Raw genomic sequence first — 113,101 nt, forward strand, 5'->3', positions numbered from 1 at the left:
TAACCTGAACTCGGGATAAGCCATACCGTCCAGCACCGCTATTATTGCGCCTATCTTCGTTGAACTTGCTCTCAATAGCTGGCAATTGCTTCACAAGCTCGCCTTGATAAACACAATAATATCAGCACTGGATGCATTAAATTGGCGGCTAGATAAATAGTAAGACTATAACCTATTGTTTTTATTAGATTGACTTCATAAGACGCGGCACGTCTTAACCTGAGCTCAGGTTAACTAAATAATCTCCAAAACCATCCTTTAGATAACTCTTCTTCACAAGTTTTTAATTGGGTGGCATACCGCAAAGCACGTGCGTTGACAGTTTTCGCTACGTCTTTCAGCCACGCTTTATTATGATGACTACCACGGCTATATCCGCCCCAGCCCTCATGATAATTAAGATACTGTAATTCGGCATTCCACTTAGAGATCCCGTTTACTGTATTGGTTTTGCTAATAAACCATCCCATAAAATCCATGGCGTCACTAAAATCTGAGCGTTCAGCCCAAGAGTTATTAGTTTCTCGCTTATAATCATCCCAAGTTGGTGTCTTTGCTTGTGAATATCCGTAAGCACTGCTCACATGCCCCCAAGGTATTAACCCAAAAAAGAAATAATCCTTAGGTGGACGAGCTTTCGCCTTAAACGAACTCTCTTGATACATCATCGCCATAGGTACGTGAATTGGTACTCCCCATTTATCCCTCATATCGGTCGCAGTCTCGAACCAGTCTCGTTTTTCAGTAAAAATATCACAAATATTACTAATGTTTTTGGGAGGAGTGGTAGTGCAAGCCCCTAAAAATAAGGTGCAAAGCAAGGTTGTAAAAACAACTACAAAAATATGATGTTTCTTTGTGAACTTTTTATTCATATCCTACTCTTAATTAACGTGTTCTAGTTATTATGTGTTTTCCCTGGTAGTAGCTTTGAAGCCTGATATTTATCAGGCTTTTTTTTTGGCTGTTAGGTCAATAAACATCTTCCACCGAAAAATAACTACTTAGAAAGTCATCGAACGAAACTGTATCTTGCTGTTCAATAATATGTTGCTTCTCAAGTGACAATCTGGCGTGCTCACTTAAAACCTCAGCATCCATAAATTGATAGTCAGATTCTAGCAGTTGATTTTTATAGTCTTCTGCCAGAGCTAACCCTAAGGTTCCATTGTCACATTCTTGACTGATTAATTGTTGTAAGATTTTAGCGGAAGGAGTCAAACTGGGATCGAGTATTTTTTGTCTCTCGAGCTGCAATGCAGTTGTAAACTTATTGGTATTATTTGCTTCATCTAATACCAAAGCCACTTTCTGCATATCAGTAAACAACTGTAGAGCCCAAGTCGATAAGCCTACAGATTTCCCCTCATTAGAGAGCATAATTTGAGGATCTCGACCATGATCTACTACTGCACGTAAATTCAACTCTGTTTCGTGGTATTGCCGTGCATCCATCATTTCACTAGGATGAGTAACACAATACAACAAGAAAATATCAAGAAAGTAGAATTGATTTTCTTCGATACCAATAGCACTAAATGGATTAACGTCTAGTGCTCGCACCTCGATGTAGCTTACCCCCCTTTTATGCAGCGCCACCGAGGGTTTCTCTAATGGCAAAGTGGGTTGCTTGGGTCTAATAGGAGAATACAATTCGTTCTCAATTTGTAACACATTGGCATTTAATTGCTGGTATTCACCATCCTTTTTGCCCGCAAATTTCTGGTAAACCGAAGAAGGTTGATTAATTGCAGCTCTTAAAGAAGCAATATACGAATCAACTTGGTTATAACAAATATTTAATCCAGACTGCGCACTATTGGTATATCCCAAATCACTCATTCTAAGTGAGGTCGCATACGGCAGATAAAAGGTACCCTTGCCCAATCTTTTGAAAGGTAGTTTAGTTTCCTTGCCTTTGATAAATGAACCACAAATAGCGGGAGATGCGCCATACAAAAATGGGATCAACCAGCAAAAACGACGGTAATTTCTAATCAATCCAAAGTACCCAGCAGAAATAGCGTCTTTATCTGCTTTCTCCCCCGTAGTTTTTTCTAGCCAATTTTGCCAAAATTCATCAGGAAGCGAAAAATTGAAATGCACTCCAGAAATAGCCTGCATCATACTCCCATAGCGGTTTTTTAAACCAACTCGATAGAGCGTTTTCATTTTTCCTACATTGGAAGAACCAAAGTTAGCGATAGGGATCGCGTCTTGATTCTCAATAAAACAAGGCATACTCATAGGCCATAATCGTTCATCGCCTATATTTGCAACCGTAAATTTATGCACGTCAGTTAACTGTGCGATAGTTTTTTGCACGGACACTTCTGGCGGTGTGATAAATTCCAACAAAGACTCAGAAAAATCGGTAGTAATGAAGTCGTGGGTCAGCGCCGATCCTAATGCCTTTTGATGAGGGCTCTGTGCCAAACCGCCATCAGGGTTTATGCGCAAAGTCTCACGCTCTACACCGTGACGTATTGCAGTTAAAGTTTGTGCCACTGCTTGGTCTTGTAATACATTTAAACGTTCTATAAAAGATGTCTGTTTTACTTGCAAAATACCATCCAACTAAAAAAGAAAAACTGCTTATGGGTTGTAGTCTACCTGCTGTTTATAAATAAAGTAACTAGGGACTGTTTATCTTCCAAATATAGTGTGCATTTGGAAGGTTATTCGACCCGTGATTTCGGTAAAATATTTCGGGTATCTAATTTAGCCATTTATTTGCTAGAATAAATGTCGATTATTAAATGCCTAACTACATTGAAGGAAATCCTATTTTGACAGGCTCTGATATAGATATTTTTGATACCCAGTTTGCCATCAATCAATTCAGCGGTAATCAATCGCTACTGGTAAAGATTTTAGACAAATTTATCAATCAATATCAACATTTTGATACGCAACTAAAGGATTCGTTACAGCAACAAAACTATAGTGCTGCCAAACAAGAAGTGCATACGGTAAAAGGTGTCAGTGGCAATATTGGATTGAAAGCTTTGCACAACGCTTGCAAAGAATTTGAAAACGATTTAGTCAATGAATCAACCGAACAATCCCTTGATAAATTTTTGAAGGTGCTTGAGCAAACACTAACTCGAGTAAAAAATTATTCAGCTGAAAATAATGGAGAAGTCACTCCAGATATTGAACCAGCGCAAGATGATAAAGCGCAACTCATCGCAGCTTTAAAACGCAATGAGTTTATTTCTGATAGTAAAATGCAAAACTTCGGTCCATCTTTGAATTTATCAGCTGAAAAACTAACTGAACTTAAATTAGCAATTGATAATTTAGACTACGTTAGTGCATTACAACTGCTAGAGTAACGGCAAGTTTTGTCAGCTTTGATTGAAATCTTGTTCGACCATCCAGATTTTGTAATAGTCGATAAGCCTCATGCTATTTCAGTACAAAATGAAACGCAACAATCAGGAATTTTACCCATACTTTGCCAACAGCTTAATGTTGAAAAATTATGGCTGGTGCATCGATTAGACAAGATCACTTCAGGTATATTGGTCCTCGCAAAACACCCACAGGCCGCCGCCATATTTGGTGATTTATTTGAGCAGAAACACATTGAAAAATACTATCTAGCCGTCTCGGCTAAAAAACCTAAGAAAAAACAAGGCACCGTAACGGGCGGCATGAAAAAAGTCCGAGATGGAAAATGGATGTTACATAATAGTCAAACCTCAGTCGCGGTAAGCCAGTTTTTTAGCTTCGCCGCTTCCCCTGGTTTAAGATTATTTTTGATTAAACCGCTTACCGGCAAAACCCATCAAATTCGGGTGGCCTTAAAAAGTATTGGCAGTCCAATATTGGGGGATAGTTTGTACAAAGGCGAAAGTTCTGAACGCACTTACCTGCACGCTTATTGCATTCGTTTTACCTATCAACAACAACCTATTTGTGTGTTATGCCCACCTACTAGTGGCAAAGTATTTTTGCAGGGCGAGACACAACAGCAAATTGCAAAGTTGGCATCACCTTGGGCATTAAGTTGGCCCGTTAGCAAATATTATCAACCCGATCATGCAGAATAACTCGCAAGTTACGTGCCCGAAACTAGCCATCGTAGGCAGCGGTGCAATAGGAGGGTTAATCGGCTTTAAATGCCGGCAACTTGGCTACGATTATCAACATTTAGTAAAATCACAGCAATCCCCCATACATTTGACAGACATATCGGGCGAATCCCATAGTTTGACTCCTAAAATATCACTCATCAGCAAACCACAGCCATTTGATTTACTAATATTGCCTGTCAAAGCCTATCAAGTATTGGCAGTGCTCAAGCAATTGCATTCATATATACATCCACAGCATTTAATAGTACTGCTTCACAATGGTATGGGCACCATAGAACAAGTAAAAGAAATGCTACCTAACAACCCATTGATTGCCGCGACCACTAGTTACGGAGCATTTAAGCCCGATACAAATACTCTAATAGAAACGGGATTAGGACAAACTCATTTGGGCTGGATAAATGACGTTGATGAAACGGTAAGACACGCTATTGAGCCGATACTTTCTGCCCTTCTTCCACCCAGTCATTGGCATCAAGATATCAGTTTGGCGTTATGGAAAAAACTAGCAGTTAATGCGGTGATTAACCCACTCACTGCAATCTACAACATTAAAAATGGCGAACTTACAAATGCTAAATATCAAGAAACCATTCACAAAATTTGCGATGAAGTTTCCAGCGTAATGGGTGCCACCGGTTATTCGGTTAGTAAGGCTGAACTAGTTACAAACGTGCGACAGGTAATCAGCGCTACAGCTAATAATTATTCCTCAATGCATCAAGATATTAAACACAATCGTCCTAGTGAAATAGACTTTATTAATGGTTACGTCACCGCCAAAGCCACAACATTACAGATCGAAGTGCCCTATAATCAGCGAATGCTTGAGCAAATAAAATTGCTCGAATAACGGGTACCGTTAATTATTAAGTCGACTGATTTAAATAGCTATTCCTAAAAACTAAAAAGGACGCCGTAGCGTCCTTTTTAGAAAGGTTCTTCAACTTATTCAGCCGGTACTTCTGGCTTCATATGCGGGAATAAAATGACATCTTTAATAGTTGGGCTGTCTGTAAACAACATTACCAAACGGTCGATACCAATGCCTTCACCAGCGGTTGGAGGTAAGCCGTATTCCAAAGCTCGAATATAATCTTCGTCAAAGTGCATAGCTTCATCGTCACCCGCATCTTTTTCTTCAACTTGTTTACGGAAACGCTCTGCTTGGTCTTCTGAATCATTTAACTCCGAGAAACCATTTGCGAGCTCGCGTCCGCCCACAAAAAATTCAAAACGGTCAGTGACAAAACTATTGTCATCGTTTCTGCGGGCCAATGGTGAGACTTCCCAAGGATAGGCAGTAATAAAGGTTGGTTGATCAAGTTTCTCTTCAGCCGTCGCTTCAAAAATTTCACACAGATATTTTCCTGCACCCCAAATCCCGTCTACTTCAGGCTCTTTGATGTGTAACTGTTTAGCCATAGCTTTTAACTCTGGCAAATGGTTTTCAGGATCATTAATTGCTTCGACATTGGCTTGCGGCCAGTATTTAATCACCGCTTCATTCATAGTTAAACGCGCAAAAGGTTTCCCAAAGTCGTAGTTCACTTCGCTAACCACATTGCCCTCAGCGTCTTTAGTGGTATTTTTAACTATGTTAGTACCCAACACATCTTGTGCTAATTTTCGTAACATTTCTTCAGTTAGGTTCATTAGATCATGATAATCAGCGTACGACTGATAAAACTCTAACATGGTAAATTCCGGATTATGTCGGGTCGACAATCCTTCATTTCTGAAATTGCGGTTTATTTCAAAAACACGCTCAATTCCCCCTACCACTAAACGTTTTAAGTACAGTTCTGGGGCTATACGCAAGTACATGTCAATGTCGAGTGCATTATGGTGAGTAGTAAATGGCTTAGCTGTTGCACCGCCAGGTATTACCTGCAACATCGGCGTTTCCACTTCCATAAAATTACGTTCGGTTAAAAAGTTTCGAATACCACTAACGATTTTACTGCGAATAACAAAAGTATTTCGGGTTTGCTCGTTAGTGATCAAATCCACATAACGTTGACGATATTTGGTTTCTTGATCGGCCAAACCATGGAACTTTTCTGGCAGCGGACGTAATGACTTAGTCAATAGTTGATACTCAGACATGTTCACGTACAAATCACCTTTTCCTGATTTGTGTAACTCGCCTTTTACTCCAATAATGTCGCCAATATCTAAACTACCGTAGCGTTCTTTGATATCTTTTTGGGTATCTTTAGAAGCATAGGACTGAATCCGACCTGTCATATCTTGCAATGACAAAAACGGACCACGCTTAGCTAAAATACGCCCAGCAATACTGACTACTTTTCCTAGCTCTTCTAATGCCGGTTTTTCATAGTCACCAAAAGCTTGCTGCAATTCATCACTGTAAAATTCACGACGAAAGGTATTCGGAAAACCATTGGATTCGCAGTTTTCTCTTATTTGAGAAAGTTTAGCGCGGCGCTCTGCAATCAACTTATTTTCATCTTGTGTTTGTTCGGTCATCAACTTTCCTGATATTTCTTTGCTGAGTAAGGTATTACAGACCAGATTTTAAGCTGGCTTGAATAAATTTGTCTAAATCGCCGTCTAGTACGGCTTGTGTATTGTGGCTTTCCACCCCAGTACGTAAATCTTTTATGCGTGAATCATCTAATACATAAGAGCGAATTTGGCTTCCCCAACCTATGTCGGACTTGCCGTCTTCCATAATTTGTTTTTCTTCATTCTGTTTGAGCATTTCATGTTCATACAGCTTGGCCTTTAACTGTTTCATAGCCTGTGCTTTGTTTTTATGCTGCGAACGGTCATTTTGACACTGCACCACTATATTAGTGGGTTCATGAGTAATCCGCACAGCTGAGTCAGTACGGTTTACGTGTTGTCCACCAGCCCCTGATGCGCGATAAGTATCGATGCGCAATTCAGAGGGATCAATTTCAATCTCAATATCGTCATCCACTTCTGGATAAGCAAAAACCGAGGCGAAAGAGGTATGCCTGCGACTACCAGAATCAAATGGCGATTTTCTGACTAATCGGTGTACGCCAGTTTCAGTACGGATCCAACCAAAGGCATACTCACCGCTAAACTTAATCGTAGCACTTTTGATACCAGCTACATCACCGTCAGAAACTTCAATTAATTCTGTTTTAAATCCATGGGCTTCGCCCCAACGTAAATACATGCGTAGCAACATATTGGCCCAATCTTGAGCTTCTGTACCACCCGATCCAGACTGAATATCTATATACCCATAATTGGAGTCATTGGGGCCTGAGAACATGCGCCTAAACTCAAGCACTTCGAGTTTTTTCATCAATTCGGCTAATTCAGATTGAGCTTCATCAAAGGTATCTTGATCTTCAGCTTCAACAGCTAATTCAACCAAACCTTCGACGTCTTCACTGCCCTGCTCTAATAAATCGATAGTTTCAACGACCAATTCAAGGGCGACTTTTTCTTTACCTAAAGCTTGTGCACGCTCAGGTTGATTCCAAACATCCGGACTTTCTAATTCGCGATTCACTTCTTCAAGACGTTCTTTCTTTTGATCATAGTCAAAGATACCCCCGAAGCGATTCAGCACGTTGTTTTATATCCGCTAAAGCGTTATGTACTGGGTTGATTTCAAACATAATTAACAGGATTGCACTCGAAATTAAAGGACGCGGATTTTAACGGATTTTATCCACAATTGACAGTATATGACTCGTAACTCCCCTATAAATTAATGGCATACATCATAGCGAGGTCCTTATCAGCGTTATATTGTCAAACGCAACTGAAGAAAAACTATCAGAACAAGTTTATATGCAGAGCTAGGAGAAAGACCAAAGCCATAACAAAAGCAAACACAGTTTTTACTATGTTGTACTTGGTTTAAATTCGCTTTTCCTTAACCAAATCTAGATTATGGATTAATTTGCTTTTCTTTTTCTGCGTACCAAAAATCCATGAAATCTTTTATTATCGCTTGTTGGATTTCTATTGCTCGCTCTGTTGGGCAAAAGATAGTGATTTCCACTACGTTATCGCCTAGCTCTGATGTAGACACTGTAATATGTGGTTCAGGACCTGCGATTTTTACATCTAAGCGCCTTTCCAACATTTGATTGTAGCGAACAGCTACATCATTAAAATCAGCGCAATAGGCTTTGGCATTAGTGATCACCTTCTGAATAATGCCGTAAGGATTGACACTTTGATCGCGGACAATTTGAAAATGATGGGTCGCGTAACGTTTTAGAAAGTTTAAGTTTTTAATTGGGCTTATCATCAACTTATTATTGGGAATAAATAGAGTTTTACCTGTGTACTCATAGGTTTTTATGTCTACTTCCAACAAGGTACTTTTGATCCAATCGGTGGCAGATACTTCTCCTACAAACTTTTCAACTTCAATCCAATCACCTATGCGAAACGGCCGAGTCGACACTAAATAGAAAAAGCCAATAATGCATTGAATAAATTCTCGCGTCGCCAATACAATGGCAACAGAAAAAGCGGCGATCGAAAATGCAAACTTTTGCATCTCCGCAGCCCAAAGGCTAAATAAACTCACTAGTAGTACAAAATTAAGAAAATTCTTAACGTTGTTAACTAAGTCTCGTCGGTCTTCACCTTTGCTCTTAGCTTGTTTACGCACCAATTTTACTAATACGTATTTTACTAGAAGTGCCATAAACGTAATGGTAAAAGTTAGGATAAGCTTATTCTCAAAAATACTCTTTATAGATTCCATAAAACTCTTTGGATTGTAAATGCGCTAAAAACGCAAAGTATACACAACTATCAAGTCCAGCTAAATTTGATTTATACACCAAGTAAAATAACGCTTTACGTAAAGCTAAGGCTCCACGTAATATGCGAAACTTAGTGATTTACGGGGTGTAACTGTAATTAATCTTTTAAACGTCAATAACCGGCGTTGTTTTCCCTTCTACTAAAAAATGCCACATCGAATAAAAACAAAGGACATAGGCAAATGAAAGAGCTTGAAATTGGTGGAATAGTAGTAAAACGCGGTGAAACCAAACGCATTGAATTGCCTATGCCTCCTTTGTATACAGATACCAGAATGTCAATGCCAGTACATGTGCAACGCGGCAAACGAGAAGGCCCAATAATGTTTGTTAGTGGTGCGGTTCACGGCGATGAATTAAATGGTATCGAAATCGTCAATAGATTACTCAAAAGTAAAGCATTAACATCGATTCGCGGCACCTTAATTGCAGTGCCGATTGTGAATGGTTATGGCGTGTTAAATCAAAGCCGTTACCTTCCTGATAGACGAGATCTAAACCGCAGCTTCCCTGGGAGTTCTAAGGGCTCAATTGCAGGTAGACTGGCACATTTATTTCTGCATGAAATAGTGTCGAAATGTGATGTGGGGATCGATTTACACACCGGTGCCATTCACCGTAGTAATTTACCGCAAATCCGCGCCGACTTAGACGATCCGCAAACACTCACTATGGCAGAATCATTTGGGTTACCGGTATTGCTTAATGCTGATATTAGGCCAGGCACACTTAGACAAGCCGCTGGAGATGCTGGAGTAAAGGTTCTACTTTATGAAGCAGGAGAAGCGCTCAGATATGATGAATTTTCTATTCGAGCTGGAGTAAAAGGCATTATTAATGTCATGCGAGAAATCGGCATGTTAAATAGACGCCAACGCAAAGGCCATAAAATATCTCAGTTTGTAGCACGTCAAAGTGGTTGGGTACGGGCAACTGAAAGTGGTTTTGTTAGCCATGTTGCTCAACTCGGTGACCATGTCAATAAAGGAGGAATATTAGCCATTATTGCGGACCCATATGGAACTGAGTTATGTAAAATATTGTGTCCCGAAGAAGGGGTGGTGATAGGCAAGCAAAATATCCCATTGACCCAAGAAGGTGAAGCCATGTATCACATTGCGTATTTCAGAAAGCCTGATTCAGTGGCCGAACATTTAGGGTTACTACAAGATAACTTGCAAGATGAATTGGGCATTGATATCCCAACTATTATTGAATAAAGAGTAACCTTAATGACTGAAAAACACTTAGTTGGCGCACTGGAGTTATGTGACCTTCCACAACTTAAATTACTGGGCTTAGAAGCCAGAGTTGACACTGGCGCTACTACGTCTTCACTCCATGTAGACAATATTGTTAAATTCAAAAAAAACGAAGAAAGATGGGTACGATTTGATATTCACCCTGACGCCCACGATGTCAACAAATTGATGCAAAGAGAAGCGAAAATAAAAAGTGTACGTAAAGTTAAAAGCTCTAACGCTACCAAACAAAGGCGCTACGTTATAGAAACCGAAATTTTTATAGCCGACATGCAGTGGAGTATCGAGCTTACACTAACAGATCGTTCTGAAATGAAATACCTGATGTTACTTGGCAGAGAAGCCATGTCTGGACGCCTAATTGTTGATCCAGAACATGAATTTCTACTGACCGAAGCCAGTATTAATTAACTGTTACTATAACTTTTTTGACTGAGTTAGGGAGCTCCCTAACTAAACCTAGTTTTTTAACTTAGTTAGGGTTTCTACTAACTCTTTACCTAGAGACTTAAGCGCCGCTTCAGTTTTTTCATCGGTGATATTTCCCGTACTGTCAAATTTGGAAAATGCGCCACCTACCGCTTTTTGATTAGGTAAAACCATAGTTCCCAAATTTTCAAGTAGCATACGTAATACTACTAAAACCCGCATTCCTCCTAGTCCACCGGGTGACGCCGCCATAATAGCTGCAACCTTACCTCGATACGCTGCCATAGGGGCTTCGTCAGCGGTTTTTCTTGAGGCCCAGTCAATCGCATTTTTAAACAAACTACTGTAGGAGCTATTGTATTCTGGAGAGGATATCAAAAAGCCATCATGACTAATGAGTAACTCTTTGAAGTTTTGCGCCTCAACCGGCATACCTTTTTCTACTTCTAAATCTTCATTAAAAATAGGCAGATCAAAGTCTTCTAAATTAACAATAGTTACCTCAGCACCGGCTTCTTGCGCGCCTTTAGCGGCAATAGCGACGACTTTTTTATTGACTGAATCTTTTCTACCACTACCAGCAAAAGCCAGAATTTTAACCATGTTGTTTGTCTCAAATTAGATAAATATATCAGAACCAATGGTGGGGTCAGTGTAAGTAACTCGCCCACTCCTATTAATCAGCTCATTACATTTTTTTCATCGTTTCAATACCTAACAAATCCAATCCAGACTGCAAAGTTTTGGCTGTCAATAGAGCTAACATTAAACGACTATTTCTGGTTTTTTCTTCAATGCCCTCTTTTAATATTGGGCAAGCTTCATAGAAACTCATAAACAAACTGGCTAACTCATAGATGTAGCTACACAATACATGGGGTGTTGCTTCGCTTGCAACTTGCTCAATGGCTTCAATATATTGCATTAACTTCACAGCTAGCAGTTGTTCTTGCGCCGCATCTAGTTGGATATCTTGTTGCAAATTCTCTATATCTAAATCGGCTTTTCTAAAAATACTTTGAATACGAGCGTAGGCATATTGTAAATAAGGCGCGGTATTACCTTCGAAACTGAGCATGCTGTCCCAATTAAAGATGTAGTCAGTCGTGCGGTTCTTACTTAAGTCAGCGTATTTGACTGCTCCGATACCGACTTTGTCAGCGACAACCTTACGCTCTTCGGCGGTTAAATCGGATTCACGTTTGTTGATCAGTTCTTCAGCGCGCTCTATCGCTTCATCTAATAGTTCAGCCAACTTAACCGTACCACCGGTTCGAGTTTTAAAAGGTTTTCCATCGCTACCTAACATCATACCAAACGGGCAATGCTCATAGCTTTGATTATCATTGATAAATCCAGCTTTTCGGGCAACCAGTTCTGTTTGTTTAAAATGTAAAGCCTGACGAACGTCAGTAAAAATTAGTGTGCGGTCCGCACCAAAAACACCATTTCGATAACGAATAGCCGCTAGATCTGTAGTGGCATACAAATATCCGCCACCCGACTTTTGTACAATATAAGCAGCTGGATTACCTTCTTTGTCGGCCATTTCTTGCAAAAATGCCACTTGCGCACCTTGACTTTCGACCACTATGCCAGAGGACTTAAGCGCTGCGACTGTTGCCGCTAAATCTTTATTGTAGGCACTTTCGCCCATTATATCGCTACGTTTGAGACTCACGTTGAGTTTGTCGTAAACCTGCTCACTATGCGCAATTGATATGGAGACAAAAGTTTTCCACAATGATAAACATTCAGGATCACCACTTTGCAATTTAACTACATTTTCACGGGCGCGATCAGCAAAACCGTCTTCATTATCAAAACGAACTTTAGCCGCTCTGTAAAAATCTTCTAAATCAGACAGCGCAGTTTCAGCCACACCATCAGCGGCTAACTTATCATTTAGGTGGGTTATTAACATGCCAAACTGCGTACCCCAATCTCCCATGTGATTTTGACGTATCACGTTATGTCCCAAAAACTCTAACGTTTTGGTCACGGCATCACCAATAATGGTGCTACGCAAATGTCCAACGTGCATTTCTTTGGCTAGGTTAGGTGCTGAGTAGTCAACGACTATCGTTTGTTGCTGTTCGGTTTCGATACCAAGACGTTTATCAGCGTTTGCCGCTTGTAACTGTTGTGCTAACCATTGAGGTTTCAAATAAATATTGATAAAACCAGGACCTGCAACTTCGAGCTTTTCCGCTTCGAGGTTTAGGTCGACGACCTCGACAATTTTTTGGGCAATATCTCGAGGTTTTTGATTCAACACTTTTGACAATGCCATGGCACCATTAAATTGGTAATGCCCAAAACCTGCTCGAGTACTGCGACTCAGTGGCGCTGGGGAGTCTTCTGGTGCCCCAATTGCAATCAGCGCAGCTTTAAATCTTGCTAATAAAAATGTTTGTATATTCATGTTTAATAATTGTCTAACCTACCTAGGTTAGTGCTCTCTAGTATTATGGAATTCGATTTCAGGGTAACGCTCTTGTGCCAAAGATAAATTCACCCGAGTTGGCGCTATATAAGCTAAATTATCGCCACCATCTAAGGCCAAGTTAGCTTCAGCTTTACGCCTAAAATCATCTAATTTAGCTGGAGTTTCGGCTGTTACCCATTGTGCTGTGTATACATTAATATGTTCGTACATAGCATCAACGTTATATTCACCTTTTAATCTGGCGACTACTACATCAAACTGCAGCACACCAACCGCCCCTACAATTAAGTCATTATTTTGCAATGGCCTAAAGACTTGCACCGCCCCTTCTTCAGAAAGCTGTATCAAACCTTTTTGCAATTGTTTTTGTTTAAGAGGGTCTTTCAAACGGATACGTTTGAATAACTCAGGGGCAAAGTTCGGAATACCGGCAAATCGAAACTTTTCACCTGCGGTAAAAGTATCGCCAATTTGAATTGATCCATGATTGTGTAAACCAATGATATCCCCGGCGTAAGCTTCTTCTAATAAAGCTCTGTCGCCGGCCAAAAAGGTTAAGGCGTCAGAAATTCGCACATCTTTACCAATGCGGCTGTGATGCATCTTCATGCCTTTTTCGTACTTACCTGACACTATCCGGCAAAATGCTATGCGATCGCGGTGTTTCGGGTCCATGTTGGCTTGAATTTTGAACACAAAACCACTGAATTTTTGCTCACTCGATTCAACCTTACGATCACTAGTTTCGCGGCCTTGCGGCAATGGTGCCCATTCAATCAAGCCATCTAACATATGATCAACCCCAAAGTTGCCCATAGCCGTACCAAAAAAGACTGGAGTCAACTCTCCCCTTAAAAACTCTTCATGATTAAATTCGTGAGATGCACCTTGCACAAGTTCAAGCATATCGCGCAGCTCTTCAGCATAAGAACCGATTGCTTCATCTAGTTCAGGGTTGTCTAACCCTTTAACAATGCGTACATCTTGAATAGTATGACCCATGCCTGTTTGATACAGAATCGTTTCGTCGCGAAGTAAGTGATATACACCTTTAAACTCTTTACCCATGCCGATTGGCCACGTTATAGGCGCACATTTTATATTGAGTACGGTTTCTACTTCATCTAATAAATCAATAGGATCTCGTGTATCCCTATCGAGCTTATTCATAAAAGTAATAATGGGCGTATCACGCAAACGAGTCACATCCATTAATTTAATAGTCCGAGCTTCTACACCTTTAGCCGCATCGATAACCATCAAACACGAATCAACTGCAGTTAATGTACGATAAGTATCTTCCGAGAAATCTTCATGGCCCGGAGTATCCAATAAATTAACTAGGTGGTCGCGATAAGGAAATTGCATCACTGAAGTAGTGACCGATATACCCCGCTCTTTTTCCATTTCCATCCAATCAGATTTGGCATGTTGCCCTGATTTTTTACCTTTAACAGTCCCTGCTTTTTGTAAAGCGTTTCCGAATAACAATACTTTTTCGGTAATGGTGGTTTTACCCGCATCTGGGTGAGAGATAATCGCAAAAGTGCGGCGTTTATCAACTTCTTGTTGGAAAGACATGCAATACTCTTAAGTGGTGTAATTACTAAATAATTTGGCCGCGCATTGTATATGACTCAGATAAAAAAGTCGCTTATCAGAGTGCATTTTGTGTTTTAGAGAGTGCTTTGATCTGATATCGCGCTTTTAACTATAAAAAAAGTAGATTTTGGTACTATTTGTTATTAGCCTTACTATTTACTAAAACCCTCGTTTAATTTATATTTGTCCAAGGTAAATTTTTTGCCGTTTTTTAATCCATGTTTTAATTAGAGTTAACTAAATTAGGTGTTTTATTAGGTTGCTGGGCAAATAGTAGCCGAATAAAATAATTAAAATTCACCGTATACCATCAGGAAACGACTTAACATGTCTCGTAGAAAAATGTTTAGTGGTGCTCAACTTAGGTCTTTACGTAAAGAAGCGGGCTACACGCAAGAAGAGCTTGCTCACCGAGTGGGCATTAGCCGTGAAACTGTCTCTGCTATTGAGAATGACAAACCTGAAACCATGGACAACATTGGCGTTGCAGTGGTGAATAAGTGGTGGTCTATTTGTCGGCAAACAGCTTCAGAACAAACTCGCGAATCTTTCTTCTCTACAGTTATGGACTATTTTGGCTTTAACTTAAGCTAATCTTGTTTTAGTCTAGGCGCATGATTTTACGCGCCTATCTCCCTAGATTAATGACTGCTCTTTTTGGAGTGTTGTTTGTCGCAGCAAGTATATTTACCTTCGGAAATGCTTTGGTTTTCGACAGGCTATTTCTAGGTGTCATTCTATTTACCGCAATTTTATGTAGGCAAGACGTAAACGTCTTAAGTGTCATTGCAATAATATTTTTACAACACATAATTGAAGAGTTTGCTTGGCTATATTTACCCAGTAGTTACATTATCAAAGGGCTCATTTACCTATCTGGTTTTTGGCTAGTTTATTATTTTTGGTATGACTGGACATCCAAAATTTTGCTGTTGTGTATTATTCTCGGTGTTTCAACAGAAGTATATTGGTTTGTCGTTGCCTACGATCCCCCGCAAACGTTTTGGTATGTTTGTATCATTATTATTTGTATATCGGTCAGGCATTTGGTTTTTCTTAGAGTTAATATGGTTGAGAACTATATCTCACCAAAAGCTAAATCGATAAACTTAGATTGGGTACTTTATAAAATTAACGCACTGATTATCATCGCTCAAGCAACGGTTTTGTTAGAATATTATCTAAGACACATTTTGGGGTTTCAAAATGCTTTGTTTGCCTACCAAACGCTACCTTATGTCATACATGCTCTCTCCACTTTGCTGATTTGGGCGACATTCAACGAAAGTTACAAACAACTTTTTCCAAACTTAATTAAAGCATAAAGCTCTACTTTCCATTTTAAAACCTTCATAATTGTTTTTAGGCAATTTTGTCTAAATCAACAGGAGTTTTAAAATGAAAAATCTATATTTAAATATGTTTCTATTGATTATCGGATTAGTCATATCAAACGATTCTATTTCAGCGATTGGTGCTAAAACCAAGCCACCAGCGCACACCGCCGAATACATTGCAGCCATAGGCGCCAAAACCAAGCCACCAGCACAGACCGCCGAATACATTGCAGCCATAGGCGCTAAAACCAAACCACCAGCGAACAACGTTGAAGTGATTGCGGCAATTGGCGCTAAAACCAAACCTCCGGTCAATAACGTTGAATTGATTGCGGCAATTGGTGCTAAAACCAAACCTCCGGTCACGAATGTTGATTTGATTGCGGCAATTGGTGCTAAAACGAAACCACCTGTCAGCAACGCATAAAAATTGCGTGGCTGACTTTGCACCCCCAGATGCTGCTAACTAAAGATTCTTTCGCCTCTGCGGGGGCGAAACTATTTTTATAGAACTAACACTTAATAACTATACGAATCATAAACTTACCCAACAAAGAGAAATTATTTCACCCCGTGGAGTCAAATCCACATTTTTATTTGTACTCTTACCATGAACATGAAAGCAGAGAACAACAATAAAAATTAGCTATTTCTCTGCTGTAGTATCAATAATCATAAGAGGAACCAAAAAAATGTATATTAACGGTGCAGATCTAAGAAAAATGCGTCTAGATGCAGGGTTAACTACTGTCAAAATGGCAAAGTTAGCTAATGTAAAAACACGCAAGACTTACGAAAATTGGGAAAAAAATATCGGTGCTCCGAGCATGAACCAATTTATCGCTATGTGTGTTGGCTGTAACTACAACTCTTCTAAGTTTGTGAAGTTAGCGGTTGACCGTCAAGACTCGACAGAAAACCTAAATGTAACGGCAGCCCGTCGTTAGAATTAGTTGGGGGGACCTCCCCCCTATCATCCTTTGCTATATAATTAGCATTTAAATATTAAAAATCTCGATTTACCCTAAGTAACAACACATTATCAGAGCATCTTCGTTACCTTTTTCACTTGGATAATAATTCATTCTCTGCTCTACTAAAACAAAGCCCGCATTTTCGTAGAGGTTAATTGCAGCAGAATTAGACTCGCGAACTTCTAGCCAAATTTGTTGAATGTTATTTTGGTTACAATGATCCATAAGATGATTTAATAAGGTTCGTCCCACACCTTTACCTCGGTGCGTTGCCCCTACGACTATGTCCATCAATGTCACTTCATCTAACACTTGCATTCCAATATAGTAACCTAATGGTTGATTATCTTTATCAAAGGAATATGCAAAATAAGGCTTAGTTAAACAATCTTCGAATATTTTACGGGTCCAAGGGGAGAATTGCCCTTGTTTATGAAGTTCATAACAAGGACCACAATTTTGTACAGTTAAGTTCGAAAAATAGGGTTGCATCGGATTTAAATCATCCAGTATTGATTAATTTTCAATTACTAAATTGGCGTTTTGTATTTGCATCCAGAGCCGCTTTTTGGTGCTTGATTCGTTTAATTCTTTAAATGTAGGTGTGGTCAATTGATTATTCTCAAAGCTCACCTTTTCAGCTACATTCCAACTTAGTGGGTAATCAGAAAAATCGCTGATCTGCTCGGCAGCAACATATTTGATCTCCACAGTTTCCAATCCTAGTGCGAGTAATACATCTGCAAAAATTTGACGTTTAGTATCGCTTTTTGAACAGGCCACTAATATACAATCTGTACTTTCCTTACTTTGGTTTTTCTGAGTTTGTGCTTTAAGTTGTTTTAACTTTACTAAGGCGTCAGTACGCGACGTAACTCCAGATGACGATTCAATAACGTCGTTTTTTTGATTGGCGTGTTGCGCTTGATCGGGACTTGTATTGGCGAACTTCCATGACATGATCCCCATTTCATTCAAAATGGCACGTTGGTATTCACTTAATACAAGATGAGAGGTAATTTCCATTTCAACAGATTAGCATGAATTGACTTGAAAAAGCTGATGATTTAAAAGTGGCAGGAGTGGAGGGATTCGAACCCCCAACCATCGGTTTTGGAGACCGCTGTTCTACCAATTGGAACTACACTCCTGCTGACGGGCTGAATTATACTGACGGATACCAAAAGGTAAAGTGATTTTGCTTTCAGTATGGGTTTCTGCTGTTTGACTGCGCACTTAATGAACTAAAAGCGCGTTATGTTGAATAACAAAGCTCACCTTCAGAGCCTAGCAGCTTGGTACCAAAGTTTGTAGGTTAGCTCAACTAAGGGTTTCATACGAGACACCTTATCAATCACTTCTGATAATCGCTGATGACTATATTGGGCATAGAATGCGCATAAACTGGCTTCATTTGTGCAGCTAAAACCATTTACAACAACACATGATGCTATATCAAAGTAAGGACATGATATAGCGCAGTATTCCCAGTCAAAAATCTTATTGGGGTGCTCATGAGTAACATGAGATAAGGCTAAATCATTGTGACAAAACACTGTATTAGTTGCGCACGCTTGATACCAAATGGACGTATACATATCGAGTGTTTGCTGCATCGAATCTGATATCTCTACCTCAATAAGTTTCAAATAGTGTTGCCATTGGCTTGGCAAATCCAGTAATGGAGCATCTATTTTGATGTTATGTAACTTGGATAATGCGGTCGCCAAAGCTTTAGTGATAATTATACTAGAATCCCCGACCTGATCTAAGGTTGGGGAATTAAGCCACTGATCAATTTGAAAACTCAGTGAATCTGATAAATAAACCGGTTTAACTGCCATTCCCTTAGCAGCAAGTTCAGTTTGAATATCAAATAGCTTTTTTCTATCTAAGTTAGCGATTTTATCTGACTCGAATGTTTTAACGAAATACCTTTGGTCGGATGTTTGCAGAGTATAACTACTGTTAACCGCTCCCCCATTAAGAGCTATGAGTTGAAAATCAGAGTGAATAAACTCCAATCCACTTAGCTCAGCTAACATCTCAACCTTTAAATCTGTCATGCAGCCTCGTGTCGGCTTTGAACATTAACGGGTGCTACGCGCCATTGCACAAAACCATAAATTGCAAAGCCGGTATAACAGACAAACAATATTGCAGTTAACACCAAGTCTTTGGCAAAATAAAGATACGCAGCGAACAGATTTATCACAATCCAATACAACCAATTCTCTCGTACCTTGTGGGCCACTAAAACTGTGGTAAACAGGCTAAACACTGTGATAAAAGCATCAAGATATATATAGTTCGCGTCTAATACAGTATTCGCAAAATGACTTAATATTAATGCACTAAAGGCCAATCCCGTAACACAAACAATATGTTTATAAATTGGCCAAGATTGCACCGAAATACTATCAGCCTTATTATCGCGCCACTTGTACATTCCATAGACCGCCATAATCAAATAATAAAAATTCAACCCCGTATGAAAAGGCAAAGAAACGTTCCAAAACAACCATATATAGATGCCGGTGCTGACCAAAGCACAAGGCCAGCACCATATATTTTGCCTCGCAGCTAACCAAACATAGGCAACAGCCAAGACGACTGCGACTCCTTCTAACATTGATGTTGCTGCAAGTTGTGCAAGAAAACTGTCCATTAAATTTCAGTACTCATTTTTTCGCCATTCAAAAATTTGCAAACGAATATAGCCTGCCCTACTTTTTCATGACTGCGCTGCATCTCGACTGCTAATAATTGCATCGTAGATAAATATTCTCCGCTTACAATTGTGTTGGTAGCAGAAGTGACGACTTTTATATTTTCATAACTATTTAAGCGGTCAATAAATTCCTGAATAGGTACGATATATTGCTCGTTAAGAGGATACATAGATATTTCTGCAACTAATTTCATAATAACTCCTTGGAACAAGCCGAACTATTATTAGCTCGGCTTTTTTAAATGCGACTAATATTGATACCTAACATTAACGCCTAGGCGTCGAGGCTCTCCAAACTGTTCGTATAGATGGCCGACATATTCATCTCTTGGATCGTTGCCGAACGAAAATCCGCGATTCGCGTATTGTTCGTCGAATAAATTACGTGCATACAAACTAACTTGCCAATTACCTAACCGGAAATCTAAACTGGTGTGGGTAAGAACAACACTTTCAGAACGATTGTCATGACTAAATGAGTAAAAGAATTCATCTTTTGCGTCCAACTCGATTAACCAAGTAACGCTTTCGGATAACTGCCAATTTAGCCCCGCATTGATATGATAATTAGGTGCGTGGGCCTGGTCTCTACCATCGATACTTGTCCCGTCCTGCCGCGTAATTTTACTAATTTCAGTTTTCAAATACCCTATATTCGCAAAAGCATCAAAGGCGTCAGAAATCATGTAGCTAACACATACTTCAATACCGTAATTTTCCCCGTCCGCTGCATTGTTATAAAAGTCTACAAATGATTGCTCATTGACTATTGAATTCTTATATTGAATGTCATCACGTTTTTGATAAAACGTAGCAAAATCCAATACAAGACTACCGTCTGGATTTGAACCTTTAATGCCGAACTCTATGCCTACGAGAGACTCGGCTTCAAAAATGGCGTTGTCTAGTATGTCTTGTTTAAAATCAACGACGTCTTCATCGTCAACTTTACTTAAGGATTGACCATTTACTCCCCCCATCTTGAAACTGCGCAACAAGCTCCCATAAATCATGCTGTTTTGACCCACGGTTTGATGGTAGCTAATCTCAGCTCCCCAATCTGAATGATCAATTGATTCGTCGATTAGGTTGGAGTCAAGATAATCGAGCGTTTGTGTTGCCAGGCGCAAACTAGTCGTAAGCCATTGAGTATCTGATAGCATATATTTGTACTGGCCAAATATGGCACTATCGATGCGTTCAACGTCGCTATCAAATTCAGCCCCTTGCCAAAGATCAAAATCAAAAAACTGCCTATTAAGATCCTCGGTTTCATTCGAGTAATATGCGCCAATCACCCACGCGTTTTGGGTACTAGATTTACTACTTAACTTCAGTTGAAATGAGCTATCTTGACGGTCTCTAAAATAATAATCAGTGGACGAATACTCCCAGCCGGGAGCGATTCCTACATAGCTCCAATCTTCATCATAACCATACCCAAGATCCGCGTCTAAGAGACTAGTTTGAATTTGAACATTAGCGAAATCTAACCCTTGGTAATCGATAATGATACCTAACGCTTCGCTTTCTTGCGTATCGAAACCTGGTTCGTCTGATAAGGTTGTTCTATCTAAATTAAGTGAAAAAGCGTCGTAACCGTTGTCCACATCAATGAGATGAACGACTGCTTTAACCGATAGGTCATCACTTAATTGCCAACTAAGTTTTCCTCGAGCGGTAAATTCATCAACGTTGTTGGTGTCTTCACGCCCCAACCAGGTGTTGGTTATAAATCCATCACTACTATTTTGATGTACCGACAAACGAGCACTTACCGACTCACTCAATGCCCCACCAACCGCAGCGCCGATATTCCAGCTATCATAATTCGCAAAGCCAACTTGTGAATTAAAACTAAACTCATCAGTTGTTTCTTTACTAATAACATTAATCATTCCCGCAAGACCATCTGCACCGAATCGAGCACTATTAGGTCCTTTAAAAATCTCAATCTGAGCGATATCAAATGTACTGGCGCCTGCTAATAAACCCGAATAGTTAATACCGTCAACTAAATAGCCAACTGATGGATTAACCGGGTCAGTAAATTGACTACGCTCACCAATACCTCGTATTTGTACAAACCGACCCCGACTCGCGCCACTAGCGAAATTAACGTTTGCAGCACGGTTCAATATATCTTCGATATGTTGCGCTTGACGCTCGGCAATTTCATATTCATTTAAAACTGAAATACTCGTTGCCATTTGTGACAATGGCGTAGCAGTCATGGCGCCTTGAACAGTGATGGTTTCAATATCGATTGGAGCAGGCTGATTTTCTGTTTGTTCCGCGGTAGCAATGGCACTAACCATTATTAGGCTAATGACACTAGCCAACTTACTTAAACTAAACTTCATTTAATGGGATCTCTTCAGTATGGTTTGAAAAGATCCGGGTTTACGGCAGGTAAATGGGGATATATTTGTCTTACCATTCCTACGCCGGCATTATCCGGATCAGGTATTAGGGTCTATGAGTGTTAACTCAAATCTCAGCCAAAAGGCTCCCCTTGGTTATTTAATACTAGTGTTGCTATCGATCACCTCGTATTAAACGCGCCTAGTGTAACAGGCAAAATATGCTGCGCAATATGCGAATAGTAATTTGTAAGTTAAAAATCGTATTTATGTCGCACTAATTAGCTACTACATTTATTGAGAAAGAGTTATTTTTATTACCTTAAGCAAACCCTACCTAGTAATGGCCTTTCGCCGGTATTAGAAAAACCACATTCGTATTTTTGAACAAGTTTGCTTACACTAGCAAACTTATTCAAACCGGTTAAAGTAGTTTTAGTGAATTTACCTAAGCAAGTGTTCCAGTGGTGTCAACAACGCCAAGCTAAGTCATGTCATAGACAATTGTTGGTCATAACAGGTCAAGAAAAATGGACCATAGACACGGCAAAATATTTAGCCGACCACAATAACGTAAAAGACATCTTATGGGTTGGAGACACCGAATCTGCGTATGACAGCGTTAGTATAAAAAACTACCGTTCTAAATTAGGTCACGAATACCAATGGGTTATACTAAATTGTTTTAGCGGATTCAGAGCCAATACAGCGATGGCACTAAGCGGTACCATTAAGGAAAATGGCTTAATGATTATTTTGTGTCCAGAACTATCCGAATGGCCAAGTTATGCGGATCCTGAATTAATAAACCGTATTTCATTTGGTTTTAATCAAAAATATACACACAGCTATTTTATACAACACCTAATCTCATCCTTAAAGGAAGATAATACGGTGGCATTATTATCTAAGGTAGGTTTTTCGGGCAGGGTTAGTAATGAAGAAAACAATACCTGCGATAACCTATTTGATGAACAACGATTAGCAGTAGAAAGTATTCGCAAAGTAGCTTTGGGACATAGAAATCGTCCTTTAGTTCTAACCGCAGATAGAGGCAGAGGTAAATCATCAGCCTTAGGTATAGCCGCGGCTGATTTAATGGGGTTATCGGCTAAAAAGATATGTATAACTGCTCCGCATATTAATAATATCGAACAAGTATTCTTTCATATTAAACGCCTACTACCTGAAGTCACTGAGAGCTCGAATAGTCTGTCGTACCAGTCTAGTTCATTAACGTTTAAGCCTGTTGATGTCATTTTAGAATCGAATAGTCATATAGACCTATTATTAGTTGATGAAGCCTCTGCCATGCCTATTCATTTATTGTGTAAACTTGCGAAAAAATGCTCTCGCATCGTTTTTAGTTCAACCGTACATGGCTATGAAGGCAGTGGTAGAGGGTTCGAAACGCGCTTTTTGAAGCAGCTATCGCAATTAAAGCCCCATTACAAAAGAGTCGAAATTTCACAACCAATACGCTGGTATAAAGCAGATACGCTAGAACAGTTTTGGTTTAATACTCTATTTCATAATACAAAGCATGGCGTTAAAAAATATGAAGAATCCAATCAACCAATAAACTGTCGCTACATTTCAAAACAAGAGTTAGTCGACAATAAAAATCTACTAGCGGACGTTTTTAGACTATTGATAAACGCCCACTATCAAACCAGTCAAGATGATTTACAACGTATGTTAGACGCGCCTGAATTAAAGTGCTTCATACTAACCCAAGGGGCCTCTTTACTCGGTGTGGCTCAAATAATAGAGGAAGGTGGACACTTTTTCGGAGAGCTCGCTACTAATATCGCTAATTGTAGTAGACGGGTTAAAGGACACTTAGTAGCGCAAAGCATAACATCATCCTATAACATGCCAACTTTTGCCCTAGCGAGGCAGTGGAGAATTAGTAGAATTGCTATTGAGCCAGAGTATCAGCGCAAAGGTTATGGAAAAAAATTACTTAACTATGTAGAGCGGCAAGCCATACACCGCAACATTGAGTTATTGACCACTTCGTTTGGCTGCAATTCTGACATCCTAAGATTTTGGTATTCTAGTGATTTTGCACTCACGAAGCTTAGCTCAAAACCCGAAATATCAAGTGGAGAGCACAGTGGTATTTGCATCAAAGCGTTGGCAGACAAACAACAGCAACAAATTAAAAACTTGCATAAAGAATTCCGTCAGGAATTGATTTACCAGTTAGACAAAAACTTTCAATGGATGTCCGAAACGCTAATTAGACAACTTCTAACCTTTATGCCATCTACATCTGTTAGTTTTTCTAAGGAGTTAGAGATAATCGAACAATTTGCATTTGGAAAGCGAACTTATTCAACTTGTAAACGGCTACTAAGAAAATATTTAATTAACAACCCGCTAAACCTTTCAAGAATAGACATTGATAAGCAAGCCTTGTTGGTGGCGGCAATTTTACAAAATAACACTGACAAGGTACTTTGCGATAAATTTAAGTTAAGTGGTAAAAAACACATTGAACAAACGTTAAAAGTTAGCTTTAAGCAAATATTACGAGATACCGTATAAACCGCTAATTTAAGACTTTTAAAATAGGTAATAAACTCGAGTAATCATCAGTCCACTTCACACTTTGATATTGGCTACGAATAACGGGAGTCCGCTTATTCATCAGACGTGGTGATTCGTTTAATTGCTGGTTATTGCTTAACATTACCCATTGCGCGTCATGTTCATTTCCACCACCAGGCGTGTCAAACACCATCATTTGCATATTTAAGCTTCTACTGTGATGTATGATAACCGGCAATAATGATAAATGCCTATTGGATATGTGTAACGCTATGACTCCTGAAGCTTTAATATGCTGTTGATATAACATGAATGCTTCATGAGTCATCAAATGAGTCGGAATTAGATCGCCAGAAAAGGCGTCTATGATAAGCAGATCAATGGAATTTCTTTGTCCGTTGTCTAATTCGTTTTGCAAAGTCACGCGAGCATCACCTAGCTTAATCACTACGTCGGCTTGGGCGTTTTCCAAATAATTGAAATATCGATTAGCGAACTCTGCGACTAAAGGATTTAGTTCATAAAAAGTATATAGGTCTCCCGGTCGACCATAAGCGGCTAACGCCCCTACCCCTAAACCAATCACACCAACCTGTAAATTTTTAACATTTGAAAGCTCATCTATAATCATTTGGCCCCCTGTTCCGGGACGATAATAACTCAATGGCACAGGAGATGACGCAAGTGGTAAGGATTGACTCCCATGTGAGGTGGTACCATCTATGAGTCTTCTTTCACTCACTTCACCTTCGTTTATATCTTTTACTGATAGTATGCCGTAGAAATTCCTATCCTTGGCTACGTCATACTGCTGATATTGGCTATTGAGCTTAATAAAAACCAATAACCAAAGCAAAGCAACAACTAAACTGCCAATCGACAATAAGAAAAGCTGATCAATTGCAACAATGTGCCCTTTGTTTGATTGCGTTACCTCATCCTTACGAACCCACCACAGTGTAGCTGCAGCTATCACCAACACACAGACAATTGCTAACGGAAACTCTAAAAACTCATCGAAAGATTCCTTAGCGACAAAGGTCACCAAGAAACTACCAAAAACACCTCCGGCTGATAAAAATAGATAAAACAAAGTGGTATTGCCTTGACGTGGTTTAAGAGCATTCAATTCTCCATGACAAATCATACAACCACACATCAATATCAGTAGATAAATGATTAACTGGGTAACAAAGTCAAATTGCCCACCAATAAAATAAATTAACAAGGCAACGAAAGACAACACCATAAAAAAAGGAAGCCAGATGACTCTTAAATATAGTCCTAGACTACTGAACGCCATGACATAGGTTAGTAAATAGATAGCCAATGGAGCAATCCACAAAAATGGCACCGGAGGCACGTTTTGTGTTAACGCATTGGTTGTCGAAACCAACAAGACAACCCCCAAAGCTGCTAGTAAAAACCATAAGGTAAGACGGAAAAAACCAACCTTCGAATTAACGAGTTTTTTTGCATCTTCAAGTTTCTGGCTCTTGGACTTAGTCACGACTACGTAAAAAATCCACATAACCAAAGCCACAAATATACAATAAATACTTGACCACAATTCAAGTTGCCCATCAATAGACATAAAAGGCTCAATTACAATCGGATAACTAATTAGTGCTAAAAATGACCCCACATTCGAGATGGCATAAAGTCTATAAGGATTCACATTATTGGCATCGCTACTAAACCAATGTTGCAGTAATGGGGTATTTGCAGACAGCATTAAATACGGAAAGCCTAGAGTAATAAATAGTACACTTAGGACCCCCCAAGTAGGAGTGGTAGCAGCCTGTATATTGTGTATATCCTGAATGCCAAATGGCAGAAATATCACCCCCAGTGCCAGCAATACTAAATGAACGGCGACCTGAGTTTTAATTCTTAAGGTTTTTGTTAGTAGGTAGGCGTATACGTAACCAACTAACAAGAAAAATTGAAAAAATAACATGCAGGTAGTCCAAACACTGGCGCCACCACCAAACCACGGCAATATCGTTTTTGAAATGATTGGTTGTATTTGAAAGACTAAGAACGCACTGACGAAGACTGAGATGAAGTATTGCATTTAAATTTCTGGTGTTGACTACTGTTAAGGGTTTTAACGCGGTAATTAAAGGTACTACGTCCAACCTATAAATCAAAATTTGGACATAAAAAAAGCTCCCAAAGGAGCTTTTTATTTAAAGCTTAATTTTTCGGTTTTTAGCTTTTTCCTTAATATAAGGTTCCCAACTTCTTGCATTTCGAGCAGTAGAATTATCCTTCTTTGCTTCCAATACATGAGTATAGGCAGACCTAAAATCACCTTTATCAAAATTAGCTTGCATCATTGCTAGATGAATTGCGCCCTTTTTATCAGACCCTGCATCTAAAGCTTTTTGTAAAGCCTTTATCGCGTCGTTATACCTTTCCATTGCATAATAAACCATGCCTTGTTTTTGGTATAAATCGGGATCAGAGGTCAACACAGCTGATTGACCATAGTAGTCAGCAGCTTCTTTGAACTCTTTAGCCTGTTGATAAGAGGATGCAACACTAGTAAGCATTCTTTCGTCTTTTTTAACTAATCCAGACTTAATATGCTTTTCCAATACTTGCGCCGCTTTTATAGGTATGTCATTCATTGAATACAATTGACTTAGCGCTTTGATCTCAGCGGCCTTAGTCAAGAAGCCTTGACTGTAAGCAATCTCAAAAGTAGACAATGCCTTTTTATGATCCTCTACAAGCATGTAGAAAAAGCCTAGTTGTGTCCACTGAGCCTTGTCATCTGGAAATATCCGAACAGTTTCTTCTTGCACTTCAATGGTTTCTTTATACATTTTACGATTGTAATAAGATGTCATTTTAAGTGCATAAGCTGTTTTATTAGGCTTTTCAGCTAAGGATATAGCCTTATTGATAGGCGCAATAATTTCAGCAAATCGACCTGTCTGATAATAAGCGTTAGCCATTCTAAAATAGACGTCAAAATCTTCTTTACAGGTTACCTTCATCCACTCTTGATAATACTTAATCGCACTATCATATTGTTCTTCCTGAAGGCTTAAGTCAGCGATTAACTTAATTGTACCAACCTGTTCTGCATCATTTAACTTTTTAGGTGCAACAGCTTTCTGTAAATAATCTATAGCTTTTTCGGCTTTACCATTTTGAGTAGCAAGCAAGTTACCTATAAATCTATCAGTAAATGCTCTATCAAAAGTATCTGAAGCGTCGATTTCATAAAGAATATCTAATGCTTCGTCGATAAGATCATTATTGTAAGCTTCTAGCGCCTTACCTACTTTTTTCCCGACTTTTTGACCAGGAATATTAGTCGTTCCGCGCTTATAATCAGGACATACAATTGGAGACGACACCTGTGCCGAAACACTCATCGGAATAATAGTGGCAACAGAAATCACCGAAACCACACATAAATGTTTTAGATGTTTATTCATTATGATTTATCCAACTTAAAGTCTAGTTGCACTGTCAGACCGAACTGTTTCATCGGTTTACCATCTTCAATTTTGGGCTTGTATTTCCACTTACCTAATGCTCGTCTTGCTTCACGGTCAAACACACGTTTTGGATCCGCATCAATAACTTTAACATCTTCAACACCACCCACTTCATTAATGGTGAAAGATAGTTTAACCCATCCCTCTTTTCCATCTCTTGCAGCCTGAACCGGATACTTTGGTTCAATCCTTACAATAGGAGTAGCATCTCCGTCACGCATTGCACCTACACTACCAATATTTACTGAAGCGCCTCCCACATCAACACTAGGCATATTAAAACCTAATCCATCTGTGTTCACTTCAGCTACATCCGGTTCAACAGGCTCAATTTTCGGAGGCTGTTTAGGCGGCGGCGGCGGCGGTGGTGGAACCCTTTGTCTTAACTGCGTCGCATCGTCTGGTGTAGACATTACAATATCAATTACAACTGTCTCACCAGCTTCGGGTGGTGGCCTTCCAGAGTTAGAAATTAACTCAGCCATTAAAATAAACAGGCCAAATGCTATTACAGCACCTATAAATATAGAAATTATTAATCGACCCATATTAACTACCACCTTCCGTTGCTATTGAGATACGATCAATACCTGCAGCTTTAATTTGATCCATAACCTCTACAACAAGTCCGTGTTCAGCTTCCTTATCAGCTTGAATAATTATCACATCGGATGGTTGCTCAGCCATTAAACGCTCCAAATTAGAACGAACTAAATCCGTTTCAACCTGACGTTTATCGATCCAAACTTTTCCATCTTCAGACACCGCAATAAAAATGTTCGCATTTTTAGGCATGACGGCAAGTGAACCATTAGGCTTATTAACGGTAATACCCGCTTCTTTAACAAAAACAGTAGTAACAATGAAGAAGATCAACATGATGAACACTATGTCTAGCATAGGTGTCATATCAATTGCTGCATCTTCTTCTACTCGAACTTTACGACCCATAAGATCCTCTCTTTAATGATGGGGTAAGGCATCTACTAGCTTTTCTCTAGCTATTTTAACTTTAGCTTCTAAACGAGAGCTAAAGAAAACACCAGATAAAGCAGCAACCATTCCAGCCATTGTTGGAATAGTAGCCATAGATATCCCTGCAGCCATTAGACGAGGGTTACTTGTACCCTGAGTTGCCATGGTCTCAAACACACCGATCATGCCGGTAACTGTTCCCAACAAACCAATTAAAGGGCACATAGCCACAAGTGTTTTAATTAGCAACATTCTTGCATCTAGGCCATCTGAAGCTTGTGAAATCCATGTGTCACGAATTCTATGCGCATACCATGAGGTAGTGTCTTCTCGAGCATCCCAGTTAGAGATAATTTCATCTCTCATTTTTGGGAAGACCGAAGCCAAATACCAGAAGCGCTCAATCATAAATGCCCACATTAGAAAGAGCGCGGCAGCGACAACGTACAATACGTCACCGCCAGCAGCTATAAAATCCCTGACAGACTCCCATTGTTCTATCAGAAATAACATCTTAGGCTTTCTCCGACTCAGCGTGAGTAGCTATAATACCCGCAGTCTGCTCATCAAGAATATGTACGATAGATTTACTACGTCCAGCAACAATACTATGAGTAAGCAATAATGGTAATGCAGCGATAATACCCAAGGCAGTGGTTACCAATGCCATTGAGATACTGCCAGCCATTAGTTTAGGGTCACCTGTTCCGAACAAAGTAATTTGTTGGAAAGTCTCAATCATACCGATAACCGTACCTAACAAACCTAACAGTGGTGCAATTGCAGCAAAGATCTTGATGATGTTTACACCACTTTCGATTCTAGGTAGCTCTTTAAGGATAGCTTCGTCTAACTTTAACTCTAAGCTTTCAGCATCGGCTGTTTTATTCTCACCATATACTTGAAGTATGCGACCAAGAGGGTTGCCACTTGAAGGATTATTTATATTTTTAAGTTGTGCTTTCATCTTGCCACCGACAAGGGTAAGAGTAACAACTTTATACAATCCGATGATCAAACCGATAAATAACATAACAGTGATTGTGTAACCTACTGGACCACCAGCATGGTAACGCTCTTCCATTGTTGCTTTTTCTTTCAATAGCCCCAATATCGCGCCACTTGAAGGATCAGCATAGAATGGAACCAAACCTGAGGTTGCATTTCTAAGATCAAGTGCAGAATCAACTAGATATCCATCTGGTTGACGACCCAATGGTTGAACCATTTCATTTTCGTAGTCGTAAACTAAATAACCTTCTTCGCCAATTAGGTTGAATGTACCAACTCGAATGACTTCTTGTTGTGTAGAACCGCCGTCCAAGCTAACAACTTCAGTAGTAAAGCGAGAAACACTACCCTGTTCAGTCATTTCAGTTTGTAACGCAAACCAAAGGTCTTCTAGTTCTTTAATATTAGGAAGGCCTTTGGCTTCTTCAGACATACGTTTTAGAAACGCTCCACGTCCTGGGAATTCGGCACTCACAATAGAAGTAGAAATTTGACCGTATGCTTCTGCTGATGCCTGACGAACCACACCAAACATCTCACCTAAAGTACCTGTTGCAGTTGTCAATTCAACTTCTTTTTCAGCTAGTTTAACTTCGTTGTCAGCAAATGCTTTCTTCAATCTTGCTTCACGTGCTCTTTCTGCTTTAAGATCGGCCTGAGCCTTTCTTAATAGTGCTTGTTTATCGGCACGTGCAGACTGAAACTCAGCTTCACGTTGTTTGTTTATACGTGCTTCAGAAACACGATTTTTCTTAACTTCTTGAAGAAGTCCTTCTAACGACGTCGCTGCTTGTGCAGAAGAAGCCATCATAGCGATCGACGCAGCAGCTAATATGGATTTAAATACAGTTTTCATCAATATTACTCCGCAGCTTTGATTGGTAATTTAAGAAGATCAGGTGGCAACAATTTGTTTGCCATTTTAACAGCGGTAACTACTGCGCTTAAATATTCGGCACCTAACTCTTCCCAAGCCCTAGCGTCGTTATCCCAAACCCATGCACTTTTACCATCAAGAGACAAAGCTAAATGCGCTGTTCTGCCAAGGTTAAAGAAATCTACAGTGATTTCAGTTCCTTGATAATCCAACGTACCTTGGTAAGCTCGAATTGAACTGGCTGCACCCATTTGGTTTTCTATTTGATAAGCTTCGATGACCTGACGGAACTGCTCTGATGTGGTCACGTTTGAATTTGCCATAACATCGCGTAATCGTTCTACACGTTCTTTTCGCTCTTCTAGGTTAATTGGCACATCAAGTTCAATAAACTTCTCAAGACTATCAATCATTCTAAACATTAGCGGAACTACGCCACGTTTAACGCCATCAATACCATCAATCTGAGTTTGTAGTGAATCGATACTTCTCTGCTGATCAGCAACAAGTGTTGCAACGTAATCGTTATACACTTTCAAATTTTCTGTTTCGTCAACGACTCCACGATATTCAATAAACAATTCCTGTGACTGTTCATACAGGTTGTTTATCTTCTCTTGGGATTTCGCTGCAGCCGCGTGAATTTTAGCTTCTTCTTTGTGAAGCTCGTTTAACGGGTCTGCAGAGACAACGGCGCTGCTACCGAGTGCAAAAGCACTAACGACGGCAGAAGCAATAAGGTTTCTCTTGCTCATTTTGGACATAATTCCCAACCAATTCTTTTGTTTTAAATCCTCGTCAAGCTATAAAGTTTGTTGACAAGGGGCTATTAAGCTCTGTTGTTTAAGGGGCTTAGAATTCAGTGAACTGAAGACTAAGACTAGAGAATATTCACATGGATGTTAGCAAATTGTCAAGGAAGTACTTAGGGTTATAGTACACATTTATTTAAAATAAATAGTTGCAATATTTCAGAGACTAATATCGCCATTCTCAGCTACTGGTATCAGCTAGCTCATTTTTTGCTCATATAAAAATATGTGTATTGGCTAGCTCAATTATACCTGTCTAATACTCTTTCTTCAGAGCCTTAATACAAACAGTCACTGAATCGACTAATCAGACTCAGTAACCGAATACCTATAGTGTTCAATAAACGGCTTAAGTTCGCGTTCAATTTTTTTACCGAATCCAATAGCGTTTTGATGAACGTTCTCGCGAACTTGTGCAACACTGGCGGTAAATACAGCCCGTTTACTCACATAAAAATGTAACATTGAATTTTCAAATTCTAACCCACAAAACGTGCATATTTCCTGCAGTAAAGCTTCTGGTTGTTCGACGAGATTTTGGTAACTAATTGTGAGAATTGACGATTTAAACTTTTGTAACCAAAGACGATTCAAATCCTCTTCAAGAGAAAAATATTCACCCATACTTTCTAAACTGGTTGACCACGCAAATCCGCTACTGAAATGTGTTCTATAACAAGACCAAGCCGTATCTAGGGTGTTTCTTTTTATAAATATTATCGGTGAATCTGGAAATACCTTTTTTATTAACCATATATAACGGTTATTTGTCATACTTTTATCTACCACAATTCCTTCTGAACCAAATTTTTCATGTGCATATTGCAAATATGCTCTACGAATCTCTTGAGTGTATTTTTCAACAACATTGGCATCTAGTTGTTCAGCTCGACTGCCAATAGCCAATCCCTTAGTTAAACATCTCGAAGCTCGTTCCATACCATTGAATTCGCCCCCATCAATTATATTTGAGTGGCTGCACAACATCTGCTCTAGTAAACTTGTCCCACTTCGAGGTAGCCCAACAATAAATATGGGATTATCTGCGTCAACTTTCCTTTTAGTAGGTGATGACTCGACAAAACCACTTTGTTGTGACGCTATATACCGAACATTTTGTGAATCGTCAGTAATTGGATATGTTTGTATTTTTGATAGGTAGTCATTGGACTTTGCCGCATATTCAAACGCTTTCTCAAAATCATCTAGGTCAAAATACACTTTACATAAAGCCGCGTAGAAACACGATTTTGATGCTTGATTAGCACTCCCATCTATCGCGTTCTTGACCTCTAAAAGACGTTTAAGTATGGGAGAGTTGATTGAAGCTTTTTCAAGTGACGCTAATATCAACCAAGTTTGCCCAGATGTATTCCATTGCTTTAACACAAGTTCTGCGTACTCAATAGCCATCTCTTTTTTACCAAGCTGCATCGCAACCGTACTCAAAAAGTGGTGAACTTCTGGTCTATCAGGGTTTTCCTTGGCTAACTCTAACGCTTTTTCAAACGCTAATTGAACTTGCCCACTTTCAATCAACATTGCTAGTTGTTGTAACCTATCAGCAAAAGGTTTTTGGCCCTTTGTTTCAAATAGTGCTAACGCTTTTCGCGCTGAAGTCACTTGACCAGATAATAGCGCCATTCTCGCTACCCCCAACCAACTCGCGTTCAAATTGGGTTTTTCTGAAAGTAACAACGCTAAACAATCATAGGCTTTACGAGAATCGCCAACTTTTACAGCGCTAACCAAGTTATTCAATATATTTTTTACATCGTTCATTCGCTGAGGTTACCCCACCATAACTATAAATATTTCATTACTATAATAAAAAAGCCCTGCTATTGCAGGGCTTTGTAACTAAGGCTTTAAAACTAGGTTTAGAATCTTAGAGAGGCACTTAAACGAACGAAACGTGGTGTTTGCCAGTTTGAAGGTAATCCAAACTCAGGACTAACAAGTCCAGTACCAGCACCCGCTGAAGTTTCTTGGTCGTAGATTTCAGAAACTTCTGTCGCAGTATCACTATTAAGTAAGTTAAAGATATCCGCACGAAGCGTTAAATCATAATCTTCACCGATTGGAACATTATAACTAGCTGTTACATCTATTTCTAATACAGAACTAGTAGTACCTAATGAACCACGTGGTACTAACTCACCGTCAGCAAAGAACGATTCAGAACCGTAAGCCTGAGCAAATACGTCTGTTGGGTGATAACCAAATGCATTTTTAGGACGGCCAGATTGCCATTTAGCATTAATACCTAAGTTCAACTCATCAGTCACCTGGTAAGAACCAAATACTTTTATTGCATGACGTCTGTCATTAGGAAGGTTACCGTTAGCACCGTCTAACAAACCAGGTTGGTCAAACAAAGTAGTCAAACCTGCATCATCTTGACCATTATCTGAACGAATATAACCTTCGTTATTACCCCAGCTATGAGACCAAGTATAAGCAGCGTTTAATAACCACACACCGTCCCACGCTCTTTCAAAAGTAACATCTACAGATGCATACTTACGAATAGATTCTGGGTAGTTTAAGTCATCAGCAGGGATAGTATAAGTTTCACCGTCGTCTGCTTGGAAGGTTAAATCAGTACCAGGGTTAGTTAGAATATAATAATGGAAGCCAGAACACTCTTCACATGACCTACCGAACTCACGCTCTAAATATTGATTAAAGCCATAATCAATCGCAACATCTTCAATAGTAGTTGCCAATTCACGGTACGTACCTTGAACCGCCATGCTCCACTCATCAGACAACTGGAACTGATAACCAGCTATATACTCGTCAGAATACATTGGATCAATAGATTGGTCTACGATCGCAGCTGTAGTGGGTACATCACCGTCAGAAAACACTTGTTGCGGAGAAGTAGCTGTACCAGATTCATTAAAGTTAGGAAGGTCTATTGATGCATCAGCAAAACCTTCAAATGCTCTAAAGTCGTGAATATAAGTTTCTGCACCAGACAAACGAATGTTGGTGTTTGCCGCAATTGGTAAATAATAACGACCATAACTGAAATAAGCTTTAGAATCACCGTCACCATTCACGTCGTAAACGGCACCTAAACGTAGTGCCCACTGATTACTTAGCTCAATAAACGATTCACCAGCACCGTTAAAGTTTTCGAAAGAATCATTACGTAAACCAGCATTAATAACTAGTTTATCCGTTGCTTGCCATTGGTCTTGAATGTAATAAGCAAAGTTTTTAGATTCAAAATCACCACCCGCTATATAAGTACGTCTACGCACTTCATAAGGAGTGGGGTTGGCTGGATCGGTTACGTCATCTACATAAATAAGATAATAATTACCACCAGAGTTAGTAGTATTTGCGGTTGCAGTTAAGGTTTCTGAATCTACACCGAAACGAATTTCGTGATCACCAATATACCAGTCAGCATCGATACGGAAAACTTCACGTTCATCAGAACCCACATCGATATTGAAGTTACCAAAGTTACCACCTCTAACAAACGCGCCATTACTATCGAATCGACGATAAATTGCTGGGTTAGCGTCTAGTGGACTTGAAGTCGTTCTGTTGGCTTCATTGATACCGTACATTGCAGAGATTGAGAAGTCGTCACTCAATATACTGGTGTACTTAATGCTATAGTTGTCACCACCTGTTTGGGTAGTACCATAAACGCCTTCATCTAATACGCCATTTGTGCTGGTGTAAGTGTAGTTTAGCTCGTCACTTTTATCAGAAAAGCCAGTCACTTCTAGTATGTTATTTTCGTTAATATACCAGTCAATTTTAGCGCCCCAGAAGGCATCTTCATCTTCATCTTTAAAAACACTACGAACCAAATCGTCACCAACTTGGTTTTCTCGGCCTAGGTAATCAAATACATCAGAACGCGGGTTATAAAGAACATAGAAGAACAAAGTGTCTTCGACTATTGCACCACTGGCCCAAAGGTTGACATCCCAAGCAGTGTTTTTGTCGCCAGAGTTATCAATATTAGTTTCGCCATTTGCATTTACGGCATTAGGCTTATCTTCACGAAGACCATCAGGCTCAATAAATACGTTAACGCCCCATTTGAAGTCGTTAGTACCGCTTTTAGTTTTAGCGTTAATAACACCACCAGTTACACGACCATATTCTGCAGAGTAACCACCTGTTTTCACTTCAAATGTATCAAACATTTCAAACGGAGGGTTACTTGAACCCACACCTGTTCTGAAGTTCGTTAGGTTTAGACCGTTTACATAATAAGCGTTTTCAGCAGCAGACGCACCACCGATAGAAGGTACGTTACCAAAGTTAGAATCACCTTTAGTTGTGCCTGGCGCTAATAACGCAACACTTGTTAAATCACGAGGAACTGGAACTTTTTCTAGAGTAACTGAGTCAACTACGATACCAGTACTGTTACTAGTAATATCAACTAATGAAATCGCAGAGCCAGAAACTTCGATACGCTCCATGCTTGCATCATTTAATGCTAAGTTAAGGTTTACTTTACCACTAATACCTACTCGAACACTTTCTTCAACGGTTGTAGTAAAACCGTCTTTCTCAGCAACAATTTTATACGGGCCTGGTGGAAGCAATGGAAAACGGAAGGCACCGTCATCATTGGAAACTACTGTACGTGAAAGGCCTGTATCTAAGTTTTCAATTGTAACTGTAACGCCAGTTAAAACGTTTCCAGAAGTAGTAATTGAATTACCAGTAATCGCACCGTTGGTATTATTTGCTAGCGCTGGAAGTGACACTCCCAAGCATGCAGTTACAGCTAGAGCAGCTGCACTCTTTTTAAATTTAAACATGTATGTCTCCCTGGACCACAATAGTGTGTGTTGTCGTTGAAACGACTTTTAATATAAAAAAGGTAGTGAACCTCACAACAGATAATATACGGAAGTAGGGATTAGGGTCAACTATAGTAATGCGTTAGATTATAAGATATAAAAAAAAGCTGCATTTTCGTACCAACGGAGTAAATTTTAGTTTAGATTTCAACCAAAACTGATTGTTTTAGAATAAACGTACTAAATTAACGCTGGTTGACTCTTAAATTTCTAAGATGATCTTAGTGTAAAGATAATTATGGGAAGCTTAATTTAAAAGAGCACTGTGCCAATTAGACAGTTAATGTTTATAGTAGGCGGTAAAGACTAAACTCACTTTTAAGGTCAAAAGTATGAAACTAGACGATGATATTCATAACTATTACGAACACTTAGTGTTAGAGAGAATTCAGTTTTTAGGTTTGAACAAGACTAAAGATGAAGATTATTTAGCAGACTTATGTTGTCTTGCATTAAACCAAATCCCTCCTCGTTATATTAGATTTGAAGTCGACATGTCCTTTTATTTGGCGCCAAGTGAACGCCAACAAATGGAAATGAATGCAAGCAATGCGGTAAATCAGGCGATAAATTTTATGGAACAAAATAGAGCTGAGACAAAATAAAAAGCAGTAAAACATAAGCAAACCGCATCGTGTTCGAATTAGAGGTTATACAGAGGCTTCATGTACTAGGAAGACACAAGTCCTGCGGTTTCTAAAATTCCTAATGTAGGCGAAAGTTGTTTCTCGTAATGCTTCCATCGGTCAACTGAACGCCTGTGGGTTTTTTCACGCACTTGTGCAGCGCTGGCAGTGGTGACAGCCGTATTATTTTTTTCAAAATTAGTACATGCGTCTTCCCAATCTAGGTCTAGAAATTGTAGTAATTCACGTGCTTGCCCTTCATTGTCAGAAACAACATCTTCATAGGCAATATCGAAAATTTTTCCTGGCATGATTTGATGCCAATGCTTCATTAAGTCTCGATACATAACATAATGTTCAGCCATTTCCATTTGATCGTAACTATGTGGGTAGACTTCTTCAAATAGTTGCTTAAAAACCGAAAAACAGGTATCGACTGGTCCTCGAGTAACGTGAATGATTTTGGCCTTAGGAAAAGCTTTTACGATAAACCCCAACAACATAAAATTCATCGGAAATTTATCGATGAAATATGGCGTATTTCCACGTAGATTGGCTAAACCAGACAGATAAGATTCAGCTAAGTCTGCCCCTATAATCCCCTTGGATTGACTTATTAACTCAGCTGAAACAAATTCTTTAGTACGAGTTGCTGATATCGCCCGTAGCGACATCACCATTTGCAAAGGCTCACCAGCCGAGTGCACCAAACTATGACTCGAAATAATTCGGTCGACCAGCGTAGTGCCCGTTCTTGGTTGCCCTACAATAAATATCGGGGCGACCTCATTAGCCTCGTAAACTGAAGTTTGTAACCAATTGCTGGTACACACAGCTTTAATCGTTGCAAAAGTTTTTTGGGCTTGAGACTGGTCGTAATCCACAAGGCTCCTTTTAGCGCTGGCTCCAAACTCAAAGGCTTTAAATGCTTGCTGCCAACATTGTGTATCTTCAAATAATTTACCTGCAGCATAACCTAAAAAAGCGCGCTGTCTGGGATTAACCTTAGTTTCAGTCATAATGGCTACTATTTGCTCTGCCATATCATTATCTTTTGCTTTCACCAATGAAGACAAGCTCCACCAAGACTCAGCATCGTATTTATTAATTCTCACTGCTTCATAGAGTGATTGTTGGGCACCTGCCAAGTCACCAATTTCCAACAAACTGACACCCAGCGCTCGATGATATACCGAGTGTTCAGGAGATAGTTGCGTCGCCTTTTTTAAATTTTGTATCGCCTCGCTGCTGTGTCCTAACACACTCATTACATGTGCCATAGGATGCAATACATGAGATTGGTTACTTCCGATTTTGTGAGCTCTAAATACCGCTTTTTCGGCTTTCGCCATGCTACCAATTTGACAATACACCAATGCCAAAAACGCCCAATACTCTGAAGCTAAAGCATCGAGCTCTACTGCGGTTTCTAGAGCTTTTAAAGCAATTTCCAATTGTTGCGTTTCTATCGCCACTCTGGCAATCAAAAAATGCGCTTGCGGTATTTTATTGTTAGTTCGCAACAACCCTTTGGTAATCTCTATGACCAGTCTAAAATCTCCGATTTCTAACGCCTTAGAAGCCCGAGTGATTTCTTTCGCGAGCGTATCAGAGGGATGATTTTTACTGATCATGTTATTACTCATTAAACAAACCTTTATTTAGAAAAAACACAGCAGACTATAGAACACAATTATGGTGTCAAGCGAATGAACTACTTTGACTTTTTTGACGAACAGTGAAATGTATCAAGGGAGCCCATGACATGTTGCAACAAGAATGGTATTCGTAGGATTGGTGGCGCCCTTCCAGCCACACCTCGGCACATGAGTCGTTTGCTGCGGCTGCTCCCTTCCAGGCCTGACCGGGTTCACAAAGTATCATTGCGAGGGGACCGAAAGGTCACCATTGAAAACCTTACTCAAAACTTGTTGTTCTCATTAAGGCGGGCGCATTATGAACAAAGCTAATGTTATATGCAACCCACTTTTAAGGACAATTTAATTATTTTCCAAATCGTTCTTCGGCAATTTCATTAGCGATTATATTAGTGGCAATTCCTTGCGACTGAGCGCGATGGTATATTTCGAGCAGCGTATTACTTATTTTTTCGATATGCTCTCTCAACTCTCGATCAGAGCTAGCAATTGATTGATGGTATATGTCAATTATGCCACCAGCATTTATCACGTAATCCGGAGCATACGCTATGCCTTTGCCAGCTAATAATTGCCCAACTGATTCTTTTGCCAATTGGTTATTGGCTGCCCCCGCAATAACTTTCACTTTGAGCCTATCAACATTCTCTTCGGTAAGAATGGCCCCCATAGCGCAAGGTGCAAATACATCCACATCTAAGTCGTAAATATTATTAGGTGCAACAGCAATAGCAGAGAACTCACTCACCGCTTTTTCAATATTTTCCGAATGAATATCAGTCACATATAATTTGGCGCCTTGACTATGCAAATGTTTAGCCAAGCGCATTCCCACGTGGCCCAAGCCTTGAATAGCCACTTTCACATCTTTTAGGTCTGACTTCATTGCGTATTTGACAGTGGCCTTTAACCCAACATACACGCCATAAGCGGTTGACGGGGCTGGATTACCATCAGCAGGTTCAGAATTAATATGGTACTTAGCTTGTATTCCTGAGACAAAATCGGTTTGTTGTCCCATTAATTTCAAATCATCAACTGTTAAACCAGAGTCTTCTGCACTGATATACTGCCCTGACAAACTATCAATAAACTTACCCATTGCGCGCATTTTCTCAGGTGTTTTTTCGGTACGCGGATTACCAAAAATAACCGCCTTACCTCCACCTTGCTTAAGACCCGCCATAGCAGCCTTATATGTCATGCCTTTGGACAATCTCAATACATCTCGCACCGCTTCTTCGTCGCTTAAATATGGCCACATTCGGCAACCGCCTAAGGCGTTTCCAAGATTAGAATTATGCACAGCAATGATTGCTTTTAATCCTGAAGCCTTATCCTGATGAAAAGCTACATGTTCGTGTTCGTCAAATTCGCTATGCTCAAAAACCGACATTTTATTCTCTCGTTTTCTTGACTAATAAAGCGATCATAGCGCGAAAGATATAGGACGTCTTTTGCGACTTTTTAAAGCAACTAATTCAGTTATAAGAATAAATCGTAAAAGAATTGAGACACTAGGATAAATATCCTCATTTTTGTCTTGAAAAAGAATTAAACTTTCATCATGCTACAGACTTAGTTCTTTCTCTTAGTTAAAAAGATATTTTATGAAATTAGATAAATTCGATCGGGAAATTTTGCGAGTAATGCAAAAGGACGCGACGGTATCAATGGCAGACTTAAGTCAAAAGGTAGGGTTGTCACATACTCCTTGTTGGAGAAGAGTAAAGCGTCTAGAAGCTGACAAAATTATTTTACAGAAAGTTACCTTATTAGATAACAAGAAGTTAAATTTAGGCGTGTCTGTTTTTATTTATGTCACTCTGAAAAACCATGACGGCGAATCCTTAAATGATTTTGAAAAGGCAGTACAAAGTATTGAGTCAATCGTTGAATGTCATACCACAAGTGGCGATAAAGACTATTTATTGAAGGTGGTAGTAGAAAGTATCGAAGAATATGAACATTTACTTAAAACCAAATTGACTAACCTTCCCCTAGTTGACCACCTAAGCTCTACTTTTGCACTAAAACAAGTAAAAAACACCACTGAATTGCCAATTAAAAATTTGTAGATGAACTTGCTAGTCTATGACTAGCAGGCGCTTTTGAAATAACACGATTTGATTTCTCATTGGGCTATCTAGACTTATCAATAGCCCCTGTTTTTCAAAAAATTATTTACACTATTTTTACCGTTTTTCTATTAATTCCATAGTCTCGCAATTTATTGGCAACGGCCGTGTGACTCAGACCTAGCTTTTTCGCCAATTGCCTAGTACTTGGGTAACTAGGATACAAGCGCATTAAAATGTCTTTTTCAAAACGCTTAACCTCATCGTCTAAACTTCCCGAAAATTCTTCTGACACAAAACTTGCTGTAGCTGAGCAAGAAGGTAACTGAATGTTCTCTCTATCTAATTCGTTGCCTTCTAACAAAGAAACGGCTCGGTAAAGCGCATTTTCAAGCTGTTTCACATTTCCGGGCCAAGGATAAGTATGTAAATAATCAATACATGCTTTGGACATTTTTGGCGCTTTTCTACCTAATTTGACGCTATGTTGTTTGATGAAACGCTCTGCTAACGCGATAATATCTGACTTACGCTCTCTGAGTGGCGGTAACACTAAACTCAGCACATTTAATCGATAAAACAAATCTTCCCTAAACATACCGTCCTGCATTAACTTTCCTAAATCTTTTTGTGTCGAGCAAATTATTCGCACATCGATTGGGCGTTCTTTTTCCTCCCCTATTCTACGGTAGCTATTGTTTTGTAAAACTCGCAGTAATATCGCCTGCAGTTGCCGTGACATATCCCCTACTTCATCCAAGAACAAGGTGCCTCCAGTCGCAAGCTCTAGTAAGCCAACTTTAGCTGCACTTTGATTACCCTCCAGTTGAGTACACCCGAACAACTCAGACTCAGCTATGTTATCTGGCAAAGACGCGCAATTGAGTCTTAAAAATTCTCCTTCATGGCGTCTACTCGCTTCGTGGCACTCTTTTGCAAGCATCTCTTTGCCAGTTCCTGTCTCACCGAAAATAATGATAGGCCCATCCAATTCAGCCATTCTTTTGGCTTCTTTAACCACGTTTTTCATTGCTTTGCTATCTGCTTGTATAGAAATAAAACTGTCTACACTCGCTTTATGAAACACAGTGAGTTGCTGGCCTAAACGAAGTTCTGACTTCAGCATAAAAACGGCGCCTGCTAATATTCCTGCACCATCCGAATCTGGCACCATAACGGGCAACATGTCTAGTAAATAATCTTGTTCTGAAAATCGAATCCTTTGCGCCTGGGATTGAGGATTTTTACCTTCCAACCAGCGAATAACATTGAACCCTTTTAGTAAGTCAGCGATATCACTACCGATAATCTCACTTCTGGGAATTTCTAAGTTTGCGACTACAGCATCATTGATTAGGATAATTTTACCCTTAGTATCCACTGAAAAAACTGGGTCTGGCAAGGTCTGCAGCAGTGCCTTAAGTTGGTATTGCTCTCTCTCTATAGGCATAAATGGAGTGGTTTTTACATCTTCAATCCCCTCTATTTTACGGATTTGGGGCATCAAATGTTGAAAGTCTGCAAATTCCATATTGGGGAAATTTAAGAATATTTTCCCTTGTTCATCTATCTCAATACCGCGCAGATCAATCTCGTGTTCAACTAATATATCTAATACGTCTTGGGCAATTCCTAAGCGATCTTGGCAGTTTACTTCTAAGCGCATTTACAACCTCATTTAATACTCAACTAGACCAACCCGAACAGGGTAAACGTAAAGATATTATTACAATTGATTACGCTTAGACAGCGTTATTAGCCTTCACTTGCTACAAGATGACGAACCTTATTTCACTTACGATATGTTTTTGGTCAAACATTACCGATCCTGCTCAGTCTTTTGTAGGTTGTTGCAGGTCGCTATTCGAAATAATCAATGGAAAAAAATTAGAATAAAGATGTAGAGATAACTTTGATTCATAGGTAAATGGTTCAAACTAGATGGCTACAATTTTTGATTGCGCCTATTTGTGAATAGGCGCAATTACGAAAAAAGATAGATAGACTCCCCACTCTATCAACCGGCTTGTTTCTCTTTTGGTAAAAACCTTGGATCAAATAATCCTAAGTTTTTGGCTCTTTCTACCAAAGTCATAATATCCATTTCAGCAATATCAAATAGTGAATCAAAGGAGTCCAGCACATAATAAATCGGTTGCATAATATCAATACGGTAAGGAGTTCTTAAAGCATCTAATGGCTGCATTGCGGCATGTACACAATCATCTGATTCAAGAGCATGTATTGTCTCGCCAGGTGATGATAAAAGCCCTCCCCCATAAATTCGGGTACCTTCAGTTGTATTGACTAATCCAAACTCAACAGTAAACCAATACAACCTAGCTAAAAAAGCCCTATCCTGTTTACTTGCGCTGTAGCCGAGTTTTCCATAGGTATGCGTAAAATGTGCAAAAGCAGGGTTGGTTAATAAGGGACAATGTCCAAAAATTTCATGGAAAATATCAGGCTCTTGCAAATATTCAAATTCTTCATCTGAGCGTATAAATGTCGCGACTGGAAATTGTTTATTAGCCAATAATCGAAAAAAATCGTCAAAATTAATCAAGGATGGCACTTGTTTAACTTGCCACCCCGTTGTTTTTATCAATGTAGAATTAACTTCTGATAGTTGAGGGATTCGTTCAGCAGGTAAATTAAGTAATTCTAGCCCGTGAATATATTCGTCACATGCTCGACCTTGCAACAATCCCAATTGTTTTTGCAACAATGCTGCCCAAACTTTATTTTCTCTCTCGCTCCAATTTACCCGACCACACTCATCCGGTTGATGAGACTCATAACGAGTTTTTTTTGTCATAAAATCACACTAATTTGTTAGCTAATCCATGGAAAATTGTACTCATCCCCTCATAAATCGAAAGCCTAAGCGGCATATTAGTCTAGTGGCTGATTCGTAAATATAAGCTTACAACCAAAGTGTTCATTACAGAATAAAACCGAGCTTTAAAATGGCGCAATATTACCGTATTCGCGTGTTTAGGTCCGCTAGCAACTGCTTGCTTATCCCCGACAAACCAGGTTTATTTTCCTTTAACCATGGTAGTGGTCGGCTTTCATTCATGGCCTTTAGACCTATTCGAGCGGTAAGTACTCCAGCCCCCATCCCTTGCGCAATACGTGTGGAAATCTTACCAGTCAGTCCAGCGCTTAGCGCATAATTACCCGCATCAGATAAAATTTCTGCGGCCCCCGCATACAACATTGTATGGAAAATATTGCGGATCAAACTAATTCGCCCCCAGTAGCCCAAATGTAAACCATATATGTTGCTAACTTGGTTGATCATCCGAGTATTTCGCCACAGTACTATCAACATATCCAGCAAAGCAAAAGGGCTAACCGCTATCATGACACTCGCAGCCGAGGCATTGTTGCTCACTTGTTTTAATGCCAGCTTATCGATAGGGGCTAACACTTGATGTTCAAACAAAGCTAACACCTCACTATCCGAATGGTGAGAATCAATATTATCGCGCCAAGAAACAACTAAATTTTGATAATCCTGTGGCAGACTGTCGGCAATTTTCAGGCAATGTTGTTCAGCCAAACCTATGACACTAGTAGAAGCCATTTGCTGAGATTGAGCGCGAACCATTTCTTGGCGTTTAAGTTGTTTCAGACCTCGGTATTCATTATAGATTAGCCGCACACATGCAATGCCTAAAACTGAAAAGATAGCTAACCAAACACCTGCTAACCAATCCATTTTCTCAACCATAGCGATAACAAATAGGGCGAGCTCTGCGCTACTTGCTAATAAAATGATGGCAAATAATAGCACTACCCATTTTCGGCCTCTTTTTTTAGTGGTTAATTCTTCTGGTAACGGCAAATTCACGCTATCTGCAATAGGCTCGTCAGTTACCTCTATTGACTCAAGGTCAGTCACCATAACAGCGGGTCTTACATTTGGTTTAGTCGTATTATCGGTATCTTGATTCTCAAAAACATAGGCTCCTTTAATTTTATTTGCGGAGTCTTCTTGTTGCGACGCTTTAGATAAAGAACACGGTTTCATAGTAATTTATCCCCTAATAGAAAATCGAGAATTTGATCCATTCTAAGGTGGGGCAATACATGTTCAGCGTTCATTACTGGTGGAGACAATTTAGGAAACTCAAATTGTTGCTGTAACCAGAATTCAGGGTCAGGGCAATGTTGCGGTACTTCGCCGGGAAACAAAGTTATGGCTGTTCCTTGATTACTTGTACCTTGTAGAACGGGAATACTCTCCCCATTTAACTGTCCTAGTCCAGATTTTGAAGCGCGAATAGCAGCTATTGCCGTTGACTCGGTTACCACGCCGTCAAACTGAATTTGTTTTCGAGCGCTATGCAGCATACTTTCTAACAACTTTACCAAATTGGTTTGTTGGTCTGGCGTAATGTGATCAGCTTTACTAGCGGCAAACACTAACTTATCTATTTTGGGTTGGAACAAGCGATTAAGAATATTTGACGACCCATATTGGAAACTCCCCATTAGCCAATCCAATGCTTTTTGTAAATCTTGATAACTATGAAATCCTCGATTTAACGCTGACAAACAATCTACTAACACTACTTGCCTGTCGAAGCGCTTAAAGTGTTCTTTATAAAATGGTTGCACCACATGAGTTTTATAGTGCTCGAAACGTTGCATTAATAACTCGGCATTACTGCCTTTGATAGGGTTACTGAGATCAACATCCTGTTGTTCTAATTGTTTGCTTGCTACTGGAAAAAAATGCAAAACGGGCGCATCTGACAACTCTCCAGGCAATATAAATCGACCAGGTTGCAAAAGCTGATAGCCGTGAGTTTGGCAATCATTTAGATATTTTGTATATAACTGCGCAATACGTTGTAATGCTAATTCGTCACCTTTAGCCTTAAAATCCAGTTCAGCTACAGCATTGAAAAAATCTTGCGCTAACTCATTTCTTTTCGGGTCGTTGAGTTCCTCTTCACAATGAACTGACCATTGAGAAAAGTTCATGTCAAGTAAGGGTAAGTCGAGCAGCCATTCACCAGGATAGTCGGTAATATCTAGAGTCAGTGTGGCATCTTCAGTTAAATATTTGCTAAAGCCCTGGCTCTTTTTGTACTTTATTTTCAGCCTAACTTGGGAAATGCCTTTGGTCGAAGAAGGCCACTGCGGAGAAGGTTGGGCAAGTTTAGACATTGCCTCTTCGTAAGCAAAACGACTAAACGTTAAATTAGGTTGCACATCCCTTTTTACACCTATCAATCGCGATTCTCTAACGACTGAAAAAAAGGGTAAATGTGCTGTTTCATTCGCTTCTATTAGTTGATTGACTAAGGATGTAATAAACGCGGTTTTACCGCTACCACTCAAACCTGTTACCGCCAAATTAACGTGATGATTAACCAATCTTGCAGCAGTTGTTTTAAGTTTTTGTTTGGAGAGTTGAACGCTAGGATGTTGAAAAAAAGACGTTTGCATAAAAAATCTATCAACCTTGTTTTGATTAAAACACTAAACATTTGGGCTAACATCAGGTTAGCCCCTTTGAATTGTTTATAATTTACTTAACTCTCGGTTGAGTTGGAATTCAGATGATGTCACATAGGTCTCCATATTTCTTAGTCTGCTTTCATTTTTTTCAAAACGTTGTTTAATATCAATAAAAGCCTGTTTAGGTGACTCACCTGCTTGCCAAACTTTAGATTTCACCACAACTTTTTCTGACTCTTGTTCATCAACATTATGCCACCCTTTACCTTGGGATTTGGTTTGATGCCCTTTAGTAGTAAATTCATAGTCTTTAGGCCTAGCAGTATACCCCTTTGGCTTTTTCTCTAAGATAAACCAAGCAGCAATATATCCAACGAAAAAAAACGGTCCGCCTAGTAAGAAAAAACCTGTGAGTGTTAGTATTCGCACTAACCAGATCTCCATACCAAAGTACTCTGCTATCCCAGCACATACCCCTGCAATTTTTCCTTTAGCCGGATCCCGATGCAACGTGCCATAAGTCCTCATACTTTATTCCTCCACTCTGGCGCCTCAGCATCCAAAATTGATTCTAATGTATGAATGCGCTCGGCCATTTTTTCAGCTCTGTCGGCTAACTCTTGCAATGTGCCATATTCGTCGTCAGTCAGTCCCTGACTCATTTGTTTTTTGCTCCGATAATGCATTATCAACCATATCGGAGCGACAAAGATCATAAATATAATGATAGGTGCTATTATGATTCCAATCACGTCTTCCACAATTTATCTCCTTCCAACTCAAATAGGTCTTATTTTTTACTAGCAGACGATTTACTTTGCATTTTTTTCTTCAAAGCTGCCAATTCATCATCAATTTCATCATCAGATTCAAGTTCTGCGAACTCATCTGCCAGGGTCTTTTTACCTAAATCGTATGCATCAACTTGTGATTCTAAATCATCAATTTTGCGTTCGTACTGTTCGAAACGTCCCATTGCGGCATCCACTTTGCCATTGTCTAAGGTTTTTTTCACTTCAAGCCTAGAGCTAACTGTTTTTTGTCTAAGTATAATTGCCTTCTGACGCGCTTTTGCGTCGGCTAATTTATCTTGTAACTGCCCTACTTCACTTTGTAACTTAACTATCTGCTCATCAACCACTGTAAGTTCTGACGACAAGGCTTTGGCGTGTTCGTCACATTTTTTCTTTTCTTGCAACGCCGCTCTAGCCAAATCTTCTCTATCTTTACTGATAGCCAATTCTGCTTTTGCCTTCCAATCCTTAGCCTCGTTTTGCACTTTGCCAATTTGCGATGCAATCTCTTTTTTACTTGCTAGCGTCTTTGCTGAGGCTGAACGTACCTCTACTAACGTGTCTTCCATTTCCTGAATAATTAAGCGAACCATTTTTTCTGGATCTTCGGCCTTATCTAAAATGGAATTAATATTTGAGTTCACTATGTCTGTGAAACGCGAGAAGATACCCATAGTCTTTACCTCTTTTATCAAATGTACGTTAAATACTATTACTTAACTGGATTATTGGTTTTTCTTAGTAAATGTTATTCAATTACTAGGCCAATATAGTATTTAAACTAAATTATTGATTTTAAAGAAATATTAATTTACACACTGGTCGCTGAGATCTACAATATTTTGTAAGCAGACGATTAGTTAGTCGTTTAGACCAATTTTTGAGGATATTGATGAGCCGTTTTCGCCAACAAGATAACTTGCTAGGTCACTCTAATAACTTTTTAGAAGTGTTGGAGCAAATTTCACAAATCGCACCACTAAATAAACCGGTATTAATTATCGGGGAAAGAGGCACGGGAAAAGAGCTAGTGGCTGCACGTATGCATTTTTTATCAAAACGCTGGGAACAAAACTATTTAACACTCAATTGCGCGGCGCTGAACGAAAGTTTGTTGGAAAGTGAATTGTTTGGTTACGAAGCAGGAGCCTTCACTGGTGCAGCAAAACGCCGAGAAGGACGATTCGAATCTGCCAATAACGGTACTTTGTTTTTGGATGAGCTTGCCAATACCTCAGGAATGGTTCAAGAGAAACTTCTGCGCGTGATTGAATATGGAGAGTTCGAACGAGTTGGTGGCTCTCGAAGTGTGAAAGTCGATGTTAGGTTAGTGGCAGCGACTAACGAAGACTTGCCTTCTCTAGCTGAATCAGGCGAATTCAGAGCCGACTTATTGGACAGGTTAGCATTTGACGTGATTACTCTTCCTCCGCTTCGCGAGCGTAGAGAAGACATAATGATGTTAGCTGAGCATTTTGCTATCAATATGGCTAGAGAATTAGATATGGAGCTATTCAGCGGTTTTACTGAGAAAGCCAAACGCACGCTACTGGAATACAACTGGCCTGGAAATATCCGCGAACTAAAAAACGTGGTTGAACGAGCGGTATACCGTAGTAACAATCCAAACTTACCTGTACACAATATCGTATTGGATCCTTTTGAGTCGAACTATCGACCTCAAAAGAGAGTTAAAACACAAGATAGAGTTATTCAGCCTGAAGTAGTTTCACTGCCAGACAACATACCTGAACCTATACCAGACACGTCAGTAACTTCGGGGCTAAAAACAAGCCCAAGCTTTGATTTCCCAGTCGATTTAAAGGAATTGTCTCAAGACTTTGAGATTGATTTAATCAATCAAGCTTTGGCAGATAGCCAATTTAATCAAAAGAAAACCGCCGAAAAATTAGGTTTAACCTACCATCAATTACGCGGCTATTTAAAAAAATATAATTTGTTAGAGCAAACTAATGAAGACTTGGATTAAGCTGATTTCGTGAATATTCTCGAAAAGCACAATATAAAGCATTGGGTCCAAACGGCCTTGATACTCTTAGCGAGTATCTGCTTATGTGCTTGCGATGGTCTTCTGCTGTCTAAAACAGATCCAAATGGTATTGTGTATTGTTCAGAAGGAAGCCCTGCAAACTTTAACCCGCAACTAGATACTTCCGGTACAACTGTGGATGCGTCGTCTCACCAAATCTATGATCGTTTAATCGATTTTGACCCCATAACTGGAGACTTCGTACCAGCATTAGCTACCAGTTGGCTAATTAGTAATGATGGTAAAACCTATACTTTTCAGTTGAGACGAAAGGTCTCTTTTCACGATACCCAAACGTTTACCCCAACGCGTTTTTTTAACGCTGATGATGTATTGTTTAGTATCGACCGTTGGCGCTTGATGACCCACCCTTTTCACCATATATCTGGCGGCAGATACCCCTATACAGACAGTCTCAAACTGGGTGATTTAATAACAAAGGTTACACGTTTAAACGGTTATCGAGTAGAAATTACCCTCAACAAACCTGAAAGTTCCTTTTTAGCCAACCTCGCCACGGATTTTGCGGTAATTTTGTCTGCTGAGTATGCCGATAAATTGATTTCACGGAATCAAAAAGAATTAATTGATCATAAACCAGTTGGTACTGGCCCTTATCAACTAGCGAGTTTTAGGCAAGACCGCTACATACGATATACAAAACACCCGAAATATTGGCGTAATATTGAGTTAACTGACAAACTCATTTTTGATATTACACCTTCCAGCTCACTTAGATTAGCTAAGCTCATTACCGCCGAGTGTGATGCCATAGCTTTGCCAGCCCATAGTGAATTGGAAGTGATCAAGCAACAAGATGAGTTAGTGCTAGATGAAAAGCCTGGGTTAAACATTGGTTTTTGGGCGTTTAATACGTCTAAAGCGCCATTTAATAATCCGGAAGTACGCAGAGCCCTTGGCATGGCTATCGATAAAAATGCGTTAATTGAGGCGATTTATTTTAACAGCGCTATTGTGGCAAAAAACATTGTACCTCCCACCTCTTGGGCGTTTCAGTCTGACGTAAGACCTCTTAGTTATAATCCTATCGCAGCCAAAAAGTTATTGCGTGAACAAGGGATACCCGAAAATTTCTCTATGACGGTATGGGCGATGCCAGTGCAACGAGCTTACAACCCCAATGCAACTAAAATGGCTGAGCTGATACAAGCCTACCTGCAAAAAGTTGGCATACAGGTCAATATTATCAGTTACGAATGGTCAACTTTTAGAGAGCGTTTATCACAAGGCATACACGACTCTGTGCTGATTGGTTGGTCTGCCGACAACGGTGATCCAGATAACTTTTACCGACCATTATTATCATGTGCAGCAATAGAATCAGGCACCAACAGAGCAATGTGGTGTTCACAAGAATACGATTTGTTGATTAACAAAGCTTTGCAATACACAGATATCAGTGAACGCACCTATTTTTATGGCCAAGCCAATGAACTGTTAGCGGAACAATTACCTTTGATCCCTATTGCTCATGCCTCCAGATATCAAGCCCATAGGAAAGAATTACAAGGATTAGTCATTAACCCCTATGGTGGTGTGCGTTTCGGCGGAGTGAAAAAAATCCAATGACCAATGTTTTGCTGCGTTACACCAACTTAGTTTTGGCTACCCTATTTGTTTTAAGTTTATTGTCATTTATTTTGGCATATTTATTTCCTGGTCAACCAATAGAAAATCTTACAGGCTTGAGGCTTGATGAGTTAGCCGAGCACCAAAATAGTGAGTTAAAATACGCAGTCGACGCCAATATTTTTGTTCAATATTGGCATTACATGGGCGAGTTATTTGCCGGAAACTGGGGGGTAAGTTTTAGCTCTGGTTTACCGCTAATTGAAGACGTCAGCCACTATCTTCCAGCGAGTATAGAACTCAGCGCCTATGCACTTTTTCTTTCTTTTTTCATTGGGTTACCGCTAGGATTTTTAGCCGCCTTACGGCATCATAAATTAACTGACTATAGTTTATTATCGATAAGCCTATTGGGGTATTCTATTCCGGTATTCTGGTTAGCTTTGATATTAATTCTATTCTTTTCTTTGCAATTAGGATGGTTTCCACTGTCTGGTCGTATAAGTTTATTATTTGAAATTCCCAGAGCCACAGGCTTTATATTGATCGATATTTTATTATCTGATTCAATTGATAAAACCGCAGCATTCACAAGCGCGTTGCGTCATCTTATTTTGCCCACCTTATCAATTGCGGTTGTCACAACAACACTCATCATACGTATTACTCGACGTTCAGTCATCAAAACCTTAAACAGTGAATTTATCTTAGCAGCCTACGCAAGAGGTTTAACTCCACGACAAGTGTTAATGCGTCACGGAGTAAGAAATGCGTTAATTCCGATCTTACCGCTGCTAGCGATGCAATTTCCAACGCTATTAACCAATGCCATGATTGTAGAAAGCATTTTTTCTTGGCCCGGTATTGGGAATTGGCTCATACAAGCTATTTATCAGCAAGACTATCCCGCAATCAGGGCTGGAATGTTAGCGGTTTCAACTCTGGTTGTGATCTTTACCATGTCGATTGATCTTACTATTCGTCTTACTGATCCAAGACGCAGAAGGGCTGAACGTGCCACAACCTAGTTTATATCAAGAAGAACATTATCCCTCTCCATTGCAGTACACATGGATGGAGTTTAAAAAGAATCATATAGCTGTTGCTGGATTATTTTGTTTTGCTTTTTTTCTGATTATCACAATTTTTTGCCCCTTGTTGGCCCCTTTCGATCCTAATATGCAACAAATAGGAGATTTATTGATCCCGCCGTCTTGGTACCCTAACGGTGGCATTAGCCATTTATTTGGAACTGATGCATTAGGCCGTGATTTATTGTCGCGAATTATTTATGGGTGCAGAACCACCTTTGGGATTAGTTTGTGGTTAGTAATAGTCGCCATGTTTTTAGGTGTTGGGTTGGGCGCCTTAGCCGGAATGAGCAAAGGGTTTCGTTCAAGCTTTATTAACCACACACTGGACTCGATTCAAGCCATTCCCACCTTACTTATCGCCATCATTATCATCGCTATTTTAGGGACCGGGCTCGTCAATAGCATGTGGGCGATTGCGCTTGCCCTTATTCCGCAATTTGTGCACCAAACTCGCGATTTTATAAGACACGAATTATCCAAAGAATACATTATGGCCGCCAAACTCGATGGAGCGAGCAAAACCCACATTTTTGTGCATTCTATCTTACCCAATATGGGGGAGATGTTGGTGGTTCAAGGCACACTAGCGCTGTCTGTCTCCATTTTGGACATCAGTGCTTTAGGGTTTCTCAAATTAGGAGCACAAGCCCCTTCTTCAGAGCTTGGGGCAATGCTATTAGAAGGTATTGAAGTCGCTTACATTGCACCTTGGACTATTGCGATACCAGGTGGAGCCTTATTTATTATGATTATTTCTATTAATTTAGTGGGTGATGGTTTGCGTTCAGCCCTTAGAAATAGGTTATTACACTAATGGTATTGCTTGATATCAAAAACCTGACCTTGGAAATTGATATTTCAGGAAGCTGGGTAAAGGCACTTGATAAAATAAACATGGTCATCCATGAAAAACAAATTCACGCCTTAGTAGGTGAATCAGGCTCTGGTAAAAGCTTAATAGTCAAAGCCATTGTCGGAGCACTGCCTTTACGCTGGAGAATTACAGCAGACCGAATGACATGGAAAGGTCAAAATTTATTAACCATGTCGGTTAAAGCAAGACGCAAAATTATTCGCAAAGATATCTCTGTGATTTTCCAAAATCCAATTAATTCCCTCGACCCTTTGTTAACCCTAGGTCAACAACTGCAAGAAATGCTTCCGACTGACAATTTAACAAAAACTTGGTTTTGGCAGCGCAATAAACAAAAGCGCGAACTAGCGATAAACTTACTGCATAAAGTAGGTATTAAAAATCATCAACTATGCTTAAACAGTTACCCACATCAGATCCCCAACGATGTGGTACAAAAATTTATGATTGCCATGGCACTGGCATCAGAACCTAAGTTGATTATTGCCGATGATCCCACGAGGGGCATGGAAGTAACCGCAAAAACCCAAATATTGAAGTTACTTTCTCGAGTCAATCAAGTTAAAAGTACCAGTGTATTATTCGTTAGCCACGATTTATTAGCCATATCCAACATGGCAAATTATATGACTGTTTTATATTGTGGACAAACGGTTGAAAGTGGCGATCTGTTGCAATTGAGGAAACGCGCCTTTCACCCCTACACCCAAGCGTTGCTAAATAGTGCCCCAAGCTTTCGAAAGGACCTGCCTCCTAAGTCCCCACTTAGCTCTTTGGATGGCACTATACCCACGTTACATAACTTACCTATTGGTTGTCGATTAGGCCCTCGTTGTCCCAGAGCCCGCAGAGAATGCGTTGCAATACCTCAAATTCGGCGGGTGCATACGCATTTTTATAGTTGTCACTTTCCTCTACATTGGGAGGCAAAGTAATGGATCTAATTAACGTTAAGGATCTAACTTTTCAAAACCGCATTAAAAAGATGTGGTCAAAAAGTGAAGTAACCTTTGATCTTGGACCGGTAAGTTTCAATCTTAAAGAAGGGGAAACCTTGGCTATTGTTGGCAATAATAGTTCAGGGAAATCCTTGTTGGCCAGACTACTTGTGGGCATCGAAACACCTAAAAGTGGCAAAATTCTAATGAACGGGATGGACATTAATAAATCAGATATAAGTGTGAGATGCCATGATATAAGAATGATTTTTCAAAACAGCAGTGAGTCCCTAAATCCCGGATTAACCCTAGGTTCTATTTTGGACGAACCTTTGCGCCTCAATACCAAACTCAATGCTAAAGAGCGTACATCTCTTATAGAGCGTACTTTAAGACAAGTTGGGTTAATGTCGGAACATCGTTTCTTTTACCGACACATGTTGTCAGATGGGCAGCGTCAAAGAATAGCGCTGGCCCGCGCACTTATACTTAATCCTAAAGTGATTGTCGCAGATGAACCTTTTGCAGCATTAGATCCCTCAGTACGCTCGCAAGCCGTTAACTTACTGATGAAACTTCAGCTTGATTTAGGGTTAGGATTTATCTTTATTTCTCACAATTTGGGTATCGTGAGGCATATATCTGACAAAGTTATCATCATGAAAGAGGGGAAAGTAGTGGAGTCAGGCAAAACTGACGTAATATTTAATTGGCCCAAAGATGAATACACCAAAAAGTTAGTTGATTCACATCAGGCCTTAGTCAACCGACACCACCTTTAATCATTAAAGTACCAAGTAACTTAACTTTAGGTTGCTCGTCATGTTACTCAGCACTTTTCATTGATTATCCAACCAAAGCTAACAAAATCCCTGCGGCTACCGCAGAGCCTAACACTCCAGCTACATTTGGCCCCATAGCGTGCATTAGCAGAAAATTATGGTGATTCGCCTCAAGCCCGACCTTATTCACCACTCTTGCTGCCATAGGAACAGCTGATACACCTGCAGCCCCAATCAGCGGGTTAATTCTCTGGCTACTTAACTTACTCATTGCCTTTGCCATTAATATACCCGCAGCAGTACCTATAGAGAAAGCTATTGCGCCTAAGGCCAATATGCCTAAGGTTTCTACGGTCAAAAACTTTTCAGCCGATAGTTTTGAGCCAACTGCGAGTCCTAAAAAGATAGTTACCACGTTAATTAACTCGTTTTGTGCGCTATTACTTAATCTATCCACTACTCCTGATTCTTTCATTAAATTACCTAAACAAAACATCCCCACTAAAGGCGTGGCCGTTGGTAAAAATAGCGCGCACAAAAAGAGTACTGCCAAAGGAAAAATTATCTTTTCGCGCTTAGATACGGTTCTAAGCTGCGGCATTTCAATTTTTCTTTCTTCGGCATTAGTGAGAAGCCGCATAATTGGCGGCTGGATAATTGGTACTAGGGCCATATAGGAATAGGCCGCAACTGCAATAGCTCCTAATAAATCAGGCGCGAGTTTTGAGGCTAAAAATATTGCAGTTGGTCCGTCAGCGCCACCAATAATGGCAATAGCCGCGGCATCTTGTAACGAAAACTCAAAGCCGGGAACCATATTTAAAGCGATAGCACCAAATAAGGTTCCAAAAATCCCAAATTGAGCTGCAGCCCCAAGTAGTAACATTCTTGGGTTGGCAATCAACGCACTAAAGTCCGTCATAGCTCCCACGCCCATAAAAATAAGCAATGGAAAAACCCCAGAATCAATCCCTACATGGTAAACAATATAAAGCAAACCACCGGGATCACTGAAACCGGCTAATGGAATATTAGTTAAGACTGCACCAAAGCCAATTGGCAGCAGCAACAATGGTTCGAACTTCTTTACGATAGCTAAATAAAGTAACAGTGCGCCAACGCTCATCATGATCACTTGCCCTAACTCAAAATGAGCTAAAGAAGTGCTACGCCATAATAACTCGAGCTTTTCCATTTGAATTCCCTACCCTATAGCTAATAGAGGCTGACCTGATTGCACGGCATCCCCTTCTTTTGCAGAGATTTTAGAAATGACGCCCGTGACCGATGCACGGATCTCGGTTTCCATTTTCATCGCTTCCATGATGATGACAACGTCACCTGAATTGACTGAATCACCTTCATTAACAAGCACTTTAAATATGTTGCCTGCCAACGGTGAATTTAAGACTTGCTCAGTTGACGGAGAGCTTACCTTTTGAGGCGCTGAGTTAGTAACCGCTTGTACCTGAGTCAACTCTCCACTTTGCGCCACTTCAACTTCAAACAATTGACCGTCAACACGCACAGAATACGCTGCACCTGAGCTTCTCGACTCGTCAGTAGTACTTGGCTTAGGCTCTGTAGAACCAGCCGGTACATGGCCTGGAACTGGCTCAAACGCATCTGGGTTATTTCTGTTCTTGAGAAACTTTAATCCAATTTGTGGAAACAAAGCGTAGGTTAATACATCATCCACTAAATTGTCTGCAGTTTGGATGGACTCTTTTTGGACAATATCAGTCAGTTCACAGGTGAGCGTTTGTAACTCGTCTTTGATTAGGTCTGCAGGACGACACTTAATAGCATCCTTACCTTCCAGCACTCTGGATTGAAGGTCCTTATTAACCGGCGCAGAAGTGGCTCCGTATTCACCTTTAAGTACCCCTGCGGTTTCTTTGCTAATACTCTTGTAACGCTCTCCAGTAAGCACGTTTATCACGGATTGAGTGCCCACTATCTGCGAAGTAGGAGTAACTAAAGGAATAAAGCCTAAATCTTCTCGTACCCTAGGAATTTCCAGAAGTACTTCGTCCATTTTATCTTCGGCTCCCTGCTCTTTTAACTGGCTTTCCATGTTAGTTAACATGCCGCCAGGAACTTGCGCAATCAAAATGCGCGCATCTACGCCTTTAAGACTACCTTCAAATTGCGAATACTTGTTGCGCACATCACGAAAATAACTCGCAATTTCGGTAAAGTCAGGCAATGCCAAGCCTGTATCACGCTCCGTTCCTTCAACAATAGACACAACGGTTTCAGTAGCCGTGTGGCCGTATGTCATACTCATTGATGAAATAGACGTGTCTAAAATATCAATGCCGGCATCAATCGCTTTTTGATAAGTGGCGACACTCAAACCTGTAGTGGCATGACAATGCATAGCAATAGGTACTTCAATTGACTCTTTTAATTTAGAAACTAGCTCTTCACATTCATAAGGTTTTAGCAAACCTGCCATGTCTTTTATACAAATAGAATGCACGCCCATATCTTGCAATTCGTTGGCCATATCCAACCAAGTTTGTAATGAATGAACTGGTGACACTGTATAGGACATAGTGCCCTGCGCATGTGCTCCTTGTTTAATCGCCGCCTTAACTGCAGTTTCTAGATTACGAATATCATTCATCGCATCAAAAATTCGGAAAACATCCACGCCATTTACGTGTGCACGTTCAACAAATTTTTCTACGACATCATCGGCATAATGTCGATATCCCAAAAGGTTTTGGCCTCGCAATAACATTTGCTGTTTAGTCTTGGGCATGGCTTTTTTAAGCTGACGAATGCGCTCCCATGGATCTTCACCTAAATAACGAATACAGGCATCAAAGGTCGCGCCTCCCCATGTTTCTAATGACCAGTATCCAATATCGTCTAACTTACTTGCTATTGGCAGCATGTCTTCGAGACGCATTCTGGTTGCAAATAATGATTGATGGGCATCACGCAATACAACATCTGTAATCGCTAAGGGTTTACGCATCGAGTTAATTCCTTAAAAAATTTTAACTAGTGAGACTGTCTATGTTGAAAGATAGCTGCGCTAATCGCAGCGACTATCTTTGGAGATACAGTTTGATTATTGGCTGAGGTACTGTTTGTCAACTTGCCTCGATTTTCTATCGGTTTTAATGACTCATCAGGAACCAATTTAACCAACCACGCAATTAGGGTAATGGCGCCAATTAGCATTGATAAAAATAGAAACACCACGACCATTCCAACTAATAATAAATTGGCGGCTTCAGCGAGAGCATTTGCGACTTCAGGTTGCATAAAAACAAAACCTTATCAGATTAACATTTCATAAGGGATAAGTACCATGGGGCCTGAGAAAACACAACAAACTGCCAAGAGGAAAAGTGCATAAAGAATAAGAAAATATTCGGATATAGTGAATACCTATCCAATCATTGACCATTACTATCAACCGATTTTCTTTGGTCCACCGCACTTTGCAGAAACCATCTATTCAGTTTGACTAACTGCATAATTGATATGTTTTTTACAGAAATAAAAAAGCCCTTAAAGAATACTCTTTAAGGGCTTTAATAGTTGGTGCGCGTGGAAGGATTCGAACCTCCGACCACCTGGTTCGTAGCCAGGTACTCTATCCAGCTGAGCTACACGCGCTTAAACCGGTTTGCTTTAGAAGTATAACTAAATTTTAATTATCTTCTAAAAAATCTTTTGAATATGGTGCGCGTGGAAGGATTCGAACCTCCGACCACCTGGTTCGTAGCCAGGTACTCTATCCAGCTGAGCTACACGCGCATAAACTGTTTTCTATTTAAGTCTAATGGCGGAGAGGGAGGGATTCGAACCCTCGGTACGAATAAACGTACGGTTCCTTAGCAGGGAACTGGTTTCAGCCACTCACCCACCTCTCCGGAACTTAGATTTCACACTCATTTTTGGAATCACACACTAAGAATGATATTCGAAGTATTGTGCTGCCGTTCTCTTACTAAGAGTCTTACTAAGAGTTAACGTCTCCCTAAATGAGGAGCCGCAGTTTACCGATCCACATGAGTAAGTCAAACATTTTTTATGATGTTATTGACGGCTTGCTGGCATTTTAATCGATTATTAGCTAAGTGCTTATTATTTGTCAGGTTTGAAGGGAAAATTTAAATTTTTGAGACATAAAAAAAGCTGGTTACCCAGCTTTTTTTTATTCCAATAACTTCTAATCTTCGTCAGTACTCACGGCCTGCTCATGAGCTGCTAGTTGAACATTCTTTTCAGCTTGGATACGCATATAAATTTCTTCACGATGCACAGATATTTCCTTAGGCGCATTCACACCAATTCGTACCTGATTACCTTTTACCCCTAAAACGGTTACGGTGACATCATCACCAACCATTAGAGTTTCCCCTACACGACGAGTTAAAATTAGCATTCTATTGCTCCTTTTCCGTTAAAAATACAATCCTTCTTTAAAGTTAGTGTAAATCACCAGCATAGCCAGAAAACTTACCCTATCGGTTTTTCCCTATTTTTGCTGTCACTACAAAAAACAACCGAAAAATTCTTTTTACAATTTATCTTCTAACCACGCTTTTACCGATGCGATAGCTATTTCTAAATTTTGTGGTTGCGTACCACCTGCTTGTGCCATATCAGGTCGACCGCCTCCTTTCCCTCCAACTTGTTGCGCAACAAAATTAATTAAGTCACCCGCTTTAACTTTGGAGACTAAATCTTTGGTTACCCCTGCAATCAAGCTAACTTTATTGCCTTCGGCAACTCCCAAAACAATCACTGCACTGCCCAGCTTATTCTTAAAGTCATCGACCATCGTTCTGAGCGCTTTAGCTTCGACTCCTTGTAATTGAGTAGACAGTACTTTCACATCTTTAATTTCAAAGACATCAGACAACACATCAGTCGTAGCGTTACTGGCTATTTGTTGCTTTAACTTTAACAACTCTTTTTCTACTAATTTATTTTGATCCAATACTTGCTGAAGTCGAGCTGTTAGGCCTTGAGAATCCGTTTTTAATAACCCAGCCACGTCGCTAATTTTTTGAGTTTGGTTCTGCACAAAATCCAGCGCCTTCGCTCCAGTAACGGCTTCAATCCTTCTTACTCCCGCCGCAATACCACTTTCGGAAATAATCTTTAAGAAGCCAATGTCACCGGTTCTATTGACATGTGTTCCACCGCACAGTTCCATTGAAAAATCACCCATAGACACAACACGTACATCTTCAGCATATTTTTCACCGAATAAAGCCATTGCACCTGCAGCTTTCGCCTCTTCCAAATTCATTAATTTGGTTTGTAAACAAAGATTGGCTCTAATTTGCTCATTGACTAAGGTTTCTACACGTTGAAGTTCTTCACTTGTCACTGCTTCAAAGTGAGAAAAATCAAATCTAAAACGCTCATCGGATACAAGTGAACCTTTCTGATTCACGTGTTCCCCCAACACTTTTTTCAACGCAGCATGCAATAAATGTGTTGCGCTGTGATTTAATTTTATTGACTCTCTACGTTGTATATCAAATTCAGCTTGTACCAAATCACCCAATTTAAAATCCGATTCCGCCGTTCCTTTATGAGCAATAGCATTACCGAGTTTCACCGTATCTTTTACAATAAAACAGCCTTCGGCGCTTTTAAGCATACCGCTATCACCAGTTTGACCGCCGGATTCGGCATAAAAAGGGGTTTTATTGAGTACAACGACTCCTTCTTCACCCGTTTGTAGTTTGTCTACTTTCTGGCCATTAGCAAATAATTCAACTATCTCAGCTTGACTACTACGCTGATCATAACCTGTAAATTCAGAAGTGGTATTAGACTTTAGTAGCTCATTGTAATCCGTATCAAACTGACTTGCTTGTTGGGCACGTTTGCGCTGAGCAGCCATGGCGGCTTGAAAACCGTCTTCATCAATCCGTAATTCTTTTTCACGGGCAATATCGTTAGTTAGGTCTGCTGGAAAACCGTAGGTATCGTAGAGTTTAAAAACTAATTCGCCAGGTACGACATCAGTCGTCAACTCCTTAAGCGCTTCGTTAAGAATACTCATGCCGCGCTCTAACGTTCTTGAAAACTGCTCTTCTTCCGTTTTTAGTACTTTTTCAATCAGTTCGCGGTTGGCGGTTAGTTCTGGATAAGCATCAGCCATTTGAGTTTCTAAGGCTGCCACAAGACGATAGAAAAATATGCCTTGTGCCCCAAGTTTGTTTCCGTGACGAACAGCCCTACGAATAATGCGTCGTAACACATATCCACGTCCTTCATTTGAAGGAATAATGCCATCACAAATCAAGAAGCTGCAGGAACGAATGTGATCGGCAATAACACGTAAAGACTTATCTTGCTTATCGTCTGCCCCCACGATTTTGGCAGAAGCATCGATTAAATTCTGGAATATATCTATTTCATAATTACTGTGAACATTTTGTAAAATAGCAGAAATTCGCTCTAAGCCCATTCCTGTATCAATAGAAGGTTTTGGCAAGGGTTGCATAGTACCGTCACTTTGACGATTAAATTGCATAAATACCAAATTCCAGATTTCGATAAATCTGTCACCGTCTTCTTCGGGCGTTCCTGGAGGCCCACCCCAGATATGTTCACCATGGTCGTAAAAGATCTCGGAACATGGCCCACATGGGCCGGTATCTCCCATAGACCAAAAATTATCAGAGGTACTTATACGAATGATTTTTTCTTCTGGAATACCTATTGTATTCGCCCAAATATCAAAAGCCTCGTCATCTTCATGGTAGATAGTGACTAGTAACTTTTCAGCAGGCAGCTTTAACTCTTTGGTTAAAAAATCCCAAGCATACTGTATTGCATCAGCTTTAAAGTAATCGCCGAAACTAAAGTTACCTAACATTTCGAAAAAAGTATGATGACGTGCTGTATAACCTACATTCTCAAGATCATTATGTTTACCACCCGCTCGCACACAACGTTGCGAAGAGGTTGCCTTGTTGTAGCTTCGAGATTCCGTGCCTAAAAACACATCCTTAAATTGATTCATTCCTGCATTTGTAAACAAAAGTGTTGGATCATTTGCTGGAACTAAAGATGAACTCGATACTTTTTGATGTCCTCTTGCGGCAAAAAAATCTAAAAATGCGCACCGGATCTCGGCGGTTGTTTTACTCATTTACGATCCTGAAATGTTAATTATTAATGGGGTTCTATTATGCCCAATGCGGCATAATTACTGGAAGTCGCGCCAAAGATATCAGTTTAGTAGTGTTTTGTTAAGGCTAGCGTTAACACTAAAGAGTGTTAACCTTTTGAGGACTCAATCACGTTGTGAATTTTTCAATGTGTAAAACCATGAGATTTTAAAAATCTATGTGGTTTCTGCTGGTGTTTAATACCTTTGGCGGAGTTATTTGAGTACTTTTGTTAAAGGTTTTCAATGCTAACTCGAAGCAACTAATATCAAGTGAATTTTCGCAGCCATTGTACCCTGAGATCTTGACCTAAATCCGGCGACAAAGACTTTTCGAGCAATTCATCTTTAATGTGTTCTCTGACCACAAATAATCTTGGGATGGTTTATTTGATGATCTTAGGGACATTCTCTGCCATATTAGGGTAGTAAACTTAGCAAAAGGTTAACCTAAAAATTGTCAATATTAAGCTCGAACTACACTTTCAAATTTAACACCTCTATTGAACAAATTGGTCAATCGGTTTGGGATGAATTAGCGAGTGGTTGTAGCCCTTTTTGCCAATATACTTTCTTGCATGCCATAGAAACTTCAGGTTGCGTTGCTGGAAAATCTGGGTGGCAACCTTTTCATTTAGTGATTTATCAAAATTCCTTAGCTGTGGGTATCCTACCTTTATACAAAAAGACTCATAGTTACGGTGAATACGTATTTGATTTTGCTTGGGCAAACACCTATCGACACTACGGATTAAATTACTACCCTAAGTTGATAGCGGCGATCCCTTTCACTCCAGTGACTGGCCCAAGATTAATGCTCGATTCAAAGGTGGATAAATCGCAATTACTACCTATTTTATGCAAAGAAATTAATTATCAATTAGAAATAAACGGTATGTCTTCCATGCACTGGTTGTTTGTTGAGCAAGATTTTAGTGAGTTATTGCTGTCCCACGGACAATTACAACGTAGGTCAATTCAGTTTGAGTGGTTTAATAATCAATATACGTCGTTTGAAGATTATTTGACTTATTTTAATTCCCGCAAAAGAAAAAACGTAAAAAAAGAACGTTTAAAAATAACAAATTCAGGTATTAAAGTGGTACGCGTACATGGCGAGAATCTAACCGAAGAGCTCATGGACTTTTTTTACCACTGTTACCAACAAACTTATTTAAAACGCAGTGGTCATAACGGCTATTTAACTGAATCTTTTTTTAAGAAGGTTTTTAAAGACTTGCATAACAATCTAATGCTCGTTATCGCCTTAAAAGATGAACAACCTATCGCAAGTGCATTATTTTTTTACGATAAAAACCAGCTATGTGGACGTTACTGGGGCGCATTGCAAGACGTACAGAATTTGCACTTCGAATGTTGCTACTACCAAGGTATAGAGTTCTGTATTGAACAAGACATCGCTCATTTTAATCCGGGCACACAAGGCGAACATAAAATCTTGAGAGGATTCGAGCCCATATACTGTTACTCAAATCACTCTCTCAAAGAACCCGCATTCCAAGATGCCATTGGACGGTTTATTCAACAAGAAAACACTCAAATTTCACAATATAAAAATGAAGCCGAAAAACTTCTACCATTTAGACAAACAGAAGACTAAATGTCATTTAACTATTTCTTTTGCCAAACCAACATGAAGTTATTGGCAGGCATTGAAATTTTTTCTAATAAGTTCATTGGTTTAGCCCAAACTACCAGTTCGTCAACATCTCGAATTCCACCACAGCCCTGTTCCATAAGGTGCTGATCGAAGTCAGCGTTGGACTGACTGGTGTATCGCCCTTGAAAATTAAACGGGCCGTACTGGCAAAAAACACCACCCAAAGGCAAGTTGTCTGCGACTAACTGCATCATAAGTTTTGATTCTGACGGTTGCATAATATGAGTCGTGTTTGCCGTATACACTGCATCAAAACTCCCTAACGGCCAATGATTAACACCGACAGTAAAAGAAATAGGCGCTAACAAGTTGCGAACAGGAACATCTGCTAACCAAGACTTAATAGCATCATGATTATTTGGCATATCACTTGTTTGCCATGTCAAGTGACTGAGCCTAGGAGCAAAGTAAGCTGCGTGCTGTCCTGTTCCAGAACCTATTTCTAACACTTTCTTAGTGTCGCTCAATACGCGATACAATACCTCAAAAATTGGTTGCTTATTGTTTTCACAGGCTTGGCTAAAGGGTTTATCATCCACCGTCATTACAATCCTTATTCATTATTACAGGTTAGGCCCTAACCATCTTTCCGCTTCTAAACGACTCCAGTTTTTACGGGTGGCATAATCCAGTAATTGATCCTCTTGAATTTGGGCTACTGCAAAATATCTGCATTCAGGATGAGAGAAATAAAAACCAGACACAGCAGCTCCCGGCCACATGGCGTAACTGTCTGTCAGTTTCATACCTGTATTGTTTTCGGTATCAAGCAAATCCCATATCAATTGTTTTTCAGTATGTTCAGGGCAAGCGGCGTAACCAGGAGCCGGTCTAATGCCTTGATACTTTTCACGGATCAGCTCTTCATTAGTTAAATTCTCATCAGGGGCAAAACCCCAAATTTCCTTACGTACCTTTTCGTGTAAATATTCAGCAAAGGCTTCTGCAAATCTATCCGCCAATGATTTAATCATAATAGAATTGTAATCATCGCCATCATCTTCATATTCTTTGGCTAACTCATCTTCCCAAGTACCCGCAGTAACCGCAAATGCGCCTAGGTAGTCTGCTTTACCTGATGATTTAGGAGCAATAAAGTCACTTAAACAGTTGTTTGCCCCTTTGGGTTTTTCGGTTTGCTGGCGAAGATGATGAGCAACATGAGCCACTGCACTGCGACTCTCATCGGTATAAATTTCAATATCATCTTGCACACGATTGGCAGGGAATATGCCCATAACGCCACTCGCTTTTAGCTTAGGATTGTTACACAAGGTTTTCAGCATAACTTGCGCGTCATTAAATAGATTTTGCGCTTCTTTACCTACCACCTCATCTTGTAAAATGCGGGGATATTTTCCTGCTAAAGACCAAGTTAAGAAAAATGGCGTCCAATCGATGTAATCTACAAGCTCTGCTAAGCCAACACTAATTGAAGTCACACCTAACTTTTTGGGTACTGGTGGCTGGTAATTATCCCAGTCACATTTAAAACCATTTTCTCTGGCTTGCTCTAAGGTAATAGGCTTAGTGCGAGGTTTTTTCTTAGCGTGTTGCACTCGCACTTTTTCATAATCGAGTTTTAGTTCTTCTGCATAGATAGCACGATTTTCAGGAGTAATCAGTTTCTGACACACTCCTACAGCTCGACTAGCATTGGGTACATAGGCAACTGGATGTTGATAATTGTGTTCAATTTTTACAGCGGTATGAGCTTTAGACGTTGTTGCTCCGCCGATTAACAACGGCAGGTCAAAGTCTAAGCGCTGCATTTCTTTTGCAACATGCACCATTTCGTCAAGTGAAGGAGTAATGAGTCCAGAGAGGCCAATCATGTCGACATTTTCGTCTTTGGCCACTTGTAGTAATTTAGCACAAGGCACCATTACACCAAGGTCAATGATTTCAAAGTTATTACATTGCAAAACTACACCAACAATGTTTTTTCCAATATCATGTACATCGCCTTTTACCGTGGCCAATAATATTTTGCCGTTACTGCTGCCTTGGTCTTTTTCAAGTTCGATATAAGGGTTGAGATAAGACACCGCTTTTTTCATCACTCTGGCAGACTTGACCACCTGGGGAAGAAACATTTTTCCTTCACCAAATAAATCCCCGACTACATTCATACCATCCATCAATGGCCCTTCGATAACATCTAGTGGCTTATTTGCTGCAAGTCGAGCTGCTTCAGTGTCTTCTTCTATAAAATCCATAATGCCACGAACTAAAGCATGTTCTAGGCGTTTATTTACTGAGAATTCACGCCACTCAAGGTTGTCCTTTACAACGGCTTTACCGTCGCCTTGATACTTGGGGGCCAACTCTAATAAATTATCTGTAGCTTGTTCATGGCGGTTTAGAATCACGTCTTCGACCGCTTCTTTTAGTTCCGGTGGAATTTGGTCATACACTTCCAATTGTCCAGCATTCACTATGCCCATATCCATACCCGCTTTTATCGCATGATATAGAAACACCGAATGCATCGCCTCACGAACTGGATTATTGCCTCTAAAAGAAAATGACACGTTGGATAAACCACCCGACACATGGGCGTGAGGTAAATTTTGACGAATACGCCGAGTCGCATTAATAAAATCTAGGGCGTAATTGTTATGTTCTTCAATTCCCGTTGCCACGGCAAAAATATTAGGATCAAAAATAATGTCTTGAGGAGGAAAGCCAATTTTTTCAGTGAGCAATGTATAACTACGCTCACATATTTCAAATTTTCGCTCTTCGGTATCGGCCTGCCCTTTTTCATCAAATGCCATGACCACAGTCGCAGCGCCATAACGTTTTAGCAATTTAGCTTGATGTAAAAAGTTTTCTTCACCTTCTTTTAAGCTAATAGAGTTAACTATGGCTTTGCCCTGCACACATTTTAAGCCAGCTTCGATAACCGACCATTTGGACGAATCAATCATGATGGGCACCCGAGAAATATCGGGTTCAGAAGCTATCAAATTTAAAAAACGTACCATTGCAGCTTCAGAGTCCAACATGGCTTCATCCATGTTGACATCTATTATTTGTGCACCATTTTCAACTTGTTGGCGAGCGACGTCTAAGGCTTTTTCGTACTCATCATTGAGGATCAAACGCTTAAACATGGCGGAACCAGTTACATTGGTTCGTTCACCTACATTGATAAAATTTGCTGAGCTTTGAGTGGATTGCTCACTATTTAATTCATTAATACTCATCACAACCGCCTAGTGGACAAAAGGTTCTAAACCAGACAGGCGCATTTTCACCTCTAGTTTTACTATTTTACGAGGCGCGTAATCTTTTACCGCTTCAGCCATGGCGGCAATGTGTTCTGGCGTGCTGCCACAACATCCACCTACAATATTTAATAATCCTGACTCTGCCCATTCTCTTATGTGCGCTGCCATCTCATCACTTTCCATATCATATTCACCAAATTCATTAGGTAAACCGGCATTTGGGTGAGCGGATACAAAACATTCAGATACTTGGGAAATCTCCTCTACATACTGACGTAATAAATCAGGCCCTAAGGCACAATTTAAACCAAATGAAAATGGCTCAACATGATTCATTGAATAATAAAAAGCTTCCGACGTTTGACCGGATAAAGTACGTCCAGAGGCATCGGTGATGGTGCCAGAAATCATCACTGGCAAGTCAACATTAAGCTCTTCAAAAACGCTCTGCACAGCAAACACCGCAGCTTTAGCATTTAAAGTATCAAAAATGGTTTCTACCATAATCAAATCTGCCCCACCCTCAATCAATCCATGGGTGGCTTCTACGTAAGCTTCAACTAACTCATCAAAAGTAACGTTACGTTTAGCAGGATCATTTACATCTGGAGAAATCGACGCAGTACGACTAGTTGGCCCTAAAACCCCTGCAACAAACCTGGGTTTATCGGGTGTTTGCGCGGTAAATTTATCTGCCGCTTGCCTAGCTAATTTAGTGGCTTCAATATTTATTTCTTTGGCCAATTCTTGCATATTATAATCGGCCATTGAGATAGTGGTGGCATTGAATGTATTCGTTTCAATAATATCAGCCCCCGCTTCAAGGTAGGCGCAGTGAATGTCAAAAATAATCTTAGGCTGACTTAAAACTAATAAATCATTATTGCCTTTGACATCTGAGTGCCAATCAGCAAAACGCTCACCTCGGTAATCTGCTTCTTCTAATTTATGCTCTTGGATCATGGTGCCCATGGCGCCATCGAGCAACAAAATTCGCTTGTTTGCTGCGTCAATCAATTTCTTCTCGGCAATGCTGTGACTCAATGTCATTCCTCTTTACTTCTACCTAATTAAATTAGCTTTGTTACTCAGATAGCTGAGCCAAATCATACGGCGTGTTTTGATAAACGTAATAGTTCAACCAGTTTGTAAACAATAAACTGCCGTGGGCTCGCCAATTCACAATAGGCTCTTTATTTGGATCGTTTTCTTTGAAGTAGTTTACTGGGATTTGCGGCTGACCATTAGTCGATAAATCTCTTTGGTATTCTTGTTTTAAACTCTCGGGGTCGTATTCTGGATGCCCAGTGACAAATACCAAACGTTTATCTTCCGACGCCACTATGTAAGCCCCACCTTCTCGCGACTTAGCTAACACATTCAAACCAGGTATGGAGGCGTAATCTGCTAGACTTATTTCGCCATAACGTGATTGCGGCGCGTAAAAAGCGGGATCAAAACCTCGTAATAATTCGTCGTGCTCATTCTGGACAAAATGTTGGTAAACACCACTCAGTTTTTGGTCTCTTAGCTTTCTGTTTTTTCCAAAAAAGTGATAAATTGCCGCATGAGCAGCCCAGCAAGAAAATAAAGTAGATTGCACATGACGGCGCGCCCAATCCATGATAACAGTCATTTTTTCCCAGTATTTCACATCCTGATAAGCCAAATGCGCCAAAGGAGCACCCGTCACTATTAAGCCGTCATATTTCTTATTCGCTACATCATCAAACTCCACATAGAAATTATCCATATGGGCTGCTGGAGTATTTTTAGGTGCTTGGTTATCGATACGAATTAAATCGATATTCACCTGCAAAGGTGTATTAGAAAGCAAACGCAAAAACTGCTCTTCGGTTTCCATTTTATTCGGCATCAAATTCAAAATGCCCACTTCCATAGGCCTAATATCTTGCGTGGCGGCGCGCTGAGTATCCATCACAAAGATATTTTCTTTGTTTAAGACATTTTGTGCTGGCAAATTACTTGGAATTCTAATTGGCATAACGGATCTAAGGCTGAAAGTGGTATGACTAAATTTGGCTTAAACCACAAAAAAAGTCAACATCTTTACGTCTAGACGTCTAAATGAAAAAATATATAAATAGTAGAATTAATCTGTAGAAAGTAAATTTAATAAAATCAGTACCACTTTTTTGCGCTCTTTAACCAGAATATCTACAAGACTTTTTAATTATTGTGCTAACGATTAAGTATAATTCACTAATAATCTGAGTTAGGCTAACTGGCTTCACTAACCACAATTTATATCAATGAATCTTGACGGAATTTTAGACTATTATAAGGAATGTTTTAGGGAAGACTCAGCGGATTACAACCTTCGAAACTTATTACGTCTTTCAAAAGACGATATTATCTTTATCAAAGAGAAAGACGAGGTTGCAAATGGTGAACTACATCGAATGCCAATACTTCAATCAGTTGGCGAATCACTATCCAAAAGAGCTGAGATCTATCAGCGAGAGCGTGTAGTACTGCATTGTTCATTTTTTGTTACTGGCCAACTTAGTACGAATACCAACGACGACTCCACATCTTTATTTAGTCCCTTAGTTACAAGTGAAGCAAAAATTGAAAGCGATGAGTACGGTTATTATTTTTCAATTAGTGAGGGGCAGTCTGTTGTAAACGAAGAATTGTTCTCGTTATTGTTACCCGAAATAGACAACCTTCCCGACTTTGATACAAATCGACTATATGACCCAAGTTATTGGGCAGCACTTCTAGATAACAGCCCTTTTGAAATAAACCTTACTAAGGCAATGCGTTTTCCTTTGCTTGCTAGCCGAAGTGACGCATCTAAGACGATAAAAAGAAATGATCTCACTTTACTCCCGGTTTCAACGTTAGCTTTTGTTGAACGTTCTACAAGTAGCAGAGGCGTTTTACATGAACTATCTCGTATGCAGGAAAATAAAACATTATCCGCCCCTTTAAAAAGTCTACTTAGCCAAACGTACAATGATAGTCGAGTAACTAAAGTCAACTCCAATAGGCTTCCAGCATTGTTAAGTGAAGCACAAAAGAAAGTGCTTACTATCGGAGCAACACAAACATTAGGCATTGTATCTGGTCCACCAGGAACAGGTAAAAGTTACACGCTGGCAGCAGTTGCCGCTGAACATGTGACTAGAAATGAAAGTGTTCTCATTGTTGCTGGCTCTGAAACAGCTTTAGATGTGATTGCTGATAAGCTAAAAAATGATTTTAGCTTAGAGAACTTTTATGTTCGGGCAGGTCAGAAAACGTTTCTACTAAATTTTAAACAATATCTAAGCGACCTTTTAGCTGGATACTACAACTTTGAAGAGGCCAAAGAACTACAGATACTGCAAAAAGAAGTGGATTCATTAGTCGATGAAATAAACGTACACGAAAGTACCATTCTGAAACTATGCAAGCGAGCAATAAAGTTAGGTCACCTTTCACATAAGATAGAAAACAGCATCGCTAATTTTTGGGAACGTCTGATTCACAGAATCCAACACTCTTCGATAGATGGCCTAAAAGACCTTTGGTCGATCCAGCAGCACTTTAATGAAAAGCTCGAAAATAAAGAAGTAAAATCGGCACAGTATCTGCGATCAACCAAAGCATATCGCATGTCTAACTTAATATCTCAGGATAGAAAAACGGTTCAAACTTTAAATAGAGCCGTGAGAGCGAGAACGTCTTCTAAGCAAGCTGAGTATTTTTCGTCAGCAAATTTCGATACATTACTAAATGGTTTTCCTGTCTGGTTAGTAACGCTTAACACTTTACATCGCGTATTACCGCTTACCTCGGAAATGTTTGATTTAGTGATTATTGGCGAAGCGACTCAGTGCAACATTGCCAGTTCGTTACCAGCGTTTCAAAGAGCTAAGCGTGCATTGGTTGTTGGTGATCAAAAGCAATTAAGACATTTTTCATTTTTGTCAAAAGCTAAAGAAGCAAAAATTGCCAAGGAACGTGCGCCTACCGAATCTGAACTTCTAATGAGTTATCGAGACAACAGCATTCTAGATTTGGCGCTTTGTGCGTCAAAACAACAATTGCAAATTGCATTCCTTGATGAACATTTCAGAAGCCAACCTGAACTCATTAATTTTAGTAATAAACTGTTTTACAATAATAAACTAAAAGTCATGCAACACCGCCCCTGCTCCTCTTCTGGACATATCAAGCTAAAAAGGTTAGAGGGAAAAAGACATACAGCGGGTTATAACAAACTTGAAGCCGAAGCTGTTCTAGAGCAAATTCAGCGGGCCATAGATTTAAGTAAGCAAACAGGACAGGTTACTTCCATCGGTGTGCTATCACCCTTTAGTAAACAAGTGAAATATATTGCAGACCTCGTTGAAAAGACAATCAGCTTAGAAGAGATCAAGTTACACAACATTAAAGTTGCCACACCATACGGTTTCCAAGGTGAAGAAAGAGACACTATGCTGTTATCTTTTAGTCTCGACAATTTTAGTTTGCGAGCAGCGGCATATCTTAACAAAAGAGACGTATTTAACGTTGCCGTCACTCGCGCAAGAACCACCCAGTATTTATTCGTTTCTATAGACGAACAGATACTTCCCACGAGTAATCTTTTAAAACGGTATCTCGCATCAATCCAACAATTCTCGATTGAACATAGTCAATCTGAGCAACCAGATGTATTCCAAAATGAAGTCATCAAATTACTAGTTGAAGAAGGCTTTGAATGTTGGGGTGGGTACGAAATGTTAGGCACATACATTGACGTGCTTGTGAGGCACAAAGACAGGTATGTAGCTATAGACCTCATCGGTTATCCAGGACCATGGGCAGATTACTTTGAATTGAATACCTATAAGTTAATAAAAAGAGCTGGAATTAACTTTGTTCCGCTAAGCTATTCATTATGGTTAAAAGATAAAGAATCCTGTTTAGCGGCAATAAGAGAACAACTTTGAAGTAAATTGATTAAACTAAAAAACCAAGCCCTATCTCTGATTATTATGCAAATTAAACAATAACTCTGCTTCTGCTGCTGGCATGTCACATTCGGAGAATACTTTAGATATGTTCAAACCTTCTCCTTTCTTTTTACCTTTTTTAATTCACTCTTTAGTTCGACAAGCAAAATTAGACTAAATCCGATTAGGGCAATATTTGTGGTCACTGGGTTAAAAGCCTCAATAAGTAGTTGAGGCTGCAATATTGCCACAAAGCATAATAGGCCCATGAGTCCGATAATATTAAGTAAGACCATCGTTTTATTTCTGTATAAAATAAAGAATAACACCCCAAAAATCACCTCACCAACACCCGCAAATTTTGTCACTAAATAAGAAAGCTCATTTGATAAGCCAATACTTGCTGTCATGGCTTTTTCTAGCGGTGCAATATGAACAAGTTTTGGAAAAATCCCATGATACAACCAACTAAAGGAAATGATGAATCTGGCAATTTGTATAGACGACAAGGCTTAGCTCTTTATTTATAAGGTTAATATTTTCAATTGTTGTGCATAGACTTAGGAGGCATTAAGTTACCATTTCCACTAGCGATGTAAACATAACCAACCAAAACGATGATAGGGAAATTTTTAGTTATAGGCCCAAAAGGGTGTAACCAAAAACTCGCATCAATAAATGTCAGCAATATTGTATAAACTATAATAACAACCACCTGACTGATACAGCACAATTTGGTTTTAAATGAAGTTATAAGCCAAAGACCAATTGCTATATCTAAAACACCTCCAGCATAAACGGAAAGGTCTGCAATTGAACCTGTGATATTGACGCCTGCAAGGATTTCATAACCAATTTCAGGGGAGAAATATATAGAAGTAAGCCCAGTAAATATCCATAAAAATGCCAGCGAATACTTAGCTGCATTTAACAACGAATTTTGGTTGAGTCTATTCATATTGTTCCGTCTTTGGATTAATAAATCATGCTATAGGGAATGGCTTGAATACCATTAACCAGAAGATTGCTAAAATGGCGATGAATGCCGGCACACCTAATAGTGTCCATGTTCTCATTAGCGATTTAAATTCAGAACTCACTTGATTGGAATCAACAGAAATTTTAGCTAACTCGCGCAGCTTATATTGAATACGAAGTACAGGCAGCCAACACAACCCAATGAAAGAAAATAGTCCTATAACCCAATAGAACCATGGTGCAGAAAATGAGTACCCTTGCATCTTCATCAAAAACATACCTGTAATAATTTGCGTAATAATAGCAGGGGTAGTAAAAATCCAATCGCCTAAAATAACATGTTTGGCTGTTACATATATGGCTTGAGGATTGTTAGAACGGTTAGACATAAACATAAAAAAGGCTATCCCCATACCAGTGCCCGTTACGACAACAGCTGCGAGAATGTGGATCAATTTAAGGAATAAATAATGTTCCATGTTACCTACTCTATCAACTCTTCGTATTGAATTTCTAAGGCATCAAAATATGTATCAAATTCACTTAATTCAAATAAACCTACACATGGTGTTGCACCAGTTATTTTTGACGACTCATTGGCTTCATTATTTAAAAGTTTACTGGCTAAAATAATGGTTGAAAGTGTTGGAATATAAGGGCCATTTCCTTTGGGGGCATATAACGTCCATTTTACCTTCTTAGTATTGCCTTGCTCCCCCACACCACAAATAACGACTTCCATCGCCCCTTTGTCGCTGCCTAGAGGAAGAAAAAAATTACTGGCACTGACTATAGCTTTTGATAATGGTGCCCAGTTTTTTACTAAACCAATTTTTGAAAGGTAGGCCATGCCTACCATTGTTTTATGTAATAGCGAAAGCTCTAAGCCAGCTTGAAAGCTAACTTGCTGTTTTACCTCGTATCGATGAGGAAATAACTCTAAATCAGGTACATCAACATTAGCTAAGTAACGTTTGCCAACATAGCTGCCAAAATCATTTACGTTAGAGTCCATCCAACCATAAACATCTTGCCAACGACCTTCTTTAAATACATTTAATGGATGACCTGTGTAAGATAAAATTGCTTCAACAGTTGCCAATCCACGCTCCGCTTTATTGCCCGGAGCAATCGACAAATTAATAGCTTCAATGCTGCTAAACTGACTCTGATATCGTTCAATCACGGCTGAAGACAATCCTGGTACTGAGCTAGCTCCACTTACTATTGATACGCCTTTTGCTTTTGCTTGATTATCTAGATTTGTAATATCACAAACAAACCTTCTGTCGTCTGCTAAATCAATATAATGAGCGCCACATTCAATACATGCTTTGGGGACTCGATAATCTTGCCCCTGAAAAGGACCACTAGTGTGAATAACAAGATAGGGTGACAAACTAGCTAATTGTTCATCGAAATTTTCTGCGAAAATATCGATGAACAATGGCTCTAGTTTCGCTGTGGAAATTGCACCTAGACTTTCTACTAGAGCTGAAGATTTATTTAGATTTCGACCGGCAATAACTAGGGTAATGTTTTCTATTTTAGATAGGTTTTCTACAATTCTTTTACCAAAATTTCCATAACCACCCAGGACAACAACTGTTTTCAACTCACTTTTCCTCATAATTGCCAATTAGTTCCATAATAAACTCCTGACAAAATAGTTTAAGTTATTTGCATAAAAACTCTGTTTAGTTCGCTTAAACATTTAAAACCCTTAGTAGGGCATTTCTCTCTCAAATGAATAAACCAAAAGAACAAATAGGCTGTAAATACAACTCGATTACTGGTCGTATGGGCAGCCAAATTAAATAGAACAACAAAATAAAACTTAAAACTAAGCCCTATCTCTGATTATTATGCAAATTAAACAATAACTCTGCTTCTGCTGCTGGCATGTCACATTCGCGCATCACATCTTCGAGGCTGGCGCCTTGACTGATGAGTTTAGCGCCTTTGCTATAAAAGCGGCTTTGAGGATCTTGTTCGACTAGGTTTTCGGCAAGACTTTGCTGTGAAGCCTGCAAGTTATCCACTTGCTGCACTAACTCTTTAAAACGAGTAATAACACCGTGATTGCCACTACGGATTTCGTGTATCTCTTCTTTTAGGTCATGTAACTTTTTGTTTAATTCAGACTGTAATTGCCTTTGAGAATCAATAATTTCAAGCTGAGCGGTATGGCGTTTAAAGAGTACAAAAAGAATAGCTAAACAAATACAGGAGACAATCAGCGCGACCATGCTTAGTAATATTGGGAAACTCATAATCATCTCTAAAAAGTCAGCAATACACGCCACACTTTAATGTAAACAAAAATATTACATAAAAGTTAGGCGTGTGGCATAGGTTTAATACTTAGATATTGGTAATTTCGGTCCACTCTTCGTCGCTGAGCAATTTATTTAAATCAACGAGAATCAGTAACTGACCATCTCGGTTACTTACTCCCTGTATGAACTTGGCACTTTCCTCCGTCCCAACATTCGGTGCGCTGTCTATTTCCGACGAGCGTAGATATACCACTTCAGCCACACTGTCTACCAGAATACCTACTACTTGATCATCAGATTCAATAATCACTATTCGGGTATTATCTGAAATGTCAGAAGAAGGTAATCCAAAACGCGAACGGGTATCGATAACGGTAACTACGTTACCCCGTAAATTAATAATTCCTAAAACATAATCTGGCGCACCCGGAACTGGGGCAATTTCGGTATGACGCAGCACTTCTTGTACCTGCATTACATTAATACCGTAAGTTTCTTCACCTAATTTGTAAGTAACCCACTGCAGGACTTCATCACCGTTTGCGGCTACTGTATTACTTGAATTTCTGTCGTCACTCATTCCCAATGCTCCGGCCCAATATAGGCTAATCGTTGCTGCTTAAACCTTGATTCAACATATTGATCAATTGTTGTACATTCATCAAGGCACACATTTTCTTTTTAACCATTCCAGATAACCATGGTCGACTACCTTCTACATTTCGCCACTTCACGTCATCTGGTAACAATGTTTCGGTGGCAACCAAACTTTCACAGCTTAACCCCCAACCACTTTCACCTAATACTATAAGATATTGATATTTTGTGGATTCTGCCAGCTTTTCAGCAGATTTTTCTGGCATTACCCACTTTGCAGTATCAACTACATTAAACTTTTCTTCTCGATGCAGCAAAACACCTTTAAACCATGTAGGCTTCCCAAAAAGAGGATTAATACTCTCTATTTGGTGTATTCCTCCTAATTCTGTCAATGGAACTGCCAAGGTCATACCAGCAACTTCGAACAATAGCACTTGGAATTCGCCTTTAGGAATAACAGGTACAATAACTTTCGAAGGCGTTTTAATGGTCGCTAGGTTTTTTTCGACCTTAGGCTCTAGAACTTTAGTAATAGCAGGCACCGTTTCGACAGTTTCTACTTCACGCTCGATAAAAGGTTCAGTTCTCGGAGCTGGGGCTGTTTGCAAAAGTTGTTCAACAGATTGACGTTGAACATCTTCAAGTACTGCCTCGTCACTCAACAATGCTGACATATAATCGTCCATCACATCTTCGTTAGCGAACGAATTACCACTCATTTTTGCGATTCCAATTTTTGTAGGAAGCTAAGTAACTTCGCATAGGCAAACACCCCTCGGGATTTAGGGCAATAAACTGATGGGGGACTTTGCGCCTGACTGGCATCTCTGAAGCGAGTATCAACTGGAATTAGTCCAACCCACACTCTCTGCGTATAAGTGCGAGTCAATGTACTATATGCTTCGGTAGCGGCGTTAACACGTTTGTCGTACATAGTCGGCACTATAGTATAGGCAAACGTTTTTGCTAAAGACTTTTGCATAATTTCCATAGAATGTATCATTCTATCCAAACCTTTTAGCGCTAAAAATTCAGTCTGCACAGGTATCACCACCCTATCGCATGCTGCAAGCGCATTTATCATTAACACGCCTAAAACCGGTGGACAGTCGATAAGAGCGTAATCGAACTCATCACGTATTAAGTCTAGCGCCTGTCTAAGTATTAAACCCATCCCACTTTGTGTGCCTAACTTTCTATCAAGAGTAGCAAGTGCCATGGTCGCTGGTAGAATAAACAAAGAGTCTAACTTTGTTGGGCTTAAACAATCTAAGACATTTTCTTTTGTTACTGCCTTCCCAGCCATAAATACGTTAAAGAGGCTAGCTGACAACTCTTCTGAATCGACACCAAAATAATAACTCAATGATGCCTGAGGATCCGTATCAATCAAAATCACTCTCTGTCCACTTTGGGCCAATAGGCCACCTAGCGTCACTGTTGTAGTAGTTTTACCTACTCCACCTTTGTGATTAGCTACCGTCCAAACTACCACGCTAGTAACCTCGCGCAAACAACAAGACTCAAAGGAAATCTTGCGACAAACAGGCTAATACTCTCATTTTGTAACAACACCCGAAGCGCCCCTCTTCCCTCAATCTACTATTTCATTAAGTATATGACCTGCCATATGAGCAATGTCGTAATTCGCTTGGGAAATGTTAGCTATGGTAACCGCTTGAGGCATACCGTATACAACGCTACTTTGCTCGTCCTGTGCCCATATTTTAGCACCTTTAGCTTTTAGCTTTTTACAACCTTCTCTGCCATCAGCCCCCATTCCAGTTAATATAATGGCGAGTACGTTACTTGAATAAACTTGAGCCATAGAATCAAATGTTACATCAACACTCGGTTTATAGGTCGCTTCAGGAAATCGTTCAGGCTCAGAAATTTTTATTTTTGCATTGCCTGATGTGCCCTCAATAGTCATTTGTTTTCCACCAGGAGCAAGATAACACACCCCTGGTTGCAAGCTTTCACCATTGCTCGCTTCTTTCACAGCGACTTTGCATAAATCATGTAAACGTTTAGCAAATGCCAGAGTAAAAGAACCGGGCATGTGTTGCACTAACACAACAGGTACTGGAAAATTGCTCGGCAACTCAGTCAATATTTTCTGGAGAGCTACAGGTCCTCCGGTTGACGTACCGATTGCCAAACAATCGTAACGACTTGAATTATTTGCGCCTAAGTGAGTTTTCCTATTAATTCTATTTAAGGAATTGGAGGTTAAAGTATCGGTTGGTCTAAATGCTTCGGAACGCATTTTTGCCAAAGAATGGCTTCTGATTACCTTACGTCCACACAGTGCTTTTACTCGGTTTTGTAACAGAAGAATGGCTTCTTTTCTATTTAACGCAATATCTTCGAATTTCTTTGGAAGAAAATCTAACGCTCCCGCATCCAACGCGTCTAAGGTCGCTTGCGCTCCTTCCATAGTAAGTGATGAAAACATAATAATAGGAACAGGATTACTAGCCATTATTTTTTTGACGGCTGTGATCCCGTCCATTACAGGCATTTCAATATCCATAGTAACAACGTCTGGCTTTAAAGAAGCAACTAAGGTCAACGCCTCTTGACCATTTTTGGCTTCCCCTACCACTTCTAATCCAGCATCGTCTTCAAGTATCTGTTTTATTCTGCGGCGAAAAAAAGTTGAGTCATCAACAATTAAAATCCTATATGTCATCTTCGCCTATCTTTTTTGTAATATTGACTATCAATTTTTTTTTAGGCTTCATTAAGCGCATATCTACCTATGATTTTTTGGTCGCATACCTTTTCAGTAACCCTGGTACATCTAATATTAAGGCAATACCACCGTCGCTGGTTATGGTAGCACCAGCCATCCCAGGTGTACCCTGAAGCAGTTCATCCAATGGTTTAATGACCACTTCTTCCTGTCCAATTAATGCATCAACTACAAAACCAAGTTGCTGGGTACCTATTTGAACCACAACAACATGCCCTGTAGTTTTATCAATATTGACTTCGCCTCTCGCCAACCACTCGCCTAAATAAAACAGTGGGATAGCTTTAGAACGAACAATCATGGTTAGTTGACCATCAACGGTATTAGTTTTTTGCATATCAAGGTTGATGATTTCATTCACAGAACCAAGTGGCAGCGCAAAGGTTTGTTCACCAATTACTATCATTAGGGTGGGCAATATTGCTAAAGTTAATGGCACCTTAATTTCAAGTGTAGTACCAACCCCCATACTAGAATCAATATTGACGGACCCGTTAAGCTGATTTATTTTCGTTTTGACTACATCCATACCCACACCGCGGCCGGATACTTCAGATATTTCAGTTTTAGTTGAAAATCCAGGTGCAAAAATCAAATTAAAAGCTTCAAGATCTGTCATTCTTGCTGCGGTATCAGCGTCTAAAACACCACGGGAGATCGCTATCTCCTTCAGTTTTTCTGGGTCCATCCCTTTACCATCATCAATAATACTCAGTAATATATGATCGCCTTCTTGAGATGCCGACAACTTAACCGTACCCATAGTCGGTTTACCGGCAGCCTTTCTTTCTTCTGGCATTTCAATACCATGGTCGACCGAATTTCGAACCAAATGCACTAAAGGATCAGCCAAGGCTTCTACTAAGTTCTTATCTAAATCAGTCTCTTCGCCTTCTAGAATAAGCGTAATTTCTTTTTTCAGCGTTCGCGCAAGATCACGAACAACGCGAGGAAAACGCCCGAATACTTTCTTAATGGGCTGCATACGGGTTTTCATTACCGCACCTTGCAAGTCACCCGTAACAACATCTAAATTGGCGATGGCCTTCGCCATATTTTCGTCATTGCCATTGGCACTAAGGCTGAGTAGACGGTTTCTGACTAATACTAACTCCCCCACCATATTCATTATTTGATCTAGACGTTTAGTATCGACTCGAACTGTCGTTTCAGCTTGAGGAGGTGGAGCAGACTTTTTCTCTTCTTTTTTTGGCATTACAGGTTTAGTAGATTCAGCTTTTTTTACAGCCGCTGGCGCTTTCTTAACTTCAGTGGGCTCGGCCACAACCGATTTGCTTTCTTTCTCTACGTCAGACTTTTCAGCAGGGCCTTTACCTTTACCGTGGAGCTGATCTAGTAGCGCTTCAAATTCATCATCAGTAATATCATCACCCGATGAATTCTGCTCGGTTGTCGCCGCTTCAGAAACAGTGTTAGGTGTTTCATCCCCTTTGAACTGCCCTTTGCCATGTAACTGGTCTAGAAGTGCCTCAAATTCGTCGTCACTGATATCTTCATCGCTTGAAGACTCTTCCTCAATCTTAACGACTTCTTTAGTTCCTGGCGCATTACCGCCATGCAATTCATCTAATAAAGCCTCAAATTCGTCTTCGCTAAAATCGTCTGAACTTGAAGTGTCTTGATCTTTATTTACAGGGACGTCATCGCTTACAACAGCCTCGGTCGCAATTGGCTCTGGGTTTACTGATGTTGCAGCTTCATCTGCCGACTCTGGTTTACTGAGCCTAGTTAGGGTATCGATAAGGCTTTTTTCGGCAGCAACTAAGGGCTCACCAGCCTTGACAAGATCAAACATTTGCACGACTTCATCGGTAGCCTGCAATATTACATCCATCAGTTCAGGCGTAAGGGTTCTTTGACCATTTCGCATAACGTCAAAGATATTTTCTGCACCATGGCAAATATCAACTAACTCGGTCAACGATAAAAACCCAGCCCCACCTTTAACAGTATGATAACCCCTGAAAATGGCGTTAAGCAGATCCGTATCTTCTGGATTATTTTCTAAATCGACGAGCTGCTCTTGCAAGAGCTCTAAGATTTCACCAGCTTCAACCAAAAAGTCAGCTAGTATTTCCTCGTCAACATCAAAAGCCATATGAAGGTCCCCTTAAAATCCCAGACTCGAAAGCAAATCATCAACGTCATCTTGATTTGACGCTACGTCTTCTCTGCTGTCGGCATCCAAAATTGGACCTTCAGCCTTAACCATATCGGCCTCATTCTCAGATTTGTTAGGCTTTTCAGTTACCTCAACTCCATCTTTAGGTTCAACCCCGCCAAACATAGTAAGCATGTAGACTAAATTATCTTCAACCTCTTTAACGAGTTCAATAACGCGTCTAATAACTTGTCCGGTTAAATCCTGATAACCTTGGGCCATTAGTACTTCGGTCAATAGACCCGTTAATTTTGCAGAGTCTTCACTACCAACCTTCAGAAAGTTGTCTAATTCTTTTACTAAAAGATTAAATTCACCCAACTGCAAGTCTCTGGCAATCAGTTTATTCCACTCAGGTAAAACCGTAACGATGCCGTTATGCAACTTTTCTGCAATTGGCATACAAGAATCCACCAAGTCCATGGTTTTATTCGCCGCCTCTTCCGTTGCTTCAATTACATAAGTTAATCTTGTTTGAGCATCTGGAATATCTTCATTCGCCATATCGACTATACGAGGATCGAGTTGAAAATTATTCAATGAATCATGGAGTTGCCGAGTTAATTTACCCACCTCGGCAAACAGTTCTACAGAACTTTGAGCCCCAGCGGATTCAAGTAAATCTTGCGCTCCTTGGTTATCTCCGTTCTCTAAAAGTACTACTAATTTTTTTGCGTCATCAAGAGAAATTGGCGCATTTTTCAAGGCCGTCATACAGTCTTTCCTCGTAATCAGATTAGCCTGAATTTAACCAAGTCTTTCAAATATTTTTGCTAACTTCTCTTTTAATGTTGCCGCTGTAAAAGGTTTAATAACATAACCGTTAACACCAGCTTGCGCGGCAGCAACAATTTGTTCCTTTTTAGCCTCTGCAGTCACCATCAAAACAGGAATGTGTTTTAGGTTAGCGTCTGCTCGTATAGCTCTAAGTAAATCAATACCTTGCATACCGGGCATGTTCCAGTCCGTTACCACAAAATCAAAATCACCTTGCTGCAACATAGGTAATGCAGTACTACCATCATCTGCTTCTTGTATGTTTGCAAAGCCAAGATCTTTAAGTAAGTTCTTGATAATCCTACGCATAGTTGAAAAATCATCAACCACAAGGATCTTCATATTCTTATCCAAAACCACCTCCGGTAAGAGTTTTAACACTTAGTTTAAAACCCAACTTTATTGCTATAATTATTTTTCGTTTGAACGCCAAGACTGCATGCGAGACTTAAGCTTTAACATCGCTTGGCTATGTATTTGACTCACTCTGGATTCACTTACATCCAGTACTTCACCAATTTCTCTTAAGTTCAGCTCTTCATCATAGTATAGAGACAATACAATTGCTTCACGCTCCGGCAATGTAGTAATGGCATGAGCCAGTGCTTTTTGAAACGAACCTTGAAGAAAATCTTCAAAGGGCGTGTCTGAACCTTTAGTTTGTTGTGTACTTATGACATCTTCCGTAACGCCTAAATCTTCTATCCCAATAATTTTTCCAGCATTCACCTCATTTAACATCTGGTGATAACTTTCAATGCTGACCTCTAGTTTGACTGCTACGTCTAAGTCTCTGGCGTCTCGTCCAGTTTCACGTTCTACTTGATTAATCGCTTCGGTAATAGCACGACCATTTTTATGCACAGAACGAGGCGTCCAATCTCCTTTGCGTATTTCATCTAACATCGATCCCCTAATACGGATCCCTGCGAACGTTTCAAAACTGGCACCTTTGCTACCATCAAAATTTCTCGACGCTTCTAGTAAGCCTATCATACCAGCCTGAATTAAATCATCGACTAACACACTAGCTGGTAGACGAGCGATTAAATGATGCGCAATTCGCTTAACCAACGAAGCATGTCTTTCTACCAACTCATTCTTATCGGCTAATTGTTGATAAGCGGCAGCTTTACTATTCACCTGTTATCGCCTACTACTTTTTTTGTGACCAGTTGTTCAAGAAAAAACTCCAAATGGCCACCGGGTTGATTGGGAATGGGCCATTCCATTGCTTTCTTCGCTAATCTTCTAATAGCCATAGCTGCCGGCGAAGTTGGAAATGCTTCAACTACAGCTTTTTGTTTTCTTACCGATTTTCGGACATTTTCATCAAACGGGATCACAGCCACAAGTTCTAATGCCACATCTAAAAATCTATTAGTTACCTTAGTCAATTTAGAAAATAACTCGTCGCCTTCGCGCATACTGCGCACCATATTAGCAACAATCTTAAATCTAAATATACCATGTTCTTTATTCAGAATTTTTATCAAAGCGTAAGCATCGGTGAGAGACGTTGGTTCATCACATACTACCATCATGATGTCTTGTGATGCTTTCGAAAAACTTAATACCATATCTGATATACCAGCCGCCGTATCAACAATCAATACATCAATTTGTGATTGTAATTCACTGAACGCCCGAATGAGACCTGCATGTTCGGTAGCGGTAAGTTCTGTCATCGATTGGCTTCCAGAGGTAGCTGGAGCAATCTTGATCCCATAAGGTCCTTCAACGAGCACCTCATCTAAAGTGCATTCACCAGACAAAACATGGGAAAGGTTTTTTTCCACTCTAAGGCCTAAAAGCACATCTACGTTAGCTAAGCCTAAATCGGCATCCAACACCATGACTCTCTTGCCTTGCTGAGCCAGAGATATTGCGGTATTGAGGGTAACATTTGTTTTCCCAACACCACCTTTTCCGCCGGTCACGGCTATTACTTTTATTAACCTAGATTGATTCATTCTTCTTAAGCTACTCGCTTGGTCCTCAATCATACTGCCACTGCTGCGTTATTAACGTGATTACCACTAGTATGAATTAAACCGAATTTTTTATAAAGCTTCGCAGCACTAGTAATTAAAAATTTTGTACTTGCAGGTTGCAAATCTTCAGGGACTCGTTGCCCGTCAGCCAAATAACAAATTTGTAGTTTGTTCTCAATTGCCACGCTAATTACCTCTCCTAAGCTGTAACACTCATCTAACTTAGTCAATATACACCCTTGCAGAGAAATCTGTCGATACTCATTTATAGTTTGTTGCATAACACGGTATTGGCAGTTTGCTTGCATCACCAGATAATGTCTAATGTTAGCACAAGAACTCTGTTTCATAGTATCTAACTGTTTGATTAATCTAGCATCTTTTTGACTGAAACCCGCTGTATCTACCAATACTAAACGTTTATTTCTAAATTGATAAAGTAAATCTGATAGATCGTCTGAATTTTGAGCTTGTTTAACACTACAACCAATTATCTTTCCATAAGTCGCTATCTGCTCAAATGCACCAATTCGATAATTGTCTAAAGTAATAATCGCCACTTGATCTGCACCAAATTTATGAGCGGCTTGTGCTGCTAACTTTGCGATTGTAGTGGTTTTGCCTGTACCAGTTGGCCCCATCAATGCCACTACACCCGCTTGGGACAAGATATCATCATGTTTGGTTTGTAATCTATTAGCCAATAGTTTTAGTAAGAATAACCAAGATTGTCTCTCATCAGCTTCTTCTGGCGCATATGACACCACTTCTTCTGCCAAAGGATCCGAAATTCCCATTTGCTGTAATCTTTGAAACAAATAGCCATGCAATGGATGTTTACGATTCTTTTCTTGTTCAATCAAGCCAGATACCTGAAATTGCAAAATATGACGTAAAGACGACAGCTCTTGCCGCATTTCCTTAAGGGCCTCCTGTTGCTGGTTATCTTGCTTAGCAGGAGCGGGGCGATTTGAATAAAGCGGCTGATTTTTTTCTGAAGGAGGCTCAATATCTTTAATCTGCGCAGGAGAGCTAGACTGAGCCTGTTTTTCTAACAGGGCTTTTAAACTGTCAGGACCCGTGTCACCAATAATTTCACTCAAAGTAGGCGTTTTTCTTACAACTTGAACTTGGGGCTGCGATTCAGTTTTATCAGCCAAAACTGGAGCATTGGGTTCTTTATCGTATGCGGCAACTATTTCGATACCGTCAGCATGTTTTTTGTTTGACATGATAACTGCATCTCCACCCAACTCATCCTTTACTTGTTTGAGCGCTTCTCGCATGTCTTTGCCATAAAACCGTCTGATTTTCATAAATACCCCTTAAATACCCACACTACTTCATTTGAATCCGTCATATTATTGACCCACGGCACTGACAATTTTGATTTGTTTGTCATCAGGAATTTCCTGATAGGACAACACATGTAATCCACTCACCGAGTGTTTTAAGAACTTTGACAATACAGGACGTAACATACCCGAAGTCAATAAAACTGCAGGTTCACCTGCCAATTCTTGTTGTTGAGACGCTTCATTTAACGAACCTTGTAAACGTTCTGCTAACCCAGGCTCTATACCTGCTCCATCGGCGCCACCAGCTTGAAGTGACTGGTGCAACATCTGTTCCAATTCTGGGGCCAAAGTAATAACAGGTATCTCAGGCAATCCGCCATTGATCTCTTGAACAATTAAACGCTTAAGGGCAATGCGTACCGCTGACACCAATACATCCGGATCTTGGCTTTTAGGACCAAACTCACATAAGGTCTGTACTATGCTGCGCATGTCTCTGATAGGTACACCTTCATAAAGCATGGTTTGTAAAACCTTAACGACTGTACTCAAGGGCAATATGTCAGGCACCAACCCTTCAACTAATTTAGGGCTGTTTTTAGCTAACAAGTCTAATAATTGTTGCACTTCTTCGTGGCCTAACAACTGGTAGGCATTATTGGTTAACAATTGACTTAGATGGGTCGCAACTACAGTAGCAGCGTCAACTACCGTATACCCTAAGGTTTGCGCGTGTTCTCTTTGATTAGCCCTGATCCAAACCGCATCCAAGCCAAAGGCAGGGTCTTTAGTCACTTTTCCTTCTAATTTTCCGAACACTTGCCCAGGGTTAATAGCCAACTCATCATCATGGCTCAATTCCGCTTCACCAACAGTGACCCCTAACATGGCGATTGTATAATTGTTTGGACTCAAGTCTAAGTTGTCGCGAATATGTACTGGAGGGATGAGGAAGCCCAGTTCTTGAGATAACTTTTTTCGTACCCCTTTGATGCGGGTAAGCAGCTCCCCGCCCTGAGCTTTATCCACCAGCGGGATTAGTCTATAACCCACTTCTAATCCAATGGTATCAACGTGCTGAACATCGTCCCAACCGAGCTCTTTCACTTCTAATGGTTGTTGATTTTGTTCAGGTAACGATTTCACCACTTCAGGCTCGTTGGCAATTTTTTGTGCTCGCCAATAGCTGTAATAGGCGTAGCCACCTACCACAGCACTAAACCCTAAAAAAGCAATGTGTGGCATTCCTGGTACGATACCCATCACAAATAAAATTGCGGAGGTAATATATAAAGCTCTTTGATTACCTAGCTGTCGACTTAACTCGTTACCCATTTCCTGTGAGTCATTCTCTCTCGTCACAATAATGGCAGTGGCTACTGAAAGCAGTAATGATGGAATTTGTGCCACTAAACCATCACCAATTGTTAATAAGGTATAAATTTCAATTGCGTCCCCAAAGGCTAGGTCATGCTGGATCATGCCAATAAATAAGCCACCTACAATATTAATTAACATGATGAATAGACCGGCAATAGCATCGCCTTTTACAAATTTAGAGGCACCGTCCATCGAGCCATAAAAGTCCGCTTCACTAGTGATCTCAAAACGGCGTTTACGGGCTTCATCAGAATCAATAAATCCAGCATTTAAGTCAGCGTCAATTGCCATTTGTTTGCCTGGCATAGCATCTAAAGTAAAACGCGCGCTGACTTCGGAAATACGCCCGGCACCAGCAGTAACTACTTTAAAATTAATAATAAGTAAAATCGCAAAAACCACTATACCGACGGCATAATTACCGCCAATTACGACTTCTCCGAAGGCTTGAATGACTTTACCAGCGGCGTCTCCACCTTCATGACCTTCTAATAAAACTATCCTGGTAGACGCCACATTTAAGGCAAGTCTCAAAACTGTGGCGATAAGTAACACTAGTGGAAATATGCCAAAATCAACGGGTTTCTTGGTAAACACCGAAACCAGAATGACAACTAAAGACAGGGCGATATTGAAACTGAAAAGAATATCTAGAAGAAATGCAGGCATTGGTAAAATCACCATGCCCATTATGGCCAACAAGACTATTGGCGCTCCTAACCCAGATGTAACTGACTTTAATTGGTTTTTATCAAACCTACCTAAATACGATGTGAGTTGCATAAACGAATTATTGACGCTTTGTTAATTTTGTTGACCTTAATAACAATAAAAGCAACTAGCGCGCCAAGTATCATAGAAACAACAATGATCTATCAACAAGTTAAAGTTAACGCCTCAATTCAGGTGGGATCGGTAAATTACGATTTAGAGGTTTCGGGCGCTTGCCTTTGCCTTGTTTAAAGGCTTTTAATTGATAAACGTAGGCTAGAACTTGAGCAACAGCCATAAACAATTTCTCTGGAATTTCATGCTCAGCTTCGGTGGAATAATAAATCGCCCTTGCCAGCATTGGAGAAGCAACAATTGGTACTTCGTGTGCGTTAGCGATAGTACGAATATGCATGGCCATTTCGTCTACCCCTTTTGCGACTAGGGTTGGTGCACGAGTGCCGAACTGGTCATACTTTAATGCCACAGAAAAATGAGTGGGGTTAGTGACAACGACATCCGCATTCGGCACTTCTTGCATCATACGATTTGCAGCGGCTTGATATTGTAACTTACGAATTCTACTTTTTACTTGGGGATCTCCATCAGCATTTTTGCGTTCGTCTTTGACTTCCTGCATAGACATTTTCATTTCTTTATTGTGTTTATAGTTCTGATAAGGCACATCAAACACAGCTATAGGGATCAAAGCACAACACATGATTAAAAAACCCCACGCAATTAACTCCATCGCGTGAAATAAATTACGGGGATACAACTCTAAGTCTAAATGCAGTGCTTCATCTTGAAACGTTATTAATGCGATATATGCCATTAATGCCACCACGACAAATTTAGCGATCGCTTTCAGCAACTCCACCACACTATTCATACCGAACATACGTTTAAACCCCGCTATCGGGCTTATTTTCTGTGCTTTTGGTTTAGCGCCATCCCAGGTGAAATTATAACCCCCTAATGCAATATTTCCGTAGATACCCGCAATGGTCACAATCACCATGTACAGTAGTACAGGCATACTAATTGTGTCGAAAGCGAACCCCCAAGCTTGGAACATGTGGGTAAAGTCATAGGTTTCATCCCGAGACAAAGTGAAAGTACGTTGCGTCACTTCAAATATGGAGCTGGCAATCATCGAACCAATCAGTAAAAAACTCACTGCACTCGAGATTAAAACTAAAGCGGTTGACAATTCTTTAGAACGGGCTATCTGTCCCTTTTTGCGGGAGTCCTCAATTTTTTTGGAGGTGGGTTCTTCTGTTTTTTCGTTTGCATCAGACATGATTTCCTCCCCTTAACCTACGGACAAACTAACACTAACTGACACATCATGCTCTGTGCCCGATCCCACATCACTTCAAAATGATGGGTTAAGTTGTCTAGAGTTAACCAAATTATTAGAAGTCCCATAATTTGTGCGATAGCAAAACCGATACTAAAGATATTTAATTGCGGCGCTGCTTTTGTCATGACTCCAAAAGCCAAGTTGACGATAAGCAACGAAACAATTGGTGCCAGAGAAATGGTGACGGCTGAAATAAACATCCAACCTGCCCAGTGAGCGATGTCTCTAAATTGTTCTGGAGCAAACCAAGCCACACCAATAGGAAAAGCTTCGAAACTCATTACAACCATGCGGATCATCGCTAAGTGCCCATCTAACGCCCAAAAAAGTAACGTGGCTAAAATAAGATAAAACTGCCCTACAGCAGGAACATTAATTCCATTGACCGGATCGACAATAGATGCGAAACCTAGCCCCGTTTGCAAGGCTACTATTTGCCCAGCCAAAACGAAGGTATTAAGCACCATATTAGATATAAACCCCAGTGCAATTCCGATAATTAGCTGCTGAATCACTAACAAAAATGTTCCTACAGAAAAAAGTTCTGCAGCAGGAATGGGCACTGGTGGTATGACTGGAATAATAATCAAGGTTAAGAACAACGTTAATAACGCTCGCGTCGTCGGAGCCACTGTTTTCGCACTTAAACCAACCATGGAGGTAAAAAGCCCAGCGATGCGCATAAATGGCAACAATAAATCGGCCAAGTACTGCATGATTGTAGTGGTGGTTATGTCCAAGGTTTTAACCTATAGCCAGAAAAGTCATGGTATCTAACCCACAACTTCTGGAATACGCTCGACAATAGTGAAAAAGAAATCCATAAGCTTTTGTACCAACCAATGCCCTCCCCAACTCAGAGCCAACAAAGTTACAATTAGCCGTGGCAGAAAACTCATAGTTTGTTCATTAATTGAAGTCGCGGCCTGAAACACAGCCACAATTAAACCTACAAATAAACTTGGAAGAATGATCGCTGAAACCAACAGAATAACCATCTGCAACGCTTCTTTAAGAATTTCTACAAAGACCTCTGGGCTCACAAGCTCACCTTAATCACGTTACTCATTGACATTCGCTACCCCATACCAAAACTGTTAGCTAAGGTACCAAAAACTAAATTCCAACCATCTACCAAAACAAATAACATGAGTTTAAATGGTAATGACACGATCATTGGTGACAACATCATCATACCCATGGCCATTAAGATCGAAGCAACCACTAAATCCAGGATCAAAAAGGGTATAAACAACATAAAACCAATTTGAAATGCCGTTTTTAGTTCGCTCGTTACAAACGCAGGGATCAGCACATTCATTGGTACATCAACAGGATCTTGAAATTGTCCATCCATACCACCTATTTGTACAAAAGTTTCCAAGTCCTTAACCCGAGTTTGCGCCAACATAAATGCGCGCAATGGCTCTTTACCTAATTCATAGGCTTGAATTGAAGTGATTTCTTCATTCAAATAAGGTTGTAATGCAGTTTCATTTATCTTTTCAAACACGGGAGCCATGATAAACATCGACAAGAATAAACTAACGCCAATCAAGATTTGATTTGAGGGAGATTGCTGCAAACCAATTGCTTGACGTAAAATAGATAGAACAATGATGATCCTTGTAAACGACGTCATCATCATCACAAAAGCGGGTAACAGACTCAGTGCAGTCATAATAGCTACGACTTGCAAAGTCATAGTATATTCCTGACTACCGTCTGGATTATCAGTGAGGGTTAACGCTGGGATCCCCGGTTCAGCTAAGACCGGACCGCAAATAAGACAAAGCACAAATATTAAACAAAACTTCACAGGTATTTTTTTCATGACTTTTCACTCTGAGATTTTGTTGAGGCTTGGTCTTTTTGAGTCATTGCTGGATTTATTTTACCTGCCATAAACAGCGCAAGTTTGTCTTTGAATTTATCGTTTCCGGAAGATAAAGGCGTCGCAGTTGTTATTGGGTTAGCTAGGGTCGCCAAGTGATTAATGTTGTGAGCTGTCACTCCCAACAAATGTTGCTCTCCAGCTACTTCAATCACCATGACTCGTTCTTTAGTGCCAGCCATCATCGACGCGACAACTTTAAGATTTGAAGTACCAGATTGAGTGACATTAAACCGACGCATCAGGAACGCCAGCATAAAAACAACGCCAATAACCAGCAGTAAAGACAGGAATATTGACACTATTGAAGTCGGGTTTGATAGAGATTGAGGCGCCGAATTAGCCTCAAAAGAGAAACTTAAACATGAGCCGAGAGTCATCCAAACCCATGTTTTATAAGAGTTTTGTTTATCTAAGCTTTTTGATTCTTTCCAGTTGACTAATAACATCAGTTAATCGAATACCAAATTTATCGTTGACTACTACTACTTCTCCATGAGCAATCAACGTGCCATTTACTAAAACATCTAATGGCTCTCCAGCAACCCGGTCAAGTTCCACGACTGATCCTTGGTTTAACTGTAGTAAATTTCTAATACTGATATTACTGCGACCCACTTCCATCGAGATAGTCACAGGAATATCTAAAATGGTATCCAATTTGCGTTTTTCTTTGGGCGTTATTTCGTGATCTTCATCAAACTCTTCAAGTTCGGCTATCTCGGCTCCAGCAATAGACTGCTCATCAGCGCCTTCTTGCTTACTTTCTTCGTCAGCCTGTTCGGCCATTGCCGCAGCCCAATCATCTAAACCGTCTTCTTCACTCATAATTTACTCCATACTCTTGATAACTGGATTTACCAATCATCTTCAAGGGTTTGTAATTCAGCGTCGCTGTCGATTCTGCGACCACCTTTTGTTAACAGTTGCAGCTCAGACTTCACAGAAGTCGGGCGCGGAATTTTTTCAATTATTTTCAGTGCTACATTATCTCTGGAGCGACCTAGCTTAGCTCTAAAAGTCGGTAGGTCTTCGATTAATACCGTAATATGTTCAGGCATTTCGATGGGGATCACAAAACCAGCTTCAAGCTCCATGACATCTTCTAAGGACAACTTCAAATCCATCATATGAGTAGATAACGCAACTTCCACATCCATGATTTCATCTCGTAACGCTTTGCTCCAGCGCAAATCAGTGTCTTCTTTATCACTTTGCACACCGGCATCTAATAGCTCACGAATGGGCTCTAACATCGAATACGGTAGAGATACATGGAAATCACCACCACCGCCGTCTAATTCAATGTGAAAAGAACTAATAACTACGACTTCTGTCGGACTCACTATATTGGCCATAGCAGGGTTGACTTCAGAGTCAAGATACTCGAACGAAACATCCATAACCGGCGCCCAAGCTTCTTTATAGTCTTCAAAGATCAGCTTTAACAGCATTTGAATGATACGACGTTCGGTTGGAGTAAACTCCCGCCCTTCAATTTTAGCGTGATAGCGTCCATCACCACCAAAAAAGTTATCAACCAAAATAAACACTAGCCTAGCTTCCATGGTAATCAAGCCCGTGCCTTTGAGAGGACGGAAACGCACCATATTCAAACTAGTCGGCACAAACAAAGTATGAATGTACTCGCCAAACTTAATCATTTGGATGCCATTAATAGAGACTTCTGCCGAGCGACGCATCATATTAAATAGACTGACTCGCATATGACGAGCAAATCGTTCGTTAACGATTTCAAGGGTTGGCATACGCCCACGAACGATCCTGTCTTGGGAAGAAAAATCGTATTCCATTGCCGAGCCATCAGACACACCACTGTCAACTTCTTCTTCTTCAACATCGTCTACACCATGTAATAGTGCATCAATTTCGTCTTGGGATAATAAATCGCTCAATCTAACTCTCTCATTAACTAATCAGTGATTACTGCATAACAAAACCAGTAAACAACACTTCTTCAACAGTTTGATTACCGCTAACGTCCATCATGGTTTTTTGCACTTCTTTCAAAGCGCTATCACGAATCGCAATTTTACCTGCCTCAGTGACTAAGTCGTCAGCATTAGCAGTACTAAATATTTTTAGCAACGTACCTTCAATCAAAGGAATATGCATTTTAGCTTGTTCTTCGTTATCGGAACCTCGCATCATTAACTGCACTTTAATTTCAACCAATCGGTCTCGGGTTGAGCCGGGCACATTAAACACAAAGGGTCTAGGCATTGCGACATACAAGGCTGTACCAGTTTTAACAATCGCCGCGCCTCCAGCTTCACCTTGCGCCATTGGTTCACCATCAATGGCTTGGGTGTCTGCGGCATCGTCCCCCATCAAAAAGAAATAGGCCGCACCTCCACCCGCAATAAGTAAGACAACAGCAACGATGATAATAATCAGTTTGCTTTTTTTGCCGCCTTCTTCCATTTTTAACTCTTCTTCAGCCATGCTCATCTCTCAAATTACTAAACAATTGTATTAGTATCAGGCCCAAAGCTAATTTGGCAAAGCCCTTTAACCCATTTAGTTGCAATTTCTCCTTCAATTTATACAAAATAATCTATGCCACCTAAGGCACCATTAACAATATTTTGTTGGGCTAATACTTGGTCAGGTACCTCAAGGCTATCTGCTTCATCATTTCCTGCGCCACCTTGCTGGGTAAATTCACCTTCGCCTTGGTTTTGTTGAGCATCATTTTCTTGACGCACTGATGACTGCCCCAGTTCAATACCTTTTTCTGCCAACATTTCTCTTAACCTTGGGGTGGCGTTGTCAACGGCATCTCTTGCTAATTGAGACTGAACCACAAAATTCACAGTTGCAGACTCTCCTGACATTGCGACTTTAACATTTACTGATCCGAGTTCGGCGGGATCAAGTCGAATTTCAGCAACAAGATTTTTGGTATTAACCATCCAACGAACTTTTTCTGCCAACTGTTGATGACCCTCCGGCTTAGTAATATTGACGGCTTTGTCAAACTTTGATTCAAGCTGGTTGAGTTGCAACTGCTTACTTTGCTCACCTTGCACTTGGGCCACATCTCGCAATGTCGCGCTATATATTTGATCATGACGTTCCTCAATTGAACGGTTCATAGACTGCGCTAGGTCTAACACCTGAGAAACACTGCTGGCTATTTGCTCTAAATTAACAGTGGTTTTAACAACAGTTGTTGTGGCCACATCAGTATTTTTAGGTAATGCGTCAGAAATCAAAGCTTTCAAATCAATACCGGGATCTCTGCCTTGAGATAGTTGACTCTTAAACTCTTCTAATCCTGCCTTTAAAGCGGCGATAAAGTCTTTTGTAGAGGTATCATTGGCGCTAATTATTTCAGCGACTTTAGGTGCGATTAGCTGTGATGCAATTTTTTCTGACTGACCAGACTCGGATGTGTTGTTACTTTCGAAAATCCTTTGCGCAATATTTTCTAGTACTTTTTCCAACTTAGCATCAGATAAATTCAAAATACTTTTAATGTCACTTTCCTGTACTGTATTTGCAGTGTTAAGGTTGGGTTGTTTGTTAGACGATGCTTGATTGATTAGCACTTCTTGTTCGACTAATTCAACTGAATCTGCTTGGGAAATGTCAGCTTTTAGATCCAGTTCAGTATGCGCTGGTTGCACAAGATTTTTTGCCACGTCAGGCTCCACCACCTTGTCCACTTTTACGGGCTCTCGAGTATTTTGTGTATCAGATTCAGTAAGTAAGGCTTTTAATAACTTCTTATCCTCCGCTACCGACACATCGACTGGCGGGGTATTTTCTAACGGTTGTTTCACCCGTTTAATTTGATCATCAGTCTCACTTATAGCCACATCAACAGTGGGCGTATCTACAACGTCACTGTTCTGAGTCATTTCCTGGAGCTTACTATTTAGTTGTTGCAGCACCTCTGGCTTTTCCAACAGCAACTCAGCGGCTTTTTGTTTAATTTCAATTTGCGACAATTCTTTAGCATCAGAATTGGCTAGCACCTCACTTAACACTTTATCAACCAGATCGGAGACATTCTGAGCGGATTGTAAATTAGTAAGCGATATATCACTATTTTCAGAATTCTGTACGCCACTATCTTGGCCTTCATTAGAGGAGAGGGTTTGCTCCACTCGCTTCTTAGAGCTCACTGTTGAGGCATTTGAATCTTTGATGTCGTCAACTGGCGCGGCAACGTAGCCGTCTAAAGAAATTCGAGAATTGTCAGCAAAAGAACGCTGTGTTATTTGTTCCAATACTTCTTGTTCCGATTGATTGAGCAATGATAAATCGACAGAGGTTCCATCAAGCTCCTGCAAAGTAGATAAAATAGACTCTTCATTTGCTGCTAATTTTTTTAGATTATCAATCAATAAAACCCATTCTTCAGCTACAATCTCAGATGTTTCGTCGCTTGCCTGTTTAGGCTGTTGACTTGAAGGTAACGCTGTTTGTGTTTTATCACCGGCGTCTTCCCTGTTTACAACCTCGATAGAATGACTCTTTTCACTATGTTCTGCGTCAGTGACTTTCTCATTTCCTTTGATAGAAATTTTATCTTGTGAGGACGCTGATTTAGTCGTTTCATCTGACTTTGAGTGACGACTTGAAGCAGAATGATTTTCTGTTGTGTCTTCACTTTTCAATGAAGAAGCATCACTTTTTGCAATGTCACTAGCTTGCTGTGACTGCTGCTTGTTAATTCCTAGAGACGCAGAATTAGATTTAACTATGACGGGATCACTCGTTTCGTGATCTTGCAGTATCTTACCAAATTGCGTATTTGCAGCAGAATCCACCTTTGAACTAGACTCTGTACCTGTGGCAAAAGCGGCAACTTCTGATTTGCTAGTGGCAACATGTTGCATCATTATTTGCTATCCCTCGAACTGAGACATTTCAGCTAATCGACTGACTTATAAGAACTTTATGTAGAATACTGTCGTTTCTAATTAACATTTCTGTGATAAGTCTAGTTTTAGATTAACTCTAATATTGTTTAATTAGCTATGACTCAGCAAAGACCATTCCAATTTGTTTTTTTTAGCAGCAATAAGATGGACTAGGGTATGAAAGACAATCATTACTTGCGCATAAATTTTTGTAGTGACAATTCATCTAACATTGTTTGCTCTAGTTTATCTTCACGTTTTAGCTTGGCTTGATGTTGTTTATCCAACAACATTTCCACTGCTTTGCGTTTTCGCTGTTGCGCCAGCCATTGCATCCGCCTTTGATCAGCCACTCGCATTGCTTGATTTAACGCTTGTAACTGCATTTCACAGGCTTTGTCTAACTTACCAATAAATTGCTGATGTTGACCAAAAGTCACACTACCAACACCTTGTTTTGCTCGGGTTTGAGCTTCTCGCAAATAATTTAAGCGGTAGTTTTCTAATCCAGACAGTTTCTGTTTGTTATCTTGAGCATACTGTTGTGCCAACTGAAAATCTTGCACTAATTTTTGTTCTTTTTGTCGCTCCCAGTCAGCAACCATCTGTAATTGTGATTGTGCCATTGAACGTTACCCTTTACCCAATCCGCCACTTAAGGTGGTCATGTCTGCTGTACTCTGTTCAAAACCTATAATTTGTTGCATCCCTTGCTGTAAAAACGCATTGATGGCGGGTTCCGCGTTTATCGCTAAATCAATCCTTGGATCCGTGCCCTTGGTATACGCACCAATACTAATTAAGTCTCGATTACGTTGATAATTAGAATAGACTTGGCGAATTCGTCTCGCTCCCAGAATATGTTCTTCGGGAACCACCATAGGCATCACTCGACTGATTGATGCCTCAATATCGATAGCTGGATAATGACCTGAATCAGCTAGGTCCCTAGAAAGAACGATATGACCATCAAGAATTGCTCTGGCCGCATCGGCTATAGGGTCCTGTAAATCATCACCTTCGGTCAATACTGTATAAAATGCGGTAATAGAACCTTGGTTTTCGCTTCCATTACCTGCACGTTCTACCAGTGTCGGTAGTCTGGCGAACACGGAGGGCGGATATCCTTTAGTGGCAGGAGGCTCACCTACGGCTAACGCTATTTCTCGCTGCGCCATGGCATAACGCGTTAATGAATCAATCAGCAGCAGTACATTTAAACCTTTGTCTCGAAAATACTCGGCAATAGTGACGGCTGTTTCACAACCTTTTAATCGCATCAATGGTGAAGTATCAGCAGGTGATGCGACTACGACTGATTTGGCACGTTCCTCTTCACCCAAAATATCTTGGATAAATTCTTTTACTTCTCTTCCTCTTTCCCCCACTAAACCAACTACCACCACATCAGCTGCAGTGCCCCGAGTCATCATGCCCATCAACACACTTTTACCTACACCACTTCCTGCAAACAAACCTATTCGCTGACCCAAGCCTACAGTAATGATTGAATTGATTGCTCTTACTCCCACATCTAAAGGCTGAGTAATAGGCTTACGAATGAGAGGATTCATTGGCGGTCTAGACAATGGAACACGTTTTTCGGCTTTTACAGGCCCTAAGCCGTCTAGAGGTTGACCGTTGCCATCTACTACCCTGCCCAATAATTCCATACCAACAGCTAAACCTTGCTCGCGATTTAGTGGCTGAACCCGTGAACCAGGCACAATTCCTTTAACGGCTTCAGTTGGCATTAAGTAGGTGATATTTTCAGCAAAACCAACCACTTCGGCTTCAATCTCACCGTCCATAGTTTGGATTAAACACTGACTGCCAACAGGCATTTGACAACCTACCGCTTCAAGGGTTAACCCTATTCCACGCACCAGCTTCCCACAAGCAACAACGGGGCTCTGGGGTACCTGCTCTTTTAAACGTTTAATTCTATCTAACATGGCAGCAGACATAACTTACTCGTCAATTGCGCTAACTTGACTCAATCCTTGTTCTAACAAAAATTTATCTATCACGTCTTTAACGCGCCGCTCTACCGTTACATCAACCGCATTTGATTGCGTTACAATTTCGCATCCTCCAGCTGATAATTCTGGCGATTCCATAAAATCCCAATGATGTTTAGCGATTTCTTCTGGAGTAAAATGATCGTTGACCAATTTAATATCATCCGGATGTAGGCGTATCTGGTAGTGTTTTTCTTGTATAGGTAAGGCTTTTAATCCTTCACTTAACGCTTGAAAAATTAAATCTGTATTGGTTTTCACCTCACTGCGGATCACACCTTTAGCAAGACTGACGGCCAACAGCACGAGTTCTTTTTCTAGTTCTTTGTCTACATTGGCAACAGGGTTATTAAGACTCTCAATTAATGATGTCCAATTCGCCAACAGCTGCTGAACCTGTTCTTCTCCAGCAAGCATCCCTTGTTTTTCACCTTCTTCTAAACCTTTTGTAAAACCTTCCTCATGCCCTTTTAACACGCCTTCTTCAGCACCTTGAGCATGCCCTTCTAAATGCCCTTGAGCGAATCCCTCGGCATGGGCTTGTGCCCGAATTGTTTCAATTTCTTCGGCTGTGGGAGGCAAAACTTCTATTTCGGGCTCAGGGGGTTCGTATTTCCATTCAGGCCTACGATTGAGGGCATTAGTAGATTTGTCATTTTGCGCTAAAGTAGTGTCTTCAACGTAAGGCAAATCCCAAGCTTTAATGTTCTCGTCTTGCCCGTCTGCGGTCATAGCTTACATGCCTCAATAATATCATTAGTACGCTTACAAGAATTCATCGCCACCGCCGCCACCTAACATGATCTCACCCGCATCTGCTAAACGTCTGGCCACTGACAAAATTTCTTTCTGGGCGGTTTCCACTTCGCTAATACGTACTGGCCCCATAGCCTCAAGATCATCAATCAACATTTCTGCAGCGCGTTTAGACATGTTTTTGGTAATTTTCTCTTTAAGCTCACTTTCGGCACCTTTAATTGCTTTGAGCAGCGCGTCTTGTTGTACTTCGCGCAAGATAGCTTGAATTGCTCTGTCATCAACATCTGCTAAGTTATCGAACACAAACATTAAGTCTTGGATTTGTTGACTCATTTCTTCGTCTTGTTCACGGATAGCGTCCATTAATTGACCTTCAATGTTGGTATCCAAATAGTTCATGATATCTGCAGCTGATTTCAAGCCGCCCATTTTGGCTGCTTGCGTACCTGCTTGCCCAGCAAATTGTTTCTCCATGATTTCATTTAATTCTTGTAATGCAGCTGGTTGCACCTCTTCTAAATTGGCGACTCTCATCATTAAGTCTAAACGAACTTTTTCGGGGAACTGACTTAGTATTTCCGCAGATTGCTCTGCATCTAAGTACGACATAACAATTGTTTGAATTTGAGGATGTTCATTGCGAATAATGCTCGCGACTTGTTTTGAATCCATCCACTTAAGTGAGTCCAAACCCTTCGCGCCGGTTCCCATCAATATCTGATCGATAAGATTAGCTGCTTTGTCTTCGCCTAAAGCGGAGGTTAACGCTCGTTTAACAAAATCAGTGCTTTGGAATCCAATGGTACTGTAGTTTTGAATTTCTTCGATAAAATGCTTGTGCACCGCTGTGATTTTAGACTGAGTCATATCATCAATTTGAGCCATAGCTTGACCCAATTTTTGAACCTGCTTCGGCTCTAAATGCTTAAGAATCTGCGCCGCATCATCTTCCGTTAAACTCAGCAGTAAAATAGCGGCTTTGTCTACGCCTTCTAATTTTCCTACGTCGTAACCCGCTTCTTCAATTTGTTCTTCAGCCACAGTTTAATCCTCAAGATCCCAGATGTTAATTTTAGACCTAATCATCAAGCATCATCCAATTTTTCACTACTTGCGAGGAGAGTTCTGGTTCATTTGCCACCAGTGCCCTAACCGCTTTGAGTATATCTTCATCTTTATGTAAGTCTGGCAGCATAAAGGTGCCATCTGCTGCAAATCCGACTTGTGATTCGTCAAACTCTTCTGCTAATAGGCTAATAGTTTCATCACCTAAATCTAACCCTTCATCAGCATCAAATTCATCAGCCTTCATTTCATCTGGATTAATAAGTTTACTAACCATTGGTTTCACAACCACAAAGAACATTAGAACAATAATAAAGAAACTACCTATCCATTTTATTAGAGGCAGTATTTTGGGATCTTCCCAAAACGGCACTTCGGCCAGCTCCACTTCACCTTCTCGGTTAAATGGAATGCTCACGACTTCTAACGAATCTCCACGTGTAACATCAAAGCCTATTCCACCTTGCAGTAAGCGGCGTATATCTAACAATTCAGCTTGAGAGCGAGGAGCACTTGTTACCGTTCCATCAGCCGCAGTAGTGCTAACATAATCCAATGCGACAGAAACGCTTAAACGGCGAATCATTCCTACTTGTTGTTTAGTATGGCTGACAGTGGTATCCAACTCGTAGTTACGAGTTTCTTCTTTATGGTTACGTCCGGGGGTTTGTTGCGTTGAGCCACCGTTAGCTCGCTCCGGAATGTTTGAGTCCAGTGGAGGTTGATTGGTTAATGCCCCAGGGATCCCCGCAATGACTCCACCAATACTATTTTCTTCAACGGTCATTTCACTGCGAACGGCTGGTAAATCGGGATTGTAGCTGCGCTGGGTTTGCTCAACAGAGGTAAAGTCCATCGTTACGTCAGCTTGCGCTGTATAATTACCTAAACCTAAGACTGGAATAAGAATGGAATCTATTTTTTCCATATAGGCATTTTCACGTTTTTTTTCTATTTCGTATTCTTTACGAGAGCGAGCAGATTCGGCTCCTTGAGACCCTGAATTTAATAAACGTCCATTACTGTTAGTAACCGTTACTCTATCGGGTTCTAATCCTTGTACTGCTGACGCGACTATATCTATAATCGAGTTCACTTCTCCAGTTGAGATCATCGATCCTCGTCTGGCAGTAACGACTACCGTAGCACTGGCTTGTTTTTCCCGACGAGCAAAAACATTAGCTTCCGGTAAGGCTAACAATACCTTGGCCCGAGTAATCGCAGTCATTTCTTCAATTGTGCTGGCGATTTGTTTTTCTCTAGCGTGTTTTAGTCGTACTTTTTCAACCCTTTGACTGACACCAAACCCCATATCTTGCATGATAATATCAGCGCCAGCTGATTCACCTTGGGTAATGCCTTGACGAGTCATTCCTAATTTAATTTTTTGGTATTGTTCACTACTGACGTAAATAGTGTTGCCTTCCAAACGATAATCAATTTGCGCCTGATCAAGGTAATCTAAGGTTTCAATTAACTCTTGGGTTTCCATACTCGCCATAGGACGGTAATCGGGTTCGTTAGCCCATATTAAAATAAATACAGCAATGGCGACACATATCACTAAGGCAACGATCAGGGTAATTTGGCGCACCATATCAGTACTGCCAATAGAATCCATAAAACCAGATTTTTGTTCTGTGCTCGACTCATCTGGATACGTATCAGTATCCATATCACTCATCGCCAATTCTGTACTTGCTGCTTCAGCCACTAGTTAACTCCTAAACTGGCATGTTCATTATTTGTTTATAGGCGTCAAGTACCTTATTGCGTACTTGAATAGTCGCCTCAAACGCAATTCCAGCTTTTTCTTTGGCTACCATTACATCTGCAAGGCTTAAGCTTTTGTCACCCATCTCAAACGCCATTGCCATGTCTTTGGAGTGCAATTGCATGTCATTAACGTTACCAATAGCGTTACTCAGTAAATCCGCGAAATTCTGTGAAGAAGGATTTCCTTGAATAGCATTTCCTTCCGTAATTCCCAATTTTGACTGCTCGGCCATGCCTTGCATTTCTTGGTATAGTGAATGTGCTTTGATGTCCATAAGACGCTCCGCTGGCAAAAGACATATTCTGACTTTGCAATTAACCTAAGTATCTATGTAGCTGATAGCAAGGTAAGTGCCAAATAGTTAGTCACAGAAAAAACAATAAATACCTATAATATTCAACTAGTTATACTAGAATGAAATGTTTTTTTGTGGTGTCAGATTCTTGACAGCTGAATAAACAAACGAAACAAATAGCAATAGTCAACCCAAACAAAAGAAAAGCCACCGTTCTAGGTGGCCAAAGGACTCGCATCTGCGACACTATAAATTTGTTTTTAAGCGGGTAATTCAATTCCTACTTCGCGCATTTTCGCGAGTTTGTAACGTAAGGTTCTAGGACTAATACCTAATCTTTGCGCCACATCTTTACGACGACCTTTACAACTTTGTAAGGTATCAAGAATAATTTGATGCTCTTGCTGACGTAACTCAGAGCCTAGTTTACTGTTGTCTTCTTCAAAGCTTGAAGCTTCGTCTGTGGGCACAGGTATTGATGTCGACAAATCATGTTCGATCAATAAATCCTGAGCATCAATATGGTTTCCATCAGATAATATCAACGCCCGTTGGATCACATTTTCAAGCTCTCGAACATTGCCAGGCCAGTTATGCTGTAACAATTTACTGCGACCTGCCGCCGTAAGTTTTAAAATCTCGTTACCCTGTTTCTGACAATGACGTTCTATTAAATGTTCAGCCAAAGGAATAATATCACCCGCTCTTTTGTCTAAGGGTAACCAGGTAAGTGGAAACACATTTAGGCGGTAATACAAATCTTCTCTAAATTCACCTAAATCCACCGTCTGTTTTAGATTTCTGTTACTCGTGGCTATCACTCTGACATCTAAGGCGATGGTTTTACGTCCACCTAATCTCTCGACCTCTTTTTCTTGAAGAACCCGTAGCAACTTCACTTGTAAGTTCAAGTCCATTTCACTAATTTCATCTAGTAAGATGGTCCCGCCTTGCGCTTGTTCAAATTTTCCGGGGCACGCTTGAATTGCTCCTGTAAACGCGCCTTTTTCGTAACCAAACAGTGTTGCTTCTAACATATTTTCAGGAATAGCTGCGCAGTTAATCGCCACAAAGTTTTCATGTCTACGACAGGATTGATCATGAATAAAACGCGCTAACACTTCCTTGCCTGAACCGCTTGGACCTAAAACCATTACTGTTGCCTCAGACCTTGCCACTTTTTTAGCTAACGTTAGCAACTGTAAGCTCATTGGGTCTTCTGCAACCGGTGTCCAAGACTCTACTTTTTGAGCCGGAGCATAACGCCCTACCAAATTTAATAACACTTCAGGAGCAAATGGCTTTGACAGATAATCAGTAGCGCCATCACGCATGGCTTGCACAGCATCATCAATGGTTGCGTAGGCTGTCATTAATAAAATGGCTAGATTGGGATATTTATTTTTTATATTTTTGAGTAGTGATAGGCCACTCATGCCCCCCATCTGAATGTCACTCACCACTAGGTCAACTGAGTGCTCAGATAATTTGATCATGGCTTGTTCGCCACTGTCTGCTTCGATGACTTGATAACCACCAAGCAACAAGGTGTCTACTAATGCTTCTCTTAGACCAGCATCGTCTTCTACAATCAGTACTTTAGCTTGAATCATACTTTAGCTCCCGTCACGTTTGTATATCGTTGAGACTGTGCAGTTTGTGTCGGCACAATAGTTTGCTGTGATGTTTGATTGGTACCAAAAGCAGGCAAGCGCAAAGTAAAACAAGCACCACCATCTGCTAAATTAGTCACGTGGACGTTTCCTTGATGCGACTGAGCGACGCTTCTGACCACAGCCAGACCTAAACCTGTTCCATTACTTTTAGTGGTAAAAAACGGTTCAAAGATGCGATTTATATTTTCAGGTTCGATACCGGGGCCATTATCGGTGACTGATACGTTCACCCACTCTTGATTATCACTTTGACGATTAGCAACAATGTTAATCAACGCATTATTGGGTTTGACAGTTAACGCGTTATGGATCAAATTTTGTAAGGCGCCTACTAATGCGGTTTTATTACCTAAAATCACCACATCAGGATCGGGCATTGAAATCACTAACTTGGCCTGCTGATTTTGCAACATTGCATCAGCGCCTTGTTGTACTTCTTGCATGAGGCTGTGCAACGAAATTTCACTTATGACTTGTTCTTCGCCACTTTTAGCAAACAGCAACATATCATTTACTTGGCTTTCTAAGTCTCTCAACCTTGAAACAAGTTTGTTGCTAAATTTTTCGCGGGAAATGTTGTTTAATGAATGATTCGATAAATTTGCTGCGTATAACATCGCCGCCGATAAGGGAGTACGAATTTGGTGCGCCAAAGAAGCGACCATTCTTCCTAAAGAGGATAATTTCTGTAAATGTCCAATACGCTGCTGTAATTGTCTGGTTTCGGTTAAATCAGTTAGTACAATTAGTTGTCCCGGTTCTTTTTCTAACGGAGTAATAGATAATTTAACCTTACGTCCATCATAGAGTGACACCTCGTGACCATCATCCGCCTGGGGTTTGAACGAACGTGTGATAATAGTGCGCCACAACTGGCCTTCCAATGGCTCTCCCAGAAGAGCATTTGCCAAATTATTTGACTGCCTTACAAATCCTTTACCGTCTATTACTACTACGCCGGCAGGCATAACTTGCAATAAATGCTCTAATCGATTTGCTTGCAAACGCAATGCGTCTAATTCTTGAGATTTTGATACATGTGATGCTTTTTGTAATGCGTCGTGGCGAACCACTTCGCCAAGAGCAGACAGCGCATCACGCTGTGTTTCATTCAAGATGTTACTAGTACCCATACATTCCTCACGTCAAAACATAGACATAATAATTTCAGGTAGAGTAAAGCACATGCCATGCCAACAAGATTTACAATATAAATCAAATAGTTACACTAATTATCGAGGCATAATTAACGTCAAGGAAATGACACTGTTACCTAAGAGGTAATAAAAGAGGCAATAAATTGATATGAGGATCCGCGAATGGTTTCGATTAATCTTTACTAATATTGTACTTACGCATTTTTTCAACCAGAGTGGTTCGACGCATACCAAGGGCTTCAGCAGCTCTGGCCACCACCCAATCTTGTTGATCAAGTGCTTGAGTTATCAAGTTAACCTCTAGGTCAGATATATATTCTTTGAGATTTAGACCGTCAACCGGTAACTCAGTAGACAAACCTTGATTGCCCTGATTATCGACGTCTTCATTTTCTTCAAGATCTTCACTCTCGCCACCAAACATAGCGTTAATCGCGTCGCGCTCTAACAGTTCATCAGGATAGTCTGGGGCGTATGCTTCTAGGTCTAAATGATTGTACTTACTGGGTAAATCACTCACATCAATCAGTTGGTTTGGGTATAAAATCATCAGGCGTTCGACTAAATTTGATAACTCACGGACATTTCCTGCCCATTTATGTTCCATCAAAGAAGCCATCGCATTGGCGGTGAATTTGATTTGTGCGTTATCAAGTTCTAATCGAGACACCAACTCTTGTAGCAGCAGCGGAATGTCTTCTTTACGATCACGTAATGCAGGGCTGTCAATAGGAAAAACATTTAAACGGTAATACAAATCTTCTCTGAATTGTCCGTCCTCAATCATGACTTCTAAATCTCTGTGGGTAGCAGCAATGACTCTCACGTTGCACTGGATTGGCTTAGTGCCTCCAACTCTTTCATAAGTACGTTCTTGCAAAACCCGAAGCAATTTGACTTGCATTTGTAACGGCATATCACCAATTTCATCAAGAAATAATGTGCCTCCTTCCGCTAGCTCAAAACGTCCTTTTCGAGAACCAACAGCGCCAGTAAAGGCCCCTTTTTCATGACCAAACAATTCACTTTCAAGTAATTCCCCCGGAATAGCACCACAATTGACAGGTATAAAAACGCTGTCAGTTCGGTTTGACAAGAAGTGAACATTGCGAGCGATAACCTCTTTACCTGTACCTGACTCACCTAAAATTAGGACATTTGCTTCAGTGGGGGCCACTTGTTCAATTAAATGTCTGACACCTTGGATTTGCGCACTTTTTCCAATTAAGCTTCTAAATAAACGAGTTTTATTGTGTACGCTAGTTTTGGTGTTTGGTTGATTACGTTTATATTCCTGACAACGATGTAACATTTGAGTCAGTTCAGGATAGGTAATCGGCTCTCTAATGGCACCTACAATATTAGTGCGAGGCTCAAACGTTTCGTAATCACCAACTAACACAAAAGGATGATGTGGAAATTTTTCACTGATATCGCTAGCCAAATCCTGAGTAGCGGCATCGATTAAAATCGAGGTTATATCGGTTTTATCTTTAAGCGTTTCCATCGCTGCGGGGAATAAGACACTAGTGCAAGGCTCACCGAGAAAAGTCAGAATGGTACTCAGATTATTTGCCCGCTCTACGTCAGAACTAATAATCAAAATATTGCTCATTCCACTTCCAGCCTGCTGTTGTTTTTATAATTCACTGTATTGTATATGATTTTAACCATTCGAGTTGGGATAGCAATATTAATTAAGGCATTTTTAAATACTATCTACCATTGCGAAGCTATCAAAGTCAGGATATTAATTTCAACAAAAAAAAGAGCGGCTTCGCCACTCTTTTATTGTAACCATCATTGAAGATTAGCCATTTAACAAAGATAACACTTGGCCTTGTTGTTGATTAGCAATACCTTGCACTGCTAAGCTCGATTGGCTCAATATACTCGCAGCAGCGTTTTCGGACGCGGCTTGTGCAAAATCGGTATCTTGTATACGGCTTCTTGCGGCAGACACATTCACATCGGTTTGTGTTAAGTTTCGTGCTGCACTTTCAAATTGATTTTGAGTGGCACCTAAATCAGCCCTTGCACTGTTTACAAACTCAGCAGCATCTTCGGCCACCTGCAGTGCATCTTCCGCGCCTTGGGCAGTGCTTAAATCTACGTTCAAAATATCGTTTAAGCTAGAGGAAACATCACTAGTAGAGACAGCAATTTTTTGTCCAGCATTCGCACCAATTTGAAAATCAATATTACCTTCGCTTGATAACAATGGTTTTCCAGCAAATTCTGTTTGTTCCACTGTTTGTGAAATATTCTCTTGTAACTGAGAAACTTCTGCTTGAATCGCTTGACGATCAGAGTCGCTCAACAACCCATTACCAGATTGCACCGACAGTTCTCGAATACGATTTACATCTTGATTAATATTGGCTAACCCACCTTCGGCAACTTGAGTCAAAGACACACCATCGAAAGCGTTAGATATTGATTGGCGATTGCCCTCAACCTGGGTAGTCAGGCGATCAATAATTTGTTGAGCCGCCGCGCCATCAGCCGCACTATTGATCCGTTTACCCGAAGCAAGTTTCTCTAATATTGACTCTTGCTTGTTTTGCACCTGTTGTAACAACGATGTATTCGATTCAGTATTAAAACCAATCATAGATTTACCCTCGATTTGTTGCTGACAATAATAGCAGAATGACCCCATATGTGTAAAATACATGCAGTAAACTAAAGGTATTCAAAACGATAAGTACTTATGAGTAAAACATTAAATAGTGTGGCTGCTTTGATGTTTTTTTAGTTTCTTATTCAATACAACAATAACGAGTGGCCATAGCAAAGTATTAATAAAATCATGTAGGCTATTGGACCAGCGAAAAAAGCCCACTGAGTTGAAGTCATCAATCAAGTCCATTACTTCCAAACCTAATGCTACAATACATACAGGAATCAGACACTTAAAGGTAACCTTACCTTTTGCCAAAACGACGACCGAGAGTATAAATACACTCATACCAATGTGAACGTGTATTGCATCTTTCGATAAACCTAATAATTCTACCATGTGAAGTTTAAGCGCTTGAAAATCGGAAGTTTCCATTTCAGATAGCCTTTTTTAATTGTTTGAAAAGATGTAGCGACACATTGAAACAATATTAACCCGTCAAAAGAAATACTAATTTGATTGGCGAGAGGATAGCTCTTGCAGAAAACCGCCCTATGACATAAAAACTAACAACAACAGGATTTAATTACCCGAGCTATTGTGTAAATCGGTAAACGACTTTGACCTCATCTGTCACACTGTTTTGGTGAACATACGCAATTGCATTTTCGGTTTGCATGACAAAATCCAAAATGGCTTTTTCGTCTTTTTGTTGAGTAGGTGGCCGGGCGCGTCCCGAGAACTTTACCTTAGACCAATACGCATTGACTCGCGCTAAGGGCATACCCACTAGCAGTTCGTAAAACTTTTCTCTGGTCTCTAAATCCTCTTCAATATCAACGGGAACAGCCCGAGCTCCATCTGGAAAGGCCACATATTTCCCCATATACAAGTCAATAAGTTGAGAACGAGAAAGCGCATCAGTTGGATTGTTCTTATGCACTACCAGCACTAACTCGTTGCAAACCACCAAGTTTGCAAAACTAAGTCCAACAATTAATAGCAATACTTTTATACAAGCTAACATCAGTACAAGAAGCTCACATTGGCAAATAAGGCGTTAACATGTCCTGTGCGTTTAAGTGTCGTATAATCTTTGGCTGGGGGTTGCCAAAAGGTACTGCCCCCTTTATCAATTCGGGTATGATCTAGCTGCAGTTTAAATGACATATTGGGGTCGAAATCCCAGCGCCACCCTAACGAAAATGTCTTTTGATTAATGGTAAAATAGTTCAACAACAATTCTGCACCTTCATAAGCCTCTAGCCCAAAAGGTACTTGCTCAAGTGCAGCAAGGTTAATGCCTTCAAGTTTAAACTCTTCTGAATCACTGAATGCTAAAGAAGTGAAAAAATTATGTGCATTATAATGATAAATACCACTTAAATAGCCGCTCTCAACCCCCGGCACACCCAAACTTTCACTGCTGATTTTTGACAATTCTGAAATGACAGTTACTGAATCAAATCGATATTGACCACTTACAGAAGTATAAATTCCATTTCTATTGTCTAAATCAATATCTGTAGCAAACGCCATTGAATTAGGCCAAATAGCAGAAAAGTTAGGAACAAGCGCATCCATTTGAACTAGGGCTTCAATTAACGGTTCAGCCACTTGAGAATCAAATTTTAATCTAGTGCGATTTATTGCAACTTCCCAATCCATAGAATGGAAGTCCAACGCTAATCCAATAGTGTCATCCAAACGAAACAGCCCAGCACTTGAGGATCCGTAAGCAGTTAATGGAAACTCATTTTCGCCATAAAACAACTTAGCTGCAAAGGTTATATCCCCTATTGGTTTGTTAAAAGTTACATCAACACCGTCAAGGTAACGATGTGGAATAACACCATAAATTTCACTAGGAACATGGGCCCAACTATAGGCATATCCAATGTCACGATATTCGGTTAACAGGAATAAATCATATGCAGTACGGCCGATTCTAAATGACCAATTAGGGTTAGGGGCATACCGTACAAAAGCTAAATTGATAGTCGTGTCAAGGTTAAGTTCTTTCTGGTCTCGGTAAACAGCTTGAACAACAAAATCGATTTCTTCAGACGCAATAATATCGAACTGCACTCCCAAATTTGAGCCCTCCGCAAAATCGATATCGTTTTCAAATACTCCACCCGTTTTCGAAAAGTCGGCTCGGTATCCAAAATCTTTTGAATCAGTGGTAACGACCCCGATAGTTCCGAATCCGGATACCCGAAAATCGGCTTCAGCTCTGACGAAATTCGATAGTGATACTGATACTAGAAGAATTAGAAAAAGACACTTTGACATGACGTATATGACCTTAAAATACTTAGGCACTATTTGGCACATAATGATGCCGCCTCTTTGACTAGATGAACTAGCTAATATTGTAAAAATAACACATAACGATTTTTTTTGTGTATTGCTAAATCAATAAATAACATGAATTGGAGCTACTCAAGCACCGATATGGGGTCAGAAACTTTAGGTTTACCTTGAATGATAGAGATTTCAACTCGGCGATTACGACTGCGAGCTTGTGCATCATCAGTATCCAATAAAGGAGCCGTATCGGCCTTGCCAACTACAGACATTCTGCTTTCATCAAAGCCGGGAGCGCGTCTTAGCTCTTCAGCCACCGCAACCGCTCGTTGTGCAGATAGATCCCAATTGGAACGATATAACTCATTTGATATTTGTTGACTATCGCTGTGCCCAGACACCTCAATGTCACCGGGCATTTCAGCTAACAAAGCCCCTATTTTTCGTAATATGGGTACAAACTGCGGTTGTAAAAACGCTGAACCTGCTGAAAAAGAACCATTTTCTCGAATACGGATAGTAATTTGCTGACCTAAAGATTCCATTTCAATAGCACCGTCTATTATCTGTTTTTCTAATTGCTGAGCAACTTTACGGGTGCGTTCATCCACTTCTTCTTGACTGGCATTTTGACTAGTGGTTTGCTGTTCCGTAGCAGTTTGTTGCGCTGCGCCGCCTCTTTGCTCACCCCGTTGCTTTTGCCGGCCGCCAGCCGAATCTTCGTTACCCGCTTGAAATTCCAACATTTCTTGGGTCATGTCTATAGTTTGCTGCTGAATGGTATCAATGGGCGTAGGTTCAGGACGGCCCGGTCGAAACTCCATGGCAATAACACTGGTACCTTTGGGGATATCTTTGACTTCAATTTTATTCTGGACCCCAAAAGCAAATTTCATCGAACCCGCTATTTGCTTGAATTTAAGGACATCCATCTCAGAAAACGATAACAATAAAACAAAGAAACACATCAACAGTGACATCAAATCAGCAAAAGTTCCCATCCAAGCGGGTAACCCTTCTGGGGGACATTTAGGGCATTCGTCTTCCATTAGTTATTCTGCCTCTTCAGCAGCACCACGTTTGCTGGCCGCAAGGTAATTTTTCAATATCCCTTCTATCACTCGCGGATTTTGTCCATCAGCAATACCGATAATGCCATCTAACACTAGACTTTGATTGAGCTTTTCTTCATCAGCGCGATTGCTTAACTTTACAGATATGGGTAAACAAATCAGGTTGGCTAACATCGCACCATATAAAGTCGTTAATAACGCAACCGCCATAGCTGGACCAATAGATTTAGGATCGTCCATGTTTGACAACATCGCCACCAATCCAACTAAAGTTCCAATCATACCCATAGCAGGAGCGACATCACCTAAACCTTTAAAAATGGATGCGCCAAATTCGTGGCGTTCTGTGGTCATTGCGATATCTTTACTTAAAGTAGCTCTAACCACCTCAACGTCATGACCATCAACCAACATATCTACGCCTTTTTGCATAAACGGATTTTCAATTTCAGCTTCTTCAAGGGCTAAAAAGCCACCTTTACGTGCGGCATCAGCCATTTCCACAATTTTTTCAATCTGCGATTCAGGGGTGTCGATCTTAAACATAAACGCTTTGCCCGCAACCTTACCCGCACCAAAAAACTGCCCTAGCGTATATTGAGATAACACCACAAATAAGCTGCCACAAAATACAATCAATATTGAAGGTACGTTGATGAACATCGCAATGTCACCACCTTGGATCATTGCCATTACTACAAACCCAATGGCACCAAGAATACCGATTATGGTTGCTAAATCCACATTATGCTCCCAATGGAAATAAAGGTATAAATACTAAATAACAAAGACCTATAGTTTAGTTTTCGCCAAACTATACGACCCACAATAAACTAAATGGGTAAACAAAATTAACTATTTGCACCCCATTTTATCGACAATCTTAAATAATTCTATAGTAACCATTTTGGTAATCAGTTTGACATCAATATTTTTCCACTTGATAACCTTATTTACATGTGTTTTTGCGCCCCAATTGAAAAGTATTTGAAAGTCCTTTTTCGCTCAGGTAAGGTGCGTGCCACTTCAGAAATTGGTCGAAGAAGAATATGACAACAACAAAAAAGCCTGAATCACTCAGCTTTGAACAATCTATGCAAGAATTAGAAACCTTAGTATCCATGATGGAGCAAGGTGATTTGCCCTTAGAAGACGCATTACAGAGCTTTGAGCGAGGTATTACGCTTGCTAGGCACAGTCAGCAAAAACTAAAAGATGCGGAACAAAAAGTACAAATTCTCACCACTCAAAATGGTCAACAAAGCTTAGACGTATTCGAATCAGATAATTAACCTGAAACGTGGATAAGCAATGTCGAACGAGGTTTACTTTTATTTATTTCAACTTTTTAAACGCTTAGTTGGTCAACACTCCTTGCCAAAAGAGAGCCGTTGCTTTTCTATAGTTCAGGTTACCAAATGCATTTAAACACCTTCCGAGAAACGTGCAACGACAGGGTTAACACGACGCTAAGTCAGACTATTAATGCGTTACCGCACCATTCAGAAACACTTAAACAAGCAATGGAGTACGCATTACTAATAGGCGGTAAAAGAATGCGCCCGTTTCTTGTCTATGCCACTGGAAAAATGCTTTCTGTTTCAGAGCAAGATCTAGATGGTCCAGCTGCAGCTATAGAAGCCATTCATGCCTATTCACTTATTCACGATGATTTACCAGCGATGGATAATGATGATTTAAGGCGTGGACACCCTACTTGCCATATTCAATTTGATGAAGCCACAGCGATTTTAGCGGGTGATGCCCTACAAACCCTAGCCTTTGAAATACTCAGCAATTATCCACTTAGCAGTGAATTGTCTCCAAAACGCATAGATTTAATAAAAATAGTGAGTCATGCTGCGGGTTACAATGGCATGTGTGGTGGCCAAGCTATGGACTTAGCAGCTACCGGACAACAAATTAGCCAACAACAACTCGAACAGTTGCATAACAAAAAAACCGGGGCGTTATTGAGTGCTTGTGTCGAAATGGCTATCGCGTTAGCCACAGATATTACCCCACAAAACCAACTACATTTGCTAAAATTTGCCACAACTATTGGTCTAGCGTTTCAAGTGCAAGACGACATTCTAGATGTAGTAGGTGACTCTGCAGTACTAGGAAAACCGCAAGGCTCAGACCAACAGCAGAACAAAAGTACCTACCCAGCATTGCTAGGACTGAAACAAGCACAGGCTTATCTCGATGATCTTCATCAACAAGCGCTTCAAGCTTTGCACGCTTTGCCTTACAATACCCAGATGTTAATGTCGTTCACCGACTTTGTTATCCATCGTTCTTACTAAGTTCTTACTTAAAAACTAGCAGAGAAAGCTTGGATAAAATGAAATTTAAATTATCGAAACCCATTTAATGACCTTAGAAATTGCGCACTACCCTATCCTCGCTCAAGCTGACACACCAGAACAGTTAAGAGAACTATCACAAGATAAGTTACAACAACTGAGTGTTGAATTACGCCAATACTTGTTAACCAGCGTAAGCCAAAGCAGTGGACATTTTGCCTCAGGATTAGGCACAGTTGAGCTAACGGTTGCGTTACATTATGTATACAACACCCCTTTTGATAGATTGCTGTGGGACGTGGGTCATCAAGCCTACCCTCACAAAATTTTAACGGGGCGCCGTGAACAAATGCCTACGATCCGCAAAAAAGGGGGCTTGCATCCATTTCCTTGGCCACCAGAAAGCCAATATGACACTTTTGCTGTTGGCCATTCATCTACCTCTATCAGTGCCGCACTAGGCATGGCCGTTGCCGCTGAAAAAGAAGCCTTGGGTCGCAAGGTTGTAGCGGTAATTGGTGACGGTGCTATGACTGCTGGCATGGCGTTTGAAGCGCTGAATCATGGCGGTGATATAAGCAAAGATTTGTTAGTGGTGCTAAATGACAATGAAATGTCGATTTCTGAAAATGTTGGCGCCCTTAATAGTCACTTGGCAAGACTACTTACCGGTAATTTTTTCAACTCAATTCGTGATGGCGGTAAAAAATTACTGAGTAATGTGCCTCCCATCAAAGAATTTGCTAGTCGTGCAGAAGAACACATTAAAGGCATGGTGGTTCCCGGCACTATTTTTGAAGAATTAGGATTCAAATATATTGGGCCCATAGATGGTCATGATGTTAATGGTGTTGTCGATACGCTGCGTAATATGCGCAACATCAAAGGTCCACAAATATTACATGTGGTGACTAAAAAAGGTAAAGGTTATGAATCTGCAGAGCAAGATCCTATTAAGTTCCATGCCGTTCCTAAATTCAACCCTAAGGACCAAGCGTTGCCCAAAGCAGCGCCAAGCAACCCAACATTTTCTGCGGTATTTGGCGATTGGTTGTGCGATATGGCTGCACAAGATCCTAAGTTAATGGCGGTTACACCAGCCATGCGCGAAGGCTCTGGAATGGTTAAGTTTTCTCAGCAGTTTCCTTCCCAATACTTTGACGTGGCAATTGCCGAGCAACATGCAGTAACTTTTGCTGCGGGTTTAGCCAAAGAGGGCATGAACGCAGTAGTCGCTATTTATTCTACATTTTTACAACGTGCCTACGACCAACTAATTCACGATGTGGCGATAC

The 113,101-nt window shown here is 40.3% G+C and carries 104 protein-coding genes, 4 tRNA genes, 1 other RNA gene and 1 riboswitch; of the genes, 23 read left to right on the forward strand and 86 right to left on the reverse strand.

What is annotated here, in order from left to right:
- Positions 1-230: 230 nt before the first annotated feature.
- Together ABJK37_RS16585 and gshA are read right to left on the reverse strand one after the other, a co-directional pair.
- Positions 231-875: a hypothetical protein gene (locus ABJK37_RS16585; RefSeq protein ID WP_348356316.1), complete on the reverse strand. Its 645-nt coding sequence runs from the start codon at positions 873-875 to the stop codon at positions 231-233.
- Positions 876-972: 97 nt separating this feature from the next.
- On the reverse strand, positions 973-2,565 hold the full coding sequence (gshA, locus tag ABJK37_RS16590) for a glutamate--cysteine ligase (RefSeq protein ID WP_348356318.1): 1,593 nt from the start codon (positions 2,563-2,565) through the stop codon (positions 973-975).
- Between the two features lie 194 nt (positions 2,566-2,759).
- Between gshA and ABJK37_RS16595 the strand changes: the two genes are divergently transcribed.
- Genes ABJK37_RS16595 through ABJK37_RS16605 form a run of 3 tightly spaced genes read left to right on the forward strand, consistent with a single transcriptional unit; the run spans position 2,760 to position 4,956 of the window.
- Positions 2,760-3,338, forward strand: coding sequence for an Hpt domain-containing protein (locus ABJK37_RS16595; protein WP_348356320.1), 579 nt, complete (start codon positions 2,760-2,762; stop codon positions 3,336-3,338).
- Between the two features lie 9 nt (positions 3,339-3,347).
- Complete coding sequence (locus ABJK37_RS16600; protein ID WP_348356321.1) at positions 3,348-4,058, forward strand: TIGR01621 family pseudouridine synthase; 711 nt, start codon at positions 3,348-3,350, stop codon at positions 4,056-4,058.
- Positions 4,048-4,956 (forward strand): 2-dehydropantoate 2-reductase, encoded by a 909-nt coding sequence (locus tag ABJK37_RS16605; RefSeq protein ID WP_348356323.1) that lies wholly within the window; start codon positions 4,048-4,050, stop codon positions 4,954-4,956. The genes ABJK37_RS16600 and ABJK37_RS16605 overlap by 11 nt, the downstream gene beginning before the upstream one ends.
- A 95-nt stretch (positions 4,957-5,051) precedes the next feature.
- Here the strand turns inward: ABJK37_RS16605 and lysS are convergent, their stop codons facing one another.
- From lysS to ABJK37_RS16620, 3 genes are all read right to left on the reverse strand, one after another.
- On the reverse strand, positions 5,052-6,596 hold the full coding sequence (gene lysS, locus ABJK37_RS16610) for a lysine--tRNA ligase (protein ID WP_348356325.1): 1,545 nt from the start codon (positions 6,594-6,596) through the stop codon (positions 5,052-5,054).
- Positions 6,597-6,630: 34 nt separating this feature from the next.
- Positions 6,631-7,729 (reverse strand): peptide chain release factor 2 gene (prfB, locus tag ABJK37_RS16615; protein ID WP_348356327.1). Its coding sequence is split into 2 segments (ribosomal slippage): positions 6,631-7,653 and positions 7,655-7,729, totalling 1,098 coding nucleotides; the frame shifts between segments, so codons are not numbered across the junction.
- 275 nt (positions 7,730-8,004) lie between these two features.
- Positions 8,005-8,835, reverse strand: a complete 831-nt coding sequence (locus ABJK37_RS16620) for a mechanosensitive ion channel family protein (protein WP_348356329.1) — start codon at positions 8,833-8,835, stop codon at positions 8,005-8,007.
- A gap of 243 nt (positions 8,836-9,078) precedes the next feature.
- Here ABJK37_RS16620 and ABJK37_RS16625 point away from each other — a divergent pair, with 243 nt between their 5' ends.
- Both ABJK37_RS16625 and ABJK37_RS16630 read left to right on the forward strand, forming a co-directional pair.
- Positions 9,079-10,116 (forward strand): succinylglutamate desuccinylase/aspartoacylase family protein, encoded by a 1,038-nt coding sequence (locus tag ABJK37_RS16625; protein ID WP_348356331.1) that lies wholly within the window; start codon positions 9,079-9,081, stop codon positions 10,114-10,116.
- A gap of 12 nt (positions 10,117-10,128) precedes the next feature.
- The gene (locus ABJK37_RS16630) at positions 10,129-10,569 is read left to right on the forward strand and encodes a RimK/LysX family protein (protein WP_348356333.1); all 441 of its coding nucleotides are present in this window, start codon (positions 10,129-10,131) and stop codon (positions 10,567-10,569) included.
- A 48-nt stretch (positions 10,570-10,617) separates the two neighbouring features.
- On the opposite strand, the gene ABJK37_RS16635 is transcribed toward ABJK37_RS16630, so the two are convergent.
- From ABJK37_RS16635 to prfC, 3 genes are all read right to left on the reverse strand, one after another.
- On the reverse strand, positions 10,618-11,190 hold the full coding sequence (locus tag ABJK37_RS16635) for an NAD(P)H-dependent oxidoreductase (RefSeq protein WP_348356335.1): 573 nt from the start codon (positions 11,188-11,190) through the stop codon (positions 10,618-10,620).
- 85 nt (positions 11,191-11,275) lie between these two features.
- Entirely contained in the window at positions 11,276-13,012 is a 1,737-nt protein-coding gene (gene argS, locus ABJK37_RS16640; protein WP_348356337.1) for an arginine--tRNA ligase, read from the reverse strand.
- A 27-nt stretch (positions 13,013-13,039) separates the two neighbouring features.
- Positions 13,040-14,617, reverse strand: coding sequence for a peptide chain release factor 3 (gene prfC, locus ABJK37_RS16645; RefSeq protein ID WP_348356339.1), 1,578 nt, complete (start codon positions 14,615-14,617; stop codon positions 13,040-13,042).
- 348 nt (positions 14,618-14,965) lie between these two features.
- Here prfC and ABJK37_RS16650 point away from each other — a divergent pair, with 348 nt between their 5' ends.
- From ABJK37_RS16650 to ABJK37_RS16665, 4 genes are all read left to right on the forward strand, one after another.
- Complete coding sequence (locus ABJK37_RS16650) at positions 14,966-15,232, forward strand: helix-turn-helix transcriptional regulator (RefSeq protein WP_215929163.1); 267 nt, start codon at positions 14,966-14,968, stop codon at positions 15,230-15,232.
- Between the two features lie 20 nt (positions 15,233-15,252).
- Entirely contained in the window at positions 15,253-15,963 is a 711-nt protein-coding gene (locus ABJK37_RS16655; protein WP_348356341.1) for a hypothetical protein, read from the forward strand.
- Between the two features lie 73 nt (positions 15,964-16,036).
- Positions 16,037-16,402 carry a hypothetical protein gene (locus tag ABJK37_RS16660; RefSeq protein ID WP_348356343.1) on the forward strand — a complete coding sequence of 122 codons (366 nt, stop codon included), beginning with the start codon at positions 16,037-16,039 and terminating at the stop codon, positions 16,400-16,402.
- 265 nt (positions 16,403-16,667) lie between these two features.
- Complete coding sequence (locus ABJK37_RS16665) at positions 16,668-16,922, forward strand: helix-turn-helix transcriptional regulator (RefSeq protein WP_215929160.1); 255 nt, start codon at positions 16,668-16,670, stop codon at positions 16,920-16,922.
- A 72-nt stretch (positions 16,923-16,994) separates the two neighbouring features.
- Here the strand turns inward: ABJK37_RS16665 and rimI are convergent, their stop codons facing one another.
- The 7 genes from rimI to ABJK37_RS16700 all read right to left on the reverse strand — a co-directional run bounded on the left by rimI (position 16,995) and on the right by ABJK37_RS16700 (position 22,043).
- A complete protein-coding gene (gene rimI / locus ABJK37_RS16670; protein WP_348356490.1) occupies positions 16,995-17,462 on the reverse strand; it encodes a ribosomal protein S18-alanine N-acetyltransferase in 468 nt (155 codons plus the stop codon).
- Between the two features lie 3 nt (positions 17,463-17,465).
- Positions 17,466-17,975 (reverse strand): DNA polymerase III subunit psi, encoded by a 510-nt coding sequence (locus ABJK37_RS16675; RefSeq protein WP_348356345.1) that lies wholly within the window; start codon positions 17,973-17,975, stop codon positions 17,466-17,468.
- A gap of 48 nt (positions 17,976-18,023) precedes the next feature.
- Positions 18,024-18,100: transfer RNA gene (locus ABJK37_RS16680), tRNA-Trp, on the reverse strand.
- A 129-nt stretch (positions 18,101-18,229) separates the two neighbouring features.
- On the reverse strand, positions 18,230-19,015 hold the full coding sequence (locus ABJK37_RS16685) for a phosphotransferase (protein WP_348356347.1): 786 nt from the start codon (positions 19,013-19,015) through the stop codon (positions 18,230-18,232).
- A complete protein-coding gene (gene pnuC / locus ABJK37_RS16690) occupies positions 19,012-19,617 on the reverse strand; it encodes a nicotinamide riboside transporter PnuC (protein WP_348356349.1) in 606 nt (201 codons plus the stop codon). The genes ABJK37_RS16685 and pnuC overlap by 4 nt, the downstream gene beginning before the upstream one ends.
- Positions 19,617-19,874: a hypothetical protein gene (locus ABJK37_RS16695; RefSeq protein ID WP_348356351.1), complete on the reverse strand. Its 258-nt coding sequence runs from the start codon at positions 19,872-19,874 to the stop codon at positions 19,617-19,619. The genes pnuC and ABJK37_RS16695 overlap by 1 nt, the downstream gene beginning before the upstream one ends.
- Before the next feature lie 54 nt (positions 19,875-19,928).
- Entirely contained in the window at positions 19,929-22,043 is a 2,115-nt protein-coding gene (locus ABJK37_RS16700; RefSeq protein ID WP_348356353.1) for a TonB-dependent receptor plug domain-containing protein, read from the reverse strand.
- A gap of 59 nt (positions 22,044-22,102) precedes the next feature.
- Positions 22,103-22,206: riboswitch (TPP riboswitch) on the reverse strand.
- Positions 22,207-22,481: 275 nt separating this feature from the next.
- Between ABJK37_RS16700 and ABJK37_RS16705 the strand changes: the two genes are divergently transcribed.
- Complete coding sequence (locus tag ABJK37_RS16705; protein WP_348356354.1) at positions 22,482-24,596, forward strand: GNAT family N-acetyltransferase; 2,115 nt, start codon at positions 22,482-22,484, stop codon at positions 24,594-24,596.
- A 4-nt stretch (positions 24,597-24,600) separates the two neighbouring features.
- Here the strand turns inward: ABJK37_RS16705 and ABJK37_RS16710 are convergent, their stop codons facing one another.
- The 9 genes from ABJK37_RS16710 to ABJK37_RS16750 all read right to left on the reverse strand — a co-directional run bounded on the left by ABJK37_RS16710 (position 24,601) and on the right by ABJK37_RS16750 (position 36,597).
- Positions 24,601-26,676: a hypothetical protein gene (locus tag ABJK37_RS16710; protein WP_348356356.1), complete on the reverse strand. Its 2,076-nt coding sequence runs from the start codon at positions 26,674-26,676 to the stop codon at positions 24,601-24,603.
- Positions 26,677-26,791: 115 nt separating this feature from the next.
- Positions 26,792-28,054, reverse strand: a complete 1,263-nt coding sequence (locus ABJK37_RS16715) for a hypothetical protein (RefSeq protein ID WP_348356358.1) — start codon at positions 28,052-28,054, stop codon at positions 26,792-26,794.
- Complete coding sequence (locus ABJK37_RS16720) at positions 28,054-28,665, reverse strand: energy transducer TonB (RefSeq protein WP_215929150.1); 612 nt, start codon at positions 28,663-28,665, stop codon at positions 28,054-28,056. Before ABJK37_RS16720 ends, ABJK37_RS16715 begins: the two co-directional genes overlap by 1 nt.
- Position 28,666: 1 nt before the next feature.
- Complete coding sequence (locus tag ABJK37_RS16725) at positions 28,667-29,068, reverse strand: biopolymer transporter ExbD (protein WP_215929149.1); 402 nt, start codon at positions 29,066-29,068, stop codon at positions 28,667-28,669.
- A gap of 12 nt (positions 29,069-29,080) precedes the next feature.
- Positions 29,081-29,605, reverse strand: a complete 525-nt coding sequence (locus ABJK37_RS16730; protein WP_215929148.1) for a MotA/TolQ/ExbB proton channel family protein — start codon at positions 29,603-29,605, stop codon at positions 29,081-29,083.
- 1 nt (position 29,606) lies between these two features.
- Complete coding sequence (locus ABJK37_RS16735; protein WP_348356360.1) at positions 29,607-30,959, reverse strand: MotA/TolQ/ExbB proton channel family protein; 1,353 nt, start codon at positions 30,957-30,959, stop codon at positions 29,607-29,609.
- Between the two features lie 5 nt (positions 30,960-30,964).
- Positions 30,965-31,735, reverse strand: coding sequence for a DUF3450 domain-containing protein (locus ABJK37_RS16740; RefSeq protein WP_348356362.1), 771 nt, complete (start codon positions 31,733-31,735; stop codon positions 30,965-30,967).
- A 360-nt stretch (positions 31,736-32,095) separates the two neighbouring features.
- The gene (locus ABJK37_RS16745; RefSeq protein ID WP_348356363.1) at positions 32,096-33,574 is read right to left on the reverse strand and encodes a sulfotransferase; all 1,479 of its coding nucleotides are present in this window, start codon (positions 33,572-33,574) and stop codon (positions 32,096-32,098) included.
- A 98-nt stretch (positions 33,575-33,672) separates the two neighbouring features.
- A complete protein-coding gene (locus ABJK37_RS16750; RefSeq protein WP_348356365.1) occupies positions 33,673-36,597 on the reverse strand; it encodes a TonB-dependent receptor in 2,925 nt (974 codons plus the stop codon).
- 374 nt (positions 36,598-36,971) lie between these two features.
- Between ABJK37_RS16750 and ABJK37_RS16755 the strand changes: the two genes are divergently transcribed.
- Entirely contained in the window at positions 36,972-37,244 is a 273-nt protein-coding gene (locus ABJK37_RS16755; protein ID WP_348356366.1) for a late competence development ComFB family protein, read from the forward strand.
- A gap of 65 nt (positions 37,245-37,309) precedes the next feature.
- On the opposite strand, the gene ABJK37_RS16760 is transcribed toward ABJK37_RS16755, so the two are convergent.
- The 3 genes from ABJK37_RS16760 to ABJK37_RS16770 all read right to left on the reverse strand — a co-directional run bounded on the left by ABJK37_RS16760 (position 37,310) and on the right by ABJK37_RS16770 (position 40,319).
- Positions 37,310-38,911: a sulfotransferase gene (locus tag ABJK37_RS16760; RefSeq protein ID WP_348356368.1), complete on the reverse strand. Its 1,602-nt coding sequence runs from the start codon at positions 38,909-38,911 to the stop codon at positions 37,310-37,312.
- A 157-nt stretch (positions 38,912-39,068) separates the two neighbouring features.
- An RNA gene (gene ffs / locus ABJK37_RS16765) (signal recognition particle sRNA small type) lies at positions 39,069-39,165 on the reverse strand.
- A 104-nt stretch (positions 39,166-39,269) separates the two neighbouring features.
- Positions 39,270-40,319: a Glu/Leu/Phe/Val dehydrogenase dimerization domain-containing protein gene (locus ABJK37_RS16770; RefSeq protein ID WP_348356370.1), complete on the reverse strand. Its 1,050-nt coding sequence runs from the start codon at positions 40,317-40,319 to the stop codon at positions 39,270-39,272.
- 214 nt (positions 40,320-40,533) lie between these two features.
- Here ABJK37_RS16770 and ABJK37_RS16775 point away from each other — a divergent pair, with 214 nt between their 5' ends.
- Positions 40,534-41,001, forward strand: coding sequence for an Lrp/AsnC family transcriptional regulator (locus ABJK37_RS16775; protein WP_215929140.1), 468 nt, complete (start codon positions 40,534-40,536; stop codon positions 40,999-41,001).
- Between the two features lie 106 nt (positions 41,002-41,107).
- Here ABJK37_RS16775 and tyrR read toward each other — a convergent pair whose 3' ends face one another.
- From tyrR to pspA, 7 genes are all read right to left on the reverse strand, one after another.
- On the reverse strand, positions 41,108-42,667 hold the full coding sequence (gene tyrR / locus ABJK37_RS16780; RefSeq protein WP_348356373.1) for a transcriptional regulator TyrR: 1,560 nt from the start codon (positions 42,665-42,667) through the stop codon (positions 41,108-41,110).
- A gap of 351 nt (positions 42,668-43,018) precedes the next feature.
- A complete protein-coding gene (gene phhA, locus ABJK37_RS16785) occupies positions 43,019-43,819 on the reverse strand; it encodes a phenylalanine 4-monooxygenase (protein WP_348356375.1) in 801 nt (266 codons plus the stop codon).
- Positions 43,820-43,981: 162 nt separating this feature from the next.
- Complete coding sequence (locus ABJK37_RS16790) at positions 43,982-45,040, reverse strand: TIGR01620 family protein (protein WP_348356377.1); 1,059 nt, start codon at positions 45,038-45,040, stop codon at positions 43,982-43,984.
- A complete protein-coding gene (locus ABJK37_RS16795; RefSeq protein ID WP_348356379.1) occupies positions 45,037-46,467 on the reverse strand; it encodes a YcjX family protein in 1,431 nt (476 codons plus the stop codon). Before ABJK37_RS16795 ends, ABJK37_RS16790 begins: the two co-directional genes overlap by 4 nt.
- Positions 46,468-46,542: 75 nt before the next feature.
- Positions 46,543-47,007, reverse strand: coding sequence for an envelope stress response membrane protein PspC (pspC, locus tag ABJK37_RS16800; protein ID WP_348356381.1), 465 nt, complete (start codon positions 47,005-47,007; stop codon positions 46,543-46,545).
- Positions 47,004-47,240 carry an envelope stress response membrane protein PspB gene (gene pspB, locus ABJK37_RS16805; RefSeq protein WP_348356383.1) on the reverse strand — a complete coding sequence of 79 codons (237 nt, stop codon included), beginning with the start codon at positions 47,238-47,240 and terminating at the stop codon, positions 47,004-47,006. The genes pspC and pspB overlap by 4 nt, the downstream gene beginning before the upstream one ends.
- Positions 47,241-47,269: 29 nt before the next feature.
- A complete protein-coding gene (pspA, locus tag ABJK37_RS16810) occupies positions 47,270-47,947 on the reverse strand; it encodes a phage shock protein PspA (protein WP_215929133.1) in 678 nt (225 codons plus the stop codon).
- Positions 47,948-48,165: 218 nt separating this feature from the next.
- Between pspA and pspF the strand changes: the two genes are divergently transcribed.
- The 6 genes from pspF to ABJK37_RS16840 are packed head-to-tail and all read left to right on the forward strand — an operon-like array spanning position 48,166 to position 54,601.
- Positions 48,166-49,263 (forward strand): phage shock protein operon transcriptional activator, encoded by a 1,098-nt coding sequence (pspF, locus tag ABJK37_RS16815; protein ID WP_348356385.1) that lies wholly within the window; start codon positions 48,166-48,168, stop codon positions 49,261-49,263.
- A gap of 9 nt (positions 49,264-49,272) precedes the next feature.
- Positions 49,273-50,913: an ABC transporter substrate-binding protein gene (locus ABJK37_RS16820; RefSeq protein ID WP_348356387.1), complete on the forward strand. Its 1,641-nt coding sequence runs from the start codon at positions 49,273-49,275 to the stop codon at positions 50,911-50,913.
- Complete coding sequence (locus ABJK37_RS16825) at positions 50,910-51,941, forward strand: ABC transporter permease (protein WP_348356389.1); 1,032 nt, start codon at positions 50,910-50,912, stop codon at positions 51,939-51,941. Before ABJK37_RS16820 ends, ABJK37_RS16825 begins: the two co-directional genes overlap by 4 nt.
- Positions 51,928-52,821, forward strand: a complete 894-nt coding sequence (locus ABJK37_RS16830; RefSeq protein WP_348356391.1) for an ABC transporter permease subunit — start codon at positions 51,928-51,930, stop codon at positions 52,819-52,821. Before ABJK37_RS16825 ends, ABJK37_RS16830 begins: the two co-directional genes overlap by 14 nt.
- A complete protein-coding gene (locus ABJK37_RS16835) occupies positions 52,821-53,816 on the forward strand; it encodes an oligopeptide/dipeptide ABC transporter ATP-binding protein (RefSeq protein ID WP_348356392.1) in 996 nt (331 codons plus the stop codon). The genes ABJK37_RS16830 and ABJK37_RS16835 overlap by 1 nt, the downstream gene beginning before the upstream one ends.
- Entirely contained in the window at positions 53,816-54,601 is a 786-nt protein-coding gene (locus tag ABJK37_RS16840; RefSeq protein WP_348356396.1) for an ATP-binding cassette domain-containing protein, read from the forward strand. Before ABJK37_RS16835 ends, ABJK37_RS16840 begins: the two co-directional genes overlap by 1 nt.
- A 64-nt stretch (positions 54,602-54,665) precedes the next feature.
- Here the strand turns inward: ABJK37_RS16840 and ABJK37_RS16845 are convergent, their stop codons facing one another.
- The 8 genes from ABJK37_RS16845 to alaS form a co-directional block, all read right to left on the reverse strand.
- Complete coding sequence (locus tag ABJK37_RS16845) at positions 54,666-55,796, reverse strand: sodium ion-translocating decarboxylase subunit beta (protein WP_348356398.1); 1,131 nt, start codon at positions 55,794-55,796, stop codon at positions 54,666-54,668.
- A gap of 9 nt (positions 55,797-55,805) precedes the next feature.
- Complete coding sequence (gene oadA / locus ABJK37_RS16850; protein ID WP_348356400.1) at positions 55,806-57,590, reverse strand: sodium-extruding oxaloacetate decarboxylase subunit alpha; 1,785 nt, start codon at positions 57,588-57,590, stop codon at positions 55,806-55,808.
- Positions 57,591-57,616: 26 nt separating this feature from the next.
- The gene (locus ABJK37_RS16855; RefSeq protein WP_348356402.1) at positions 57,617-57,883 is read right to left on the reverse strand and encodes an OadG family transporter subunit; all 267 of its coding nucleotides are present in this window, start codon (positions 57,881-57,883) and stop codon (positions 57,617-57,619) included.
- Between the two features lie 280 nt (positions 57,884-58,163).
- A tRNA-Arg gene (locus ABJK37_RS16860) sits at positions 58,164-58,240 on the reverse strand.
- A 64-nt stretch (positions 58,241-58,304) separates the two neighbouring features.
- A tRNA-Arg gene (locus ABJK37_RS16865) sits at positions 58,305-58,381 on the reverse strand.
- A 26-nt stretch (positions 58,382-58,407) separates the two neighbouring features.
- Positions 58,408-58,497, reverse strand: a tRNA-Ser gene (locus tag ABJK37_RS16870).
- Positions 58,498-58,796: 299 nt separating this feature from the next.
- A complete protein-coding gene (csrA, locus tag ABJK37_RS16875; protein ID WP_215929124.1) occupies positions 58,797-59,012 on the reverse strand; it encodes a carbon storage regulator CsrA in 216 nt (71 codons plus the stop codon).
- Between the two features lie 135 nt (positions 59,013-59,147).
- A complete protein-coding gene (gene alaS / locus ABJK37_RS16880) occupies positions 59,148-61,745 on the reverse strand; it encodes an alanine--tRNA ligase (RefSeq protein WP_348356404.1) in 2,598 nt (865 codons plus the stop codon).
- Between the two features lie 475 nt (positions 61,746-62,220).
- Between alaS and ABJK37_RS16885 the strand changes: the two genes are divergently transcribed.
- Complete coding sequence (locus ABJK37_RS16885) at positions 62,221-63,384, forward strand: GNAT family N-acetyltransferase (RefSeq protein ID WP_348356406.1); 1,164 nt, start codon at positions 62,221-62,223, stop codon at positions 63,382-63,384.
- 11 nt (positions 63,385-63,395) lie between these two features.
- Here the strand turns inward: ABJK37_RS16885 and ABJK37_RS16890 are convergent, their stop codons facing one another.
- From ABJK37_RS16890 to metA, 4 genes are read right to left on the reverse strand one after another with little or no spacing between them, the layout of a single operon-like run.
- The gene (locus ABJK37_RS16890) at positions 63,396-63,989 is read right to left on the reverse strand and encodes a DUF938 domain-containing protein (RefSeq protein ID WP_348356408.1); all 594 of its coding nucleotides are present in this window, start codon (positions 63,987-63,989) and stop codon (positions 63,396-63,398) included.
- A gap of 18 nt (positions 63,990-64,007) precedes the next feature.
- Positions 64,008-66,656, reverse strand: a complete 2,649-nt coding sequence (metH, locus tag ABJK37_RS16895; protein WP_348356410.1) for a methionine synthase — start codon at positions 66,654-66,656, stop codon at positions 64,008-64,010.
- 9 nt (positions 66,657-66,665) lie between these two features.
- Positions 66,666-67,724: a homocysteine S-methyltransferase family protein gene (locus ABJK37_RS16900; RefSeq protein WP_348356412.1), complete on the reverse strand. Its 1,059-nt coding sequence runs from the start codon at positions 67,722-67,724 to the stop codon at positions 66,666-66,668.
- Positions 67,725-67,764: 40 nt separating this feature from the next.
- Positions 67,765-68,685: a homoserine O-succinyltransferase gene (gene metA / locus ABJK37_RS16905; RefSeq protein WP_348356414.1), complete on the reverse strand. Its 921-nt coding sequence runs from the start codon at positions 68,683-68,685 to the stop codon at positions 67,765-67,767.
- A 268-nt stretch (positions 68,686-68,953) separates the two neighbouring features.
- Between metA and ABJK37_RS16910 the strand changes: the two genes are divergently transcribed.
- On the forward strand, positions 68,954-71,626 hold the full coding sequence (locus ABJK37_RS16910) for an AAA domain-containing protein (RefSeq protein ID WP_348356416.1): 2,673 nt from the start codon (positions 68,954-68,956) through the stop codon (positions 71,624-71,626).
- A 113-nt stretch (positions 71,627-71,739) separates the two neighbouring features.
- Here the strand turns inward: ABJK37_RS16910 and ABJK37_RS16915 are convergent, their stop codons facing one another.
- The 40 genes from ABJK37_RS16915 to pomA form a co-directional block, all read right to left on the reverse strand.
- Positions 71,740-72,138, reverse strand: coding sequence for a DoxX-like family protein (locus tag ABJK37_RS16915; protein WP_348356417.1), 399 nt, complete (start codon positions 72,136-72,138; stop codon positions 71,740-71,742).
- A gap of 32 nt (positions 72,139-72,170) precedes the next feature.
- Positions 72,171-72,587, reverse strand: coding sequence for a DoxX-like family protein (locus ABJK37_RS16920; RefSeq protein WP_348356419.1), 417 nt, complete (start codon positions 72,585-72,587; stop codon positions 72,171-72,173).
- Positions 72,588-72,612: 25 nt separating this feature from the next.
- Positions 72,613-73,086, reverse strand: coding sequence for a DUF2269 domain-containing protein (locus ABJK37_RS16925; protein WP_348356420.1), 474 nt, complete (start codon positions 73,084-73,086; stop codon positions 72,613-72,615).
- A 5-nt stretch (positions 73,087-73,091) separates the two neighbouring features.
- On the reverse strand, positions 73,092-74,222 hold the full coding sequence (locus ABJK37_RS16930) for a saccharopine dehydrogenase NADP-binding domain-containing protein (RefSeq protein ID WP_348356421.1): 1,131 nt from the start codon (positions 74,220-74,222) through the stop codon (positions 73,092-73,094).
- A gap of 235 nt (positions 74,223-74,457) precedes the next feature.
- A complete protein-coding gene (locus ABJK37_RS16935) occupies positions 74,458-74,880 on the reverse strand; it encodes a DUF2802 domain-containing protein (RefSeq protein ID WP_348356423.1) in 423 nt (140 codons plus the stop codon).
- A 91-nt stretch (positions 74,881-74,971) separates the two neighbouring features.
- Positions 74,972-75,466: a chemotaxis protein CheW gene (locus tag ABJK37_RS16940; RefSeq protein WP_293750551.1), complete on the reverse strand. Its 495-nt coding sequence runs from the start codon at positions 75,464-75,466 to the stop codon at positions 74,972-74,974.
- Between the two features lie 25 nt (positions 75,467-75,491).
- Entirely contained in the window at positions 75,492-76,205 is a 714-nt protein-coding gene (locus tag ABJK37_RS16945; protein WP_348356425.1) for a chemotaxis protein CheW, read from the reverse strand.
- On the reverse strand, positions 76,202-76,981 hold the full coding sequence (locus ABJK37_RS16950) for a ParA family protein (RefSeq protein ID WP_348356427.1): 780 nt from the start codon (positions 76,979-76,981) through the stop codon (positions 76,202-76,204). Before ABJK37_RS16950 ends, ABJK37_RS16945 begins: the two co-directional genes overlap by 4 nt.
- Before the next feature lie 99 nt (positions 76,982-77,080).
- On the reverse strand, positions 77,081-78,181 hold the full coding sequence (locus ABJK37_RS16955; protein ID WP_348356429.1) for a chemotaxis response regulator protein-glutamate methylesterase: 1,101 nt from the start codon (positions 78,179-78,181) through the stop codon (positions 77,081-77,083).
- Between the two features lie 67 nt (positions 78,182-78,248).
- On the reverse strand, positions 78,249-80,363 hold the full coding sequence (locus ABJK37_RS16960) for a chemotaxis protein CheA (RefSeq protein ID WP_348356431.1): 2,115 nt from the start codon (positions 80,361-80,363) through the stop codon (positions 78,249-78,251).
- Positions 80,364-80,375: 12 nt separating this feature from the next.
- Positions 80,376-81,140, reverse strand: coding sequence for a protein phosphatase CheZ (locus ABJK37_RS16965; RefSeq protein WP_348356433.1), 765 nt, complete (start codon positions 81,138-81,140; stop codon positions 80,376-80,378).
- Positions 81,141-81,173: 33 nt separating this feature from the next.
- Complete coding sequence (gene cheY, locus ABJK37_RS16970; RefSeq protein ID WP_039989185.1) at positions 81,174-81,557, reverse strand: chemotaxis response regulator CheY; 384 nt, start codon at positions 81,555-81,557, stop codon at positions 81,174-81,176.
- A gap of 57 nt (positions 81,558-81,614) precedes the next feature.
- Positions 81,615-82,346, reverse strand: a complete 732-nt coding sequence (locus tag ABJK37_RS16975; protein ID WP_215929110.1) for an RNA polymerase sigma factor FliA — start codon at positions 82,344-82,346, stop codon at positions 81,615-81,617.
- Positions 82,343-83,209 carry a MinD/ParA family protein gene (locus tag ABJK37_RS16980; protein ID WP_348356435.1) on the reverse strand — a complete coding sequence of 289 codons (867 nt, stop codon included), beginning with the start codon at positions 83,207-83,209 and terminating at the stop codon, positions 82,343-82,345. The genes ABJK37_RS16975 and ABJK37_RS16980 overlap by 4 nt, the downstream gene beginning before the upstream one ends.
- Positions 83,206-84,513: a flagellar biosynthesis protein FlhF gene (flhF, locus tag ABJK37_RS16985; protein ID WP_348356437.1), complete on the reverse strand. Its 1,308-nt coding sequence runs from the start codon at positions 84,511-84,513 to the stop codon at positions 83,206-83,208. The genes ABJK37_RS16980 and flhF overlap by 4 nt, the downstream gene beginning before the upstream one ends.
- 45 nt (positions 84,514-84,558) lie before the next feature.
- Complete coding sequence (gene flhA, locus ABJK37_RS16990; protein WP_348356439.1) at positions 84,559-86,658, reverse strand: flagellar biosynthesis protein FlhA; 2,100 nt, start codon at positions 86,656-86,658, stop codon at positions 84,559-84,561.
- A gap of 106 nt (positions 86,659-86,764) precedes the next feature.
- Complete coding sequence (flhB, locus tag ABJK37_RS16995; protein WP_348356441.1) at positions 86,765-87,889, reverse strand: flagellar biosynthesis protein FlhB; 1,125 nt, start codon at positions 87,887-87,889, stop codon at positions 86,765-86,767.
- A gap of 17 nt (positions 87,890-87,906) precedes the next feature.
- On the reverse strand, positions 87,907-88,692 hold the full coding sequence (gene fliR, locus ABJK37_RS17000) for a flagellar biosynthetic protein FliR (RefSeq protein ID WP_348356443.1): 786 nt from the start codon (positions 88,690-88,692) through the stop codon (positions 87,907-87,909).
- A 33-nt stretch (positions 88,693-88,725) separates the two neighbouring features.
- On the reverse strand, positions 88,726-88,995 hold the full coding sequence (gene fliQ / locus ABJK37_RS17005; RefSeq protein WP_215929104.1) for a flagellar biosynthesis protein FliQ: 270 nt from the start codon (positions 88,993-88,995) through the stop codon (positions 88,726-88,728).
- A 35-nt stretch (positions 88,996-89,030) separates the two neighbouring features.
- Positions 89,031-89,786, reverse strand: coding sequence for a flagellar type III secretion system pore protein FliP (gene fliP, locus ABJK37_RS17010; protein WP_348356445.1), 756 nt, complete (start codon positions 89,784-89,786; stop codon positions 89,031-89,033).
- Entirely contained in the window at positions 89,783-90,295 is a 513-nt protein-coding gene (fliO, locus tag ABJK37_RS17015; RefSeq protein WP_348356447.1) for a flagellar biosynthetic protein FliO, read from the reverse strand. The genes fliP and fliO overlap by 4 nt, the downstream gene beginning before the upstream one ends.
- Positions 90,255-90,674, reverse strand: a complete 420-nt coding sequence (fliN, locus tag ABJK37_RS17020; protein WP_348356449.1) for a flagellar motor switch protein FliN — start codon at positions 90,672-90,674, stop codon at positions 90,255-90,257. Before fliN ends, fliO begins: the two co-directional genes overlap by 41 nt.
- Before the next feature lie 29 nt (positions 90,675-90,703).
- Entirely contained in the window at positions 90,704-91,762 is a 1,059-nt protein-coding gene (gene fliM / locus ABJK37_RS17025; protein ID WP_215929100.1) for a flagellar motor switch protein FliM, read from the reverse strand.
- 28 nt (positions 91,763-91,790) lie between these two features.
- On the reverse strand, positions 91,791-92,312 hold the full coding sequence (gene fliL, locus ABJK37_RS17030; RefSeq protein WP_348356452.1) for a flagellar basal body-associated protein FliL: 522 nt from the start codon (positions 92,310-92,312) through the stop codon (positions 91,791-91,793).
- Positions 92,313-92,410: 98 nt separating this feature from the next.
- Positions 92,411-94,720, reverse strand: a complete 2,310-nt coding sequence (locus tag ABJK37_RS17035; protein ID WP_348356454.1) for a flagellar hook-length control protein FliK — start codon at positions 94,718-94,720, stop codon at positions 92,411-92,413.
- A gap of 212 nt (positions 94,721-94,932) precedes the next feature.
- Positions 94,933-95,367: a flagellar export protein FliJ gene (gene fliJ / locus ABJK37_RS17040; RefSeq protein ID WP_348356456.1), complete on the reverse strand. Its 435-nt coding sequence runs from the start codon at positions 95,365-95,367 to the stop codon at positions 94,933-94,935.
- Positions 95,368-95,373: 6 nt separating this feature from the next.
- Positions 95,374-96,708, reverse strand: a complete 1,335-nt coding sequence (gene fliI / locus ABJK37_RS17045; RefSeq protein ID WP_348356458.1) for a flagellar protein export ATPase FliI — start codon at positions 96,706-96,708, stop codon at positions 95,374-95,376.
- 3 nt (positions 96,709-96,711) lie between these two features.
- Positions 96,712-97,494, reverse strand: a complete 783-nt coding sequence (gene fliH, locus ABJK37_RS17050; RefSeq protein ID WP_348356460.1) for a flagellar assembly protein FliH — start codon at positions 97,492-97,494, stop codon at positions 96,712-96,714.
- A 33-nt stretch (positions 97,495-97,527) separates the two neighbouring features.
- A complete protein-coding gene (fliG, locus tag ABJK37_RS17055) occupies positions 97,528-98,562 on the reverse strand; it encodes a flagellar motor switch protein FliG (RefSeq protein ID WP_348356462.1) in 1,035 nt (344 codons plus the stop codon).
- Between the two features lie 37 nt (positions 98,563-98,599).
- Positions 98,600-100,300 carry a flagellar basal-body MS-ring/collar protein FliF gene (fliF, locus tag ABJK37_RS17060; RefSeq protein ID WP_348356464.1) on the reverse strand — a complete coding sequence of 567 codons (1,701 nt, stop codon included), beginning with the start codon at positions 100,298-100,300 and terminating at the stop codon, positions 98,600-98,602.
- Between the two features lie 10 nt (positions 100,301-100,310).
- Positions 100,311-100,637 (reverse strand): flagellar hook-basal body complex protein FliE, encoded by a 327-nt coding sequence (gene fliE / locus ABJK37_RS17065; protein ID WP_348356466.1) that lies wholly within the window; start codon positions 100,635-100,637, stop codon positions 100,311-100,313.
- Positions 100,638-100,918: 281 nt separating this feature from the next.
- Entirely contained in the window at positions 100,919-102,271 is a 1,353-nt protein-coding gene (locus ABJK37_RS17070) for a sigma-54 dependent transcriptional regulator (protein WP_348356467.1), read from the reverse strand.
- A complete protein-coding gene (locus ABJK37_RS17075) occupies positions 102,268-103,467 on the reverse strand; it encodes an ATP-binding protein (protein ID WP_348356468.1) in 1,200 nt (399 codons plus the stop codon). The genes ABJK37_RS17070 and ABJK37_RS17075 overlap by 4 nt, the downstream gene beginning before the upstream one ends.
- Before the next feature lie 196 nt (positions 103,468-103,663).
- Positions 103,664-105,106, reverse strand: a complete 1,443-nt coding sequence (locus tag ABJK37_RS17080; protein ID WP_348356470.1) for a sigma-54 dependent transcriptional regulator — start codon at positions 105,104-105,106, stop codon at positions 103,664-103,666.
- Positions 105,107-105,301: 195 nt separating this feature from the next.
- A complete protein-coding gene (locus ABJK37_RS17085; protein WP_348356472.1) occupies positions 105,302-106,105 on the reverse strand; it encodes a flagellin in 804 nt (267 codons plus the stop codon).
- A gap of 111 nt (positions 106,106-106,216) precedes the next feature.
- A complete protein-coding gene (locus ABJK37_RS17090) occupies positions 106,217-106,549 on the reverse strand; it encodes a hypothetical protein (protein WP_348356474.1) in 333 nt (110 codons plus the stop codon).
- Between the two features lie 160 nt (positions 106,550-106,709).
- A complete protein-coding gene (locus ABJK37_RS17095) occupies positions 106,710-107,141 on the reverse strand; it encodes a hypothetical protein (RefSeq protein ID WP_348356476.1) in 432 nt (143 codons plus the stop codon).
- Positions 107,141-108,409, reverse strand: coding sequence for a hypothetical protein (locus ABJK37_RS17100; RefSeq protein ID WP_348356478.1), 1,269 nt, complete (start codon positions 108,407-108,409; stop codon positions 107,141-107,143). The genes ABJK37_RS17095 and ABJK37_RS17100 overlap by 1 nt, the downstream gene beginning before the upstream one ends.
- A gap of 146 nt (positions 108,410-108,555) precedes the next feature.
- Complete coding sequence (locus tag ABJK37_RS17105; protein ID WP_348356480.1) at positions 108,556-109,473, reverse strand: flagellar motor protein MotB; 918 nt, start codon at positions 109,471-109,473, stop codon at positions 108,556-108,558.
- A gap of 3 nt (positions 109,474-109,476) precedes the next feature.
- Entirely contained in the window at positions 109,477-110,241 is a 765-nt protein-coding gene (pomA, locus tag ABJK37_RS17110; RefSeq protein WP_348356482.1) for a flagellar motor protein PomA, read from the reverse strand.
- 305 nt (positions 110,242-110,546) lie between these two features.
- Between pomA and xseB the strand changes: the two genes are divergently transcribed.
- The 3 genes from xseB to dxs all read left to right on the forward strand — a co-directional run.
- Positions 110,547-110,789, forward strand: coding sequence for an exodeoxyribonuclease VII small subunit (xseB, locus tag ABJK37_RS17115; RefSeq protein WP_348356484.1), 243 nt, complete (start codon positions 110,547-110,549; stop codon positions 110,787-110,789).
- 126 nt (positions 110,790-110,915) lie between these two features.
- Positions 110,916-111,806, forward strand: a complete 891-nt coding sequence (ispA, locus tag ABJK37_RS17120; RefSeq protein ID WP_348356486.1) for a (2E,6E)-farnesyl diphosphate synthase — start codon at positions 110,916-110,918, stop codon at positions 111,804-111,806.
- Positions 111,807-111,873: 67 nt separating this feature from the next.
- The coding region (gene dxs / locus ABJK37_RS17125; protein WP_348356488.1) for a 1-deoxy-D-xylulose-5-phosphate synthase at positions 111,874-113,101 on the forward strand (1,228 nt) is incomplete at its 3' end.

Source organism: Paraglaciecola sp. (assembly GCF_039964565.1).
Taxonomy (GTDB): domain Bacteria; phylum Pseudomonadota; class Gammaproteobacteria; order Enterobacterales; family Alteromonadaceae; genus Paraglaciecola.

Bases quoted from the DNA above. Each gene is read 5' to 3' on its own strand.
- ABJK37_RS16660 (WP_348356343.1), top strand. From the start codon at position 16,037: ATGAAAAATCTATATTTAAATATGTTTCTATTGATTATCGGATTAGTC.
- flhB (WP_348356441.1), bottom strand. From the start codon at position 87,889: ATGTCTGATGCAAACGAAAAAACAGAAGAACCCACCTCCAAAAAAATT.
- xseB (WP_348356484.1), top strand. From the start codon at position 110,547: ATGACAACAACAAAAAAGCCTGAATCACTCAGCTTTGAACAATCTATG.
- ABJK37_RS16720 (WP_215929150.1), bottom strand. From the start codon at position 28,665: ATGGGTCGATTAATAATTTCTATATTTATAGGTGCTGTAATAGCATTT.
- ABJK37_RS16650 (WP_215929163.1), top strand. From the start codon at position 14,966: ATGTCTCGTAGAAAAATGTTTAGTGGTGCTCAACTTAGGTCTTTACGT.
- ABJK37_RS16675 (WP_348356345.1), bottom strand. From the start codon at position 17,975: ATGGAAATTACCTCTCATCTTGTATTAAGTGAATACCAACGTGCCATT.
- pnuC (WP_348356349.1), bottom strand. From the start codon at position 19,617: ATGGACAGTTTTCTTGCACAACTTGCAGCAACATCAATGTTAGAAGGA.
- oadA (WP_348356400.1), bottom strand. From the start codon at position 57,590: ATGCGTAAACCCTTAGCGATTACAGATGTTGTATTGCGTGATGCCCAT.
- ispA (WP_348356486.1), top strand. From the start codon at position 110,916: ATGCATTTAAACACCTTCCGAGAAACGTGCAACGACAGGGTTAACACG.
- ABJK37_RS16625 (WP_348356331.1), top strand. From the start codon at position 9,079: ATGAAAGAGCTTGAAATTGGTGGAATAGTAGTAAAACGCGGTGAAACC.
- fliN (WP_348356449.1), bottom strand. From the start codon at position 90,674: ATGAGTGAAGAAGACGGTTTAGATGATTGGGCTGCGGCAATGGCCGAA.
- ABJK37_RS16770 (WP_348356370.1), bottom strand. From the start codon at position 40,319: ATGTCGGTTTTTGAGCATAGCGAATTTGACGAACACGAACATGTAGCT.
- ABJK37_RS16605 (WP_348356323.1), top strand. From the start codon at position 4,048: ATGCAGAATAACTCGCAAGTTACGTGCCCGAAACTAGCCATCGTAGGC.
- ABJK37_RS16685 (WP_348356347.1), bottom strand. From the start codon at position 19,015: ATGACAGATTTAAAGGTTGAGATGTTAGCTGAGCTAAGTGGATTGGAG.
- alaS (WP_348356404.1), bottom strand. From the start codon at position 61,745: ATGAGTAAAACAACCGCCGAGATCCGGTGCGCATTTTTAGATTTTTTT.
- ABJK37_RS16750 (WP_348356365.1), bottom strand. From the start codon at position 36,597: ATGTTTAAATTTAAAAAGAGTGCAGCTGCTCTAGCTGTAACTGCATGC.
- ABJK37_RS16630 (WP_348356333.1), top strand. From the start codon at position 10,129: ATGACTGAAAAACACTTAGTTGGCGCACTGGAGTTATGTGACCTTCCA.
- ABJK37_RS17105 (WP_348356480.1), bottom strand. From the start codon at position 109,473: ATGGAAGACGAATGCCCTAAATGTCCCCCAGAAGGGTTACCCGCTTGG.
- pspC (WP_348356381.1), bottom strand. From the start codon at position 47,007: ATGAGGACTTATGGCACGTTGCATCGGGATCCGGCTAAAGGAAAAATT.
- ABJK37_RS16795 (WP_348356379.1), bottom strand. From the start codon at position 46,467: ATGCAAACGTCTTTTTTTCAACATCCTAGCGTTCAACTCTCCAAACAA.
- ABJK37_RS16715 (WP_348356358.1), bottom strand. From the start codon at position 28,054: ATGAATAAACATCTAAAACATTTATGTGTGGTTTCGGTGATTTCTGTT.
- ABJK37_RS17085 (WP_348356472.1), bottom strand. From the start codon at position 106,105: ATGATTGGTTTTAATACTGAATCGAATACATCGTTGTTACAACAGGTG.
- ABJK37_RS16845 (WP_348356398.1), bottom strand. From the start codon at position 55,796: ATGGAAAAGCTCGAGTTATTATGGCGTAGCACTTCTTTAGCTCATTTT.
- fliJ (WP_348356456.1), bottom strand. From the start codon at position 95,367: ATGGCACAATCACAATTACAGATGGTTGCTGACTGGGAGCGACAAAAA.
- ABJK37_RS16840 (WP_348356396.1), top strand. From the start codon at position 53,816: ATGGATCTAATTAACGTTAAGGATCTAACTTTTCAAAACCGCATTAAA.
- ABJK37_RS17090 (WP_348356474.1), bottom strand. From the start codon at position 106,549: ATGGAAACTTCCGATTTTCAAGCGCTTAAACTTCACATGGTAGAATTA.
- ABJK37_RS16695 (WP_348356351.1), bottom strand. From the start codon at position 19,874: ATGAAATTAGTTGCAGAAATATCTATGTATCCTCTTAACGAGCAATAT.
- ABJK37_RS16665 (WP_215929160.1), top strand. From the start codon at position 16,668: ATGTATATTAACGGTGCAGATCTAAGAAAAATGCGTCTAGATGCAGGG.
- ABJK37_RS16620 (WP_348356329.1), bottom strand. From the start codon at position 8,835: ATGGAATCTATAAAGAGTATTTTTGAGAATAAGCTTATCCTAACTTTT.
- ABJK37_RS16935 (WP_348356423.1), bottom strand. From the start codon at position 74,880: ATGAGTTTCCCAATATTACTAAGCATGGTCGCGCTGATTGTCTCCTGT.
- flhF (WP_348356437.1), bottom strand. From the start codon at position 84,513: ATGAAAATCAGACGGTTTTATGGCAAAGACATGCGAGAAGCGCTCAAA.
- prfC (WP_348356339.1), bottom strand. From the start codon at position 14,617: ATGTCTTTCCAACAAGAAGTTGATAAACGCCGCACTTTTGCGATTATC.
- ABJK37_RS16980 (WP_348356435.1), bottom strand. From the start codon at position 83,209: ATGATTGAGGACCAAGCGAGTAGCTTAAGAAGAATGAATCAATCTAGG.
- flhA (WP_348356439.1), bottom strand. From the start codon at position 86,658: ATGCAACTCACATCGTATTTAGGTAGGTTTGATAAAAACCAATTAAAG.
- csrA (WP_215929124.1), bottom strand. From the start codon at position 59,012: ATGCTAATTTTAACTCGTCGTGTAGGGGAAACTCTAATGGTTGGTGAT.
- ABJK37_RS16960 (WP_348356431.1), bottom strand. From the start codon at position 80,363: ATGGCTTTTGATGTTGACGAGGAAATACTAGCTGACTTTTTGGTTGAA.
- ABJK37_RS17095 (WP_348356476.1), bottom strand. From the start codon at position 107,141: ATGTTAGCTTGTATAAAAGTATTGCTATTAATTGTTGGACTTAGTTTT.
- ABJK37_RS17035 (WP_348356454.1), bottom strand. From the start codon at position 94,720: ATGATGCAACATGTTGCCACTAGCAAATCAGAAGTTGCCGCTTTTGCC.
- ABJK37_RS17070 (WP_348356467.1), bottom strand. From the start codon at position 102,271: ATGATTCAAGCTAAAGTACTGATTGTAGAAGACGATGCTGGTCTAAGA.
- ABJK37_RS16965 (WP_348356433.1), bottom strand. From the start codon at position 81,140: ATGACGGCCTTGAAAAATGCGCCAATTTCTCTTGATGACGCAAAAAAA.
- phhA (WP_348356375.1), bottom strand. From the start codon at position 43,819: ATGACAAAAAAAACTCGTTATGAGTCTCATCAACCGGATGAGTGTGGT.
- ABJK37_RS16945 (WP_348356425.1), bottom strand. From the start codon at position 76,205: ATGAGTGGTAATTCGTTCGCTAACGAAGATGTGATGGACGATTATATG.
- ABJK37_RS17100 (WP_348356478.1), bottom strand. From the start codon at position 108,409: ATGTCAAAGTGTCTTTTTCTAATTCTTCTAGTATCAGTATCACTATCG.
- ABJK37_RS16835 (WP_348356392.1), top strand. From the start codon at position 52,821: ATGGTATTGCTTGATATCAAAAACCTGACCTTGGAAATTGATATTTCA.
- ABJK37_RS16940 (WP_293750551.1), bottom strand. From the start codon at position 75,466: ATGAGTGACGACAGAAATTCAAGTAATACAGTAGCCGCAAACGGTGAT.
- ABJK37_RS16760 (WP_348356368.1), bottom strand. From the start codon at position 38,911: ATGAGTAATAACATGATCAGTAAAAATCATCCCTCTGATACGCTCGCG.
- lysS (WP_348356325.1), bottom strand. From the start codon at position 6,596: ATGACCGAACAAACACAAGATGAAAATAAGTTGATTGCAGAGCGCCGC.
- pspA (WP_215929133.1), bottom strand. From the start codon at position 47,947: ATGGGTATCTTCTCGCGTTTCACAGACATAGTGAACTCAAATATTAAT.
- ABJK37_RS16740 (WP_348356362.1), bottom strand. From the start codon at position 31,735: ATGAGCAAGAGAAACCTTATTGCTTCTGCCGTCGTTAGTGCTTTTGCA.
- fliI (WP_348356458.1), bottom strand. From the start codon at position 96,708: ATGTCTGCTGCCATGTTAGATAGAATTAAACGTTTAAAAGAGCAGGTA.
- ABJK37_RS16635 (WP_348356335.1), bottom strand. From the start codon at position 11,190: ATGGTTAAAATTCTGGCTTTTGCTGGTAGTGGTAGAAAAGATTCAGTC.
- ABJK37_RS17075 (WP_348356468.1), bottom strand. From the start codon at position 103,467: ATGGGTACTAGTAACATCTTGAATGAAACACAGCGTGATGCGCTGTCT.
- ABJK37_RS16755 (WP_348356366.1), top strand. From the start codon at position 36,972: ATGAAACTAGACGATGATATTCATAACTATTACGAACACTTAGTGTTA.
- metH (WP_348356410.1), bottom strand. From the start codon at position 66,656: ATGAGTATTAATGAATTAAATAGTGAGCAATCCACTCAAAGCTCAGCA.
- ABJK37_RS16910 (WP_348356416.1), top strand. From the start codon at position 68,954: ATGAATCTTGACGGAATTTTAGACTATTATAAGGAATGTTTTAGGGAA.
- ABJK37_RS16925 (WP_348356420.1), bottom strand. From the start codon at position 73,086: ATGGAACATTATTTATTCCTTAAATTGATCCACATTCTCGCAGCTGTT.
- ABJK37_RS16825 (WP_348356389.1), top strand. From the start codon at position 50,910: ATGACCAATGTTTTGCTGCGTTACACCAACTTAGTTTTGGCTACCCTA.
- ABJK37_RS16730 (WP_215929148.1), bottom strand. From the start codon at position 29,605: ATGTTATTTCTGATAGAACAATGGGAGTCTGTCAGGGATTTTATAGCT.
- ABJK37_RS16595 (WP_348356320.1), top strand. From the start codon at position 2,760: ATGCCTAACTACATTGAAGGAAATCCTATTTTGACAGGCTCTGATATA.
- ABJK37_RS16585 (WP_348356316.1), bottom strand. From the start codon at position 875: ATGAATAAAAAGTTCACAAAGAAACATCATATTTTTGTAGTTGTTTTT.
- ABJK37_RS16735 (WP_348356360.1), bottom strand. From the start codon at position 30,959: ATGAAAACTGTATTTAAATCCATATTAGCTGCTGCGTCGATCGCTATG.
- ABJK37_RS16775 (WP_215929140.1), top strand. From the start codon at position 40,534: ATGAAATTAGATAAATTCGATCGGGAAATTTTGCGAGTAATGCAAAAG.
- ABJK37_RS16955 (WP_348356429.1), bottom strand. From the start codon at position 78,181: ATGACATATAGGATTTTAATTGTTGATGACTCAACTTTTTTTCGCCGC.
- ABJK37_RS16700 (WP_348356353.1), bottom strand. From the start codon at position 22,043: ATGAAGTTTAGTTTAAGTAAGTTGGCTAGTGTCATTAGCCTAATAATG.
- pspF (WP_348356385.1), top strand. From the start codon at position 48,166: ATGAGCCGTTTTCGCCAACAAGATAACTTGCTAGGTCACTCTAATAAC.
- ABJK37_RS16920 (WP_348356419.1), bottom strand. From the start codon at position 72,587: ATGAATAGACTCAACCAAAATTCGTTGTTAAATGCAGCTAAGTATTCG.
- ABJK37_RS17080 (WP_348356470.1), bottom strand. From the start codon at position 105,106: ATGAGCAATATTTTGATTATTAGTTCTGACGTAGAGCGGGCAAATAAT.
- fliP (WP_348356445.1), bottom strand. From the start codon at position 89,786: ATGAAAAAAATACCTGTGAAGTTTTGTTTAATATTTGTGCTTTGTCTT.
- ABJK37_RS16710 (WP_348356356.1), bottom strand. From the start codon at position 26,676: ATGCAATACTTCATCTCAGTCTTCGTCAGTGCGTTCTTAGTCTTTCAA.
- ABJK37_RS16790 (WP_348356377.1), bottom strand. From the start codon at position 45,040: ATGAAACCGTGTTCTTTATCTAAAGCGTCGCAACAAGAAGACTCCGCA.
- ABJK37_RS16855 (WP_348356402.1), bottom strand. From the start codon at position 57,883: ATGCAACCTGAAGTCGCAAATGCTCTCGCTGAAGCCGCCAATTTATTA.
- ABJK37_RS16655 (WP_348356341.1), top strand. From the start codon at position 15,253: ATGATTTTACGCGCCTATCTCCCTAGATTAATGACTGCTCTTTTTGGA.
- tyrR (WP_348356373.1), bottom strand. From the start codon at position 42,667: ATGCGCTTAGAAGTAAACTGCCAAGATCGCTTAGGAATTGCCCAAGAC.
- ABJK37_RS16890 (WP_348356408.1), bottom strand. From the start codon at position 63,989: ATGACGGTGGATGATAAACCCTTTAGCCAAGCCTGTGAAAACAATAAG.
- fliE (WP_348356466.1), bottom strand. From the start codon at position 100,637: ATGGACATCAAAGCACATTCACTATACCAAGAAATGCAAGGCATGGCC.
- ABJK37_RS16745 (WP_348356363.1), bottom strand. From the start codon at position 33,574: ATGAACGATGTAAAAAATATATTGAATAACTTGGTTAGCGCTGTAAAA.
- fliH (WP_348356460.1), bottom strand. From the start codon at position 97,494: ATGACCGCAGACGGGCAAGACGAGAACATTAAAGCTTGGGATTTGCCT.
- ABJK37_RS16725 (WP_215929149.1), bottom strand. From the start codon at position 29,068: ATGGGTCGTAAAGTTCGAGTAGAAGAAGATGCAGCAATTGATATGACA.
- fliO (WP_348356447.1), bottom strand. From the start codon at position 90,295: ATGTTATTAGTCAACTGGAAAGAATCAAAAAGCTTAGATAAACAAAAC.
- metA (WP_348356414.1), bottom strand. From the start codon at position 68,685: ATGCCAATTAGAATTCCAAGTAATTTGCCAGCACAAAATGTCTTAAAC.
- argS (WP_348356337.1), bottom strand. From the start codon at position 13,012: ATGAATATACAAACATTTTTATTAGCAAGATTTAAAGCTGCGCTGATT.
- fliL (WP_348356452.1), bottom strand. From the start codon at position 92,312: ATGGCTGAAGAAGAGTTAAAAATGGAAGAAGGCGGCAAAAAAAGCAAA.